The sequence below is a fragment of the Streptomyces sp. NPDC054866 genome (assembly GCF_053610745.1).
In genome coordinates, this window is sequence record NZ_JBSGZA010000001.1 from 1 (window position 1) to 115,343 (window position 115,343).

The following is a 115,343-nucleotide window of genomic DNA, read 5'->3' on the forward strand; positions in this document are numbered from 1 at the left end:
GTTGATAGGCCAGATCTGGAAGCCCGGTAACGGGTGGAGGTGACTGGTACTAATAGGCCGAGGGCTTGTCCTCAGTTGCTCGCGTCCACTGTGTTGGTTCTGAAACCACGAACAACCCCGTATGTCGGGCCACGACTGCGGTGCGGTTGACAGTTTCATAGTGTTTCGGTGGTCATAGCGTGAGGGAAACGCCCGGTTACATTCCGAACCCGGAAGCTAAGCCTCACAGCGCCGATGGTACTGCAGGGGGGACCCTGTGGGAGAGTAGGACGCCGCCGAACTATTATTAGAAGAGCTGGTCCCTGAACTTCGGTTCAGGGACCAGCTCTTTTTTGTTTTGTGTCACTTCCTGTTCACGTTCCGCAGCCAACATCCTGAGGCATGGGGACAGTTGGCATGTTGCGAGCCGCAGGTGTCGGTACCGGTGACGAGGTCATCGTGCCGGCATACGGAAACGTCGAGATCGCCGAGGCCGTGGTCCTGACAGGGGCCGTGCCCGTATTCGCGGACATAGATAGGGCGACGTACTGCCTCGATCCTGATGCGGTGACCGCCGCCGTGACCTCCCGTACGGCCGCCGTGGCCGTCGTGCACCGCTTCGGGCACCCGGCCGACGTCAGGCGGCTGCGGGACGTCGGGCAGCGGCACGGCATTCTCGTACTGGAGCAGGGTGAGACGGACGCGCCGTACGACGAGCTCGCGCAGCGGCGGGCCCACGCGGTCTACCTCAGCGGGCGGCTCGGCGGTGTGATCACCCCGGACGGCGTCGAGGGGCACAGCTATCAGCAGTACGTCGTGCGTGTGCCCGGCAACGGGCGGCCGGACCGGGACGCGTTCGCGCGTGCCGTGCGGGCCAAGGGAATTGACTGCCGGGTGCCTGTGAAGACGCCCGTTCATCGCACGCCGAAGTTCTGGCGGGACGTCTATCTGCCGGAGACCGAGCGTGCCGCGGACGACACGCTGGCGCTGCCGGTTGACGCCTCCATGTCGCGGCGCGAACTGCAGCGCGTCGTGTCCGCCTGCAACGCGCTCGGCGGGCTTCTCCAGCCGGCCTTCTAGGACTTCCGGGAGCCCGGTCGCTAGGGCGTCTTCCTTGTGTGGGACTTGAAGAACGTCCACATCAGGTCGGTCGCGTTGACGCCCGCGGTGGGGTCGGACATGCTGCCGCCCGCGCCGCCCGGCCAGGAATGGCCCATGTCGGGCAGCCGGTGCACGATCACGTCCGAGCCGTCGCGGCACTTGGCCGTTGTCCTTTTGATTTTCTTCTTGAGTTTCTCGGGCTGGCCCGCCTTGCAGGACAGGCGTTTCTGCCAGGCCGTGATGCCCTCGTCCATCCCTGTGTAGTGCTCGTCCAGGCCACCGATGAAGGTGATCACGGAGACGGGTGTTTTCGGCATGTACGAGTCCGTTGCCGAGTCGGGGCCGAGATAGCCGCCGCTGACCGGGGCGATCGCCGCGAAGGTGTCGGGGAGTTCGACCGCCAGCTTGTACGACATGTCGCCGCCGTTGGAGATGCCGGTCGCGTAGACGCGGTCCGGGTCGGCGTTCCAGGTGCCGGTCAGCCTTTTCGTCATCGTACGGATGAAGCCCACGTCGTCCTCGGTGCCGCAGCAGATCAAGGCGTTGAAGCCTTGGTTGAGGCCGTCAGGGTAGGCGACGAGGAAGTTCTCCCTGTCCGCCTTGGCGTTGAGGCCGCTGATCTGGGCCATGGCGGCGCCGTCGGCCGGATAAGGGTGCATGGCGATGATCAGTGGGAGCTTCTCGGCGCGGGTGTAGTCGGGTGGGGCGTGCACCGTGTAGACGCGCTTCTTGCCCTTCCAGGTGAGCGTGACCTTCTGATCGCCGGGGCGCGGGGTCTCCGCGGCCGGTGGCTTCTTGGTGGGCTTCTGGTCCGCGGCTTCGTTGTCGTCGTCGGATCCGCAGGCTCCGAGCGGCAGGAGCAGGGCGGCCAGCGCCAGGGGTAAGGAGTTCCGCATGGATGTACCACGTCGGGTCGGCATGGGCGCAGAGTGGCAGCGGCGGTGCGGGCGGTCCAGAGGAACGGTCGGTTCGAGGCACCTTCGATTTCGGGTATGATCTATTCCGTTGCCAAGCGGGAAACCGCGAAGCGCAACAGGCCCCTATAGCTCAGTCGGTAGAGCGTCTCCATGGTAAGGAGAAGGTCTGCGGTTCGATTCCGCATGGGGGCTCAGCGAGCAAGTCGAGAAAGTCCCCGCCCAGTTGGGCGGGGACTTTTTTGTTTCCCGGGGGCCCAGTGGCCCCCGGGGCGAGGCTTTCAGTCCTTTTGGAGGCCGGGGACGCGCATCGCGAGGATCGCCATGTCGTCCGACGGGGCGTCCGTCGCGAAGCGTTCCACCGCGCGCATGATGCGGGCCGCGACCGCGCCCGCCGTGAGCCCGGTGCATGTGGTGAGGACGTCCGCGAGGCCGTCGTCGCCGAGCATGCGGGTGCCTTCGCGGCGCTCGGTGACGCCGTCCGTCACGCAGAGCAGGACGTCGCCCGGGTCGAGCGTCATCGTCTGTTCGTAGAGCTCCAGGTCGTCCATGACGCCGAGGAGCGGCTGCGGCTCCGCGTACGGCTCGACCGTGCCGTCCTGGCGCAGGCGGAGCGGGAGCGGGTGGCCGGCGCAGACGATCTTCAGGACCGCCGAGCCGTCCTCCTGCGGCCACAACTCCCCGTAGAGGAGGGTGAGGAAGCGGCTGCGGGCGCCCTCGTCGAGGATCGCGGCGTTCAGGCGTTCGAGGACCGCGGGGCCGCCGAAGCCCTCGCGGGCCAGGAGTCGCAGGGCGTGCCGGGCGAGGCCGGTGACGGCCGCCGCCTCCGGGCCCGTGCCGCAGACGTCGCCGATGGCGAAGCCGTACACGCCGTCACGGATCGGGAAGACGTCGTAGAAGTCGCCGCCGACCTCGTTGCCCTCGCCGGCCGCGCGGTAGATGACGTCGACCTCGACGCCGGGGATCTGGGGGAGGCCGGGCGGCAGCAGGCTGCGCTGGAGGGACTGGCTGATGGCCATGCGCTCCGAGTACAGGCGGGCGTTGTCCAGGGCGAGGGCCGCTCGGCGGGAGAGGTCTTCGGCCAGTTCCAGGATCTCCTGGCGGAAGTGCTCGTCGGAGGGCTTGCCCAGCGTGAGCATGCCGATGACGCGGTTGCGGGCGACCAGGGGCAGGACGACCGTCTCGCCGCCCACCGCCGATGCCGTGGAGAGCGTCGTGCCGATGCCTGAGCCAAGGCTCATGGGTTCACCGAGGCCGAGGCTGCGCATGGAGGTGCGCAGGGCGGCCTGGTGGGCGGCCTCCGAGGGGGCGGCCCAGACGCGGGCTCCGGGGGTCGGCACGGGGTCGGGAGGGGCGATCTTGGAGAGGAGTGCCTTCAGGCCGTCGATCCGCTCCTCGTCCTCATGGAGGACGTACGAGAGATAGGGCTCGGACGACTGGTCGGCGATCGTGTAGACCGCACACCAGGTGGCGAGCGTCGGGACCGTCATCTGGGCCATGAGCGCCAGGGTCTGATCGCGGTCCAGGGTGCCCGCGAGGAGGTCCGAGGCCTCGACGAGGAAGGAGAGCGAGCCGCGGCGCAGGCGCTCCAGTTCGCCCAGGCGCGCCGACTCGACGGCGAGGGCGATGCGGTCCGCGGCGAACTGGAGGCGCAGGGCCTCTTCGTTCGAGTACCGGTCGGGGGCCTCGGCGGCGACGCCCAGGGAGCCCGTGAGGCGGCCCTCGACCTTCAGCGGGACCGTGACGACGGAGCGCATGCCCGTGCCGCTGAGGAGCGGTACGGCGCCGGGGACGACCGTGAGGTCTTCGTGGACGGCGGGCATGCGGGCGGAGCCGTAGCGTCCGGGGCCGGCCTCCACGGGGACGCGGGCGAAGCGCTGGCGGGCCGACGGCAGGCCTGTGGAGGCGCGGACCTCGAGCTCCGTCTCGTCGTCCGTGGCGAGGAGCAGGAAGGCGGCGTCGCCGTCGAGCATGTCGCGGGCGCGCTCGACCGTGCGCTGGAGCAGACCGTCGAGGTCGTCCGGCGCGGGGGAGCCGATGAAGACCTCGAAGGGGTCGGCGGTGTGCGACTCGGCGAGCGCCCCGGGCTCGGGGGCGGGGCCGCGCAGCGGGGTCTGCAGGACGGCGCGCTCGTCGTCGCGGACGAGCAGGCAGACCGTGGAGGGTTCGCCGTCGGCGTCGCGGACGCGCAGGTGCGAGGCGTAGACGGGGGTCACGCGGCCGTCGGAGCCGCGGATGCCGTAACTGCCCTCCCAGCGGGAGAGTTGGAGCGCTTCCACGATGCCCGTGCTGGTGCCCGGGGTGTGCGGCCAGGCGGCGAAGTCGGTGAGCGGTTTGCCGGTGACCTGTTCGGCGACGTACCCGAAGAGCTCTTCGGCGTCTTCGTTCCAGGCGGAGATGGCGCCGACGCGGTCGATCTGGACGACGGCGACGCGGACCCTGCCGTCGGTGAGCGGGAGCAGCTCGGCGGGGAGGGCGGGGCCCGCGGCGCGGGTGCCGACGGAGCGGTCGGGGAGGTCGAGTTGGAACCAGACCTGTTTGTTGGTGGGGGTGTAGTCGACGCCCCAGCGGGTGGCGAGCGCCGCGCACAGCTGGAGGCCGCGGCCTCCCTCGCGGTCGGGGCTGCCCATGCTCGCCGCGGACTGCTGGAGCGGGATCTCGCGCTCCGGATAGTGGTCGGAGACCTCGATGCGTACGGCGTCCTCGCTGCGCAGGCAGAGGACGTCCGCGGCGGTTCCGGCGTGCACGACGGCGTTGGTGACCAGCTCGCTGGTGAGGACGACCGCGTCGTCGACGATGTCCGTGAACCCCCAGCCCTGGAGGGTGTCGCGGACAAAGGAGCGGGCCGTCGCGACGGAACGCCCGACGGGGTCGAAAGTCGCAGCCGCGCGCGCGGTGATCACAGAACTCCTCGTACGAGCATCGACGCCCAAGTCTCCCACCATGGTGCGGCCGCCCCTCCGATGCCCGCTTGTACGTGTGCCACCGCCCAGGCCGGGCAGGACCGGGGTGGTTGGACAGCCGGATGCCAGGTTACTTACCTTCGCCGTCCATGCTGATGCCGGTCGTCAGTGTTTCCGCCCGGAGGGTGTGCGGACGGTGTGCGAAGCTGCCGAACTGTTATGGCCTGGTTCAGCCATGGTGAAACACTGGGCAAGCTTCTTGGAGAGAGCCCAGGTAACCCGAGCAGTACGGTCGACCCTTGCGGGAGGGACACAGTGGAGTCTGGCGCAGCGACGCGGGGCACTAAAACGCGTGCGAAAGACGGACAGTCCCAGAGCAAACAGCGCAAACCGCGCAACGGGGCGACTACGTCAGTGGACGCCGCGGCCCTGAACAGGTTGCTCGCGGCGCTCGCGGCCATGCGGGACGGAAACTTCCGCAAGCGGCTCACGGTCTCCGGTGACGACGTCATGTCGGAGATCGCCGCCGTCTTCAACGAGGTGGCCGACCGGAATCTGCACCTGACCGGTGAGATTTCCCGGGTCCGCCGCATGGTCGGACGTGAGGGAAAGCTCACGGAGCGGCTGGAGAGCGGCGCCTGCGAGGGCTCGTGGGCGGCGGCGATCGACGCGTCGAACGCGCTCGTCGACGACCTCGTACGCCCCGTCTCCGAGGTCGGGCGGGTGCTCTCCGCGGTCGCCGAGGGCGACCTGGAGCAGCGGATGGAGCTGCGGGCGCAGGCGGACGAGGGGAACGGCCATCCGCTGCGCGGGGAGTTCCTGAAGGTCGGCCGGACGGTCAACAACCTGGTCGACCAGCTCTCGACGTTCACCGACGAGGTCACGCGGGTGGCCAGCGAGGTGGGTACCGAGGGCAAGCTCGGTGGTCAGGCACGCGTACGTGGAATGTCCGGTTCGTGGAAAGATCTCACGGATTCGGTGAACACCATGGCGTACCGGCTCACCGCGCAGGTGCGTGACATTGCTCTCGTCACGACGGCGGTCGCCAAGGGTGACTTGTCCCGGAAGGTGACGGTTCACGTCGCCGGCGAGATGCTGGAGCTGAAGAACACCGTCAACACGATGGTCGACCAGCTGTCGTCGTTCTCCTCCGAGGTGACCCGTGTCGCGCGCGAGGTCGGCACGGAGGGTGAGCTCGGCGGCCAGGCGCAGGTGCCTGGTGTGGCGGGAGTGTGGAAGGACCTCACCGATTCGGTGAATCTTATGGCCGGCAATCTCACCGCCCAGGTGCGTGGGATCGCCCAGGTCACGACGGCCGTCGCGAACGGCGATCTGTCCCAGAAGGTGACGGTCAGCGCACGCGGCGAGGTCGCCCAACTCGCCGAGACGATCAACCAGATGACCGAGACGCTGCGTACGTTCGCGGACGAGGTCACCCGCGTCGCGAACGAGGTCGGTGCCGAGGGGCAGCTGGGCGGTCAGGCGAACGTGCCGGGCGCGGCGGGGACGTGGAAGGACCTCACCGACTCGGTGAACACGGTCTTCCGGAACCTCACCACGCAGGTGCGGGACATCGCGACGGTGACGACGGCGGTCGCCAACGGCGATCTGTCGCAGAAGGTCACGGTCGATGTCGCGGGCGAGATGCTCGAGCTGAAGAACACCGTGAACACGATGGTGGACCAGCTCTCCGCCTTCGGTGCCGAAGTGACGCGTGTGGCGCGGGAGATCGGTGTTGAGGGTGAGCTGGGCGGCCAGGCGCAGGTGCAGGGCGCGGCCGGTACGTGGAAGGACCTGACGGACTCGGTCAACACCGCTTTCCGCAACCTCACGGGTCAGGTCCGCAACATCGCGCAGGTGACGACGGCGGTCGCCAACGGCGATCTTTCGCAGAAGGTCACCGTCGACGTCTCCGGCGAGATGCTTCAACTGAAGAACACCGTGAACACCATGGTGGACCAGCTGTCGTCCTTCGCCGATCAGGTCACGCGGATGGCGCGCGACGTGGGTACGGAGGGCCGCCTCGGCGGCCAGGCGCGCGTGGACGGTGTCAGCGGCACCTGGAAGGAACTGACCGACTCCGTCAACTTCATGGCGGGGAACCTGACGTCGCAGGTACGCCAGATCGCCCAGGTCACGACGGCGGTGGCCCGGGGTGACCTGTCCCAGAAGATCGACGTGGACGCGCGCGGCGAGATCCTGGAGCTGAAGAACACCATCAACACGATGGTCGACCAGCTCTCCGCCTTCGCCGACCAGGTGACCCGCGTGGCCCGCGAGGTGGGCACGGAGGGCCGCCTCGGCGGTCAGGCGCAGGTGCCCGGCGTCGCCGGTGTGTGGCGCGATCTGACCGACTCCGTGAACGGCATGGCCGGCAACCTCACCGCCCAGGTGCGCAACATCGCGCAGGTCGCGACCGCGGTGGCGCGAGGTGACCTGTCGCAGAAGATCGACGTGGACGCGCGCGGCGAGATCCTGGAGCTGAAGAACACCCTCAACACGATGGTGGACCAGCTCTCCGCCTTCGCCGAGCAGGTGACGCGGGTGGCTCGTGAGGTGGGCACCGACGGCATCCTGGGCGGCCAGGCCGAGGTGCAGGGTGTCTCCGGCACCTGGAAGGACCTCACGCAGTCCGTGAACGGCATGGCGAACAACCTGACCCTTCAGGTCCGCAACATCGCCGAGGTCACCACGGCCGTCGCCATGGGCGACCTCTCCAAGAAGATCACCGTCGACGCGAAGGGCGAGATCCTCGAACTCGTCACGACCGTGAACACGATGGTCGACCAGCTCTCGAACTTCGCCGAGCAGGTCAACCGCGTGGCCCGTGAGGTGGGCACCGAGGGCAACCTCGGCGGCCAGGCGCGCGTGCCGGGCGTCACCGGCACCTGGAAGGACCTCAGCGACAACGTCAACCTGATGGCGAACAATCTGACCGCGCAGGTGCGCGGGATCTCCCAGGTCGCGGCGGCGGTCGCCAACGGAGACCTCACCAAGAAGGTCACCGTCGAGGCGCGCGGCGAGGTCGCGCAACTCGCCGACACCGTCAACACGATGGTGAAGACGCTGAGTTCGTTCGCGGACGAGGTGACCCGCGTGGCCCGTGAGGTGGGTACGGACGGCATCCTCGGCGGTCAGGCCCGTGTGCCCGGAGTCTCGGGTACGTGGAAGGACCTGACGGAGTCCGTGAACGGCATGGCCTCCAACCTCACCGGCCAGGTCCGCAACATCGCGATGGTCACCACCGCGATCGCCAAGGGCGACCTGACCAAGAAGATCGACATCGACGCCCGGGGCGAGATCCTCGAACTCAAGACCACCATCAACACGATGGTCGACCAGCTGTCGTCCTTCGCCGAGCAGGTCACGCGCGTGGCCCGCGAGGTGGGCACGGAAGGGCAGTTGGGCGGTCAGGCGCGGGTGCGGGACGTCGACGGCACGTGGCGTGACCTCACCGAATCCGTGAACGAGATGGCCGGGAACCTGACCCGGCAGGTACGCGCCATCGCCGAGGTCGCCACCGCGGTGACGCGCGGCGACCTGAACCTGAAGATCGACGTGGACGCGGCGGGCGAGATCCAGGTCCTCCAGGACAACATCAACTCGATGATCGCCAACCTCCGCGACACCACCCTCGCCAACAAGGAACAGGACTGGCTCAAGGGCAACCTCGCCCGCATCTCCGGTCTGATGCAGGGCCGTCGCGACCTGGCGGACGTCGCCTCGCTGATCATGAGCGAGCTGACGCCGGTGGTCTCCGCGCAGCACGGCGCCTTCTTCCTCGCGCTGCCCACGGACGAGGGCGCGGAGCCCGGCGCCGAGCAGGGGGACGCGTACGAGCTGCGCATGATGGGGAGTTACGGCTACTCCATGGGCTCCATGCCCACCTCCTTCCGGCCCGGTGAGACGCTCATCGGCACGGCTGCGCAGGAGCGGCGCACGATCCTCGTGGAGAACGCGCCCTCCGGCTATCTGCGGATCGCGTCCGGCCTCGGTGAGGCACCGCCGGCCCAGGTGATCGTCCTTCCTGTGCTCTTCGAGGGGACCGTCCTCGGCGTGATCGAGCTGGCCGCGTTCCAGCCGTTCACGCAGATCCAGAAGGACTTCCTCAGCCAGATCGCCGAGATGATCGCCACGAGCGTCAACACCATCAGCGTCAACACGAAGACCGAGGTGCTGCTCAAGCAGTCGCAGGAGCTCACCGAGCAACTGCGCGAGCGCTCGGCGGAGTTGGAGAACCGGCAGAAGGCGCTGCAGGACTCGAACGCCGAACTGGAGGAGAAGGCCGAGCTGCTGGCCCAGCAGAACCGCGACATCGAGGTCAAGAACACCGAGATCGAAGAGGCCAGGCAGGTCCTGGAGGAGCGCGCCGAACAGCTCGCCGTCTCGATGCGGTACAAGTCCGAGTTCCTCGCGAACATGTCGCACGAGCTGCGTACGCCGCTCAACTCCCTGCTGATCCTGGCCAAGTTGCTGGCCGACAACGCCGACGCGAACCTCACCCCCAAGCAGGTGGAGTTCGCCGAGACGATCCACGGGGCGGGCTCGGACCTGCTGCAGCTCATCAACGACATCCTCGACCTGTCGAAGGTCGAGGCGGGCAAGATGGACGTCTCCCCGACGCGCATCGCCCTGGTGCAACTCGTCGACTACGTAGAGGCCACTTTCCGGCCGCTGACCGCGGAGAAGGGACTCGACTTCTCCGTACGGGTGTCTCCGGAGCTGCCCGCGACGCTGCACACGGACGAGCAGCGGCTCCTCCAGGTGCTGCGCAACCTCCTGTCGAACGCGGTGAAGTTCACCGACTCCGGAGCGGTCGAGCTGGTGATCCGGCACGCGAACGCCGATGTGCCCAACGCCATCCGCGAACAGCTCCTGGAGGCGGGTTCGCTGCGGGACGCGGACGCGGATCTGATCGCCTTCTCGGTGAGCGACACCGGCATCGGTATCGCCGGCAGCAAGATGCGGGTGATCTTCGAGGCGTTCAAGCAGGCGGACGGCACGACGAGCAGGAAGTACGGCGGTACGGGCCTCGGCCTCTCCATCAGCCGGGAGATCGCGCGTCTCCTCGGCGGCGAGATCCACGCGGCGAGCGAACCGGGCCGCGGCTCGACGTTCACGCTCTATTTGCCGCTGCACCCGAGCGAACTGCCGCCGCAGGGCTACACGCAGCTGGCACCCCTGCCGGGCACGGTCTCACGGCCGGCCCTGGAGGAGGGTGCGTCCACCTCCGAGCAGCCGCCGCAGAACGAGGGGGTCACGCCGCCGCGTCTCGACGCGATGCCGGGTTCCGGCACGCTCTTCCGGCGCCGTCGTCGTGCCGCGCACGCTTCGTCGGAGCAGCCGCCCGTGCTGCCCGGGCAGGGCGTCGCGGAGCCTCAGGAGCAGGGCTCGCAGGCGCAGTGGCCGACCGCGGGGCAGGAGGCGCCCGAGGCGCGTGTCGGCTACCAGTTCGGCGGTGAGAAGGTGCTCATCGTCGACGACGACATCCGTAACGTGTTCGCGCTCACCAGCGTCCTGGAACAGCACGGGCTCTCGGTGCTGTACGCGGAGAACGGCCGTGAGGGCATCGAAGTCCTTGAACAGCACGACGACGTGACGGTCGTCCTGATGGACATCATGATGCCGGAGATGGACGGGTACGCGACGACGACGGCGATCCGCAGGATGCCGCAGTTCGCCGGGCTCCCGATCATCGCGCTCACCGCGAAGGCCATGAAGGGCGACCGGGAGAAGGCCATCGACTCCGGAGCCTCCGATTACGTTACGAAGCCGGTCGACCCGGATCATCTGCTCTCGGTGATGGAGCAGTGGATGCGCGGGGAGTGACCGAGAAGAGGCTTCATTACGCGGAGTTGCTGACAGAGTGTGGCCGAAGCCGTGTAGAACCACGGTATTCGGGGAACCTTCTGGTCTCCCACTGCGTTTCTGCTACGTGCACAGTGACATCGCGGTGACAGGGTGTGGCGACAGGCGGGGTGCGGCTACCATGACCGGCACAAGGACGGACGGCGTAAGGGAGTCGTCCCCTGGGGCGGCGCCCGGTGTACCGCCGGGGCGAGGAGGGCGGGCCATGGTGCAGAAGGCCAAGATCCTCCTGGTCGATGACCGGCCGGAGAATCTGCTGGCGCTGGAGGCCATCCTCTCTGCGCTCGATCAGACCCTGGTACGGGCATCGTCCGGGGAGGAAGCGCTCAAAGCACTACTCACGGACGACTTCGCGGTCATTCTGCTGGACGTCCAGATGCCAGGCATGGACGGTTTCGAAACCGCCGCGCACATCAAGCGGCGAGAACGGACCCGGGACATCCCGATCATCTTCCTCACCGCCATCAACCACGGCCCGCACCACACGTTCCGCGGTTACGCGGCCGGTGCGGTGGACTACATCTCCAAGCCGTTCGATCCGTGGGTGCTGCGCGCGAAGGTCTCGGTGTTCGTCGAGCTGTACATGAAGAACTGCCAACTGCGGGAGCAGGCAGCCCTGCTGCGGCTCCAGCTCGAAGGCGGCGGCAAGTCCGCGGCGGGTGACGCCAAGGAGCCCGCGGGTCTTCTCGCCGAGCTCTCCGCGCGTCTCGCGGCCGTCGAGGAACAGGCGGAGGCGCTCTCGAAGCAGCTCGATGACGACTCGGCGGATGCCGCCGCGGTCGCCACCGCGGCCCATCTCGAACGCAAACTCACCGGCCTGCGGCGGGCTCTTGACGCCCTGGAACCGGGCACTGGAAGCGGTGCGCCTTCGGTGTCCTCGCAGAGTTGACCCGACGCGATCCGACGCGGAGGCGGTGAACACCCGTCAGTTCACCGCCCCCGCAAGGGCGACACAAACGGGTGAAGCAGTAGGCACACGTGTCCGCAGTGGCCTCCACCGGTAACCTCAGACCCATGGCCTCACGTCCGTCCGCAGCCAAGAAGACGCCCGCGAAGAAGGCGGCCGCGCCCACAAAGGCTCCGGCGAAGAAGGCCGCCGCCAAGAAGCCGCCCGCCAAGAAGGCCCCGGCGAAGAAGGCGCCCGCCAAGAAAGCCGCGGCGAAGAAGCCCGCACCCAAGCCGGCGCCCAGCCCCACGGGGGGCGTGTACCGCCTCGCGCGCGCCCTCTGGCTCGGTCTCGCGCACAGCGTGGGCGCGCTGTTCCGCGGCATAGGGCGAGGCGCGAAGGGACTCGACCCGGCGCACCGCAAGGACGGCCTCGCGCTGCTGCTGCTCGGCATCGCGCTGATCGTCGCCGCGGGCACGTGGTCGAATCTGCGCGGTCCCGTGGGTGACCTCGTCGAGATGCTGGTGACCGGCGCGTTCGGCCGCCTCGACCTGCTGCTTCCGATACTGCTCGCGGTCATCGGCGTACGTCTCATCCGGCACCCCGAGAAGCCGGAGGCGAACGGCCGCATCGTGATCGGCCTTTCCGCGCTCGTCATCGGCGTGCTCGGCCAGGTGCACATCGCCTGCGGCTCGCCCGCCCGCGCGGACGGCATGGAGGCCATAAGGGACGCGGGCGGCCTCATCGGCTGGGCCACGTCCACTCCGCTGATCTTCACCATGGGCGAGGTCCTCGCCGTACCGCTGCTCGTCCTGCTGACCGTGTTCGGGCTGCTCGTGGTCACGGCGACGCCCGTCAACGCCATCCCGCAGCGGCTGCGGCTGCTCGGCACCAAGCTCGGCATCGTCCAGGCGGAGCCCGAGGCGGTGCAGGGCGACTACGCGGACGACGAGCGGTACGAGGAGCAGTGGCGCGAGGCGCTGCCCGCCCGCTCGCGCAAGCGCGCTCAGACGCCCGAGCCGTACGCCCCGGACCAGGCGGAGGAGGAGGCGCTCACCCGGCGCCGCAGGCCCCGCAGGGGGGCCGCACAGCCCTCTCTGGACCGTCCGATGGACGCGGTGGACGTGGCGGCCGCCGCTGCCGCCGCCCTGGACGGCGCGGTCCTGCACGGCATGCCGCCATCGCCGCTGGTCGCCGACCTCACGCAGGGCGTCTCCGGGGAGCGCGACGGGCAGTCCGAGGAGGCCGACACGTCCGGGGAGAGTTCCGCGCCGGTGCCGACCGCGCGTGCCACGGACAGCCCGCCGCCCGGTGTGCTCCGCAAGAAGCCGGGGGAGTCGCGTGACACGTCGGCCTCCGGCGTGAAGGACCTGACGAAGGCCGCCCCGGAACAGCCGCGGGACCTCCCGCCGCGCGCCGAGCAGCTGCAGCTCGCCGGGGACATCACGTACTCGCTGCCCGCGCTCGACCTGCTGGAGCGCGGCGGCCCCGGCAAGACCCGCAGCGCCGCCAATGACGCGGTCGTCGCCTCGCTGAGCAACGTCTTCAGCGAGTTCAAGGTCGACGCGGACGTCACCGGCTTCACGCGGGGCCCGACGGTCACGCGGTACGAGATCGAGCTCGGCCCCGCCGTGAAGGTCGAGAAGATCACGGCTCTGGCCAAGAACATCGCGTACGCGGTCGCCAGCCCCGACGTCCGCATCATCAGCCCCATCCCCGGCAAGTCCGCGGTCGGCATCGAGATCCCGAACACCGACCGCGAGATGGTCAACGTGGGTGACGTGCTGCGTCTGGCGGACGCGGCCGAGGACGACCACCCCATGCTGGTCGCGCTCGGCAAGGACGTCGAGGGCGGCTACGTCATGGCCAACATGGCCAAGATGCCGCACATCCTGGTCGCCGGAGCCACCGGCTCCGGTAAGTCCTCGTGCATCAACTGTCTGATCACGTCGATCATGATGCGGGCGACCCCCGAGGACGTACGGATGGTCCTCGTCGACCCCAAGCGCGTCGAGCTCACCGCGTACGAGGGCATCCCGCACCTGATCACGCCCATCATCACCAACCCCAAGCGGGCCGCCGAGGCGCTCCAGTGGGTCGTACGCGAGATGGATCTGCGCTACGACGACCTGGCGGCGTTCGGCTACCGCCACATCGACGACTTCAACCAGGCCGTCCGCGAGGGCAAGCTCAAGACGCCCGAGGGCAGTGAGCGGGAGCTCAGCCCGTATCCGTACCTGCTTGTGATCGTCGACGAGCTCGCCGACCTGATGATGGTCGCCCCGCGCGACGTCGAGGACTCGATCGTGCGCATCACGCAGCTCGCACGGGCCGCGGGCATCCACTTGGTGCTCGCCACGCAGCGGCCTTCCGTGGATGTCGTGACCGGTCTGATCAAGGCGAACGTGCCCTCGCGGCTCGCCTTCGCGACCTCCTCTCTCGCCGACAGCCGCGTCATCCTCGACCAGCCGGGTGCCGAGAAGCTGATCGGCAAGGGCGACGGGCTCTTCCTGCCGATGGGCGCGAACAAGCCCACCCGAATGCAGGGCGCCTTCGTCACCGAGGACGAGATCCACGCCGTCGTCCAGCACTGCAAGGACCAGATGGCGCCCGTCTTCCGGGACGACGTCACCGTCTCCACCAAGCAGAAGAAGGAGATCGACGAGGACATCGGCGACGACCTCGATCTGCTCTGCCAGGCCGCTGAGCTGGTGGTTTCCACACAGTTCGGGTCCACTTCGATGCTCCAGCGCAAGCTGCGCGTCGGCTTCGCGAAGGCCGGACGGCTCATGGACCTCATGGAGTCGCGCGGCATCGTGGGGCCGAGCGAGGGCTCCAAGGCTCGTGACGTTCTTGTGAAACCCGACGAACTGGATGGCGTGCTGGCCGTGATCCGCGGGGAGGCTCACCCATAAGGGAGCGGCAGGCAACCGTTTCCCTTCGGCATACGTCAAGTTGAGGGGAGGTAAGGACCATGCTCCACCGCCCCCACCATCAGGATGTCCGGCCATTCCGATGGCGTACAAAGTCCGTCGCCCAGTTGCCCCACCCTTCGCGAACCCCCCTAGACTGAACATCCGGCAGGTGGCTACACGCTCGAAAGGCGCCCCCGTGTCCATCGGCAACTCCCCTGAAGACGACCGCCCTTCAGACCACCCACCCACAGACGACCGGCCCGCCGACGACCGACCGGCAGCTGAGAGTCCGGCTGACGACCGGCCCTCGATCGGGCGCGCGCTGCAGCAGGCACGTATCGACACGGGCCTGACCGTCGACGAAATCAGTACGTCCACCCGGGTGCGCATCCCGATCGTGCACGCGATCGAACAGGACGACTTCTCCCGGTGTGGCGGAGATGTGTACGCCCGCGGACACATCCGGACGCTCGCACGCCACGTGGGCCTCGATCCCGCCCTGCTGCTCGCCCAGTACGACGAGGCGCACGGCGGTCGCCCGCCCGCGCCCACCCCGGCGGCACCGCTCTTCGAGGCCGAGCGGATCAGGTCCGATCCGCGCCGTCCCAACTGGACCGCCGCCATGGTCGCCGCGATCGTCGCGGTCGTCGGTTTCGTCGGCTTCACCGCGTTCAACGGCGGGGACGAAGACGACGGATCGAAGTCGCAGGTCGCCGAGGGCGCCACGCCCGCCACCAGCAAGCCCGCCACGAAGCCCGCGCCCAACAAGCCCGCCGACCCCAAGCCGGACCCCTCGGACAGCGCGATCGCCGGCGCGCCCAAGGACAAGGTCACGGTCAAGGTGAGCGCCCCGGACGGGCGCAGTTGGATCTCGGCCAAGGACCACAACGGCCGGACCCTCTTCGACGGCGTCCTCGAAGAGGGCAAGTCGAAGACCTTCCAGGACAAGCAGAAGATTGACCTGGTCCTCGGCGACGCGGGCGCGATCAAGCTGTTCGTGAACGGCAAGTCGATCGAGAACGAGTTCGAGCCCGGTCAGGTCGAGCGGCTCACGTACACCAAGGGCGATCCCGAGGTCGGCTGAGCCCTGTGACGGCGGCCCGGACCCTCGCGGCGGGGGCCCGGGCAGGGACGAAGTAGTCTTGAGACCATGCCCGAACGCCGTACCGTCGCCCTTGTCACTCTTGGCTGCGCCCGTAACGAGGTGGACTCGGAGGAGCTCGCAGGCCGCTTGGAGGCGGACGGCTGGCAGCTCGTCGAGGCCGCCGAAGACGCGGATGTCGCCGTAGTCAACACCTGTGGATTCGTCGAAGCCGCCAAGAAGGACTCCGTCGACGCCCTCCTGGAAGCCAATGACCTCAAGGGCCATGGCAAGACCCAGGCCGTCGTGGCGGTCGGCTGCATGGCCGAGCGGTACGGCAAGGAACTCGCCGACGCCCTCCCCGAAGCCGACGGTGTCCTCGGTTTCGACGACTACTCCGACATCTCCACCCGCCTGAACACCATCCTGAGCGGCGGCAGTGTCGAGGCTCACACCCCCCGTGACCGGCGCAAGCTGCTGCCGATCAGCCCCGCTGAGCGCCAGGAGGCGGGCTCCGACGTCGCGCTGCCCGGTCACGCGCCCATGGACCTCCCGGAGGGCCTCGCGCCCGCCTCGGGGCCGCGTGCACCGCTGAGGCGGCGCCTTGGCACCAACCCCGTCGCTTCGGTGAAGCTGGCCTCCGGCTGCGACCGTCGCTGCTCGTTCTGCGCCATTCCCTCCTTCCGAGGGTCCTTCATCTCGCGGCGCCCCTCGGACGTACTCGGAGAGACGCGCTGGCTGGCCGAGCAGGGCGTCAAGGAGGTCATGCTCGTCTCCGAGAACAACACCTCGTACGGCAAGGACCTCGGCGACATCCGGCTCCTGGAGACGCTGCTTCCCGAGCTGGCCGCCGTCGACGGGATCGAGCGGGTGCGCGTCAGCTACCTCCAGCCCGCCGAGATGCGCCCCGGGCTCATCGACGTACTGACCTCCACGGAGAAGGTCGCCCCCTACTTCGACCTGTCCTTCCAGCACTCCGCTCCCGGTGTGCTGCGGGCGATGCGGCGCTTCGGGGACACGGACCGCTTCCTTGAGCTCCTGGAGACCATTCGGACGAAGGCGCCGCTGGCCGGCGTGCGGTCCAACTTCATCGTGGGCTTCCCCGGCGAGACCGAGGCCGACGTGGACGAGCTCGAGCGGTTCCTCACGGGCGCGCGGCTGGACGCCATCGGCGTCTTCGGGTACTCCGACGAGGAGGGCACGGAAGCGGCGACGTACGACCAGAAGCTGGCTCAGGACGTCGTCGACGAGCGGCTCGCGCGCATCTCGCGGCTCGCCGAGGAACTGACCTCGCAGCGCGCCGACGAGCGTCTCGGTGAGACGGTCGAGGTGCTCGTGGAGTCCGTGGACGAGGAGGACGGCGCGATCGGCCGGGCGGCTCACCAGGCGCCCGAGACGGACGGCCAGATCCGCTTCACCGGCGCCACGGGTGGGGACGGTCTGCAGGTCGGTCGTATGGTCGTGGCAAAGGTGGTCGGCACGGAAGGCGTGGACCTGGTGGCTGAGTACAGCGAAATTCTGGGGGACTCGCCCCGGATCCCGGCCGAGGAGGCACGCAGATGACCGGAGTCCCGGCATCCGCGGCGGGCGGCTCCGGCGCGCAGGGCGCCAAGCCGGTGCGCGGCGGAAAGTTGGGCGCTGCGGCCGTCAATCAGGCCAGCGTGTGGAACGTCGCCAACTTGTTGACGGTGATCCGGCTGCTCCTCGTGCCCGGCTTCGTGATGCTGCTGCTCGCCGACGGCGGGTACGACCCGGCCTGGCGTGCGTGGGCCTGGGCGGCTTTCGCCGTCGCCATGATCACGGACCTGTTCGACGGGCACCTGGCACGTACGTACAACCTGGTCACGGATTTCGGGAAGATCGCCGACCCCATCGCCGACAAGGCGATCATGGGCGCGGCGCTGATCTGTCTCTCGTATCTAGGCGATCTGCCGTGGTGGGTGACGGGCGTCATTCTCGGGCGTGAGCTCGGGATCACACTGCTGCGGTTCTGGGTGATCCGCTTCGGTGTCATTCCGGCCAGTCGCGGCGGCAAGATGAAGACGCTCTGGCAGGGCACGGCGGCCGGGATGTACGTCCTGGCGCTGACCGGGCCGCTCGCCACGCTGCGGTTCTGGGTGATGGCGGTCGCCGTCGTCCTGACCGTCCTGACCGGGCTCGACTATGTGCGGCAGGCCATCCTGCTGAGGCGCCAGGGGCTCGCGGAGGCGCGTGAGGCGTCGGCGGCGTCGGCTGCTGCTGCGGCTGCGGCGGCGGCTGCCTCTGGTTCTGATTCTGGGGCCGGGGCTGGTTCCGGCGAAGGGCCTCGGGAGTCGGGCTCGTGATGTCTCTCGGCCCGGCCACGGAGGTGCTGCGGCTTCTTCAGGCGCGCGGCGAGACGCTCGCCGTCGCCGAGTCGCTCACCGGCGGCCTGGTGGCCGCCGAGGTGACGGCGGTGCCGGGCGCCTCACGGGTCTTCCGGGGGTCCGTGACGGCGTACGCGACCGAGCTGAAGCACGAGGTGCTCGGGGTGGACGGCACTCTGCTGGCCGAGCGGGGCGCCGTGGATGCCGAGGTGGCGCTCCAGATGGCGGCGGGTGTGCGCAAGGTCATGGGCGCGGACTGGGGGATCGCGACCACGGGCGTCGCGGGGCCCGAGCCGCAGGACGGCCAGGCGGTCGGGACGGTCTTCGTGGCGGTCGATGGGCCGGGTTCCCCTGACGCGGGGCCCGGGAGCGTGGTCGGCGGCGCTGATTCCGCTCTTCGCTCTGAGGGGAAAGTGGCCGCTCTGCGGTTGAACGGTGAGCGTTCGGACATCCGTATGGAGAGTGTACGGAGCGTGCTCACGCTGCTGGTCGAGCGGCTGTCCGGCGAACGTGCCGGGAACGGGCGGGCACAGGATACGGAACAGAACGGGGGGACTTGATGTTTGCAGCCCTGAGTGAACACGACATCGCTCCCCGCACGGCCGCCGCGCAAGGCGGTACGGTGGGGCGTGAAGGATGCGGCTACGCGGTCCGAGGAGGGAGCCACCGATGATTCTGCTCCGTCGCCTGCTGGGTGACGTGCTGCGTCGGCAGCGCCAGCGCCAGGGCCGTACTCTGCGCGAAGTCTCCTCGTCCGCCCGAGTCTCGCTCGGCTATCTTTCCGAGGTGGAGCGGGGGCAGAAGGAGGCATCCTCCGAGCTGCTTTCCGCGATCTGCGACGCGCTTGACGTACGGATGTCCGAGCTCATGCGCGAGGTGAGCGATGAGCTCTCTCTCGCCGAACTGGCTGCGTCGGCAGCGGCTACGGAACCGGTGCGCGCACCGGTTCGCCCGATGCTCAATTCCGTCTCGGTGAGCGGTGTGCCGCCGGAACGGGTGACGATCAAGGCGCCTGCGGAGGCGGTGGACGTCGTCGCCGCGTGATGCTGCGCTGACTGACTGTGCACGCTGTTTGAGCGCTCTGAACGCTTAGATGTGTTGAAGCCCCGGCCGGGTTACCGGCCGGGGCTTTCGTCTGTCCAGAGGTGCTCGAGGCCTGGTCGGGGGTGCCCGGAGTCTGGCTGGAGGTGCTCGCGGCCTGCTCAGAGATGCCCCGATTGGTGCACTTGTGTCATTGTTGGGGGTGATTTGTATTACGGGGGTTTCATGAGCTCTGGAGGTTGGATGTACGTCGTGAAGAGCCCTCTGTCCGATGCGGATCTGAAGACGGTCTCGGACGCCCTGCAGGGGGCGCTCGTGGATCTGGTCGACCTCTCCCTGGTCGCCAAGCAGATCCACTGGAACGTGGTGGGCCCGCGCTTCCGCTCCGTCCATCTGCAGCTCGACGAGGTCGTGGACACGGCACGGACGCACTCCGACACGGTGGCCGAGCGGGCCTCCACGCTCGGCGTCTCGCCCGACGGCCGCGCGGCGACCGTGGCGCGGAGCAGCGGCATCGGTGACGTCGCCGAGGGCTGGGTCAAGGACGCGGACGCGGTGGGCACGCTCGTCGACGCGCTCGGTTCGGTGATCACGCGGATGCGGGAGCGGGTCGAGGCGACCGGCGAGGCGGATCCGGTGAGCCAGGACATCTTCATCGGCATCACGGCCGATCTGGAGAAGCATCACTGGATGTTCCAGGCGGAGAACGGCTGAATGCGGAGCATGTGATCCCGGATTACGTGATCCCGGAGATCGTGATCGCGGCGAACGTGGTCGCGTAGAACGTGATCGTGGAGAACGGGTGATCAGGGCGGCGGCAGCCGTGCCTCGTGTGCGCTGTGGTGCGCCCTCCCGCCCGGTCGAGCCGGGCGTCTAGCGTCGATGGGGTCGCGCCGGGTGCCGAGCATGTCGGGCGTCAGGCGCCGGATCCTGTGCGGAGGTGGTGGCCGTGGCATGGAGAGTCGTGCGGTGGGCACCGGCTCTGGCGCTCGGCGCGCTCTGGTGGTGGGGCGTGCTGCGGCTGGCCCTCGTGCCTGATGCGGGAGTCCTGGAGGGGGCCGTCGCGGCCGGGGGGTGGGGGCTGAGTCTGCTGCCGGTGCATTGTGTGCCGCAGTCCCGGGCGGTGGGGGCGTCACGGTCCAGGGCGCGGGAGCGGGCGAGGACGCGGGAGCGAGAGCAGGTGCGGGCGCGGGGGGCGGATGGTGCGCTTGGGGGGCGCGGGAGGGGCGTGGTCAGGGGGGCTGCCGAGACCGCTGTCAAGGCCGCGGCCGGTGCTGTCACCAAGGCATGGCGACGCCGCCGTTCGGGCGGAGGATCTGGCCCGTCGTGAAGGCGGACGCGTCGGACGCCAGGTGCAGGACGGCGTGGGCGATGTCCTCCGGCTCGCCGACCCGGCCCAATGGGGACATGCGGACCATGAGCCCCTCGGTGTGCGCCTGGGCGTCGGTGTCGTGGCGGTCGGTCATGGGGGTGCGGATCCAGCCGGGCGCGACGGCGTTTACGCGGATTCCGTGCGGGCCCACCTCGGTGGCGAGCGTCTTCGTGAGCTGGACAACGGCGGCTTTCGCCGCGCCGTAGCAGAGGAGGCCGGGGCCGCCGGTGTCCACGGCGCCGGAGGCCATGGTGATGATGCTGCCGGGGCGGCGGGAGCCGGCGGGCTCGTCGGCGTTCGCCGCGATCATCGCGCGGGCCGCGGCCTGACAGGCGTACAGAACGCCCTTGAAGTTGATGCTGAGGACCCGGTCGAGGTCCTCGTCACGAGTCTCCAGGACCGGGCTGCTGTGCATGATCCCGGCGATGGCGGCCATGACGTCCAGGCGGCCGGTGGTCGCGGTGGCGGTCTCTACGGCCTGCTCGACCTGGGCCCTGTCGGCGACGTCCACGGAGTGGGTGTGCGCGGTGCCGCCCGCGGTCTTGATGAGCGTGGCCGTCTCGTGGAGTCCCTGGGTGTCGCGGTCGGCGCAGTGGACGGTGGCGCCCGCTTCCGCGAGGAGTACGGCCGAGGCTCGGCCGATGCCGCTGGCCGCGCCGGTGACGAATGCGGTGCGTCCGCTGAGGTCGTACGCCGTGAGGGGCATGACGGGACGGTACGGCGGGATCTGACGGGGCGTCAACTGGTGGGTGCGTTCGAGGTTTGGGGGGAGGCGGTGGCTCAGGGAGGCGGTGGCTCAGGGAGTCGGGCCGTGTTGGCAGGACGGGCACCAGTACGTGGGGCGGCTGCGGGAGCCGTCGCCCTGCTCGGCCGAGCGGATGGGGGCGCCGCAGCGCAGGCAGGGGCGGGGTGCGCGGCCGTAGACGTACAGGCGTTGGCCCGCGCGGTCGCGGCCCGTGGTGGTGCGTGCCGGGCGGTCGCGGTTGACCTCCAGGAGCTTCTTGGCGAGGGCGGGGATACGGGCGGCCGTCTCGGCGGGGAGCTCGGCTACGGGGATCCAGGGGGTGACGCCGAGGAGGAAGCAGAGCTCGCTCTTGTAGACGTTGCCGATGCCCGCGAGATTGCGCTGGTCGAGCAGGGCCTCGCCGAGGGCGCGGTCGGGGGTCGCGAGGAGGTTGGCGAGGGCCTGTTCGGGGTCCCAGTCGGGACCCAGGAGGTCAGGGCCGAGGTGGCCCACGGCCTTGTCCTCGTCGGCGGTACGGAGGAGTTCGAGCACGGGCAGGCGGTAGCCCACGGCTGTGCGCTCGGCGGTGCCCAGGATCGCCCTGATCTGGTGACCGGGGCCGCCGCTCCAGCGCTCGCCGGGGGCGTACACCTTCCAGGAGCCGTCCATGCGGAGATGGGAGTGCAGGGTGAGCCCGCCCTCGAAGCGGGTGAGGAGGTGCTTGCCGCGCGGGGTGACGTCCAGGACGGTGCGCCCGGTGAGGTCGACGGTCGCGAGCTTCGGGACACGGAGGTCGGAGCGCGTGACGGTACGCCCGGCGAGGGCGGTGTGCAGCCGCCGGGCTGCCTGGTGGACGGTGTCGCCTTCGGGCATGGGGTCCAGGGTGGCATGGAGGGGGTGGGGTGGCTTGTGTGGGCGTGTGATCGGGGTGGGGGGCGGGGCTGGTCGGTGGTCGCTTGGCCGGGCGGCGGGCGGGTGGCTCCCGTTGCCGTGTGGCTTGGGGGAGAGAGCCGGGTTGGGCTGCGTGTGCCTGGGGTTGGAGTGCCCCGGCGGCGTCACGCGCTTAGGAGTAGGCCCCGTGGGCAGGGCAGGCGCGGTCGGCCCATGGCCGAGTGGCCGGGCGGGGCCCTCGCGGGCGCGTCGCCGGGTGCCCCGCGGTGGCAGAGCGGCGTCACGCGCGTAGGCGTAGGCCCCGGGGGGTGGCGTGGAAGCCTGCTCCTTCCAGGAGAGGGGCGAAGGGGGAGGTCAGGGCGGAGCCGCCGTTGATGCGTTCGACCGTGACCGTGCCGAGTGAGCCCGCTCGGGCCGCGGCGGCGAGGGCTTCGGCGGCCGCGTGCAGCCGTGCGTCCTCGGTGGCCGGGGTGTCATCCTGCGGAGTCGAGGGCCAGGCCAGCAGGGTCTTGCCGCCGCGCTCCATGTAGAGGGTCAGTTCGCCGTCGACAAGGACGACCAGGGAGCCTGCCTTGCGGCCAGGCTTGTGCCCCGCGTCGGTGGGCGGATCGGGCCAGGGAAGCGCGGCTCCGTAAGCGTTGGCCGGGTCGGCGGCGGCCAGGACGATGGCCTGGGTTTCCGAGGGGCGCGGTGAGTAGTTCATGGCGGCCGGTGAACTGTCCGCGCGGTCACGTGCGTTCGCCGCCGCGCGCAGTCGGTCCACCGCGCCGTCCATGGCGAACTGGGCGGCGCCAAGCCCTTCGACCACGTAGCCGCGCCGCGCCTGGCCGCTGTCCTCGAAGGCGGACAGGACGCGGTACGTCGCCGAGAAGCCGCCCTCGACCCCCTCGGCCGCGACCGCCCCCCGGGTGACCACGCCGTGCCGGTCAAGGAGGGTGCGGGCCAGGGCGTGGGCGCGCAGGGTGGGGTCGGGCTCGTGGGCGGGGAGCAGCGACCAGCGGCCCGCCACGGTCGGCGGCCCCGTACGCGACGTGGGGCGGGCGGCGGCCGTCAGCGTGCCGTAGCGCCCGCGCGGGATGGTGCGCTTGGCGCGATGCGCCGTGGAGCCCGCGGTGCGGCCCGAGCCGAGGAGCGAGCGCATCGGGGCCAGCGTGTCGTTCGTGAGCCGTCCGGACCAGGCCAGGTCCCAGATCACGTCGGCCAGTTGGGGGTCGGAGGCCTCGGGGTGAGTCGTGGCACGGACCTGGTCGGCGATCTGCCGGAAGAACAGGCCGTACCCCCCGGAGAGGGTGCCAAGGACTGACTCGTGGAGTGCGGTGAGCTCCAGCGGGTGAGCTGGTGGCAGGAGCAGGGGCGCGGCATCGGCCAGATAGAGGGAGACCCAGCCGTCCTTGCCCGGCAGGGCGCCGGCCCCGGCCCACACCACCTCTCCCGCGGCGGTGAGTTCGTCGAGCATCGCCGGTGCGTAGCCGGACACGCGGGAGGGCAGGACGAGCTTCTCGAGAGCGGACGCCGGCACGGTCGCCCCCTGCAACTGCTCGATGGCGCGCACCAGTCCGTCCACGCCGCGCAGTCCGTGCCCGCTCAAGTTCTGCCACTGGGGCAGGAACTGGGCGAGCGCGGCGGGCGGCACCGGCTCAAGCTCATGCCGGAGGGCCGCGAGGGAGCGGCGCCGCAGGCGGCGCAGGACGGCCGCGTCACACCACTCCTGGCCGATGCCCGCCGGATGGAACTCTCCTTGTACGACACGACCGTTGGCGGCCAGGCGCTGCAGCGCGCCCTCGGTGACCGCGACGCCGAGGCCGAAACGGGCCGCCGCCGTCGCCGAGGTGAACGGGCCGTGCGTGCGTGCGTACCGCGCGACGAGGTCGCCCAGCGGGTCCTTGACGGGCTCCGTGAACGCCTCCGGGACGCCGACCGGCAGCGCGGTGCCCAGCGCGTCGCGCAGCCGGCCCGCGTCCTCGATCGCTGCCCAGTGGTCGGCCCCGGCGATGCGGACGCTGATCGCGCGGCGGGCGGATGCCAGCTCCTGCGCCCACTCCGGCTCGGCGCCGCGCTCGGCCAGCTCGGCTGCGGTGAGCGGCCCGAGGAGGCGCAGCAGGTCGGCGACGCCCTCGGCGTCCTTGACGCGGCGATCCTCCGTGCGCCACTGGAGCTCCTGCTCCAGTTCCGTGAGGACGTCCGCGTCGAGCAGCTCACGCAGCTCGGCCTGGCCCAGGAGCTCGGAGAGCAGCCGGGAGTCCAGGGAGAGGGCCGCCGCGCGCCGCTCGGCGAGCGGTGAGTCACCCTCGTACAGGAATTGCGCCACGTACCCGAACAGGAGGGAGCGGGCGAACGGGGACGGCTCGGGGGTGGTGACCTCGACGAGCCGGACCTTGCGGGACTCGATGTCGCCCATCAGTTCCGTGAGACCGGGGACGTCGAAGACGTCCTGGAGGCACTCCCTGACGGCTTCCAGGACGATGGGGAACGACCCGAACTCGCTGGCCACCTGGAGCAGTTGCGCGGCGCGCTGGCGCTGCTGCCACAGAGGCGTGCGCTTTCCGGGGCTGCGGCGCGGCAGCAGCAGCGCGCGGGCGGCGCACTCTCGGAAGCGCGAGGCGAACAGGGCCGAGCCGCCCACCTGGTCGGTGACGATCTGGTTGACCTCGCCCTTGTCGAAGGCGACGTCTCCCGCGCCTACGGGGGCCTGCTCGCTGTCGTACTCCAGAGGCCGGTCGGTGGGCTCCTGGTCGAGCAGGTCCAGGCTCATCAGGTCGGCGTCCGGCAGGCGCAGCACGATGCCGTCGTCGGCGTGCATGACCTGGGCGTCCATGCCGTACCGCTCGGTCAGCCTGGAGGCGAGGGCCAGGGCCCAGGGGGCGTGCACCTGCGCGCCGAACGGGGAGTGCACCACGACCCGCCAGTCGCCCAGTTCGTCGCGGAACCGCTCGACCACGATCGTGCGGTCGTCCGGGATGTGGCCGCAGGCTTCACGCTGCTCGGCGAGGTACGTCAGGACGTTGTCGGCGGCCCACTCGTCCAGGCCCGCGGCCAGCAGGCGCACGCGCGCGTCGTCGCGCGACAGGGAGCCGACCTCACGGAGGAACGCGCCCACCGCACGGCCCAGTTCGAGCGGCCGGCCCAGCTGGTCGCCCTTCCAGAAGGGGAGCCGCCCCGGGACACCGGGAGCGGGGGAGACCAGCACGCGATCGCGTGTGATGTCCTCGATGCGCCAGGAACTGGTGCCGAGCGTGAAGACATCGCCCACCCTGGACTCATAGACCATCTCTTCGTCGAGCTCTCCGACGCGGCCTCCGCCCTTCTTGGGGTCGGCGCCGGCGAGGAAGACCCCGAAGAGGCCGCGGTCGGGAATCGTGCCCCCGGAGGTGACCGCGAGACGCTGCGCCCCCGGCCGCCCGGTGACGGTGCCGGCGACTCGGTCCCAGACCACACGGGGGCGCAACTCCGCGAAGGCGTCCGAGGGATAGCGTCCCGCGAGCATGTCCAGGACGGCCGTGAACGCCGACTCCGGGAGCGAGGCGAAGGAGGCGGCCCTGCGGACCAGGGCCAGCAGGTCGTCGACCTGCCAGGTGTCCAGGGAGACCGTCGCGACGAGCTGCTGCGCAAGGACGTCCAAGGGGTTGGCCGGGATGCGCAGCGACTCGATGGAGCCGGTCCGCATCCGCTCGGTGACCACGGCGGCCTGCACCAGGTCGCCTCGGTACTTGGGGAAGACGACGCCGGTGGAGACCGCACCCACCTGGTGTCCCGCCCGGCCGACCCGCTGCAGGCCGGAGGCCACGGAGGGCGGTGACTCGACCTGGACCACCAGGTCGACCGCGCCCATGTCGATGCCCAGCTCCAGGCTGGACGTGGCGACGACGGCCGGCAGGCGGCCCGCCTTCAGGTCCTCCTCGACGAGCGCGCGCTGCTCCTTGGAGACCGAGCCGTGGTGGGCCCGGGCGAGGACCGGAGGAGCTCCCTTGGCAGCGCCCGACTCGGCCATCAGCTCCGCGGGGGAGTGGTCTTCGGGGAGGGGCTCTCCCGTCGCGCGTTCGTACGCGATTTCGTTGAGCCTGTTGCACAGGCGCTCCGCGAGACGGCGTGAGTTGGCGAACACGATCGTCGAGCGGTGTGCCTGGACGAGGTCGGTGATGCGCTCCTCGACATGCGGCCAGATCGAGGGGCGCTCCGCGCCTTGGTCGTTCTCGGCGACCGGCGAGCCTCCCAGCTCCCCGAGGTCCTCGACCGGCACGACCACGGAGAGGTCGAACTCCTTGCCGGACGGCGGCTGGACGATCTCCACCCTGCGCTGCGGGGACAGATAGCGCGCCACTTCGTCCACCGGACGGACGGTCGCCGACAGGCCGATGCGGCGGGCGGGCCGGGGCAGCAGCTCGTCGAGCCGCTCCAGGGAGAGGGCGAGATGGGCGCCGCGCTTGGTGCCCGCGACCGCGTGCACCTCGTCCAGGATCACCGTCTCGATGCCCGTCAGCGCGTCCCGCGCGGCGGAGGTGAGCATCAGGAAGAGCGACTCGGGGGTGGTGATCAGGATGTCCGGCGGGCGCGTGGCCAGGGAGCGGCGCTCGGCGGGCGGGGTGTCGCCCGAGCGGATACCGACCCGGACCTCGGGCTCGGGGAGCCCGAGGCGCACGGACTCCTGCCGGATGCCGGTCAGCGGGCTGCGCAGATTGCGCTCCACATCGACCGCGAGGGCCTTCAGCGGAGACACGTACAGCACGCGGCAGCGCTTCTTGGGGTCGGCGGGCGGCGGCGTCGAGGCCAGCTGGTCGAGGGCGGCGAGGAACGCGGCCAGCGTCTTGCCCGAGCCGGTGGGCGCGACGACCAGCACGTCCGAGCCCTCGCCGATGGCCTTCCACGCCCCGGCCTGCGCGGACGTGGGCGCGGAGAAAGCCCCCGTGAACCAGCTGCGGGTCGCGGGGGAGAACCCGTCGAGGGCGCCGGGGGCGCCGGGAGCACTGGATGCGGACCTGACCATGACCCCATCGTGCACCCCGCCACTGACAACGGCGCCGACCTGCGGAAAAGGGTTTGCGCGGCTGTCGCAGAATGGGGTCATGGCAGGTTCGGCTGAGCAGGCGCGGCACTGGCGGTACGCGGAGCTGCCCGGGGTCGACCTGCTGCGTGCCCACTACATCAGCAAGACGTTCGTGCGACACACCCACGAGCACTTCGTGATCGCCGCGATCGCCGAAGGCGTCGACGTCTTCCACCACGGCGGCGCCGATCAGCACGCGGGGCCGGGGACCCTGGCCCTGATCAACCCCGACACGCCCCACACGGGCCGGGCCGGTGCGCCCGAGGGCTGGCGGTACGCGGCCGTCTATCCGTCGCCGGAACTGGTCGCGGCCATCGCCGCGGAGACCACCACCATTCGGGGAGCCCCCGGCTTCATCCGTCCTGTGCTCGAGGACCAGTACGCCGTGACCCTCGTCCACCGGGTACTGCGAGCCGCCGAGGAGGGCAACGCGCTCGCCGCCGACACATTGCTGCGGGTGGCGGTGACCCGGCTGCTGCGGCTGAACGGCGGCCCCGTCCCGCAGCGTGCCGTGCGCACGGCCGGTGCCAGGACCGCGGCAGGCGCGCGTGCCGTCCTGGAGGAGCGGCTCGCGGACCCGCCGAGCCTGGAGCGGCTCGCCGCCGATCTCGGAGTCGGCCCCTTCGCCCTGCTGCGGGCCTTCCGGGACACGTACGGAATGCCTCCGCACGCCTGGCTCACCGACGCCCGTGTGCGCGCCGCACTGCGCCTCCTGGACACGGGAACGACACCCGCCGAAGCGGCCGTCGCCGTGGGCCTCACCGACCAGCCGCACCTGAACCGGCACTTCACGCGGATCGTCGGCGTGCCGCCCGGGGCGTACCAGCGTGAGCGCAAGAACGTACAAGACGGGGAATCGGACCTGCTCGTACCGTCCGGCGTGTGGCAGAACAGACGACACCCGCAGACATAACCCCGGGCCAGATCGAGCACGACGACCGGTCGATCGGCACACCGGAGAAACCCGACTCCGCCGTCGTCCGCGACGCCCTCGGCGTCGGGATCGCCGTCGGACTCTCCGGCTTCGCCTTCGGAGTGACCTCGGCGGGCAGCGGCCTCACCGTGCTCCAGACCTGCGCGCTCAGCCTGCTGGTCTTCACCGGGGCCTCGCAGTTCGCACTGGTCGGGGCGCTCGCGGGCGGCGGCAATCCGTTCACCGCGGCGGCGGGCGCCTTCTTCCTCGGCGTGCGCAACGCGTTCTACGGGCTGCGGCTCTCGCAGTTGCTGGCCCTCCCGCGCGCGGTGCGCCCGTTCGCCGCCCACTGGGTCATCGACGAGACCACCGCCGTCTCGCTCGCACAGCCGACACGACGCGCCGCCCGCATCGGCTTCACCGTCACCGGACTGAGCCTCTACCTGCTGTGGAACCTCACCACGCTCCTCGGGGCGCTCGGCGCCGAGGCCATCGGTGACACCGACAGGTGGGGGCTCGACGCCGCGGGACCGGCGGTCTTCCTCGCGCTGCTCGCGCCGATGCTACGGACGACTACGGAGCGGGCCGTGGCAGCGGTCGCGGTTCTCCTGGGGCTCGGCCTGCTGCCCGTGCTGCCCGCTGGAGTGCCGGTCCTGGTGGCCGCGCTCGCCGTGCCGGCGGTGCTCTACGTAGAGGGCCGCAAGGCATCCGCCAAGGGAGCCGCATGCCCTGACGGCGCCCAGAACGACGCCCACGCCCAGCACGACACCCAGGCCCAGAACGACAGCCAGAAGGAAGACCGTTGAACATCTGGATTGCGATCGGCGTGACCTTCGTCGGCTGTTACCTCGTGAAGCTCGCGGGCCTGCTGGTACCGGCGGGCGCCCTGGAACGCCCGCTCGTCAAGCGCATGGCCGCCCTGCTGCCCGTGGCGCTGCTGGCCGCGCTCACGGCCCAGCAGGCCTTCGCCGACGGGCGGGCCCTGGAACTGGACGCGAAGGCCCTGGGGCTCGCGGCGGCGGCCGTGGCGCTGCTGATGCGGGCCCCGTTCCTGGTCGTCATCGGGGCGGCCGTGGTAGTCACGGCGGGGGCGCGGGCGCTCATGGGCTGACCGCTGCCGCCATCCCCGTCGTCAGCAGCCAGCCGCAGCCAGCCCTGTTCCCGTGGGTAATGTGACGCGTCACAACCGCGGCCCGGCCCCTGGAGAGGAGACACCGTGGCCCTGTCCTCCGAGGCGAGATCCCTCGCGGCGCGCTGCGAGCCCAGGGTCAATGAGCTGGCCCGCAGGATGGCCCGTGAGTCGTTCGAGGAGCTGCCCGGCTACGCGGAGCTCCCCGACGATGTGAAGGACCTGGAGATAGCCGCGACCGCACGCCACGGAGTGCGCCTCTTCCTGCGCCACGTCTCCGATCGGCCCGGCAGCCACCGGCTCTTCCGCGAGCGGGCCGCGCAGCGCGCGGAAGAGGGCATGCCGCTGCACCTGCTGCTGCGGACGCACGCTCTGGGGGTCTACGTCCTGTGGCAGGCGCTGCGCGACGTGGCCCGCCCCGGCGAGGATGCGGCCCTGGTCGAGCTCGTGGACGTGCTGCTGCAGTCCCACCCCGCCATCGTCGGGACCGTGGCCGAGACCTACCTGGACGAGCGATCCGCCCTGGAAGCCGAGCAGCGCGCCCAGCGCAGGTCCCTGGTCCGCGGTCTGCTCGACGGCATGGTGCCGCCCGGTCACCTACTCCTCGACCAACTGGGTCTGACCGGGCCCGTGCTCGTTCTGGCGGTCGGCTTCGACGGGGCGTCGGCCGAGGGCCCCGTAGCGGTACGGCGGCGGCTGCGGCGCGTGCAGACCGCCCTGGACCACGCCTTCGAGGTGGAGGTGCTCGCCCTCCTGGAGGCCGACGGCGGACGGGTCATCGTGCCCCAGCAGTGCCGGCCGCCCGAAGACCTGCCGCGCCGCCTCAGCAAGGCCTGCGACCTTCCCGTACGCGTGGCCGCCGTGGACGCCGCCGGACCCGAGGCCGTGACCGACGCGGCGCGGACCGCGACGGAGATACTGCGCATCACGCGCGCGTGCGGCATGCCTCCGGGACTGCACCGCATGGAGGACGTGCTCCTCGAGTACCACCTCTCCCGCCGCAACGAGAGCAGCCACCTCATCTCCGCCCTGCTCGACCCGGTCGCCGACCGCCCCGAGCTCTTGGAGACGCTGCGTACCCACCTCGGCCATCAACAGGAGCGCAGGGCGACCGCCGCCGCTCTCGGCCTGCACCCCAACACCGTCGACAACCGCCTCGCGAAGATCGGCGAACGCACCGGCATCGACCTGTCGGCGCCGCGCGGCACGGCACTCGCCATCGCGGCGCTGCTCCTGAGAGAGGCCGAGGAGCCCCCGTCAGGCAATGGACCGGCCGTACGCCCGTAGGGTGCGCAGCGCCTCGATGGTGACGATCGGGCGTGCTTCGAGGGTGCTGGCCTGTGCCCACTGCCGCCATCGGATCGGCCAGCCGCCGTCCTCCTGCTGCTCCCGCTCCAGGAAGTCCAGGGAGAGCGCCATCTCCTCGTCGGTGAACCACGCGCGCGCGAGCGACTCGGGGGCCTTCGCGTAGTCGTGCGGGAAGTGATGCTCACCCGGTGCGTAGCCCGGCGCCACGGGATACGCGTCCAGCCGCTCGGGGTCGAGCGCCACGAGGTTCTGCTCCCGCGCGATCCTGCCGAGCCGGTCGGCTGCCGCCTCCGCGCGCGGGCGGTCGGGTGCCCCGTCCAGGAAGGCGACGGCCGCCTCGATCTCGTACGGATGGGACTTCTCCAGGGACTCCACCGCGGCCCAGCAGAAGTCGGTGGCCCTGAACAGCCAGGCGTGCCACACCTCGTTGCGGTGCAACAGGCCCACTACGGGGCCGGTGGCGAGGAGTTCGCTGGGGGGATCGTCCAGCACGGGCACGAACGGAGCCGAGGGGTAGCCGCGTTGGCTGGGATGGATCGCCGGAAGGGCACCGTCGGACGTCGACACCGACGTCAGGTAGCGGCACACGCGCTCCACCCGCTGCCCGCCGCAGCGTCGGATCGAGTCCAGGACGCGCAGCGCGTGTCCGGCGTGCAGGGGCTGGCTGACAGGGCCGCGCAGATCCGGTTCGAGCGCGTATCCGTACCCCCCGTCCGCGGTGTCGTACGCGGCCAGGGCGGTCTCGACCGCGTCGGCCGACGGGCCGGCTCCGGCGCCGCCCGTGCCGCTCAGGAAGTGGTACGCGAACCGCCGCTGCTCGAGGACGCGCGCGGTGAGCCAGACGAAGTGCTCGGCGCGTGCGACCGGCGAGTGCGCGGCGTGCGGGGATGCTCCGGTTTCGGCCATGCACAGACCGTAGGCCGGAAAGCGCCTTCGGTAAGCCCCCTGCGTCCGGCTGCACTCTCAAGGGAGCGATACTGAGGGCATGCGGTTGACGGTTTTCTGGGAGCGGATGGCGGACCACTTCGGACAGGGGTACGCCGACTCGTTCGCTCGCGATCACGTGATGGCCGAGCTCGGCGGGCGCACGGTGCATCAGGCACTTGACGCGGGCTGGGACGCCAAGGACGTCTGGCGCGCCGTGTGCGCGGCCATGGACGTGCCTGCCGAAAGGCGCTGACCGCCGGACGCGGCACGACGCATTCAGACGCAGCCGGACACAGTCGGACACTTCGCCGTCCTCCCGCCCCCGTCCCGAGCGCCGTCGAGCGCGAAGACGTGGGGGCGGCGGCCGAATGTCGGTGGCGTGGGCGAGACTGGCCCCGTGGCATCGACAGACGAGACCGCGCAGGTCACTCAGGACGTAGCTCCGCTCGGCACGACGCCGCCGGCCCAGCCCCCGAACGGGGCGGAGACCGGGCGGGCCGCCAGCATGCCGCGCTGGCTGCCGCGTGCCATGGTGCTCGCCCTCGCGCTCATCGCCTGTTTCCAGCTGGGCAGTTGGGCCTTCCACCAGCTGACCGGGCTGTTGATCAACGTCCTGATCGCGTTCTTCCTGGCGCTCGCGGTAGAGCCCGCGGTGAGCTGGATGGCCGCGCGCGGACTGCGCAGGGGCTTCGCCACCTTCCTGGTCTTCCTCGGTGTCCTGATCGTGGGCGCCGGCTTCATCACGCTCATGGGGTCGATGCTCGCGGGCCAGATCGTGGACATGGTCGAGGACTTCCCCGAGTACCTCGACGATGTCATCAGCTGGATCAACCAGACGTTCCACACGGAGCTCTCCCGGGTCGAGATCCAGGACAGCCTGGTCCACTCGGACTGGCTGCAGAAGTACGTGCAGAACAGCGCCAGCGGCGTCCTGGACGTGTCGGCGCAGGTCCTCGGGGGTCTCTTCCAGCTCCTGACGGTCCTGCTGTTCTCGTTCTACTTCGCGGCCGACGGCCCGCGGCTGCGGCGTGCGCTCTGCTCGGTGCTTCCGCCCGCCCGCCAGGCGGAAGTGCTCCGCGCCTGGGAGATCGCGGTCGACAAGACCGGCGGCTATATCTACTCGCGCGGTCTGATGGCGCTGATCTCCGGAGTCGCGCACTACGTCCTGCTGCAGGTCCTCAGCGTGCCGTACGCGCCCGTGCTCGCGGTGTGGGTCGGTCTTGTCTCACAGTTCATCCCCACCATCGGCACGTATCTGGCGGGCGCGCTGCCGATGCTGATCGCCTTCACGGTCGACCCCTGGTTCGCGCTGTGGGTGCTGCTCTTCGTCGTGGTCTACCAGCAGTTCGAGAACTACGTCCTGCAGCCCAAGCTCACCGCCAAGAGCGTGGACATCCACCCGGCGGTCGCCTTCGGGTCGGTCATCGCGGGCACGGCGCTCCTCGGAGCGGTCGGCGCCCTGATCTCCATCCCGGCGATCGCGACCCTGCAGGCCTTCCTGGGGGCGTACGTGAAGCGGTACGACGTCACGGACGACCCGCGTGTCCACGGACACCGGCGCAAGGGCGGAGTATCCGTCCTCACGCGCGTGAGGCGCGCTCTGCGGGGGCCGAACCGGCCGGGGGCGGCGTCGGAGGCCGAGGTCGCGGCGGAGGAGGCTTCGGGTCAGGAGCCAGGCTCGGGCGAGCGCCGGTAAGCACCCTCCAGACCTCCGCCGAAGTCTCGGTGGGAGCCGCGTGGTGCGCTTGACACCAAAATCGAACATCCATTCTTATGGGTTGCCTGGCGGCGTTTTCCCGGGGTTTTCGCGGGGGGATCCCTGGGGCTCCGGCGGTTTTCGGCGGGGCGATCGCCTCGAGTTATCCACAGGCCGGACGGGCGTCGGGGCGGATTGTCAGTGGCAGGCGCTAGCGTCATTGACGTGAAGCGATCGACACAAGCAAATCGGGTGGAACCCATGGCAGGAACCGACCGCGAGAAGGCGCTCGAAGCCGCGCTCGCACAGATTGAACGGCAATTCGGCAAGGGCGCAGTGATGCGCATGGGCGAGCGGCCGAACGACCCCATCGAGGTCATCCCCACCGGGTCGACCGCGCTCGACGTCGCGCTCGGCGTCGGCGGCATCCCGCGCGGCCGTGTGGTGGAGGTGTACGGACCGGAATCCTCCGGTAAGACGACGCTGACGCTGCACGCCGTGGCGAACGCACAGCGCGCAGGCGGCGCCGTCGCCTTCGTGGACGCCGAGCACGCACTCGACCCCGAGTACGCGAAGAAGCTGGGCGTCGACATCGACAACCTGATCCTGTCCCAGCCGGACAACGGCGAGCAGGCTCTGGAGATCGTCGACATGCTGGTCCGCTCCGGCGCGCTCGACCTGATCGTCATCGACTCCGTCGCGGCCCTGGTGCCGCGCGCGGAGATCGAGGGTGAGATGGGCGACTCGCACGTGGGTCTGCAGGCCCGCCTGATGAGCCAGGCACTCCGGAAGATCACCAGCGCGCTCAACCAGTCCAAGACCACCGCGATCTTCATCAACCAGCTCCGCGAGAAGATCGGCGTGATGTTCGGCTCGCCGGAGACCACGACCGGTGGCCGCGCGCTGAAGTTCTACGCCTCGGTGCGGCTCGACATCCGCCGGATCGAGACCCTGAAGGACGGCACGGACGCGGTCGGCAACCGCACCCGCGTCAAGGTCGTCAAGAACAAGGTCGCGCCGCCCTTCAAGCAGGCCGAGTTCGACATCCTCTACGGCCAGGGCATCAGCCGCGAGGGCGGCCTGATCGACATGGGCGTGGAGAACGGCTTCGTCCGCAAGGCAGGCGCCTGGTACACGTACGAGGGTGACCAGCTCGGCCAGGGCAAGGAGAACGCCCGTAACTTCCTGAAGGACAACCCCGACCTCGCCAACGAGATCGAGCGGAAGATCAAGGAGAAGCTGGGCGTCGGCGTGAAGCCGAAGGAGGACGACCCGAAGGCCGAGGAGCCCGGCAAGGACGCCGCGGGCGCGACCGCCGAGGACGCTGCCAAGACGGTGCCCGCCCCGGCGACCAAGGCCACCAAGCCCAAGGCCGCCGCGGCCAAGAGCTGATCCATGACGCGGCGCACGGACTGGGCGGACCAGATCACTCCCGAGCACCACACCGACCCCGCGGGCCGAGGCCTCGCGGACGGTGCGGATCAGGGCGGCGCCGACCAGGAGGGCGACGGCACCGGCTTCCGCGGGGGCGGCGGCCGGAGGGGGCGCCGACGGCGTGGCGGCTTCGGTGAAGGCCAGGGCGGCGGTTCACAGGACAGCGGTCCCCCTTCCTCGTCGAGGGCCGAGAAGGGGGAGCCGCCGCCGACGGATCCGGCCGAGAAGGCGCGGGCGATCTGTCTGCGGCTGCTCACCGGGACCCCGCGCACGCGCAAACAGCTGGCGGACGCGCTGCGCAAGCGGGACATCCCGGAGGACGTGGCGGAGGAAGTGCTGACCCGCTTCGAAGAGGTCGGCCTGATCAACGACGGTGCCTTCGCGGGCGCGTGGGTGGAGTCCCGGCACCACGGCAGGGGACTCGCCCGACGGGCGCTCGCGCAGGAGCTGCGTACGAAGGGCGTGGACGCCACGCTGATCGAGGAGGCCGTCGGACAGCTCGACTCGGAGCAGGAGGAGGCGACGGCACGCGAGCTCGTCGCTCGCAAGCTCCGTGCCACGCGGGGCCTCGACCGCGACAAACGGCTGCGCCGCCTCGCGGGCATGCTCGCCCGCAAGGGCTACTCGGAAGGCCTGGCGCTCCGGATCGTCCGGCAGGCCATCGAGGAAGAGGGCGAGGACGCGGGGGACTTGGAGTACGACGGGGACTGAGACGACCAGGGCTCTCGCGGGGGTGGGGCCCAGGTCAGGGCCGGGCAGCGCGGTGCGAACCGCGGCCCGGCCCTTTCGCGTTCTTCGGGGGCCGTCCCCCAACTCCCCTCCTCTGCCCGCGAGCTCTGTCCGCGAGGTGGGGCTAACCCCCCACTGAAGACGCCGGTCCACCGCACTGCAAAGGAACCTGTGCACAGACGACTGTGTACGCATGGCAAAGGAACCCGGCACGACCGGCGCCCCGGGGCACTCCACCGGCGGCGCCCCGGAGGACTCCACCGACGGCGTCCCCGAGGACTCCACCGACAGCGCTCCGGAGGAGCTGAGCGACCTCCGTGTTCTCAAGGCGCTCGCACAACCCCGACGTCAGCAGATGTTGCAGCACCTCACCGTGCACGGCCCGGCCACCTCCGCGACCCTCGCCAGGGCGCTCGGCCTCAATACCGGGGCCACCAGCTACCACCTGCGCGAGCTCGCCCGCTACGGCTTCGTCGAGGAGACCGCGGGCACGGGACACGGCACGGGCCGCGGCACCGGCCACGGCCGCGAACGCTGGTGGCGAGCGATCCCCGGCGACCGGCGGTTCCCGCCACGCAGCAAGCAGAACGCCGAGACGCGGCTAGTCATGGACGAGTTGAACCACCTCTCGTACGCCGCCGACCTGAAGCTCTTCGAGCAGCTGCAACGAGACGCCGGCGACACCGAAGCCATCGGCGCCGAACTCGGTGAGTGGGCCGACGCGTTTCCGTACTCCCGCGGCACCATCCGGCTGACGCTCCCCGAACTCCACGAGTTCTTCGAGGAGTACATCGCCCTGCTCAACCGCTACAAGCGCCCCGACGCCGAGACCCCGGCCGACGCCCGCACCGTACTCACCCGGCTCCTGGCCTTCCCCGCACCCACCGCCGTTCCCCCGCCCGCCCCCTCTGACTTCCCTTCCTCCTCCGAGCCCGAGGCGACCTCATGATGCTGCGCTACGCACTGCAGACAGTCCGCGACCGCAAGGGCGGATTCCTCGGCGCCTTTCTGGCACTGATGTGCGCCGCCGCGCTCATCACGGCATGCGGCACTCTCCTGGAGACCGGTCTGCGGGGCACCATCAAGACCGAGCGCTACGCCGCCGCTCCCGTGATCGTCTCCGCCGACCAGAACGTCCACCAGACCACCGTCAAGCACAAGAAGGGCAAGACCAAGGTCAAGCACAAGGCCAAGCCGATCGCCGAGCGGGCCTGGCTTTCGGACGACATCGCGCACAAGCTCACGGGCGTCCCTGGCGTCGGCGAAGTCATACCCGAACTCACGTTCCTCGCAGCGCCGTTGACCCCCGCAGCCGGTGACCTCACCGACAAGCCCGCGTACGGCCACGCCTGGGAGTCGGCCGAGCTGACTCCCTTCCGCCTCGTCGAGGGCAAGGCCCCGCGCGTACCCGGTGACCTCGTCATCGACCGCGGCCTCGCCGGGCGCGCCCACCTCAAGACCGGCGACCGCCTCACCGTCCAGTCGACCCAGGCCCCGCGCTCCTACCGCATCACCGGGGTAGCGGCCCCCTCCGAAGGCGCCCTCGCCCACCAGACGTCCCTCTTCTTCTCCACCGGAGAGGCCGAGCGGCTCGCGGCGCACCCCGGCAAGATCACCACCCTCGGCGTCGTACCGGCCGAGGGCACCGGGACGGGAGAGCTCAAGAAGGCGGTCACCAAGGCCCTCGCCGGTACGAAGGCACAGGTCAGCACCGGCGACGACCGTGGCCCCGTGGAGTTCCTCGACGCGGCGGGCGCCCGCATCAAGCTGGTCAGCATGGGCGGTGCGATGGGCGGCACCTCCCTCCTCGTCGCCGTCCTCGTGGTCGTCGGCACCTTCGCCCTTTCCGTGCAGCAGCGCCACCGCGAACTCGCCCTACTCCGCGCCATCGCCGCCACCCCGAAGCAGATCCGGGGGCTCCTCAGCCGCGAGGCCCTGGTCGTCGGAGCGGCCGCGGGCATCATCGGTTCGCTCGCCGGAATCCCGCTCGGTGGCTGGCTGCACGGCAGGTTCGTGGACATGGGCGCCGCCCCCGCCACCCTTGAGCGGACCGTGAGCGTCTTCCCGCTCTTCGCCGCCGTGGCCGCGACGCTGCTCGGAGCCTGGGCCGCAGCTCGCCTCTCGGCCCGCCGCATCGCCCGTATCCGCCCGGCCGAGGCACTGGCCGAAGCACGTGTCGAGCGCACCCGGCCGCCGTGGAGCCGCATCGTCGCGGGGCTCATCCTCCTCGCCGGAGGGGCCGTGCTCGTCGCCGTGCTCAGCGTGCTGCGCACCGAGCCCGCGTCGACCCCCGTGACGTTCCTGACCGTGGTGATCCTCTCCTCCGCCATCGCGCTCCTAGGCCCGCTCGTGGTCAGGGCGGCGGCTGCCGTGCTCCGCGTCCCGCTGCGGCTCTCCGGCCCCGGTGGCCGTCTCGCGCACGCCAACCTCCGTGGCAACGCGGCCCGGATGGCGGCAGCCGTCACCCCGCTCGCCCTCCTCACCGGCATGACCTGCACCGTCCTGTTCGTCCAGCCCACCCTCGGCGACGCTGCCCGCACACAGGCCCGCGAGGGCATCCGCGCCGACTGGGTCCTGGCGGCCCAGGGCCCTGGCGTCCCGGCCGAGGCCGCGCGGAAGCTGCGTACGACCGAGGGCGTCGAGGCCGCCACGGAGATCGTCCGCACCACCGTGCGCGTCGGACTCGACAAGTACCCGGCGCAGGGCGTCAGTACGGCCGGGCTCACCCGCACCTGGGACCCGGACGTGACCGCCGGATCCCTGAAGGGCTTCGGCAGGGCAAGCGTCGCTGTCAGCGAACTGGCCGCCGACCAGCTCGACTTGCAGCCCGGCAGCACCCTGAAGCTCACGCTAGGCGACGGCACGAAGACCACGCTCAAGGTCAGCGCCGTGTACGCGCGCGGGCTCGGGTTCGGGGATCTGACCATGGCGCACGACCTGGTCGCCCGCCACGTCGACAACCCGCTCGCCACCACGGTCCTGATCAAGAGCGACCGTACACAGGAACAACTCGCGGCAGGTGTCGCGAAGTTCCCGGGCGTGCGGGTTCTCTCCCCGGCTGCCGTCGACAACCTCCAGGCCGAGCGCCGGCAGGCGAACGCCGAGGTGAACTACCTGGCCATGGGCCTCATCCTGGCCTTCACCGCGATCGCCGTCGTCAACACCCTCGCCATGTCGGTCTCCGAGCGCATCCGTGAGTTCGCGATGCTGCGTCTCGCGGGCGCGAGCCGCCGCCAGGTCCTGGGCATGCTGCGCACCGAGGCGCTGTCCGTCCTGTTCATCGGCACGGCGCTCGGCAGCGGTATCGCGCTCGCCGTCCTGACCGCCTTCAGCGTCGGCATGACAGGCAGCGCCGCACCGTCGATCACTCCGTTGGTGTACGTCTCCGTGGTGGCCGTCGCGGCTCTTCTCGCCCTCACCGCGACCGCGCTCCCGGGCCGCGCCGCCCTCAAGCCCCGCCCCGTCACGGTGGCGACGGCCAAGGAGTGAGCGTGCTCAGCCTGAGTCGGGAAGGGCTGCGGTGACCGGGAGCCCTGCGGTGACAGGGAGTCCTGCGGCCTTCCACGCCTGGAACCCGCCGATGAGGTCGGTCGCGTGCCGCAGCCCCAACTGCCGCAAGGAGACGGCCGCGAGACTCGACGCGTAGCCCTCGTTGCAGATCACGACGACCCGCAGGTCGTGGCCTACGGCCTCCGCGGCACGGTGGCTGCCCTGCGGGTCCAGGCGCCACTCCAGTTCGTTGCGCTCGACGACCAGGGCCCCGGGGATCAGGCCGTCGCGCTCGCGCAGGGCGGCGTACCGGATGTCGACCAGAAGTCCGCCCGCGGCCGCGGTGTCACGCGCCTCCTCCGGAGTCATCCGGTCGAGGTCGAGCCGCACACGCTCCAGCAACTCGTCGATACCGACGGGACGTTCGTCCGCGGGGTGCTCCTCTACGGGGTGCTCACTCACTGCCAGTCCTCCGGGCGCTCCACGGACTCCAGGCGCAGGACGGCGCCCGTACGGCTGTAGCGGCGGATGCGCGGCAGCGGCGGGTAGTAGGCGTGCACGGAGATGGCGTGCTCGCTCGTGGACTCGTTCAGTACTTCATGCACGTGGTTCTGGCCGAAGGCCCTCCCCTTGCCGGCCGTCAACTCCCGCTCACGGTCCACCCCTTCGGACAGCTCCAGGGTCTTCCAGCCGTCGGTGGGCAGCCGGGCGGCGAGCGAGTTCTCCTTGAGGGTGCCGGCAGCGGTGAGGAAGGCGCCGACCGACTCCGCGTGGTCGTGCCAGCCGGTGCCGGTGCCCGGCGGCCAGCCGATCAGCCAGGCCTCACTGCCACCGGGCCCTTCGAGGCGCACCCAGGTGCGGCCCTCGGGGTCGAGCGGCAGTGAGGCGATGAGCTCGGGGTCGGCGGCGCTACGGCGTACGAAGTTGAGGAGTTCGGCGGCGGTGGGCGCGGACACAGCCGTGGAGGCGGGCGCGGTGGAGACAGGGGCAGACACGGGTACCGTCCTGGAAGTTCGCGGAAGCGCGCGCCACGAAGAGGGAAACGCGCAAGAGAGAAGAGGGCGAATTCAGCAGGACGGACGACACACGCAGCCCGCATAGCGGACGAGGTCCATATGGACCCTCCGCCACAGGCGCACATCGGTGTCGGTCACGTTTCGGAGTAGACCATGACGCTGCGTGCCGGTCAACTCCTTCTCACTGTGTGGTCGGCCGGCTCACGGCGGCCGTGCTCTCGGCCTTCTCCGTAGTCTTCGCGCTGTCCGTACGCCGCTTCGGAGCGGCTCCGCCGAGGGCTGCCTCGGCCGCCGTATACAGCTCGGCGGGGCGCACCCCGCCGAGTGCGGTGACCAAGTGACCGTCGGGGCGGATGAGCAGCACGGAGTGCGCGGGGGCTCCTGGGTAACTCTCCGCTACGAGGAGTTCCGCCGGGTGCGGCAGCGCCGTGACGGCGGCGGCGAGCCGGGGCATGATCCCGGCCGTCACCCAGTGCCGCCGTTCCCACACCACCGTGCCGGGCGCGACAAGGACGACGAGCAGCTGTCCCACGCCGAGCCGGTCGCGCAGTCGCACGAAGGACCCGTCGGGCGCCGTCACCGGTACGTCGGCCACGGGCGCGCCCGGCTCGGTGCCCACGGTCACCTCGGACTCGGAAAGCGGGGGCGCCAGTGGCGAGTCCGCGTACGACGCGGGCGCGCCGAGGGGACCGCGTCCCACATGACCGTCGGTGAGGAGCGCGTCATGACCGCGCGCGGACCCCGGCACGTAGGAGCGCAGGCCTTTGCCGCCCCGCAGTATCGGCAGCGACTGGTCGGCGGCGCGCAGGCGCGCGGCGACACTGGCCCGCCGCTCGGTCTGATAGCTGTCGAGCAGGGCGTCGTGCGCGCCGTGGTGCCAGGCAATGGCCAGCTTCCAGGCGAGGTTGTCCGCGTCCCGCAGCCCTTCGTCGAGCCCTTGCGTACCGAGCGCGCCGAGCAGATGCGCGGCGTCGCCCGCGAGGAAGCAACGGCCGACCCGCCACCGGCGGGCCAGACGGTGGTGGACGGTGTGCACGCCCGTGTCGAGCAGTTCGTACGGCGGCGTGGAGCCGCCGCACCAGCCCGCGAGGGTTTCGCGGATGCGCACCACGAGGGCGTCGGGCGTCACGAGCTCGCCGCGTGGCGGCAGCAGCCAGTCGAGCCGCCACACTCCGCCGGCGAGCGGACGGCCCGTCACCTCTGCGCCTCCGTGGCGCCACGGAGGCATCCGATGCAACAACGCCTCGCCGGGCCCCGGAAGTTCCGTGCGCAGAGCGGCCACGGCGTGTCGCTCGACAGCCGTACGCCCAGGGAAGCGGACGTCGAGGAGCTTGCGCACGGTCGAGCGCGGCCCGTCGCAGCCCGCCAGATAACTGCCGCGCCACCAGGTGTCCTTGGGCCCGCGCGTGTGAGCGGTCAGCCCGCCCGCGTCCTGCTCGATGGAGTCGAGTTTGCTCTCCACGGCGACCTTGACGAGAGACTCCTCGGCGATGGCAGCGCGCAGGGCGCCGGTCAGCACGTGCTGGGGCACATGCAGCGGGGCCGGCACCTCATCACTGAACGTGAGCTCCCGCATCAGCTGCTTGCGCCGCAGGGACCGCCAGCCGCTCCACCGCGCGCCCGACTCCTGGTCACCGAACGAGTGACCGGCGAGCCGCTCCATGAGGGCCGCGGTGTCATCCCGCAGGATGACAGTCCGCGCGGGCCGCTGCTCGTCCTTGCCGGGCCCTTCGTCGAGTACGACGGTGGGTACGGAGTGTCGCGCGAGAGCCAGGGCGAGCGTGAGCCCCACGGGACCCGCGCCGACGACGATCACCGGGTCCACGGCGCGTGGCCTCCCACCGCAAGGGCCCGGGAGCGCTGGACGTACGTACAGGAACTGGCAGTTGGAGCCCGGTGCACGATCACAGAACGTATGCAACCCACCGCTGCTGCCTGCGTCAAGTTGCCATGGGGCTGTTGCGGCGTGAGGGTGAGGGCGCGCTGAGCGGGAAGATGCCCGGAACGCGGTGGGGGCTGCCGTCCCACTCAGGACAGCAGCCCCCACCAGTACCGCTTGCAGTGCGGTCGATCACCGCACTGCCCAGTCGGTTCGGGATTCTTGCATCGCGTCAGCGTCCGGGCTGATCAAACCCCGCCCAATTGGTTGCCTCCGTCTCCGGTGGCCGCGGTCCCGTTGACCGCCGCCACGGGAACCACTGCCCCCGTCGACTTCTTGCCGCGCCGCAGCCTGCCTTCGAGCCAGGAAGCGAACGTCGTCAGCGCGAAGTTGATGGCGATGTAGATGAGGGCGACGATGGTGAAGCTGGCGATGGTGTTCGCACCGTACGCGGCACTCATCGGCCGGACCGATGCCAGCAGCTCCGAGAAGGTGAGCAGCGCGCCGCCGAGCGCGGTGTCCTTCACGATGACCACCAGCTGGCTGACGATCGCGGGCAGCATGGCGGTGACCGACTGCGGGAGCAGCACGGACCGCATGACCTGTCCCTTGCGCATGCCGATGGCCATGGCGGCTTCGGACTGCCCCTTGGGCAGGGACAGGATGCCCGCCCGCACGATCTCCGCGAGAACCGACGCGTTGTAGAGCACCAGGCCGGTGACGACGGCGTAGAGCGGGCGGTCTTCCGAGCTGATATCCGTGAACTCGGAGTACGCCGCGTCGGCGAAGAGCATCAGGATCAGCACCGGGATCGCGCGGAAGAACTCCACGACGCCGCCGGCCGGCAGGCGAATCGCCAGGTGGTCGGAGAGCCGGGAGATACCGAAGAACGCACCCAGCGGGAGAGCGATCAGCATGGCGAACGCCGCGGCCGTGAGGGTGTTCTCGAGCCCCGGCCAAATGTACGTCTCCCAGGCCCGGACATCAGTGAAGAAGGGCTTCCACTTCACCCAGTCGAGCTGGTTCTTCTCGTCCAGCTTGGCGTACACCCAATAGACCACGGCAGCCAGAGCGGCCAGGAAAACTATCGAGTACAGAATGTTCCGCCGCTTGGCGCGGGGCCCCGGAGCGTCGTACAGAACGGAAGTCATCGCTTCACCGCCACCTTCTTGCTCACCCAGCCGAGGATCAGACCGGTGGGAAGGGTGAGGCACATGAATCCGAATGCGAAGATGGACGCGATCAGGAGCAGTTGGGCCTCGTTCTCGATCATCTCCTTCATGAGGAGTGCGGCCTCGGCGACACCGATCGCGGCGGCGACCGTCGTGTTCTTGGTCAGCGCGATCAATACGTTGGCCAGCGGTGCCACGACCGAGCGGAACGCCTGCGGAAGAATGATCAGGGTCAATACCTGAGTGAAACTCAGGCCCAGAGCGCGTGCCGCCTCGGCCTGGCCGACGGGCACGGTGTTGATGCCGGACCGCAGCGCCTCACAGACGAATGCGGACGTGTACAGAATGAAGCCGAGTACGGCGAGCCGGAAATTGGTGGTCTCGAATTCATTCGAACCCATGTTGATGCTCAGGGTCTGGAACAGACCCAGTGACGTGAAGACGATGATCACGGTCAGGGGGGTGTTCCGCACCACGTTCACGTACGCGGTGCCGAAACCTCGCATGAGTGGCACCGGGCTGACCCGCATACCGGCCAGCATGGTTCCCCATATAAGGGAGCCGACGGCGGAGAGCGCGGCGAGTTTCACCGTCACCCAGAAGGCCGCCAACAAGTCGTAGTCTTCAAGAAAGTCGAACACGATCTCCCGCGCTTCCGCGTGTGGGGAGGGCGAGGCGCGCCGCCCGGATGGACGGCGCGCCAATCAAGCCCTGCTTCACTTGACGATGTCGCCGATCTTCGGGGCGGGCTCGTTCTTGTAGTTGGCCGGACCGAAGTTCTCCTTGACGGCCTTGTCCCACGCACCGTCCTTGACCATCTTGGTCAGCGCGTCGTTGATCTTCTTCTTGAGGTCGGCGTCGCCCTTCTTGAGGCCGATGCCGTAGTTCTCGTTGGTCATCTTGAAACCGGCGAGCTTGAACTTGCCCTGGAACTCCTTCTGCGCGGCGTAGCCCGCGAGGATGGAGTCGTCCGTCGTCAGGGCGTCAATGGCCTTGTTCTCCACGCCGGTCAGGCACTCGGAGTAGCCGCCGTATTCCTGCAGCTGAGCCTTCGGAGCCAGGTCCTTCTTGACGTTCTGCGCCGACGTCGAGCCGGTCACGGAACAGAGCTTCTTGTTGTTCAGGTCCTTCGGCGACTTGATGGACTTGTCGTCGGCGCGGACCAGGATGTCCTGGTGGGCGAGCAGGTAGGGGCCGGCGAAGTCGACCTTCTCCGCGCGCTCGTCGTTGATCGAGTAGGACGCCGCGATGAAGTCGACGTCTCCACGCGAGATCATGTTCTCGCGCTCGGCGCTCTTGGCTTCTTTCCACTCGATGTCGTCGGCCTTGTAGCCGAGCTCCTTGGCGACGTACGTCGCGACGTCGACGTCGAAGCCCTTGTACTCGCCGTCCGGCGTCTTCTGGCCGACACCCGGCTGGTCGAACTTGATGCCGATGGTGATCTTCTTGCCACCACCGGAACCCTTGTCGTCCTTGTCGTCCGAACCGCAGGCGGTGGCGGTGACGGAGAGCGCGAGTACGGCAGCGGCAGCCGCGGTGACCTTGCGAGCCTTCATGGTGAACATCCTTTTGTGTCGGCAGAAGAGAGTTGAGACGCAGGTAAGTAAGCGTCGTGCGTCAGTGGTGAAGGATCTTCGACAGGAAGTCCTTGGCCCGGTCGCTGCGCGGGTTGCTGAAGAACTGGTCCGGGACGGCCTCTTCGACGATCCGGCCGTCCGCCATGAAGACGACGCGGTTGGCCGCTGAGCGTGCGAAGCCCATCTCGTGGGTGACCACGACCATGGTCATGCCGTCGCGTGCGAGCTGCTGCATGACCTCCAGGACCTCGTTGATCATCTCCGGGTCGAGCGCCGACGTGGGCTCGTCGAAGAGCATCACCTTGGGGTCCATGGCCAACGCGCGGGCGATCGCCACGCGTTGCTGCTGGCCGCCGGAGAGCTGCGCGGGGTACTTGTCGGCCTGCGAGGCGACACCCACGCGGTCCAGGAGACCGCGTGCCTTCGTCTCTGCTTCCGCCTTGGACGTCTTGCGCACCTTGATCTGGCCCAGCATCACGTTCTCGAGCACGGTCTTGTGCGCGAAAAGGTTGAAGGACTGGAAGACCATGCCCACGTCCGCACGGAGACGGGCGAGCTCCTTGCCCTCCTGGGGCAGCGGCTTGCCGTCGATCGAGATGTCTCCCGACTCGACCGTCTCCAGGCGGTTGATGGCGCGGCACAGTGTCGACTTGCCCGACCCGGAGGGGCCGATCACGACGACGACCTCACCGCGGGCGATGGTCAGGTCGATGTCCTGGAGGACGTGCAGAGCGCCGAAGTGCTTGTTGACGTTCTTCAGCACGACCAGGTCGTCCGCCCCGGGCGGTATGGCGTCCTTGGTCACCGATACTTCGGTCACGGCTTGTTGCTCCATCCTCCTCGGTTGGGAGGACAGTAGTAACCCGGTGCGACCAGCGTCATTACATCTGAGGGGAAATTGAGCATAACGATCCGGCCGCAACCGGACACACCGTGTGAACGGGGACGCCCGTGCGCGTACCGGCTCCATAACGGAACGTGCCCGTGACCCGAACCCTCTTGACGCGGTCCTTATCCATCGGCGTGGATGCCTTGGTGCCTGTGCACGCGCGCATACCGGCCATCGGCGAGCGCGAACGGAACGACCGATGAACCGGAGGGGGCCCGTATGAGACTGCTCCTCGTCGAGGACGACGATCATGTGGCCGCCGCCCTGTCCGCGGTCCTGGCCAGGCACGGCTTCGACGTCGTGCACGCCCGCAGCGGCGAGGAAGCGCTGCAGGCCCTGCTGCCCGGCGAAACGGCACCCTTCGGAGTGGTGCTCCTGGATCTGGGACTGCCCGATCAGGACGGCTACGAGGTGTGCGGAAAGATCCGCAAACGCGGGTCGATCCCGGTGATCATGGTGACGGCGCGCGCCGACGTCCGCTCCCGGATCCACGGCCTGAACCTCGGGGCCGATGACTACGTAGTGAAGCCGTACGACACCGGGGAGCTGATCGCCCGTATCCACGCGGTCATCAGGCGGCCCCCGTCCGGCGCCGCTGCTGGCCCCGCGGACAGTGAACTGCGCCTCGGTTCCGTACGCATCGAACTGCCCACCCGGCAGGTCAGTGTGGACGGTTCGACAGTCCAACTGACCCGCAAGGAGTTCGACCTGCTCGCGCTCCTCGCCCAGCGGCCCGGCGTGGTGTTCCGCCGGGAGCAGATCATCAGCGAGGTGTGGCGCACCAGCTGGGAGGGAACGGGACGCACTCTTGAGGTGCATGTCGCTTCCCTGCGCTCCAAGTTGCACATGCCGGCCCTGATCGAGACCGTACGAGGCGTGGGCTACCGGCTCGTCGCCCCGGCCGCGTAGCGACTAGCGAGGTCAGGTGCGCTCTCGTCTCCTCCCGCTGCTCATCGTCCTCATGGCGGGTGTGCTGCTCGCGCTCGGCTTCCCGCTCGCCGTGAGCGTGGCGGCGGCGCAGCAGCAGAAGGTGGTCGTCGACCGGATCGACGACACGGCGCGATTCGCGGCACTCGCGCAGTTCGTCACGAAACGTCCCACTGGCTCGCGCCTGCGCGACAAGGACGAAAGGCGCGAAACCCTCCAGACCGAACTCGACTACTACCACGAGGTCTACGGGATCAAGGCGGGCGTCTTCTTCCGGGACCGTGAGCCCATGGCTCACGCCCCCGGAGACTGGTTCCTGCCCCCCAGGGGCGTCGAGGTGCGGGAGGCCTTCGAAGAGGCCCTCAGGTCGCGTGGAAGCCACGATCCGCGTCAGGTGTGGCCCTGGCAGCGCGGCCGGCTCGTCGTCGCGTCGCCGGTGATCAGGGACGGAGACGTCATCGCCGTCGTCGTCACCGACTCGCCCACGGGACGCATGCGTTCGAAGACACTGCAGGGATGGCTGCTCATCGGCGCCGGCGAGTCGGCGGCGATGCTCCTCGCCGTCGGCGCCGCGCTGCGCCTGACCGGCTGGGTACTGCGCCCCGTACGGGTCCTGGACGCGACCACGCACGACATCGCGACCGGACGCCTCAAGTCGCGGGTCGCGGCCGCGGGTGGGCCGCCGGAACTGAGGCGTCTTGCCCGGTCGTTCAACGAGATGGCCGACAACGTAGAGGACGTACTTGAGCAGCAGCGGGCCTTCGTCGCCGACGCCTCGCACCAACTGCGCAACCCTCTCTCCGCTCTGTTGCTCCGCATCGAGCTGCTCGCCCTCGAACTGCCCGAGGGGAACGAGGAGATCGCCTCCGTGCGCACCGAGGGCAAACGCCTCGCCCAGGTGCTCGACGACCTCCTGGGCCTCGCGCTGGCCGAGCACGCCGCGGCCGATCTGCGGCTCACCGACATCGGCGAGCTCGCCGCCGAACGCGTCGGTGCCTGGCGCCCGCTCGCCGACGAGCACGGGGTGCGGCTGACCGGCGTCTGTCCGGCGACCACCGGCTGGGCCGACCCGGTCGCCCTGTCGAGCGCCCTGGACGCGGTGATCGACAACGCCCTCAAGTTCACGCCCGAGGGCGAGGAGGTGCGGGTGGAGGTCTCCTGGAGCGGTGAAATGACGACCATAGTGATCACGGACGGCGGCCCCGGCCTCACGGAGGACGAACTCGCCCGCATCGGCGACCGCTTCTGGCGCAGCAACCGCCATCAGAACGTGAAGGGATCGGGCCTTGGTCTGTCCATCTCGCGGGCCCTGCTCACCGCGGGCGGCGGTTCCATCACGTACGCGCAGCACGAGCCGCACGGACTGCGGGTGACCGTCGGCGTCCCGCGTGACGAGCCCGGGAACACGGCCTGATGGCCAGGGCTGTGGCTGGGGCTACGGCTTGACCGACTGGTAGTAGCGGCGCGCGCCCTCGTGCAGGGCGAGCGGGTCCGTGTAGAGCGCCGTCCGCAGGTCCACCAGCTGGGCCGCGTGCACCACGCTTCCGATGTGGTCGCGGCTGTCGATCACCGTGCGGGTCAGGCCCTCGGTCAGTTTCGGGTCCGCCCGGTCCGTGGTGACCAGGAGGTTCGCCACGGCCAGGGTCGGTACGGCGTCGTTCTGCTGGATGGCGGGATAGGCGTCGGCGGGCATCACCGCTGCCCGGTAGTAGCGGGAGGCCCCGCCCTGCTCGTGCAGTGCCTCCACGAGGGTGCCGAGCGGAACAAGGCGAATGTCGAACTCCTTGGAGAGCTCGGTCACGGTGAGCGTCGGCAGTCCGCCCGACCAGAAGAAGGCGTCGATGTCGCCCTTCTTGAGAAGATCGGGGGCCTTGTCGATACCGGCGTGCACCGACGTGAGGTCCTTGTCGGGATCGAGGTCGGCGGCCTTGAGCACCCGTTCCGCTATCAGCCGCACGCCCGAGCGCGGCTGTCCCACGGCCACTTTCTTGCCCCGCAGATCCTGTGGCTTGTCGATGTCCGACGAGCGCCGGACGACGAGCTGGACGTAGTCGTCGTACAGCCGCGCACAGCCCCGCAGCCGGTCCGCGCCCGCACGCCCCTCCAGACGGTACTTCTCGACGGCGTCGGCGGCAGCGATGGTGAAATCGGCCTTCCCCGTAGCCACCCGCTCGACGTTCTGCTGCGACCCCTCGCTGTTGAGCAGCTCCACGTCCACCTTGGGCATGTCATGCGAGACCGCGGTCCGCAGGAGCTTGCCGTACCGCTCGTACACGGCGTTCTTCACGCCCGTGCTGAACGTCATCCGGCCCCCCGGGGAGTCGTCGCCCGCCGGAACGAGCCACCACATCAGGAGCCCGAAGACCACGAGGGCGGCCGCCGCACCCTGGAGTGCGCGGCGCCTGCTGATGTGGGGGAGTGCCTGGAGCATGCGCGCGATCCTGCCAGGCCACTCGCTGTAATGGCCAGGCCCGAGCTCCCGGCGGGGATACTCCCGCGACCGCCTACCCTTGTCACATGAGCAGCGGCGACCGGGGACAGGCAGTGGGCGTTAAAGGAACGTACGAGGTACGCACTTACGGGTGCCAGATGAACGTCCACGATTCGGAGCGCCTCTCCGGTCTCCTGGAGGGCGCCGGATACGAACGCGCGCCCGAGGGCTCGGACGGCGACGCCGACGTGGTCGTCTTCAACACGTGCGCCGTCAGGGAGAACGCCGACAACCGTCTGTACGGGAACCTCGGCCGCCTGGCGCCGATGAAGACCAAGCGGCCCGGCATGCAGATCGCCGTCGGCGGCTGCCTGGCCCAGAAGGACCGCGACACCATCGTCGAGAAGGCCCCCTGGGTCGACGTCGTCTTCGGCACCCACAACATCGGCAAGCTGCCGGTGCTCCTGGAGCGGGCCCGCGTCCAGGAAGAGGCCCAGGTCGAGATCGCCGAGTCCCTCGAGGCGTTCCCCTCGACGCTGCCCACGCGCCGCGAGAGCGCGTACGCGGCATGGGTGTCCATCTCCGTGGGCTGCAACAACACCTGCACGTTCTGCATCGTGCCCGCCCTGCGCGGCAAGGAGAAGGACCGCAGGACCGGCGACATCCTCGCCGAGATCGAGGCGCTCGTCGCCGAGGGCGTCTCCGAGATCACCCTGCTCGGCCAGAACGTGAACGCGTACGGCTCGGACATCGGCGACCGTGAGGCCTTCAGTAAGCTCCTTCGGGCCTGCGGGAAGATCGAGGGCCTGGAGCGTGTGCGCTTCACGTCCCCGCACCCGCGCGACTTCACGGACGACGTGATCGCCGCCATGGCCGAGACCCCGAACGTCATGCCGCAGCTGCACATGCCGCTCCAGTCGGGCTCGGACCCGATCCTGAAGGCGATGCGCCGCTCGTACCGCCAGGACCGCTTCCTCGGCATCATCGAGAAGGTCCGCGCCGCCATGCCTGAGGCCGCGATCACCACCGACATCATCGTCGGCTTCCCCGGGGAGACCGAGGAGGACTTCGAGCAGACGATGCACGTGGTCCGCGAGGCCCGCTTCGCCAACGCCTTCACCTTCCAGTACTCCAAGCGCCCCGGTACGCCCGCGGCGACCATGGAGGGGCAGATCCCCAAGGAGGTCGTGCAGGCGCGCTACATGCGTCTGTCCGCCCTCCAGGAGGAGATCGCCTGGGATGAGAACAAGAAGCAGGTCGGCAGGACCCTCGACCTGATGGTGGCCGAGGGCGAGGGCCGCAAGGACGGCGCCACCCACCGCCTCTCCGGACGCGCCCCCGACAACCGCCTGGTCCACTTCACCAAGCCGGACGCCGAGGTCCGCCCCGGTGACGTCGTGACGGTGGAGATCACGTACGCGGCGCCGCACCACCTGCTCGCCGAGGGCCCCGTCCTGAACGTGCGCCCCACGCGCGCGGGTGACGCATGGGAGAAGCGCAACACCGAGGCGGCCGCCAAGCCCGCGGGCGTGATGCTCGGACTGCCGCAGGTGGGCGTCCCGGAGCCGCTGCCGGTGGCCACCACAAGCGGGTGTGCGCTCGACTGACCGGGGCGAGCGGACAAGGGCGGGCAGTCGGACAACGGGGGATGGGCTGATGGCGCGCTGGGCGCTGATGATGGAGAACCCGCCGGGGCCGGGGGCATGGCATCTGTTCGAGCTGATGGCCACGGTGGACGGCACGCATGAGGAAGCGGTGGAGCGGTTCGCGGAGTTCGTCCGCCTGTACCGCCCGAAGCACCCGCGCTATCCCGTACGGATGCGCCGCTACCGCACGGCCGACGGCTGGATGGTGATCGGCGACGGTTCGTCCGGGGGCTCTTTCCCGTACCGCTTCTCGATCTCCGAGCTGGAGTGGGACTCGGGCCCGATCTCCTACTAGCGCGCGCTCCTGCTCGCGCCCGTTACGCTGCGGATCATGCTTGTCGCCGCAGCCGTCTGCCCCTGCCCGCCCCTGCTCGTCCCCGAGGTCGCCGCGGGTGCTGCGCCCGAACTGGACGCCGCGCGTGCCGCGTGCATGGATGCCATCGGGGTGCTCGCCGCCTCACGGCCCGACCGGCTCGTCGTGGTCGGCCCCGCCGAGCGGAACGGGCGCGGCCCGCATCCGCAGGGCGCCCGCGGGACCTTCCGCGGTTTCGGCGTGGACCTGGATGTGCGACTGGGACGTTCCGACGTCGAGGCGGGGGGTGAACTTCCGCCCTCGCTCGCCGTCGCCGCCTGGCTGCTGGACCGTACGGAATGGTCGGCGGCCCCGCTGGAGGGTCTCGGGGTGGGGGAACCTCTGGCGGTCGAGCGGTGTATTCAAGTCGGAGGGGAGATCGCGGCGCGGGCCGACCGGGTGGCCCTGCTGGTGATGGGCGACGCCAGCGCGTGCCGCACGCTGAAGGCGCCCGGGTATCTCGACGAGCGGGCGGCAGGGTTCGACGCGGAGGTCGCCCGTGCGCTGGGGGCGGCGGACGTCGAGGCGCTCAAGGCGCTGGACGAGGAGCTGGCGTACGAACTGAAGGCGGCGGGCCGGGCGCCGTGGCAGGTGCTCGCGGGAGCGGCCGAGGGAGCGGGCCTGAGCGGCGAGCTGCTCTACGAAGACGCTCCGTACGGCGTCGGGTATTTGGTGGCCGCCTGGTCGTAGCGGCTCGCGTGGCCTGAGCGGCCTCACAGAGGCGTCCACGCGCGCGGCCGACGCACGGCGACGGCCGCGGAGCTGGTGGCGCTCCGCGGCCGTCCGCCGGGGTCGTTCGACCGGTGACGCGGGGTGATTCAGGGAGCCGGAGGGGGCGTGGGTGGGGTCGTGCCACCCGCGGGCGGGGTTGTGCCACCCGATGGCGGAGTGGTGCCGCCTGTGGGCGGGGTGGTGCCGCCACCCGTGTCCTTGCCCTCGTCGGGCGTCCCGGCGAGGCGGTCCACGGCATCCTTCGCCTTGCCCGTCCCCGTCTGGATCTTGTCGCTGTACTTGCCCTTGGTCTTCTCGTCGACCACCTTCGCGGCCTTGTCGAGACCTTGGTCGATCTTGTCCCCGTGCTGCTGCGCGAGACCCGCGACCTTGTCCTTCGCCGGGGCGAGCTTGTCTTTCAGGTTCTGCAGGAAGCCCATCGGTTGCCTTCCCTCGCTGGGAGAGTCACTTGCGGGCGCCTTCGTCGGCTTCGTCGTTGTCGGGGGCCTTCTCCGCGGACTGCTGCTTCGGGATGTCCACGTTCTCCGCGGCAGCCGCTTCGGTGTCGTCCGACTTGTCCTCGGTCCCGGTCTCGGTCTCCGTCTTGGCCTCGGCGTCGGCTTCCGCCTCGGCCTTCCCTCCGGCCTTCGTCTCGGCCTCAGCCTTGGCCCCGGTCTCAGCCTTGGGCTCGTCGGTGGCGGCTTCGGCCTTGGCCTCTTCCTTGCCGGACTCGGCCTCGGGGGACGCCCCGGCCGCTTCCGCCTCGGCCGTCAGGGTGCCGGCTGCCGCCTCGGCTGTTGACGCCTCTTCCGTGTCCTTGGACTTCCTGCGGAACCGTGCAAAAACGCCCATATCTACTCCATACGGTACTCGTGTGGGCGAAATCCCGCGCCGCCCGGTGCGCCCTGTTGCGCCACCCGGGTCGCCGATCCTCGAAACCGGCGGCCGGAACCTCGCAACAGGCAACGACCCCGGAGGTGTGGCGTCACGTAGCTCGTTCGGGAAGTGGTCGCGGGATTTGCGAGACTGGGGCGGTGAGTAGAGCAGCTCCCGCACCGCGGGTCATCGCCGTCGTCGGGCCGACCGCGGCAGGAAAGTCCGATCTGGGCGTTTTTCTCGCCCAGCGTCTCGGCGGCGAAGTCGTCAACGCCGACTCCATGCAGCTCTACAGAGGGATGGACATCGGGACCGCCAAGCTGACGCTCGCAGAGCGCGACGGAGTTCCGCACCACCTCCTCGACATCTGGGACGTCACGGAGGCGGCGAGCGTCGCCGAGTACCAGAAGCTGGCGCGAGCCGAGATCGACCGCCTCCTCGCCGATGGACGCTGGCCGATCCTGGTCGGCGGCTCCGGGCTCTACGTCAGGGGAGCCGTCGACCACCTGGAGTTCCCCGGCACCGACCCGGAAGTGCGGGCCCGCCTTGAGGAGGAACTCGCGCTCCACGGCTCCGGCGCGCTCCATGCCCGCCTCGCCGCCGCCGACCCCGGAGCGGGCCAGGCCATCCTGCCCAGCAACGGCCGCCGCATCGTCCGCGCCCTCGAGGTCATCGAGATCACCGGCAAGCCCTTCACCGCCAACCTCCCCGGCCACGACTCCGTCTACGACACCGTCCAGATCGGCGTCGACGTCGGTCGCCCCGAGCTCGACGAACGCATCGCCACGCGCGTGGACCGCATGTGGGACGCCGGTCTCGTCGACGAGGTGCGCGCCCTGGAGGCCGTGGGGCTCCGTGAGGGGCGTACGGCGTCACGTGCGCTCGGGTACCAGCAGGTGCTCGCGGCGCTCGCGGGGGAGTGCACCGACGACGAGGCGCGCGCGGAGACCGTGCGCGCGACCAAGCGTTTCGCTCGCCGTCAGGACTCGTGGTTCCGCCGCGACCCCCGGGTGCACTGGCTCAGTGGCGCCATGGCCGATCGGGGGGAACTCCCAGGGCGTGCAATGGCGTTGGTCGAACGAGCGGTCACAGCCTGATCACGTGATGGCATCGGGACGCTCCGGCGGTCATCCCGGCCCCTGACGCCGTGCCATCATCGACCATCGATCGACCAGTGGAGTCCGAAGTAGGAGGGCGGATGGCGATGGAGGCCGGCCCTCGTGACACCGCGCATGACGGCGGCGAGCTGACCCCGGACGGCCCTGACGGGCCGCCGGACGGCGTGACCGACGACGGTCCCGTCGCGGACGCGATGGCCGCGGCGGAGGTCGAGGTCGAACTGCGCCCGCAGCGCCGTCTGCGCATCTGGCAGCTCGCGCCGATCGTCATCCTCGCCGCCGCCGGATCGCTGATGTTCGCCTTCCCGCTGGCCTTCGAGTTCGGGGACGGCGGCGCCGTCGTCGCCATGCTCGGACTCCTGATCAGCAGCTGCGCCGCGGGCTGGGGAATGATGGCCGCGCGCCGCGTGGGGCACACCTGGCCGGGACTGCCGGAGCGCGGTTCCGGAGGCCGCCCGGACTGGCGGATCGTCTCCGCGTACGCCTTGGTGTTCCTCGCCGTCGCCGTCCTCGCCGTGTGGCGGGTCGCGCGCCTTCGCTGACGGCGTCGTACGAGGTCAGAGTCCTGGCGGGCACCTTGACGACCGACTGTCCGTGGCACCCCGTACGATCGAGGAATGAGCACGCGGATCGCCTTCCTCAAGGGGCACGGGACCGAGAACGACTTCGTGATCATCCCTGACCCCGAGAACGCCATCGAGCTGTCCCCGGCCGCTGTCGCCGCCCTGTGCGACCGCCGTGCGGGCATCGGGGGCGACGGCCTGCTGCACGTCGTGCGTACGACGACTCACCCCGAGGTGCGCCATCTGGCCGCCGAGGCCGAGTGGTTCATGGACTACCGCAACGGCGATGGTTCGATCGCCGAGATGTGCGGCAACGGCGTGCGCGTCTTCGCCCGCTATCTGCAGCGCGCCGGACTGGTGGGCGAGGGCGATCTGGCCGTCGCGACCCGTGGCGGCGTGAAGACCGTGCACATCGCCAAGGCCGCGGCCGGCGGGGACGTCACCGTCGGCATGGGCAAGGCGTCCTTCCCCGAAGGCGACGTCGAGGTCTCCGTGGCGGACCACCACTGGCCCGCGCGCAACGTGAACATGGGCAACCCGCACGCGGTCGCCTTCGTCGACGACCTGGCCCACGCGGGCAACCTGTACGACGCGCCGCCATTCCGCCCCGCTTCGGTCTACCCGGACGGTGTGAACGTCGAGTTCGTCGTCGACCGTGGCCCGCGTCACGTCGCCATGCGGGTGCACGAGCGCGGCGCGGGCGAGACCCGCTCGTGCGGCACGGGCGCGTGCGCCGTGGCCGTCGCTGCGGCCCGCAGGGACGGGGCGGACCCCGCAACGACCGGTTCGCCGGTCACGTACACCGTCGATCTGCCTGGTGGGAGCCTGGTGATCACCGAGCGGCCCGACGGCGAGATCGAGATGACGGGCCCCGCGGTGATCGTCGCCGAAGGCGAGATCGACGCGGAATGGCTCGAAACTGTAAACCCGTGAACTGTCGCTCGAATGGGTGATCCGTTTCACGCTCGGCGAGAGGCGGTCAGCGGCGCGTGATGGGCTCGGTAGCATCAAGCACCGGCCCGGACGGAGCACGCCGTCGTCCGCCCACCGCCGGTCGGAGCAGCCGGAGGTGCCCATGAGTGCGGAGGCTACAAACCCTGCGATGTCTGGCCCAGTGACGCCCGCAGCGCAGCGCAGGCGCGGCCGTCCACGGCTTGACCTGCGCAGGCTCGGCCGGGCAGCCCTGTTGGGGCCCGGCACCCGGGACCGGTTGCCGGACGCCATCGGCCATGTGGCGGAAGCCCATCGCGTCCATTACCCGGACGCGGACCTGGAGCCGCTGCGGCGCGCGTGGGTCCTCGCGGAGTCCTCCCACCGCGGCCAGATGCGCAAGAGCGGTGAGCCGTACATCACACACCCGCTCGCCGTGACCCTGATTCTCGCCCAACTGGGCGCCGAGATCACGACCTTGACCGCGTCCCTGCTCCACGACACCGTCGAGGACACGGATGTGACGCTCGATCAGGTGCGTACGGAATTCGGCGACGACGTCTGCTATCTGGTCGACGGCGTAACGAAGCTGGAGAAGGTCGACTACGGAGCCGCCGCCGAGCCCGAGACCTTCCGCAAGATGCTCGTGGCCACCGGCAACGACGTACGCGTCATGTCGATCAAGCTGGCCGACCGCCTGCACAACATGCGCACGCTCGGCGTCATGCGCCCCGAGAAACAGGCACGGATCGCCAAGGTGACACGTGACGTGCTCATCCCGCTCGCCGAACGTCTCGGCGTGCAGGCGCTCAAGACCGAGCTGGAAGACCTCGTGTTCGCGATCCTCCACCCGGAGGAGTACGCCAAGGTCGAAGAGCTGATCGCGGCCAACGCGGCCGACGGCGGCAACCCACTGGAAGCGACCGCGGACGACGTCCGTGCGGTGCTGCGCGAGGCGGGCATCGCGGCCGAAGTCCTCATCAGGCCACGGCACTACGTCTCGGTCCACCGGGTGCACCGCAAACGCGGCGAGATGCGCGCGGCAGACTTCGGACGGCTCCTGGTCCTGGTGAACGAGGACGCGGACTGTTACGGCGTCCTCGGCGAGCTGCACACGTGCTTCACGCCGGTGGTATCGGAGTTCAAGGACTTCATCGCCGTACCCAAGTTCAACCTCTACCAGTCGCTGCACACAGCGGTGGCCCGCCCGGACGGAGAGGTCGCCGAAGTCCTCATCCGCACGCACCAGATGCACAAGGTGGCCGAGGCCGGCGTCGTCGCGTTGCGCAATCCGTACGCTCCTCCTTCGGAGGAGCAGTCCGATGCCGGTACAGAAGCGTCCTCCGACGACGCGGTCGAGGGTGAGCGCGCCGACCCGACCCGGCCCGGCTGGCTCTCCCGCCTCCTCGACTGGCAGGAAGCGGCCCCCGACCCCGACACGTTCTGGTCCACGCTCCGCGAAGACCTCGCCCAGGACCGCGAGATCGCCGTCTTCCGCCCCGACGGCGGCACGCTCGGACTGCCCGCAGGCGCGAGCTGTGTGGACGCCGCCTACGCCCAGTACGGCGAGGACGCCCACGCCTGCATCGGCGCACGCGTCAACGGACGCCTCGCGACGCTGAGCACGGTCCTGCGGGACGGCGACACGGTCCAGCTGCTCATGGGGCAGGACGTGGCGTCCGGGCCATCGCGCGAGTGGCTCGACCACGCGCGCACGCCCGGCGCTCGGATCGCCATCCGGCGCTGGCTCACGACCCACCCCACGCCCGCGTCGGCGCCCCCGGCGTCGACCCCGGAGAAGACGGCCCCCGCGCCCTTGCCGCAGGCCTCCGACTTCCCGCGCCCCGCCGCGGCGAACGCCGTGGTGGACAGGGAAGGCGCGAGCGTACGACTCGCCGGATGCTGTACGCCCGTGCCGCCCGACGAGGTGACCGCCTTCGCCGTGCGCGGCGGGGTCGTCACCGTGCACCGCGTCGAGTGTCCCGCCGTCGCGCGCATGAAGGAGGTGGGGCGTGCGGAGGTCGGAGTGCGCTGGGGGGACAGCGCGGAGTGCCGGGTCACGCTGATCGCCGAGTCGTTCGGGCGAGCGCATCTGCTGGCCGACCTCACCGAAGCCATCGCCATGGAGGGCGTCGAAGTCATGTCGGCGACCGTCGAGCCACCGAGCCAGCAGCGCGTGCGCCACACGTACACGCTGCAACTGCCGGACGCGGCCCGCCTGCCGGGGCTGATGCGCGCGATGCGTGCGGTGCCCGGGGTGTACGACGTCAGCCGTGCCCAGCACCCGGCGGCGGCGACTTCGTAGTTGACGGTTCTAGGGCGTCAGCGTCGCCTCGGCCCCCTGTCGGCGACTCGTTCGAGTGGCATGGCGCGCGCCGACACCGGTGCGGAAGGTCCGCGCTGATAGCGGTAGTTCATGCTGCTCACCCCCCGGGTCAAGGCCTCGCGGCCGAGGACTCTCCGCATCGCGACCGCGCTCCTGGCCGCGGCCACCTCCGCCACCCTTCTCGCCGCGAGCGCGCCGTCACCGGCCAGACCGCTCGGCATCGGCGACCGGCTCTTCCCGCACCTGGGCAATCCCGGGTACGACGTCATGGCGTACGACATCGCCTTCACGTACCACGGCGACAACAAGAAGCCGCTCGACGCCGTGACGGTGATCGACGCCCGTACGACCGCCCCGCTGAGGCGCGTCAACCTCGACTTCGCCCACGGCAAGGTCCGCTCCGTCGCCGTCAACGGCGCCCCCGCCCGCTACGAGACCACCGGTGAGGACCTGGTCGTCACGCCGTCACGGCCGCTGTACCGGGGCGACCAGATGCGGATCACCGTCCGGCACACCAGCGATCCCAGGCCCACGAAGAACAAGGACGGCGGCTGGGTGCCCACCGCCGACGGGCTCGCCATGGCCAACCAGGCCGACGCCGGGCACCGCGTGTTCCCGTCGAACGACCACCCCGCCGACAAGGCGCGGTTCACCTTCCGCGTCACCACCCCGAAGGGGCTCACCGCCGTCGCCAACGGCCTGCCCTTCGCGACGGCGCACACGGGGGCCACCACGACGCGGGCCTTCCGCACCCACCACCCCATGGCGACGGAACTGGCGCAGGTGTCCATCGGCCGCTCCACTGTGGTGCACCGCTCCGGGCCGCACGGCCTCCCCGTACGCGACGTCGTGCCCACCAAGGACCGCAAGGCGATGGAGCGCTGGCTGAAGAAGACGCCGGACCAGATCGGCTGGATGGAGGAGAAGGTCGGCCGCTACCCCTTCGAGACGTACGGCGTGCTGATGGCGCAGGCACAGACCGGCTTCGAACTTGAGACGCAGACCCTCTCCCTCTTCGAGAGCGACCTGTTCAAGCGGCCCGAGTTCCCCGAGTGGTACGTGGACTCGATCATGGTGCATGAGCTGGCGCACCAGTGGTTCGGCGACAGCGTGAGCCCGAGCTCCTGGTCCGATCTCTGGCTCAACGAAGGGCACGCCACCTGGTACGAGGCCCTCTTCGCCGAGGAGAAGTCGAAGAAGCCCCTCCAGAAGCGGATGCGTGAGGCCTACCGGCAGTCGGACAGCTGGCGCGCCGCGGGCGGACCGCCGGCCGCGCCGAAGGGTCCCGCGCCGGGCCAGAAGATCAGCATCTTCCGCCCGGTGGTGTATGACGGCAGCGCGCTGGTGCTCTACGCACTGCGGCAGGAGATCGGGCACGACAGCTTCGACCGCCTCGAGCGCGACTTCGTGCGCACCTACCGGGACGGGAACGCGACGACCGCGGACTTCGTGCGGCTCGCCTCGTCGACCGCGGGCCGCGATCTGAGCGGCTTCTTCGACGCCTGGCTGTACGGCGCGAAGACGCCGCCGATGCCGGGCCACCCGGACTGGCGTAAGGCGGCTCCCGCCCGGAAATAACCCACGTGACGAGACGGGCCGTTCCGTGCCACTATCTTCAGGTCGGCGCCGCCGCGGGTCCGGGAAAACCCCTCGGGGTGATCTCAGGGCCCCCGCAGGCCGGCCCGGGGAATCTCGGGGCGGCCCCGAGCGTTGAGCCCTATGAAGAATCCCATCGACGTAAGGATCCAATGACCTCCTCTTCTTCCCCTTCCCAGGACGCGCAGAGCCTCGCGCAGAACTACCCCGAAGGTCTTCGGGCCGATGCCCTGATGGAAGAGGACGTCGCCTGGAGCCACGGACTCGACGGAGAGCGGGACGGCGAACAGTTCGACCGCTCCGAGCGCGCGGCCCTGCGCCGCGTCGCCGGCCTCTCCACCGAGCTCGAGGACGTCACCGAAGTCGAGTACCGCCAGCTCCGTCTGGAGCGAGTGGTGCTGGTGGGCGTGTGGACCTCGGGCACAGTGCAGGACGCGGAGAACTCCGTCGCCGAGCTGGCCGCCCTCGCCGAGACGGCGGGCGCGCTCGTGCTGGACGGCGTCATTCAGCGCCGCGACAAGCCCGACCCGGCGACGTACATCGGATCCGGCAAGGCCCAGGAGCTGCGTGACATCGTCCTCGAGACCGGGGCCGACACCGTCGTGTGTGACGGTGAGCTGAGCCCTGGCCAGCTGATTCACCTCGAAGACGTCGTCAAGGTCAAGGTGGTCGACAGGACCGCCCTGATCCTCGACATCTTCGCCCAGCACGCCAAGTCCCGAGAGGGCAAGGCACAGGTCGCCCTTGCCCAGATGCAGTACATGCTCCCGCGCCTCCGAGGCTGGGGTCAGTCGCTCTCCCGTCAGATGGGCGGCGGTGGATCCAGCGGTGGCGGCGGCATGGCGACACGTGGTCCCGGTGAGACCAAGATCGAGACGGACCGCCGTCGGATCCGCGAGAAGATGGCGAAGATGCGCCGGGAGATCGCGGAGATGAAGACGGGCCGCGAGATCAAGCGCCAGGAGCGCAAGCGCAACAAGGTGCCTTCGGTCGCGATCGCCGGTTACACGAACGCGGGCAAGTCCTCCCTGCTCAACCGCCTCACGGGCGCGGGCGTCCTGGTGGAGAACGCCCTGTTCGCCACCCTCGACCCGACCGTGCGCCGGGCCGAGACGCCGAGCGGCCGGATCTACACCCTGGCCGACACCGTCGGGTTCGTACGGCATCTGCCGCACCACCTCGTCGAGGCGTTCCGCTCCACGATGGAGGAGGTCGGCGAGTCCGACCTGATCCTGCACGTGGTGGACGGTTCGCACCCGGTGCCGGAGGAGCAGCTGGCCGCCGTGCGCGAGGTGATCCGCGATGTGGGCGCGACCGACGTGCCCGAGATCGTGATCGTCAACAAGGCGGACGCGGCCGATCCGCTGGTCCTCCAGCGGCTGCTGCGCAACGAGAAGCACGCGATCGCGGTCTCCGCGCGCACGGGCGCGGGCATCGAAGAGCTGCTCGCGCTGATCGACGCCGAACTGCCGCGGCCCAAGGTCGAGATCGAGGCCCTCGTGCCGTACACGCAGGGCCAGCTCATCTCGCGGGCGCACGCCGAGGGCGAGGTGCTCTCCGAGGAGCACACCGCAGAGGGCACGCTGCTCAAGGCGCGGGTGCACGAGGAACTGGCGGCGGACCTCACGCCGTACGTCCCGGTCGCAGGCTGAACGCAGTACAGGACAGGCGTGGTTCACGCGGTTCAGTGATTCACGCGCTTCAGCGGATCACGCGGTCCACATGACGAAGGCCCGCCCCCTCTCGTAGGGGGTGGGCCTTCGCCGCGTCAGGTGCGAGGTGCGGGGATCGCCCGCCGTGCGGCTACTTGGAGCCGTACTTCTTGCTCATCATGTCGTAGACCTGCTCGGCGCCCTTGCCCAGCTGCGGTCCGGCCAGCCAGGTGTTCTCGGCCGGGCCGATCGAGGTGTTCGAGACCAGCTGGGTCTTGTCGCCCACCATCCGGAACCATCCGCCACCGGACGAACCGCCGGTCATGGTGCAGCCGATGCGGTACATCGTCGGCTGGGTGGAGGTCAGCGAGAGGCGGCCCGGCTTGTCGATGCACTTGTGCATGATCTGGCCGTTGTACGGGGGAGCGGCGGGGTAGCCCCAGGCGCCCATCGAGCTCACGCTCTGCGCCGCCGGAGTCGAGAAGTCGACCTCGAGCGCGTTGCCGACCGTCTCCTCGAGGGACTTGGAGCCCTGCTCCGGCTTCACGTGCATCACGGCGTAGTCGTACGGCGCACCGGCGCCGCCCGAAGCCGCGCCCTGGTCGATCCACTCGGCGGAGGTCGAGACCCAGTCGGCCCAGTACTGGCCGTAGGGGGCGACTTCCTGCGGGGCGGCGTTGCTCAGCTCGGCCTTGGACTTGCCGAGGTCGTTGTAGGCAGGCACGAAGGTGATGTTGCGGTACCAGCCACCGGCGGAACCGGCGTGCACGCAGTGGCCCGCGGTCCACACGAGGTTGGACTTGCCCGGGTTGCGCGGGTCCTTCACGACCGTGCCGGAGCAGACCATCGAACCCTCGGGGGCGTCGAAGAAGATCTTGCCGACCGGGGCGGCGTTCTCGTGGTACGGCGTCTTCTCACGCTTCGCCTGGACCGGCGACGGCTCGGGGTCCGTCGCGCCCTGGTCGGAGGGGGCGTCCTTCGCGGCGATGGTCTTCTTCGGGTCCTTGGCGTCCTTCATCCGCTCGGGCTTCCAGAGCCCTTCGATGACCGGGTTGACGAAGTCCTTGGCCTCGCGGAGCCATTCGTCCTTTTCGAAGTTCTTCCAGCCACCGTCCTTCCACTTGTCCGGGTCGATGCCGTGGTCCTTCAGCTTGTCGGCGAGGTCGCCGGGCAGCTTGGCATCGGAGCCGGTGTCGGTGTCGGAACCCTTGTCGGCGCCCTGAGAGGTGCCGGAATCAGCCTTGTCGCTGGCCTTGTCGTCGCTGGGACCGCAGGCCGTGGCGGTGAGTGCCAGAGTCGCGGCGAGCCCGGTGGCGGCGAGTGCGAGACGCCGCCCGCGACTGCGCGCGAAGGGCGCACGAGTGGAACGCATGGTGCTGTAACCCCCGAATTGAACGTGTGATTGCTGCACTTGATCGCTGCAATTGCCATGTACTTGTCATGTGTCGGCGTGGAGGCTCCGGGAGCGCCCCGCCGACGCAACACCTCACTATGCCTGTGTGTTTGGGGACGAATGACGGCGGGGTCGTGAAGATTTCAGGCGACCCCGCCGTCGTGCATCAAGCGACTTCTACTGGTCGTGCACCAAGCGCTTCTATTGGCGCTTCTACTGGTCGGCGAACTTCTTGCTCACCGCGCCGTAGATGCCCTTGGCTTCCTTGCCGAGCCGGGGTCCGGCCAGCCAGCCGGCCGTCACCGGGCCGATGGAGGTGTTGGAGACCAGGGAGGGCTCGCCGTCCGAGCCCTCGGCGACCCAGCCGCCGCCGGACGAACCGCCGGTCATGGTGCAGCCGATGCGGTACATCGTCGGGTCGGGCTTGCTGATCGAGAGCCGGCCCGGCTTGTCGGCGCACTGGAACGCCTTCTGGCCGTCGAACGGGGGAGCCGCCGGGTAGCCGGTCGCCGTCATGTCGGCGATCTGCGGCACGGCCGGGGCGTTGAAGTCCACCGGGAGCGCCGAACCGACCTGCTCCTCAAGGGACTTGCCCTCGCTGCCCTTCTCGGGCGTCACGTGGATGACCGCGAAGTCGTACGGCGCACCCTTGCCGCCCGTCGGGCCACCCTGCTCGATCCACTGGTCGGAGGTCTGCGCCCAGTCGCCCCACCAGACGCCGTGCGGAGCGACTTCTTCCTTGGGGGCGTTCTGCAGCTCGGCTGCCGACTTGCCACTGTTGTTGTACGAGGGCACGAAGGCGATGTTGCGGTACCAGCCGCCATCCGCTCCGGCGTGCACACAGTGACCCGCGGTCCACACCATGTTGGACTTGCCCGGGTGCGCCGGGTCCTTCACGACGGTGGCGGAGCAGACCATCGAGCCATCGGGGCCGTCGAAGAACAGCTTGCCCGACTCGGGAACGCTGGCGTCGTACGGCGTCTTCAGGGCCGCAGCTTCCACCGGCTCTGGCGTCGGGTCGGTCACGCCCTGGTCACCGGAGATGTCGTTGTCGTCGACACCGCGGTCGGGGTTCTTGTCGGCGTCGCGCATACGGTCCGAGTCCCACAGGCCCTCGATGATCGGGTTGACGTAGTCGCCGGCCTCGCGGAGCCAGTCGTCCTTGTCCCAGTTCTTCCAAGCCCCGCCCTTCCACTTGTCCAGGTCGATGCCGTGCTCCTTGAGCCGGTCCTGGATGTCCTGCGGAATCTCGACCTTGCCGTCGTCGTTGCCGCCGTTGCCGTCGTCCGCGGGCTGGGAGGCGGACGGATCGTCGCCCGCGTTGTCCTCGCTCGGACCACAGGCCGTCGCGGTCAGAACGAGCGCCGCGCCGATGGCGACAGCGGCCGCCACAGGGGAGGTTCTGCCGCGCGCGCTCCTCCCACGACGAGCGGTATTGAGCGGGCGTATGGGTCGCATAGAGAGATTCCCCCTGGGCTTCGAGATCGTTCACATGCCGGACACCGAGTGCCGCACGGCGCGTTGAGCACCGTACTTCCGTGGCGCTGCACACCCTGCTGCGGATGAACGGCACCTCACACTATGCCGGTGCCGTAGGGGACTGCCGACGGAACGGCAACGGTTCCGTCACGGCAAGGATCTTCCGATTACCCGTGTTCCCCCGCAGCCCCCGTCGTTGGTACGTACGGGGGACTGGCGGCCTGCGTTCATCTCCCCTGCCAACTCGTCGGCGCGCTAGCCCAGATCGAGTGGGAAGCGCCCATTCCCAGCGGGAGGACCAACAGTCGTGGCCGTGACCGAGCCGGCGCCCGCGGCGGTTTCCGCGGGGCACTCCGCAGCACACGAGGGGATCCTGCGACGCCAGTCGGCGCGCGAGTCGGCGGCGCGCACCTATGCGCGTGCCCTGCCGATCGTGCCGGTACGGGCGCGCGGCCTGACGATCGAGGGCGCCGACGGGCGGCGCTACCTCGACTGCCTCTCGGGTGCGGGGACCCTGGCCCTCGGGCACAACCATCCGGTCGTGCTCGAGGCGATCAGAAAGGTCCTCGACTCGGGGGCTCCGCTGCACGTCCTCGACCTGGCGACGCCGGTCAAGGACGCCTTCACCACCGAGCTGTTCCACACGCTGCCCCGTGAACTCGCCGACCGCGCGCGAATCCAGTTCTGCGGCCCCGCCGGCACGGACGCGGTGGAGGCCGCGCTCAAACTCGTGCGGACGGCGACCGGACGTGACGGCATGCTCGCCTTCACCGGCGCCTACCACGGGATGACGGCAGGGGCGCTCGAAGCATCCGGCGGCGCACCGGACGTACGCGTCGCGCGCCTGCCCTACCCGCAGGACTACCGCTGCCCGTTCGGCATCGGCGGTGCGGACGGGGCCGAACTCGCGGCCCGCTGGACCGAGAGTCTCCTCGACGACACCAAGTCGGGTGTGTCTCGACCGGCCGGGATGATCCTCGAACCGGTGCAGGGTGAGGGCGGCGTGATCCCCGCCCCCGACGACTGGCTGCGCCGGATGCGCGAGATCACCGCCGCACGCTCGATCCCGCTCATCGCGGACGAGGTCCAGACCGGCGTCGGGCGCACCGGCACCTTCTGGGCCGTCGAGCACAGCGGCGTGGTCCCGGACGTGATGGTGCTGTCCAAGGCCATCGGTGGCAGCCTGCCCCTGGCCGTCGTGATCTACCGCGACGACCTCGACGTCTGGCAGCCCGGCGCCCACGCGGGCACCTTCCGCGGCAACCAGCTCGCCATGGCAGCCGGCGCGGCCACCCTCGCGTACGTCCGAGAGAACGGCCTCGCGGAACGCGCGGGAGTCCTGGGCACCCGCATGCTTGCTCAGCTGCGGTCCCTCGCCGCCGAACACCCCTGTATCGGCGACGTACGCGGCAGAGGCCTGATGATCGGCGTCGAACTTGTGGACCCGGCAGCCGTGGACCCGGCCGCCGCGGACCCGGCGGTTGTCCGCTCCATGCCTGCCGGACCCCTGGCCCGGCCGCCGCGCCCGCTTCCCCCGGCGCCCGAACTCGCCGCAGCGGTGCAACGTGAATGCCTGCGCCGCGGCCTCATCGTCGAACTCGGCGGACGGCACTCCAGTGTCGTACGCCTCCTTCCTCCTCTCACCATCACGGACGAGCAGGCGGCCGCGATCCTCGACCGCCTCTCCGACGCGATCTCCGCGGCGGCGCGTCCGCACCACGGATAGCCACGCCGGATCCGGGCTGTCCTGCCGGACGGCCAAGAGACATCAGCACAGCTCCAGCCCGTCGCCCCGGAGCCCGAACGACTTCACAAGGAAGCCCTCTTGAACGCCACCCCCCCATCCGACGGCCCACCCCACCCCCACGTCCCAGGCGTGTGCGGCACACAATCCTCGCTGGTGGCGGAGCCCGGCACGGTCCCCCGGCAGAAGGGAGGCCGGCAGACCGAACAGCTGCGAGGCGCGACCGCCGACCTCCTGGACCACCCCGATCCGCACACCGCCGCGCAGATGGCCGCCATCGAGAACCTCCTGCGCTGCTGGGTACGCGAGAACGACTTCCCCGCCCCCGAGCAGGGCGCCCTGCGTATCCCGCTGGAGGCCAGCGGCACGGCCCTCCTCGTCCCCGTGTACTACTGGTCGGCCACCGGCTGGCACCGCTTCGGCCTCCCGTACCTGGAAGACGGCCCCCAGAGCGCACCCCCGGCCGACGCCGTCACCGTCGCCGCCCTGTTGGGCCGCGAGACCGGCCAACGCAGCGGAGCCGCCGCTCCGGACGAGCAGCCGGAGGAGTGGGCTGACGGGCGGGGAGGCCCCGGCGCGGACGACGAGCCCGACCGTACCGGCTCCGGCACTGGTACCGGCACTGGCACCGGCTCCGAGCCCGGATTCGCCACCGGCTCCGAATCCGGCCCCGGCAGCGATGGCGAGCGGGTCGAGGGAGGGGACCTCGTCGGCCGCGTCGCCGATTCGGTGCGGCGCACCGCCACCTTCATCGCCGATCGCCGGAACAACCCCGGAGACGAGCCCGACCTCTTCCTCGCCGCCGAACAATCCCTGCTCCTCGGCCACCCCCTGCACCCCACACCGAAGAGCCGCGAGGGACTCTCCGACACCGAATCCCGGCTCTACTCACCGGAGTTGCGCGGAGCCTTCGCCCTGCACTGGATCGCCGTCGGCCCGTCCGTACTCGCCGCGGACTCGGCCTGGACCGAGCGTGGCCGCACGCTCCCGGCCGAGCAGCTCACCGCACGCCTCGCCGGTCCGGACCTGCCACTGCCACAAGGCCACGCCGCCCTGCCCCTGCACCCGTGGCAGATGCGGGAGCTCAGGCACCGTCCCGCGACCGCCGCGCTCCTGGAAGCCGGCCTCCTCCAGGACCTCGGCCCCCACGGCGCACCGTGGTACCCGACCTCCTCCGTGCGCACCCTCTACCGCTCGGGCGCCCCGGCCATGCTGAAGCTCTCGCTCGGCCTGCGCATCACCAACTCCCGTCGTGAGAATCTCCGTAAGGAACTCCACCGCGGCGTCGAGGTCCATCGCCTGCTGCGCAGCGGCCTCGCCGAGCAGTGGCAGGCCGTTCACCCGCGCTTCGACGTGATCCGCGACCCGGCCTGGCTCGCCGTGACCAGCCCCGACGGCACGCCCGTCCCCGGGCTCGACGTCATGATCCGCCACAACCCCTTCGGCCCCGGTGACGACGCCACCTGCATCGCCGGACTCGTCTCGCCCAGGCCGTCACCGCACGCCACCGGCCACGGCCGTCCCTCGATGCGCTCCCGGCTCGGCGAGATCGTCACCCGCCTCGCCGGACGGACGGGCCGCCCCCGAGGAGCCGTCGCCACGGAGTGGTTCCTGCGCTACCTGGAGAACGTCGTACGCCCCGTGCTCTGGCTGGACAGCGAGGCAGGTGTCGCCCTGGAAGCCCACCAGCAGAACACGCTCCTGCTGCTCGACTCCGACGGCTGGCCCGTGGGCGGCCGCTACCGCGACAACCAGGGCTACTACTTCCGCGAGTCCCGACGCGCCGAACTCGACCGAAGGCTTCCCGGCATCGGCGAGAACAGCGACACCTTCGTGTCCGACGAGGTGGCGGACGAGCGCTTCGCCTACTACCTCGGCATCAACAACGTCCTTGGCCTCATCGGAGCCCTGGGCGCCCAACGACTGGCCGACGAGCAGCTGTTGCTCGCGGCGTTCCGCCGCTTCCTCGGCGACGTCGTCTCCGGCCCGGCTCCGCTGCGTACGCCGCTGCCCGCCCTGCTTCTCGACTCACCCGTGCTGCGGTGCAAGGCCAATCTGCTGACCCGTCTCCGCGGGCTCGACGAGCTCGTGGGCCCGGTCGACACCCAGTCCGTCTACGTCTCCATCACCAACCCCCTTCATTCCTGAGGAACATGACCCACCCTTTCTGAGAGGAGCGACGCCGTGCCTCCGCCTCCCCCCGATGCGAGCACCGACGCCGGAACCGAGTCCGCCACCGAACCAGCCACCGAGTCCTCCGCCGCCGACAGGGCAGACGTCCAGGACACCCTGGACCTGCGCCTCCCGGACGAACTCATCGCGCTGTTCGGCGCCAGCGGCGCGACCCAGCCGCAGGGTGCGTACGCAGGACGCATCGGAGCCGAGGCGGGCACGGCAGGCCGTGCCCCGGCACCGACGGCCACCTCGTCAGCAGACGATCTGCTCGACAATGTCGCCGACTGGGGCCCCGCGACCACGTCGGCCGGTGTCTTCCAACTCGTCCCCGTGCGTATCGAACGCGACCTCCCCCTCATCAGTCGGTGGATGAACGACCCCGCCGTGGCGGCGTTCTGGGAGCTGGCCGGCCCCGAAGCCGTCACGGAGGCGCATCTGCGCGCCCAGATCGACGGTGACGGACGCAGCGTCCCTTGCCTCGGTGTCCTGGACGGCACGCCGATGAGCTACTGGGAGGTCTACCGTGCGGACCTCGACGCCTTGGCCCGCCACTATCCGGCCCGCCCGCACGACACCGGTCTTCACCTCCTCATCGGCGGTGTCGCCGACCGTGGCCGAGGGCTCGGCACCTCTCTGCTGAGAGCCGTCGCCGACCTCGTGCTCGACCGTCGTGCCGCATGCGCACGCGTCATCGCAGAACCCGACCTGCGCAACACCCCTTCCGTGTCCGCATTTCTGAGCGCCGGTTTCCGCTTCGCCGCCGAGGTGGATCTCGCCGACAAGCGCGCGGCGCTCATGGTCCGTGACCGGGCCCTGCGCGCAGTGCTCTGACCCGCTCACTTTTAGTACACCGCTCGACCTGATCCGGTTCCCTCCCTGAGGAGTCCCCGTGCCGAATCCGTCCCTCCCCCCGACACCCCGAGAACCGACCGCTCTCCACGGTCCGTCCGCTCTCTACGATCCGCCCGAGCTGACCCCGGACAGGTGGGCGAGAGGCGGGCGCCGCCTCCTCGCCAAAATGGTCGGTGAGTTCGCCTACGAGGAGATCATCGAGCCCGTCCCCGCCGGACCGGGCGACACGGACAGCTACAGCCTCCGCCTCGACGGCGACGGCGCCGGCGATGACGATGGACATGGCGCCGACGTCAACGACGCTGGCGAGCGCAGCGAGGCCCGGCAACCGACAGCGACAGCGCCCCGCCTCCTCTTCCGCGCCCGCCGCGGCTCGTACGGCAGCTGGCACGTCGACCCGGCCAGCCTCGCCTTGACCGAGGGCGAGGGACCACCGCTCCCCTTCAGCGACCCCCTCCGCTTCCTCACCCGGGCCCGCCGCACCCTGGGAATCGACGGCGCCACCCTCGGCCACCTCATCCGCGAGCTGACCATCACGCTCTCCGCCGATGCCCGGCTCGACCAGACCGCCCTCCCCGCCGCGCGGCTTGCCGACCTCGGCTACGCCGAACTCGAAGGGCATCAGACCGGCCACCCCTGGCTCGTCCTCAACAAGGGCCGCATCGGTTTCTCCGCCAGTGACGCCGCCCGCTGGGCGCCCGAGGCCCGCCTCACGGCGGAGCTCCCTTGGATCGCGGTCCACACCGACCTCGCCGCCTACCGAGGCGTCGCCGGTCTGGACGCGGCGGAGAAGCTCTACACACGTGAACTCGCTCCCGCCACAAGGGAGTCCTTCGCAGACATACTCAGGGCACGCGGCCTCGACCCGCACGCCTATCTCTTCTTGCCGGTGCATCCGTGGCAGTGGGACGACATCGTCCTGCCCCTCTTCGCCCCCTCCGTCGCCGCGGGAGCGATCGTGCCCCTCCCCACCGACGGCGATCTGAGGCTGCCCCAGCAGTCCATTCGTACGTTCCTGAATCTGTCCCGGCCCGACCGGCACACCGTCAAGCTCCCGCTGTCGGTCCTCAACACCCTGGTGTGGCGCGGCCTCCCGACCGAGCGCACTCTGGCCGCTCCCGCCGTCACGGCATGGATGCACGCCCTGCGCGACGCCGACCCCTTCCTGCGCGACGAATGCCGGGTGATCCTGCTCGGCGAGGTCGCGTCGGTGACCGTCGAGCATCCGCTGTACGACGGCCTTCCCGAGGTCCCCTACCAATACAAAGAACTACTCGGTGCGATCTGGCGCGAACCGATCACCCGGTATCTCGCCCCCGATGAGCGCGCCCGCACCCTTGCTTCCTTGTTGCACACCGACCCGGACGGCAGGGCCTTCGTCGCCGAGCTTGTCGAGCGCTCGGGCCTTGCCCCCGAGGCCTGGCTGCGGCGCCTCTTCGGCGCCCTGCTGCCTCCCCTGCTGCAGTTCCTGTACCGGTACGGCACCGTGTTCTCCCCTCACGGGGAGAACGCCATCGTCGTCTTCGACGACAAGGACGTACCCGTCCGGCTCGCGGTGAAGGACTTCGTCGACGACATCAACGTCAGCGCCGAGGCCCTTCCCGAGCACGCGTCGATGCCGGACGACGTCCGCGACGTACTGCTCACCGAACGCCCTGACTTCCTCACGCAGTTCATCCATTCAGGGCTCTTCGTGGGCGTCTTCCGCTACCTCGCCCCGCTCTGCCACGAGCAGCTGGGCGTCCCGGAGAGCGCCTTCTGGTCCCTCGTCCGCGCCGAGATCCTCCGCCACCAGGCGCGCGCCCCGCAGCTCAAGGAGCGGTACGAGATGTTCGACCTGCTCGCCCCGCGCATCGAGCGGCTGTGCCTCAACCGGAACCGGCTCCACCTCGACGGGTACCGGGACCGCCCCGAGCGCCCGCACGCCGCCGTGCACGGGAGCGTGCCGAACCCTCTGCATCAGCCTTGATCCAACAAGCCTTGATCGAAGGATTGTCAGTGGAGCCCCGTAGGGTGGTCGTGCTATGACAAAGCCCTCCCTTCCCGAGCTCCTGCACGCCGCCGTCACCGCCGTCGGCGGCACAGAGCGCCCTGGCCAGGTGACGATGGCCGAGACCGTCGCCGAAGCGATCGACGACGGTTCCCATCTGCTGATCCAGGCCGGCACCGGCACGGGCAAGTCCCTCGGCTATCTGGTGCCCGCGCTAGCGCACGGTGAGCGCGTGGTGGTCGCTACGGCCACGCTCGCGCTGCAGCGTCAGCTCGTGGAGCGTGATCTGCCGCGGACCGTGGACGCCTTGCATCCGCTGCTGCGCCGCCGCCCCCAGTTCGCCATGCTGAAGGGCCGCTCGAACTACCTGTGCCTGCACCGCCTCCACGAAGGAGTGCCGCAGGAAGAGGAGGAGGGCCCGGGCCTCTTCGACCAGTTCGAGGCCGCCGCGCCCACCAGCAAGCTCGGCCAGGACCTGCTGCGGATGCGCGACTGGGCGGACGAGACCGAGACCGGTGACCGGGACGACCTCACCCCCGGGGTCTCCGACCGTGCCTGGTCCCAGGTGTCGGTCTCCTCGAGGGAGTGCCTGGGCGCGTCGAAGTGTGCGTACGGAGCGGAATGCTTCGCCGAGGCGGCGCGGGAGCGGGCCAAGCTCTCCGAGGTCGTCGTCACGAACCACGCGCTCCTCGCGATCGACGCCATCGAGGGCGCCCCCGTCCTTCCTCAGCACGAAGTGCTGATCGTGGACGAGGCCCATGAGCTGGTCTCCCGCGTGACCGGCGTCGCCACCGGCGAGCTCACCCCTGGCCAGGTCAACCGCGCCGTGCGCCGGGCCGCCAAGCTCGTCAACGAAAAGGCGGCAGACCAGCTCCAGACGGCGTCCGAAGGCTTCGAGCGGGTGATGGAGTTGGCGCTCCCCGGCCGCCTGGAGGAGGTCCCTGAGGACCTCGGATATGCGCTGATGGCCCTGCGTGACGCCGCCCGCACGGTCATCTCGGCCCTCGGCTCCACTCGCGACAAGTCCGTCCAGGACGAGGACGCCGTACGCAAACAGGCCCTCGCCTCCGTCGAGACGATCCACGACGTGGCGGAGCGCATCACGAACGGCTCCGAGTGGGACGTGGTCTGGTACGAACGGCACGACCGCTTCGGAGCTTCACTCCGGGTGGCGCCCATGTCTGTGTCGGGCCTGCTCCGCGAGAAGCTCTTCAGCGACCGTTCCGTGGTCCTCACGTCCGCAACGCTCAAGCTCGGCGGTGACTTCAACGGGGTGGGAGCCTCCCTGGGGCTTGCCCCCGAGGGCATCGAGTCCGAGGACGCCCCGGCCTGGAAGGGCCTCGACGTCGGCTCGCCCTTCGACTACCGCAAGCAGGGGATCCTCTACGTCGCCCAGCACCTGGCCCGGCCGGGCCGTGAAGGCACGCGCAGCGACATGATCGACGAGCTGGCCGAACTGATCGAGGCGGCAGGCGGCCGCACGCTGGGTCTGTTCTCGTCCATGCGCGCCGCTCAGAACGCCGCCGAGGAGCTCCGCGGCCGCCTCGACATGCCCATCCTGCTGCAGGGCGAGGAGACGCTGGGCGAGCTGATCAAGAACTTCGCGGCGGACACGCGGACCTGCCTGTTCGGGACTCTTTCCTTGTGGCAGGGCGTCGATGTGCCCGGCGCCAGCTGCCAGTTGGTGGTCATGGACAAGATCCCCTTCCCGCGCCCCGACGACCCCCTGATGAGCGCGCGCCAGAAGGCGGTGGACGAAGGCGGTGGCAACGGCTTCATGGCCATCGCCGCGACGCACGCGGCGCTCCTGATGGCGCAGGGCGCGGGGCGGCTCGTGAGGGCCTCCGCGGACCGTGGAGTCGTCGCCGTCCTGGACCCCCGGCTCGCGACGGCGCGCTACGGCAGCTATCTGCGGGCTTCGCTGCCCGACTTCTGGTACACGACGGACCGCAATCAGGTGCGCCGCTCCCTGGCCGCGATCGATGCGGCGGCCAAGGCGGATCCCAAGCCCAACCCCAAGCCCGATCCGAAGGCCAATCCCCAGACGGACGGCGAGGACGAGGCGGCGGTGGAGTAGAGGGCCCCGCTCCGGCGCCCTGGGCCCGGACGCCCCTAGACGCAGCAGGGCCCCGGAACCGGCGCAGTTGGTTCCGGGGCCCGGTCAGGGGCGGAGGCTCATACTCGCCGCAGCACCGCCACCACCTTGCCGAGGATCGTCGCCTCGTCACCGGGGATGGGCTGATACGCGGAGTTGTGAGGCAGCAACCACACGTGTCCGTCCTCGCGCTTGAACCGCTTCACCGTCGCTTCGCCGTCGAGCATGGCGGCGACGATGTCGCCGTTCTCCGCGACCGGCTGGCGGCGCACCGTCACCCAGTCCCCGTCGCAGATGGCGGCCTCGATCATCGAGTCACCGACGACCTTGAGGACGAACAGCTCACCGTCACCGACGAGCTGCCGGGGGAGCGGGAAGACGTCCTCCACCGACTCCTCGGCGAGGATCGGGCCACCGGCCGCGATGCGGCCGACCAGCGGGACGTACGAGGCGGCGGGCTTGCCTGCCGTGTCCGTGGGCTGGCTGCTGGGCTGGTCCGAGCCCCGCACCTCGTACGCCCGAGGGCGGTGCGGGTCGCGGCGGAGGAAGCCCTTGCGCTCCAGGGCCATCAGCTGGTGAGCGACCGACGACGTGCTGGAGAGGCCTACCGCCTGCCCGATCTCCCGCATGGACGGCGGGTACCCCCGCCGCTGCACCGAGTCCCTGATGACCTCGATGACGCGGCGCTGCCGGTCGGTGAGCCCCGAGCTGTCGGCGCGGATGCCCGGAGGTCGGCCTGGTAGGGAGCGTGTGGGCTTGGGGCCCTCCGGGTTCGTGGCGTCATTCATGGCATGCACCGGCTCGAGTCGGCTCTGGCGGTCCTGGGCAGTGATGGTGGCGCTGTCTGCGGTGGTGGTCACGTCGGTCGGCCCCTCTCGAGATTGTCTCCCTAGTTAGCCAACGGTAGTTGCTTTCGAAAGGTTGCGCCAAACACACGTTCGAGTGAAAAATCGCAGAATGCCTGCCGCGATCATGCGTCTGGGTGTATGGCTAACGTTCGAGCCGACTGGCATTTCGGTTCATTACGGTACGCTTCACCGCCAGGGTCGCGCCCCGCTCAGTGGGGCTCCCATACTGCCACTCGCAGCCCGGTCAACCCGGCACCGCCCCCTTCTTCGTGCGGCGCGCGAGGCGGGCTCGTACCCTTCCCGGCGAGCCGTGGGCACGCGACACGCGATGGGGGCGGATTTACGGCCAAACCCCAGATCTAGTGGTTGGATTGCAACCACGGCCCAGAAGTTGTGGTCCCCGGTCTTTTCAGGCCTTGGGCATCGCCTATGCTTGGGGCTGCTTCGAGGGCCTCATGGGCCTGTTGAGGCCTATGAGTCGTGTCTTGAAGGAGGGTTGGGAGTTCCATGCACTGCCCCTTCTGCAGGCACCCCGACAGTCGCGTCGTCGACAGTCGCACCACCGATGACGGCACGTCGATCCGCAGGCGCCGTCAGTGTCCCGATTGCTCCCGTCGTTTCACGACCGTGGAGACGTGTTCGCTGATGGTGGTCAAGCGCAGCGGCGTGACCGAGCCTTTCAGTCGTACGAAGGTGATCAACGGCGTACGCAAGGCGTGCCAGGGGCGGCCGGTGACCGAGGACGCCCTCGCCCAGCTCGGCCAGCGGGTCGAAGAGGCGGTGCGGGCCACCGGGAGTGCAGAACTGACCACGCACGACGTGGGTCTGGCCATACTCGGTCCGCTGCAGGAGCTGGACCTCGTGGCCTACCTGCGCTTCGCGTCCGTGTACCGGGCGTTCGATTCACTTGAGGACTTCGAGGCTGCCATCGGGGAGCTGAGGAACCAGCGGGAAACGCGGCTCGACGACGAGCCGCAGCGCGCCGGCGGCGAGAGCGGCGTGAAGAACTGCGGGCCCGGAGGGACTGTCGAAGTCCCGGTGCCCGCCACTGCCGCCGACTGACCGGCTGACCGGCCGACGGCGGCACACACAGACCCGTTGCGGGCGCCTTCGCGGGCTCCGCGGCACCAGACAACACCGTGTCACGGGAACATCGTGGCACTTCAGGGCGTTTTAGCCTGATACAGGGAGGCGGCATGACCGAGACGACGAGCGGCCCGGCACGAGGTTCCCGAGCCAAGGGATCCAAGGCCAGCAAGGGTCTGCGTATCGAGCGCATCCATACGACGCCCGGCGTGCATCCGTACGACGAGGTGGTCTGGGAGCGCCGAGACGTCGTCATGACCAACTGGCGCGACGGCTCGGTCAACTTCGAGCAGCGTGGCGTCGAGTTCCCCGACTTCTGGTCGGTGAACGCGGTCAACATCGTCACCAGTAAGTACTTCCGCGGGGCCGTTGGCACCCCGCAGCGCGAGACCGGCCTCAAGCAGCTGATCGACCGCATCGTGAAGACCTATCGGAAGGCCGGCGAGGACTACAGCTACTTCGCCTCGCCCGCCGACGCCGAGATCTTCGAGCACGAGCTGGCGTACGCCCTCCTGCACCAGATCTTCAGCTTCAACTCGCCGGTCTGGTTCAACGTCGGCACGCCCCAGCCGCAGCAGGTCTCCGCCTGCTTCATCCTGGCCGTCGACGACTCCATGGACTCGATCCTCGACTGGTACAAGGAAGAGGGGATGATCTTCAAGGGCGGCTCCGGCGCCGGCCTGAACCTCTCCCGTATCCGTTCCTCCAAGGAACTGCTGTCCTCCGGTGGCAACGCCTCGGGCCCCGTCTCCTTCATGCGCGGTGCCGACGCGTCCGCAGGAACGATCAAGTCGGGTGGTGCCACGCGCCGCGCGGCCAAGATGGTCATCCTCGACGTCGACCACCCCGACATCGAGGGCTTCATCGAGACCAAGGTGAAGGAAGAGGAGAAGATCCGCGCCCTGCGTGACGCGGGCTTCGACATGGACCTGGGCGGCGACGACATCACGTCCGTCCAGTACCAGAACGCCAACAACTCGGTCCGCGTGAACGACACGTTCATGAAGGCGGTCGAGGAAGGCGGCAAGTTCGGGCTGACCTCCCGCATGACGGGCGACGTCATCGAGGAGGTCGACGCCAAGTCGCTCTTCCGCAAGATGGCCGAGGCCGCCTGGGCCTGTGCCGACCCCGGCATCCAGTACGACGACACCATCAACGCCTGGCACACCTGCCCGGAGTCCGGCCGGATCAACGGCTCGAACCCGTGCAGCGAGTACATGCACCTGGACAACACGTCCTGCAACCTCGCCTCGCTGAACCTGATGAAGTTCCTCAAGGACGACGGCCTGGGCAACCAGTCCTTCGACGCCGAGCGCTTCTCCAAGGTCGTCGAGCTGGTCATCACCGCGATGGACATCTCGATCTGCTTCGCGGACTTCCCGACGCAGAAGATCGGCGAGAACACCCGCGCCTTCCGCCAGCTGGGCATCGGCTACGCCAACCTCGGCGCCCTGCTGATGGCCACCGGTCACGCGTACGACTCCGACGGCGGCCGCTCCCTGGCCGGCGCCATCACCTCCCTGATGACGGGTAGGTCGTACAAGCGTTCCGCCGAGCTCGCCGCGGTCGTCGGCCCCTACGACGGCTACGCCAAGAACGCCACGCCGCACAAGCGCGTCATGAAGCAGCACGCCGACGCCAACGCCACGGCGCCCCGTGTGGACGACCTGGACACGCCGATCTGGGCCGCCGCCACGGAGGCCTGGCAGGACGTGATCCGCCTCGGCGAGAAGAACGGTTTCCGTAACTCCCAGGCTTCCGTCATCGCCCCGACCGGCACCATCGGTCTCGCGATGTCCTGCGACACCACGGGCCTTGAGCCCGACCTCGCCCTGGTCAAGTTCAAGAAGCTCGTCGGCGGCGGCTCGATGCAGATCGTCAACGGCACCGTGCCGCAGGCCCTGCGTCGCCTGGGCTACCAGGAGGAGCAGATCGAGGCGATCGTCGCCCACATCGCCGACCACGGCAATGTGATCGACGCCCCCGGCCTGAAGACCGAGCACTACGAGGTCTTCGACTGCGCCATGGGCGAGCGTTCCATCTCCGCGATGGGCCACGTCCGGATGATGGCGGCCATCCAGCCGTGGATCTCCGGAGCGCTCTCCAAGACGGTCAACCTCCCGGAGACGGCCACCGTCGAGGACGTCGAAGAGGTCTACTACGAGGCCTGGAAGATGGGCGTCAAGGCGCTCGCCATCTACCGCGACAACTGCAAGGTCGGCCAGCCCCTCTCCGCCAAGAAGAAGGAGCAGGAGAAGGCCGAGGTCACCGAGAAGGCCGAGGACACGATCCGTGCCGCGGTCGAGAAGGTGGTCGAGTACCGCCCCGTCCGCAAGCGCCTTCCCAAGGGCCGCCCGGGGATCACCACCTCCTTCACCGTGGGTGGCGCCGAGGGCTACATGACCGCCAACTCCTACCCGGACGACGGTCTCGGTGAGGTCTTCCTGAAGATGTCCAAGCAGGGCTCGACCCTCGCGGGCATGATGGACGCCTTCTCGATCGCGGTCTCCGTGGGCCTGCAGTACGGCGTCCCGCTGGAGACGTACGTCTCGAAGTTCACGAACATGCGCTTCGAGCCGGCCGGCATGACGGACGACCCGGACGTACGGATGGCGCAGTCGATCGTCGACTACATCTTCCGCCGCCTGGCGCTGGACTTCCTGCCCTTCGAGACCCGCTCCGCGCTCGGCATCCACTCGGCCGAGGAGCGTCAGCGTCACCTGGAGACCGGTTCGTACGAGCCGTCCATGGACGATTCGGACGTCGACGTCGAGGGGCTGGCCCAGTCCGCCCCGCGGCAGCCCGAGGTCCTGAAGGCGGTCGCCGCGCCGAAGGTCGAGGCCGAGAAGCCCGCTCCGCAGCAGGCGCACACCAGCGCCGAGCTCGTCGAGATGCAGCTGGGCATCCAGGCCGACGCGCCGCTGTGCTTCTCCTGCGGGACGAAGATGCAGCGGGCCGGCTCCTGCTACATCTGCGAGGGCTGCGGCTCGACCAGCGGTTGCAGCTGATCGCTGACCTAGCCCGGTGAGGGGTTGGCGGAGCCGGAAGGCTCCGCCAACCCCTCACCGCGTTCTCAGAGCTCGCCGCCCATCAGCGCGGCGAAGGACGTTGGGTCGGCGTCGAACCCGCGGATGATCTCGCGGAAGGACCACGCGCCCGACTCGTCCCGGGTGAACTCGGCGACGGTGGCCGCCGTGGACCCGGCGACTCCGGAGAGGTCGCTCAGAGCGAGGTCGGTGTACCCGTGGCGGATCCGTACGGAGGTGTTCGGGATGTCGCCGAACACCTTCCGCTCCTCATGAGGCTGTATGGCCACACCGACCACCACGCGCGCGTACGTGGCCGCGAGCCGGTCGAGCTCCAGGGTCATGACCTCGTCGAAGCCGAAGCCCTGACCTGTCTGGCTGTCCCTGTTGAGGGTGATCGTCCCGTCGGGGGCGCGGCTGTCGAAATGCACCAGGTACGCGGGGCTGTCGTACGGAGCGCCCGCCGTGTAGGTCGCGGCGATGATGTCGAGATCGTGCGACGGCGAGCCCAGAGGGCTCGGATCCCACTTGAGCCCGACCTCGACCTTCTCAATTCCCTTGCTGACACTGCTCACCAGAGATCCCCCTCCTCGTAGTCCCCGCTGACGCCGGTGCTCTAGACATGTCCAACAGACACGCTACGACGCATGACTGACATCACTGAAGTTCGCCGGTCGGGAAGGTCGTTGGCTTGCGGGCACAGGCCTGTGGATCATTGGCCGCATGACATGGAACGGGGAAGAACTGGACATCGACGCCTATTTGGCCAGAGTCGGCCACGAAGGGGAGCCGAAGCCCGACTTCGACACCCTCCGTGCGCTCCACCGGGCCCATGTGGCGTCGATCCCCTTCGAGAACCTGGAGATGATGCTCGGCCGGCCCGTACCGCTGGACCTGGGGGCACTCCAGGACAAGCTGCTGCGGCAGCGCAGAGGCGGCTACTGCTACGAGCAGAACCTCCTGTTCGCCGCCGCGCTGGACCGGATCGGATTCGCCGTCACGGGACTCGGTGCCCGGGTCAGAGCGGGTGCCTCTTCGCGTCGCGCGGTGACACACATGCTCCTGAAGGTCGAGGCGGACGGCCGGCAGTGGCACTGTGACGTCGGTTTCGGTGCCGAAGGGCTGCTCGAACCGATCCCTCTGGGGGACGAGGGTGATGTACGGCAGGACGTGCGACAAGGAGAGTGGCGGTTCGGGATCGTCCAGGAGCCAAACGGTGCGCGGGTGTTGCGGACCGAGCACAAGGACGGCTGGTTCGATCTCTACGAATACACGCTGGAAGAACGCCTTCTCGTCGACTACGTAGTCATGAACCACTACACATCGACCCACTCCATGTCGTCGTTCATCCGCCGGCCGGTGATCCAGAGGGCCGCTCCGGAGGTGCGCCGAACCTTGGTCGGCGAGCACCTGACCGTGACGCGACCGGACGGCACATCGGACGAACGCGACGTATCCATCGAGGAGTTGGGGGATGTCCTCGACCGTGAGTTCGGTATTGAACTGAGCGCCGACGATCGTGCCGAGCTGATCCGGGCGCACTACGCCGGAGCGTGACCCGGGCCACGCTCGGCGCCGTACGATGGCGCGGTGCTGGTCAAGTGGATTCGCTGCACCGTGGTGGACCGACGGGGGTTCGAGCGGGGACAGCGGAAGTGGGCGGGGCTTCTGGGGGAGCCGGGGTTCCGGGGACAGGGCGGGGGGTGGAGTCGGGAGCGGCCTGGCGTGGCGCACGTCTTCGGCTTCTGGGAGAGCCGGGCCTTCTACGACTCCTTCATGGCACGCTCCCACGACCGGCTCGCCGCCGCGCAGTCAGGCACCTTCAAGGACATCCAGAGCAAGCTCTTCGACCACCGTTTCGACGTGAAGACGGGCTTCGAGCCGCGCTTCGCGGACGCCGACGTGGTGCGGGTGGCGCACTGCCGGGTCCATGAGGCGAGGGTGGAGCACTTCGCGCTCATGCAGGAGAAGGTCTGGAACCCGGCGATGGCGGGCTCTCCGGGGATGGTGCGCGGGCTCTTCGGCGAGGCGCCCGGGCACGAGTTCCTCGTCCTTTCGATGTGGCTGTCGGCCGCTGAGCACGGCAAGTACCGCAGGGAACGGGTGGAGCGCCTCTCGCTGCGGGCCCAGACGGAGGCCGATGTCGCGGCGCTGGCCGGTGACATCGTGGAACTCGAGCCGTCGTGGACGGTGTGACGTCGCGCGCGGCGACCTGCCGCGCGTGAGGGCGCGACGGGGGTCGCGGGCTGCGGCCGCATACGCCGGATGGAGCCCGGACGGCCGACCGGTTGAGCCACCGGGGAGGGCCCGATCTAGGGTTTCCATATGGCACGTCCGCAGCGCATCTTCCTTGTCCGGCACGGCGAGTCGGCCGGAAACGCCGACGACACCGTGTACGAACGCGAACCCGACCACGCGCTGGCGCTCACCGAGAAGGGGTGGCGCCAGGCGGACGAGACGGGCGAGCAGCTACGGGAGGCCATCGGCCAGGAGCGGGTGAGTGTGTACGTCTCGCCCTACCGCCGCACCCATGAGACCTTCCGGGCCCTGCGGCTCGACCCCGACCTCGTGCGGATCCGCGAGGAGCCGCGGTTGCGGGAGCAGGACTGGGGGAACTGGCAGGACAGGGACGACGTCAGACTGCAGAAGGCGTACCGCGACGCGTACGGGCACTTCTTCTACCGCTTCGCCCAGGGTGAGTCGGGGGCCGACGTGTACGACAGGGTGGGCGCGTTCCTGGAGAGCCTCTACCGGAGCTTCGAGGCTCCGGACCATCCGCCGAACGTTCTCCTCGTCACCCACGGCCTGACCATGCGGCTGTTCTGCATGCGCTGGTTCCACTGGTCGGTGGCGGAGTTCGAGTCGCTGTCGAACCCCGGGAACGGCGAGATGCGGACGCTGGTGCTCGGCGAGGACGGCAAGTACACACTGGACCGGCCGTTCGAACGCTGGCGCGAACCCGAACCGTACGGCGTCACTGGATAGAGCGGCGTCACCGGATAGAGTGGCAGAGCGATGACCGCTGACTCCTCTCCCGACCGGCGCCTGGCCCGCGCTCTGGCCAGCCTGCGTGGACTGGCGGTGGGGGACGCGCTGGGCTCTCAGTTCTTCGTGCCCGCGAACTACCCGCTGCTGAAGCGCCGGGAAGCGCCCCCAGGCCCCTGGCAGTGGACCGACGACACCGAGATGGCCTGCTCCGTGCTCACGGTCCTGGTCCGCCACGACCGGATCGACCAGGACGCGCTCGCCCTCTCCTTCGCCGAGCACCATGACTTCGACCGCGGCTACGGCCCCGCCGTGAACCGTCTGCTCAGGCAGGTCCGGGAAGGCGGGGACTGGCGGGAGCTGGCCTCCGCGCTGTTCAAGGGGCAGGGCTCCTGGGGCAACGGAGCTGCCATGCGGATCGCCCCGCTCGGCGCCTGGTACGCGGACGATCCCGAGCAGGCGACGCACCAGGCGGAGATCTCCGCGTACCCCACGCACCAGCACCGTGAGGCGGTCGTGGGAGCCATGGCGGTGGCCGCCGCGGCGGCACTGGCCGCCGACTCCGCTGGGCCGCCCGCTCCGAAGGCGCTGTTGGACGGTGTCATCGACCTCGTGCCCCGCAGCGCCGTGGGGGCGGGGCTCCGTCGCGCTCGGGACATGCTCGACTACGGAGACGCGGCCACTGTCGCCGCGGTCCTCGGCTGTGGCCGCCGCACGACGGCTCATGACACGGTGCCGTTCGCCCTGTGGTCGGCCGCCCGTGGCCTCGGCGCCTATGAGCGGGCCATCTGGTCGACCGCCCAGGTGGGCGGCGACATGGACACGACCTGCGCCATCGTGGGCGGAGTGGTCGCTTCCGGCGAGGGCGGGGAACCTTCGGGGGAGTGGCTGGAGCGGACCGAGGAGTTGCCCGGCTGGGTGCCGGTCACTACGGGCTGACTTAGGGATTCCGACCTAGGGGTTCAGACCTAGGGATTCCGGCGTGACTGTCACGGTCATGCCACAGCACGGCCGATGCGGGGGCCGGCGCCGGTCTCGCGGCTACTCTTGCCGGCAGGCCGCGAGTTGATCATGGCTTGCGTGTCCTCAACGAGATGCCGGTCGCCCGGCGGCCCCGCCACGCGTGCGTGCCGTCTGCTGCACATGTGCACATGCGGATGCTGCACGTGCGGATGCTGCATGTGCGGACCGGCCGGGAGGGGGTCCCGTGTCCGAAACAGCGTCCACGCCTGAGCCATCAGATCCTGAGCCATCAGATGTGGAACATTCACCAGCAGGTTCAGTAAAAGGTTCAGTAAGAGATTCAGCAGGAGCACCGCTGAGGGAGCCGCGAGCGGACGGCGGCTCAGGGCCTCATCCCGACTGGGCGTACCCGGGGGGCGGGTACAAGCACGAGCCGTTGCTGGCCGACCTGCGGGCCGATCCGCCCGCCCCGGTCCGGACGGGCACGCTCGGCGCGGTGCTCGCGACCGGCCTGCTGAGCATGCTGCTGCTCGGCGACGGGCTCGCGATCAACCTGCTGATCGTCGCCTTGCCGGCCGCGCTCGCCGCGTACTTCGCCGCCGAGCAGGCCGGTCGCAGGCCGCGCCCATGGACGCTGACCTGGGCGGCTGGTGGGCTCGCGCTGCTTGCGGTGCCCGCGCTGCGGGACGCGGGCTGGCCTTCGTTCCTTGCCATCGTCTCCGCCATCGCTCTGGGGTCGCTCGCGCTGCACGGCTGCCGTACCTGGCCCGGCGTGCTGCTCGGGCCGGTCGGTCTCTTCGAAGCGGTGCTCTCCGGCCTTGGCTGGGGCTGGCGCGGGGTGCGGAGCCGGGCGAGCGGGTCCCGGAGCGGTCCCGTGCTGCGGGCGGTCGCGGTGACCGCCGTGCTGCTACTGGTCTTCGGTGCGCTGTTCGCCGGGGCCGATGCCGCCTTCGCGGGGCTCCTGGGCGATCTGATGCCCGATGCCTCCGTTGCCGACGGGCCGTGGCGTCTGCTGCTCTTCGCGGTCGGCGTCGTTGGAGCGCTCGCCGCGGCGCACACCGCTGCCGCGCCCCTGCGCTGGGACCGGCTCGTCGTAGGCCCCGGCCGGGAGCGGGGCCGCGTCGAGTGGGCGCTGCCTTTGATCGTCCTGAACCTGCTGTTCGCGGCGTTCAACGCGGTGCAGCTGGCCGTGCTCTTCGGCGGGTACGACGCGGTCCTTGAGAAGACCGACCTCTCGTACTCCGCGTATGCGCGCCAGGGCTTCTGGCAGCTGCTCCTCGCCACGCTGCTCACCCTGGTCGTCATCGTCCTCGCCCTGCGCTGGGCGCCGCGGGCCGGCGCACGCGACCGAGGTCTGGTGCGGGCCGTGCTCGGCACGCTCTGCGCCCTCACACTCGTCGTCGTCGCGTCGGCGGTGCGGCGCATGGACATGTACGTCGAGGCATACGGCCTGACCAGACTGCGTATCTCCGTCGTGGCCGTGGAGCTCTGGCTCGGCGTGGTCATCGTGCTGATCATGGCGGCCGGGGTGTGGGGAGCCCGCTGGCTGCCGCGCGCCGTCGCCGCGAGTGCCGCGGCCGGTGTGCTGGCCTTCGGACTCCTCTCGCCCGACGGCCTCATCGCCGAGCGCAATGTCCAGCGCTACGAAGACACTGGGAAGTTCGACCTGGAGTACGCGCGCGGGCTGTCCGCCGATGCCGCCCCGGCCATCGACGGACTGCCGGAGCCATTGCGATCCTGCGCCCTTGAGGGCATCGCGAAGGGCCTCGGGTCCGAGCCTGGCCCTTGGCACGCCACCAGCCTCGGGGAGGCGCGGGCCAGGGAGATCATCGAGGACCGGCCGCCCACGACACCCTCGGCGGGCTGCGCACGCACCGGCGATGAGACCTCGTACCGCTGAGTCGCTAGTGGCCGGCCATGGCGGCGGAGGGGGCGGTGGCGAGCACCGGGCCGCCCCTCGCCGTCGTGGCCGACCCGGTAGGCACGCCACGGTGGACGACCCAGCACGCACGCACGTACGCCCCCGTCAGCCGCCCGCCGGGCCCGCCGCGCTCGCCGTGCCGGCCAACGCGTCCATGTCGCTCTTGCGCACCCGGACGAGCACCAGGGCGGTGACCAGGGCGAGCACGGCCATGGCGACGGCCGGTATGAAGGCCGTCGAGATGCCCTGGGACAGCACTTCGTGTCCCCAGGGCGCGGGCAGCTCGCCGGTCTTGGCGAAGACGGCCTTCTGTTCCGGCGAAGCGTTCGCCATGAAGTCCGCCATCTGTTCCTTGCCCTCGTCACGGCTCGCCGTGCCGAACACCGTGGTCAGGATGGACAGACCGAGTGAACCGCCCACCTGCTGCGTCGCGTTGAGCAGCCCTGATGCCGCGCCCGCCTCGTGTTGGGCCACTCCGGAGACGGCTGTCAGTGTCAGGGTCACGAAGTTCAGACCCATGCCGAAGCCGAACAGCAGCATCGGGCCGAGCACTCCGCCCACGTACGAACTGTCCGGGCTGATCAAGGTCTGCCAGCCGAGTCCGAGGGCGACGATGGCCGAGCCGGTCACCATGAACGGCTTGGGGCCGAGGACCGGAAGCAGCCGTTGGGAGATGCCCGCGCCCGCCACGATCGCGACCGTAACCGGCAGGAAGGCGAGGCCTGCCTCGATCGGTGTGTAGCTCAGTACGTTCTGGACGAAGAGCACGATGAAGAAGAACATCCCGAACATCGCCGCGGCCAGGCTCAGCATGATCACGTACGAGCCCGAGCGGTTGCGGTCGGCGAACATCTTCAGCGGAGTGATCGGTTCCTTCGCCCGGCTCTCGATCAGGGCGAAGGCAAGGAGCAGCACGATCGCCGCGCCGAACGACCCCAGGGTGAGGTTGTCGCGCCAGCCGTCCTCGGACGCCCGGATGAAGCCGTAGACCAGGGAGGCCATGCCGAGGGTCGACGTGAGGGCGCCCGCGATGTCGAAACGGCCCGGATGGCGCTTGGACTCGCTGATGTAGAGCGGGGTGAGGAAGGCGATCAGGATGCCGATGGGTACGTTCACGAACAGCACCCAGCGCCAGTCGAGCCACTCCGTGAGCATGCCGCCGGCCAGCAGTCCGATGGCGCCGCCGCCTGCGGAGACGGCCGCGAACACGCCGAACGCGCGGTTGCGCTCGGGGCCTTCGGGAAACGTCGTGGTGATGAGGGCCAGGGAGGTGGGCGACGCGATCGCGCCACCTACGCCTTGCAGGGCGCGCGCGGCCAGCAACTGCCAGGGTTCCTGAGCGAAGCCACCCAGGAGTGAAGCGAGGGTGAAGACCAGGATGCCGGTCATGAAGACCCGGCGGCGGCCGAGGATGTCACCGGCCCGGCCGCCGAGAAGTAGCAGGCCACCGAAGGTGAGTGTGTACGCGCTGACGACCCAAGTGAGGTCTGTGGTGGAGAATTTGAGCGCGTCCTGAATGTGCGGGAGCGCGATGTTCACAATCGTCGCGTCTAGGACCACCATGAGTTGGCAGGCCGCGATGACGGTCAAGGCGATACCGGGTCGGCCCTCTCGGCGGGCGGCGCCTGGATCTTGATCTTTGGCTAACTGAGAGGTTGTCACTATGGGTCCCCCACAAGTGCGTTAGTGAACGCCCCCGTTCACTGTTCCGTCTACGGTAGTGACTCCCCATCAGTGAACGCAACCGTTCACTGACACTGCCTCGTACTTCAAGTAGTCCAACCTCCACGTACTCCAACGGAGAGATATCGATGGTTACTTCGCGCTGGAGCGCCGCAGCCGCTCAAACGGCCTCCCTGCGCCGCCGGGGCCCCGTGCTGGAACGGGCGATCCTCGAGGCCACGCTCGAGCAGCTCAGCACCGTCGGCTGGAACGGCCTGACGATGGAAGGCGTGGCCGCGGGCGCCCAGACCGGCAAGGCCGCCGTCTATCGCCGCTGGCCCTCCAAAGAGGACCTCGTCGTGGACGCGTTGCAGGCCGGTCTTCCGAAACTCGTCTCCGCACCGGACTGCGGAGGGGTCAGGGAAGATCTCCTCCAGCTGTGCAGGCAGATGCGTGAGGCGATGTTCTCGCGGCCCGGATTCGCTCTCCGCTCGGTGCTTCACGAGTGCGACACGGTGTCGGCCGAGCGATTCCATGGAGTGATCTTCGACGGGGTCATCGGGCCGAGCGTGGAGCTGATCAAAGAGGTCGTACGCCGCGGAGTCGAGCGTGGTGAGGTGCGCGCGGAGGCCACGAACTCCTACGTATGCGATGTCATTCCGGCGATGATGATGTACCGCTCCAAGGTGTGCGGGAGCGAATGGGGGGACGAGGAGTTCGCCGAGCTGATCGACCAGGTCATGGTTCCGCTGCTTCGTCGGTAGGCATGGGCGGGCCTGGGTGTCGCGGGCGGTATGCGGCGGCGTAGGCTGATGGCGCCATGCCGTACGAACCACCCACCCACACTGTCGAGCGCTCCCTTCGCGCTACCACCGGAGCGAAGATCGTTGCCGGAGTCGACGAAGTCGGGCGCGGAGCGTGGGCGGGACCGGTCACCGTATGTGCGGCGATCACGGGACTGCGCAGGCCGCCCGAAGGGCTCACCGATTCCAAGCTGATCACTCCCAAGCGGCGCACCACGCTCGCCGTGGAGCTGGAGAGCTGGGTCACGGCCTATGCCCTGGGGCACTCCTCGCCCGAGGAGATCGACGACATGGGGATGACCGCCGCGCTGCGGCTCGCCGCCGGGCGCGCTCTGGAGGCACTCCCGGTGCGTCCGGAAGCGGTGATCCTCGATGGGAAGCACGACTATCTCGGGACTCCCTGGCAGGTTCGTACGGTGATCAAGGGCGACCAATCCTGTGTGGCCGTCGCCGCGGCGTCGGTGATCGCCAAGGTTCGGCGCGACAAAATGATGGCCGAACTGGGTATCGAACATGCAGACTTCGGTTTTGCGGCCAACGCCGGCTATCCGTCGCCGGTGCACAAGGCCGCGCTGGCGGAGCGGGGGCCCACCCCGTACCACCGGATGTCGTGGGCGTATCTTGATGCGCTGCCCCAGTGGCGGCACCTCAAGAAGGCCCGCAGCTGGGCGGATGGAAGCGTTCCGGAAATCGAGGGCCAGCTCGGCTTCGATTTCTGACACTTCCGGCAGTTCCACTCGCACTCATGTGCCACCCGCCGATGCCACGCGCACCGGCGTTTGATAGACAACAACGCATGCCTCTCAGTCCCGAGGAGCCTCAGATTCACGAGAGTGCCCAGGGTCCCCGCGTGACCCCGGCCAGTGGCCGCATCACGCCGACCCCCCGCCCCGTACCCGGCCCGCGTCCCGCGGCTGCGCCGCATCCTGGCCGACCGGGCCCCGCCCGGCCGACGCCGCCGGCGCAGCGCACGTCGCGTGAGCCGGCCGCCAAGCCCGGGCCGTCCGCCCCGGCTGCTTCCGGATCTTCCGCCGCTCCCGCTGGTCCCCCCGGGGGATCCGCCACGGACGCCGGTGCTTCGGTTCCGCAGATCCAGCTGATCCCGGCTTCCGTCGAGGGGGCGCTCGACGCCGCCGAGGAAGCCGTTGACCTGCTGCTCGACTCGGGCCGCGCTCCGGGTGAGGTGCTGGTGATCACCACCGGCGACCCGCACCCGTGGGCCACGCACGAGCTGTCGTTCGGCGAGACCTCCTACTGGGCTCAGCACGACGCGGGCGACGACGTCTTCTACGCCGACGCCGCCGCCCTGGACCGTGCCGTGTCCCGCCCCGTGGTCGTCGTCGCCATCAACGGCGGCAGCGAGGAGACCGCGGTCGGCGCACTGCCGACGGCGCTCACCCGGGCCGGAGCTCTGCTGATCGTCTGCGGTGACCCGCAGCGGATCAACGCGATGCTGGGCGCGGGCGTCTGACGTTCGCTGTCCGGCATCCGCGCTCCGGGCTCCGGCTGCGACTGCCTGATGTTCGAGGGCGGGTGGACGGAGCCGGGCGTGGAGCGGCCGGTGTCTGTGGCATGGCCGGGTGAGCTTCGAGCCGTGTGCGTCGTGTATCGCGCGACGCGGGCGGCGGACGCGCTCCGGTCCATGCCTGTGGCCCGCCTCGTGGCGGGTGGTGCGGCGGGCGCCTCAGCGTGCCGCGGCTCGGCGCAGTACGTCGGACGCGGCGCCGCCGGTGCGCGGTGGTGGCGGATCGGTGTCGGCGAAGGCCTCGGGGTTCGAGCCGGTGCTGGGCCGACGGCCGCCACGACCCTCGCCGAGCACCTGCCAGCCGTCACGCGTGAGCGTGATGTAGGCGCCGCACCGCAGCCCGTGCAGCGTGCACGCGTCCCGCAGCCCCCACATCCACGCCCCGTCCTCCTGTGTCCAACGCGCGTCTCCGTCACGGCAGTAGAGCAGGACGGCGGTGCGCACCGGAGAGCGGCGCCGCAGGTCGTGCGGGATGACCCGGCGCAGCTGTGCGAGCAGTGCGTTACGGAAGACCCAGCCGTCCGCCGTGCTCGGCCGCCGGGTGAACGAAGCGCTCGCCCGGAGCCGTTCCTCAGGATCGAGGACGGCGACGACGGCTGTCGCGGGCGTCGGGCGGTGGCGGGCGTGCAGGCCGCTGACGACCTCACGCGGATTGCGCAGCAGGGGAATTCCCGCGGCTGACCACTCCGCGGGTTCGAGCATCCGGGTCAGTCGGTTGGCGGAATCGGCGGACATCTCAGCCGACGTCGAAGACTCCGACATCGATGCCGCAGCGGACGGAGCGAATCCGAAGGTCACGGTCCTCCCTTCGGCTACGCGCCCAGAGGGCGGGGTCGGACTGGGGGAGCGCACCGCGGCACAGTGCTACCGGGCCACGGGGAGCCGCGCGGGGAGCGATACCAATTCTTCCCGTCGGACTGCCTTGCGGCAACGAGCAATTGGGACCGCCGGCCGGTATCTGGTGATGCGCCTGCTATATCCCTGCCCACCGCGCCCCGCATCGACGCTTGCGTCAGCCTTGCACGGCCAGGACCAGCGGCAACACCCCCTTGGCTCCGGCTCGGCGGAGCATGCGCGCGGCCACCGCCAGGGTCCAGCCGCTGTCCGTCAGATCGTCGACGAGCAGCACGGGACCACCCGCTTCCTGGAGCGCAGTGGCGAGTTCGGAAGGCACGGTCAGCGTCCCGTCGAGGGCGCGCAGGCGCTGGGCGCTGTTGGTCCTCGGCACATGCGCCGTATCGGCTCCGGCGGCGTACTCGATGGAGCCGAGGAGCGGCAGGCGGCCGATCTCGGCGATCCGCGCGCCCAGCGACTGGATCAGCTGGGGCCTGGTGTGCGAGGACATGGTCACGACGCCGGCCGGTCGTGGCGGGGCGTCGGTGCTGCCCGAGGCCCAGCCGCCGGGGCCCTTCGCCCAGTCGGCCAGGACGCCGACCACGGCCTTCGCGACGTCGTCGGGCACCGGCCCATCAGGGGCCTGCGGGGCGAGCATCGGCCGGAGCCGGTTGCCCCACCCGATGTCCGAGAGCCTTCCCAAAGCCCGGCCCTGGGAGGCCTGTTCCCCGGCGGGGATACGTCCCTTGAGGTCGACGCCGACCGCGGCGAGCCCGGTCGGCCACATCTTCCGGGGTTCCACATCCACGCCCGCGCGGACCAGTTCGCCCCGTGCGGTGTCGAGCGCCCCGGAGGACACGGCGTCGGTGAAGCGCGCTCCCGCGCAGTTGTCGCAGCGGCCGCAGGGCGCGGCCGCCTCGTCGTCCAGCTGCCGCCGCAGGAACTCCATCCGGCAGCCGGGAGTCGTGGCGTAGTCACGCATCGCCTGCTGCTCCGTCTGTCGCTGCTTGGCGACCCAGGCATAGCGCTCGGCGTCGTACGCCCAGGGCATTCCCGTGGAGGTCCAGCCGCCCTTGACGCGCCGGACCGCGCCGTCCACGTCGAGGACCTTGAGCATCGTCTCGAGGCGTGACCGGCGCAGCTCGACCAACGGCTCCAGGGCCGGCAGCGACAGCGGCCTGCCTGCTTGGGCCAGCACGTCCAGCGTGCGCCGGACCTGCTCCTCGGGCGGGAAGGCGAGCGAGGCGAAGTAGTTCCAGATCGCCTCGTCCTCCTTGCCCGGCAGGAGCAGCACCTCCGCGTGGTCCACACCGCGGCCCGCGCGGCCGACCTGCTGGTAGTACGCGATCGGGGAGGAGGGGGAGCCGAGATGCACCACGAAACCGAGGTCGGGCTTGTCGAAGCCCATCCCCAGGGCGGAGGTGGCGACCAGGGCCTTCACGCGGTTGGCGAGCAGATCCTCCTCGGCCTGCTGACGGTCCGCGTTCTCCGTCTTCCCGGTGTAGGAGGTGACGGTGTGCCCGCACTGCCGCAAGAAGGCGGTGATCTCCTCGGCTGCTGCGACGGTGAGCGTATAGATGATCCCTGAGCCAGGCAGCTCGTCCAGATGGTCGGCGAGCCACGCCAGCCGGTGTGCGGCGTTGGGAAGTTGGAGCACACTCAGGCTCAGGCTCTCCCGGTCCAGGGGCCCGCGCAGTACGAGCGCGTCCGAAGTGCCGCCGGTGCCCAGCTGCTCGGCCACGTCGGCCGTCACGCGCGCGTTGGCCGTCGCTGTGGTGGCCAGGACGGGGACGCCCGGCGGCAGGTCGGCGAGCATCGTGCGCAGCCGTCGGTAGTCGGGGCGGAAGTCATGGCCCCAGTCCGAGATGCAGTGCGCCTCGTCGACCACGAGCAGGCCGGTCGCCGCGGCGAGCTTGGGCAGGACCTGATCGCGGAAGTCCGGGTTGTTCAACCGCTCCGGACTGACGAGGAGGACGTCCACGTCGCCCGAGGCCACCTCGGCCTGGATGGTCTCCCACTCCTCCGTGTTGGAGGAATTGATCGTGCGGGCGCGGATCCCGGCTCGCGCAGCCGACTCCACCTGGTTGCGCATGAGCGCGAGCAGCGGGGAGACGATCACGGTGGGGCCGCTGCCCCGCTCCCGCAGCAGTGCGGTCGCGACGAAGTACACGGCGGACTTTCCCCAGCCCGTGCGCTGCACGACCAGCGCCCGGCGCTTTTCGGCGACGAGCGCTTCGATCGCGCGCCACTGGTCCTCACGCAGCCGTGGCCCGTCCGACGGTGGCACCTTGCCGCTTGCGGGCGCGGGACCGCCGACGAGGCGGGCGAGTACGGCATCGGCCGCCGTGCGCAGATCTTCGTTGCTCATGCCCCCATGCAACCCGATGGGTCTGACATTAGGCGAACGAGTCCGCCGAGCTGTGGATAACTCTTGGCGTGCCCCTGACCCTAGTTATCCACAGGGCAAACCGGAATCTGGTGATCCGCGGGAGAGTCGGCGCATGGCGAACCACAGCGAACAAAACGACCCGATCGACTCGACCAACTCCATCGACTCAACTGACTCCACCGATCCCACCCACGCCACCAACCCCGTCAACCCGATCAATCCCATCGATCCCATCGCTCCCATTGGTTCCATCGACGAGACGCTGGTCACCTTGCGCACCCCGGCCGAACTCGCGGACGCCCTGCCGTACTTGCTCGGGTTCAAGCCAGAGGAGAGCATCGTCCTCATCGCCCTGCACGGCGAGCGGGGGCGGTTCGGCGGCCGGGTGCGTCTCGGTATTCCCGGGCGCGAGGAGGACTGGCCGCCCATCGCGGAGCAGCTCGCCCAGTGCCTGGTGGGCGGCTGCGAGCGGCGCGGCGCCAGGCCCGACGGCATCGTGGCCTTCCTGTGCGCGGAACCGGTCGGCGCCGAATCCGGCCGGCAGGTCATGGAGCGCCTGCGACCGCTGGCGCAGGTGCTCCGCACCGCCTGCGGAAGCCTCGATGTCCCCGTGTTCGAGGTCGTGTGCATCTCGGCGGGCAGCTTCTGGACCTACTGCTGTCCGAACAAGCAGTGCTGCCCACCGGAGGGCGTGCCACTGCTGAGGCCCGGCACTTCGGTTCTGGCCGCGGCCACGGCCTACGCCGGCGTCCAAGTGGGCGTCACGCCCAGGGAGATGAGGGCGCGCCTCACCCCGTGGGAATCCGCCGCCGCGGTGGGCCAGGAGGCCGCACTCGACGCGGCGGGCATGGCGATCGTGCACCGGATCCTGGAGGAGGACGGGCACGCCGAGGTCTCCGCTGACACGCTTGACCTGGCCCGAAGGATCATGGCGCGCATGGTTGCCGCGCCGTCGGTCAGCGACAGGCTGGAGGCCGACCTCCAGGATGACGAACTCCTTGCGCACGACGAAGCCGCGGCACTGATCCTCGGTCTCCAGGACCGTACGACGCGCGATCGGGCTGCGGAGTGGATGGAAGGCGACGCCGCGGCACCGGCGCTTCGTCTCTGGAGGGCCCTGGCCCGTCGCTGCGTCGGCGCCTACGGGGAGCACGCCGCTGCGCCCCTGTCGCTGGCGGGCTGGGTCGCATGGTCCCTCGGCGACACCACCGAGGGACAGGAAGCCCTGGACATGGCGCTGTGTGCCGATCCGAGTTACACCTTCGCGCAGCTCCTGCACCATGCCTGCACCGGAGATCTGGACCCCGAGCCGATCCGTCGCTGCCTGCGCAGGGAGCGAACCGACCGTGGCACGAAGGGAGTTCAGACCGAACTTCCCCTGTCCGTGGAGCCTTCGGGCCCCGCAGGTGCGCCGGTGGGTGTTGCTCCACGACGCCGCCGCCCCGCACGCTCGAAGAGCGGCACTGATGCCCGGGCCACCGACAGGCCGACCACAGGGCCACAGAACCGCCGTCGCACCCTCCGGCGCGCGGCGAGGAACGACACGTGAACCCGGGGGCTCCGCGCCCGGGGGCAGGGACCCGAAGGGTGCAGTCCGGGGTGTCGTACGGGGAAGGCAGGGGCCGGGCGAGTGGCTTCCCCTCCCGTAGGCGTGACTTGGGGCAGGGCGGGTCCGTTCACCTGAGTGGCGGTACCTGTGCCTGGGTCGATCCGCCGTACGACCTCCGACTTCCCGTAGCGCGGACAGCGCAGAAGAGGCCACCTCATGCCCCTGCCCGCCCCGTCTCCTGTCTCCGGCAGAGAGGGTCCCCAGAAGCCTGCGCCGGGTTCACCGACTCCTCCCGGCGGACCCACGCAGGCTCCCTCGCCGCGTCGCCCCACGCAGTTGCCGCCCGCGCACGCGACGCTGATCTGTGTCGCCATGCCCGCCCTCGCGATCTCCACGGACCAGGGGCAGTTGACCGGCCGCGGACTCGAAGGGTTCTACCGCGCGGGGCGCAGGCTGCTGGCCCGCTGTCAGCTGCGAGTGGCGGGGCGCGAGCCGATCTCAGTGCAGGCACGGATGCTCGCGGCCGACCAGGCCCGATTCGTGGCGACGCTGCGCCCCTCCGCGGACGGCGGCCCCGACCCGGATGTGGTCGTCGAGCGGATCCGGTACGCGGACGGTACGGAGCGGATCATCCTGCGCAGTGCCGTCTGCCGGCACCTGCGGCTGCCCGTGGAGGTGTCGCTCGGCACGGATCTGGCGGAACTCGGAGCGGTCGCCTCCGGCAACACCGGTCCCGAACTGCCCGCAAGTGTCCACGACTCCGGAATGCGCTGGTCGTCGCCCGCGGGCACCTGTGTGGTCACCGCGCACCCGGCCCCCGCGGACGCGCTGGCCTCCGCGGGGCTGTTGCGCTGGGAGGTGGAGCTGCCGCCGGGCGGCACCTGGAGCCTGGAGCTGCGGGTGCGGCCGGAAGGCGCGGGCCCGGTGAGGGCGGTCGGGCACGGGGTGTCACGCTCCCTCGCCACGGCGCGGGCCGCGGGCGACGACCCCAGGGCCCGAACCCTGCTGGACCGATCCGTGGAGGATCTCCAGGCGTTGCTGCTGCGGGACCCCGAGCACCCGACCGACGTCCACCTGGCCGCGGGGGCGCCATGGCGCTGCGGTCTCGCTCCGGCCGAGGCGCTCGCGGCCGCCCGGATGGCCTTGCCGCTCGGCACGCGGATCGCCGCGGGGACGCTGCGTACGCTGGCCCGCCGTCAACTCACGGGCAAGGGGCCGAGGGTGGGCATGATCCCGGGGCCCTTGCGGAACGCGGGACCGCACCTGCCGCCCGGGTGCACAGGGGTCGAGGCGACGCTGCTCTTCCCGGTGCTGCTCGCGGAGGCATGGCGTTGGGGGCTGTCGGCGCAGGAGACGGAGGAGTTGCTGCCGGCGGCCGAGCGTTGCCTGCGGTGGCTGCTTGCCGCGGCGGGCGACGCAGGGCGCCTGCCGGACCCGTATCCGAATGGGCCCGCGCGCTGCGAGACCCAGGCCCATGCGCACCGGGCCGCGCTGCTCGGCGCCGACCTGCTCGACGCGCACGGCCGTCCGGGCGGTGCCGACCTGCGGCAGTGGGCGGAGCGGCTGCGGGGCAGGTTCCGGGAGGACTTCTGGGTGGACGACCGGACGGGTGGTCGGCCCGCCGCGGCCTGCCTGGCCGACGCCCGCCCCGTGCCCGTCCTCACCGGCGGAGCCGCGCACCTCCTCGACACGGGTCTGCTCGGGTCGGGCGTGCCGGCGCCAGGACTGCTGGACAAGGTGCGGACCGAGCAGCTCGCCCGGCTTCTGGGCGGGCCCGCCATGGACTCGGGGTGGGGGCTGCGGAGCCTTGGCGCCAAGGAAGCCGCGTACAACCCTTTCGGACATCGTGGCGGGGCGGTCCGTGTCCATGAGACGGCGGTGGCCTTCGCGGGTCTGGCCGCCGCAGGCTACGAGAAGGAGGCGAGCGCACTGCTGCGGGGGGTGATGGCGGCGGCGGAGACGTTCGGCCATCGGCTGCCTGAGATGTACGCGGGGGAGCAGCGCACGGAGGGCGGCGCTCCGTTGCCGCACCCTGCCGCCTGTCGCCCGGCGGCCACAGCAGCGGCTGCCGGGGTGCAGCTCCTCACGGCGCTCGCCGGGATCCGGCCCGACGCCCCGTCGGGCACGGTGACGCTGCGCCCCGTCCGCAGCGCGCCTCTGGGGGAGCTGGGGCTGACGGCGCTGCGGGTCGCGGGAGCCCCGTTCTCCGTGCGCGTCAGCAGGCTCGGCCTCGCCATGGTCGAGGAGGCGGCCGACGGACTGCAGCTGGGGGTGTGACCACTGTGGCTCACCTGCGGTGGGTGTGGCCTAAATCTGATGCGGGGCCCGGTGAATCCCGGCGGGATCAGATGCTGGAGGAGCTGTTTATCGTCAGGAAGACGACTATGATCGCGGCATGTCGCCCTACGACCCGTCGGCCTTCCCGCCCTTCGCTGTCACCGTCGATCTGGTCGTGCTGACCGTGCGTCGCCACGCGCTCTGCGCACTTGCCGTACGCCGGGGTGAGCCGCCGTTCCAGGGGCGTTGGGCACTCCCCGGCGGATTCGTGCGTGACGACGAGGACTTGTCGGCCGCCGCCGCGCGGGAGCTGGTCGAGGAGACGGGGCTGTGCGCCCACGAGCCGGACTCGCCGGCCCAGGCGAACGGCGCGCACCTGGAGCAGCTCGCCACGTACGGCGATCCCAAGCGCGATCCGCGGATGCGGGTCGTCAGCGTCGCCCATCTCGCACTCGCCCCCGACCTCCCCGCGCCGCGGGCCGGCGGCGACGCGAACAGTGCGCGCTGGGCGCCGGTAGAGGCACTGCTCAACCAGGGTGGATACGGCCGCGAGGGCGAGCAGGCGGCGCCGCTTGCCTTCGACCACGCGCAGATCCTGACGGACGGCGTGGAGCGCGCCCGTTCGAAGATCGAGTACTCCTCGCTGGCGACGGCCTTCTGCCCGCCCGAGTTCACCGTCGGTGAGCTGCGACGGGTGTACGAGGCCGTGTGGGGCGTCGTGCTCGACCCGCGCAACTTCCACCGCAAGGTGACCGGCACGCCGGGCTTCCTCGTCCCCACCGGCGGTACCACCACCCGCCAGGGCGGCCGCCCCGCCCAGCTCTTCCGCGCGGGCGGCGCGACGCTGCTCAACCCGCCGATGCTGCGCCCCGAGGTCTGAGGCTCGCGCGAGGTCGCTTCGCTGGTCATCTGTCGGTCTGGGCGCGTGATGAACACCCGCGGCCCACGACCTGACCGAAATGCCAGAAATATCGCGTTATCTTGCTGAAGTACCCACGGGGTTCGTCCGTCCCCGACCCGGCGGACGAACCCTGGCCGCCGAGCGGTCGCACATCCCGCGAGAGAAGCGATGATCCAGGCCATCGGACTGACAAGCAATCCCCGCCAGGAGCTGCCGCCCGCCGTCGACGACGTGTCCTTCGAGGCGCGAACAGGCCGTGTCACGGCACTGCTCGGCGCGCAGGGCGCCGGCAAGACGACGGCGCTGAGGCTCATGCTCGAAATCCAACAGGGCCGAGGAGTCACCTACTTCAGAGGGCGTCCGCTGCACCGCATCGCCCACCCGTCACGCGAGGTGGGCGTCCTTCTGGGCGAGGTCCCTGGGCACCCCGGCCGCACGGTCCGCGGTCAGCTGCGCATGCTGTGCGCGGCCGCCGGTGTGCCCGTCCAGCGCGCCGACGACGTACTCGAAGTCGTCGGTCTCGTCAGCCTTCGGGACCAGCGGCTAGGCACGCTCTCGCGTGGCATGGACCGCCGTCTCGGCCTGGCCTGCGCGCTGCTCGCCGATCCGCACACCCTCGTCCTCGACGGGCCCGCCGACGGGCTCTCGGCACGGGAGGGCGGCTGGCTGCACGGAATTCTGCGCACGCATGCCGACCAGGGCGGGACCGTCCTGTTCTCCACGGCCGACCCCAAGGAAGCCGCGCGGACCGCCGACCGCGTCGTCACGCTGGAAGCGGGCCGGTTGGTGGCCGACCAGGAAGCGGGGGGCTTCGCCCGCACCCGGCTGCGCCCCCGGGTCGCGGTGCGCAGTCCGCACGCGGCACGGCTCGGCGTGCTGCTGGCCAAGGAAGCCCGTGCCGGGCAACGCTCCATCGAGGTGGTGCGCGAGGACGGCAACCGGCTCTCGGTGTACGGCAGCAATTGTGCCGACGTCGGAGAGACGGCTTTCCGTCACGGAATCCTCGTCCATCAACTCGCCGACGAGATCGGGGACGCGGGGCCCGCGGCTGAGGCTGCTGTGCCCGTTCCCGAGCCCGCGTCTGCTTCCGGAATCCAGGCCTCCGAGGCAGCGGCTGCGGGCGATGCGGGAGGGACCCCGGCAGGAGGCGCCCCGGCGGCAGAGACGTCGGCCGCGTCAGCCGCCATGCTGGCCGGAGCCGGAGCCGGAGCCGGAGCCGGAGCCGGAGCCGGAGCCGGAGCCGGAGCCGTGGCGTCGGCCGAGGCTGAGGCTGAGGCCGTGGCTGAGGCCGTGGCGTCAGCAGGGAACCTCATCCCGCTCGCCACTGCGGACCCGCTCGCCGCGGACCAGATCGCTACCACGGGCCGTTCTGCCGCCACGGACCCGCTCGTCACCACCACCCAAGGCGCCCCCCTGCCGCCATCCCCCCTACCGCCCCCCATCTCCGTCCGCCCCGCCCGCAGCCCCCTCCGCCCCTTGCGCTACGAGCTGCGCCGTGCTGCCGGTGTCGGTACCGGCTACCTCACCACGGGCGTCGTACTCGCCGTCTCCGCCGTCCTCTGCGTCTTCCTCGCCAGGAGTGGTCACACGCCGCAGCCCCACCTGCTGGCCGCCTGGCCCCAGGAACTCCCCTTGCCGCCCGCGGCGCTTGGCGCCGGACTGCTCGGCGCTCTCGCCTTCGGAGAGGAATTCCGCCACCCCGCCCTGGCCGCCGACCGGGGCACCGTCCCCCGCCGCTTGGGGCTGCTCAGCGCGAAGTTGATCGTCGCGGCCGCCACCGCGCTCCTGCTGAGCCTGCTCGTCCTGGTCTCCGATGCCGCGCTCCTGCACCTGGTATACGGAGAAGAGGTCGCGAAAGTTCCCGCCGACTGGCTTCCGCTGAGCGCGAGTTGGGTGGCGCTGGTGGCGGGCTGCGCCTGGGCGGGGGTGCTCGCCGGAGGAGTCTTCCGGTCCACGACCGCCGGCCTCGCCGCGGTTCTCGCGGTCCCGATCGTCGTCGTACCCCTCGTACAGAAGGCCTTGGAGGGACCGTCTGTGCGATCGGCGGCGGGGCTCCCCGGGAGGCTGCGCGACCTCGCGCTGGTGCAGTGGCCGTTCGGTGTGGAGCGTTATCTGGCCGGCGGAGTCCGGATGGTCGCCCAACCTGTTGGCAGTGCGCTGATGTTGTCGCTGACCGCTCTGCTCTGCGCGTATCTGCTCACGGGCATGCGCGGCAGGGCTCGATAGCGGCCGTCCTTCGCTTCCGTTCCCGTGCTGCGCACAACTCCCCGGAGAACGCCCATTTCTTTCCGATAAGGCGTCAATTGCGGTGGGGTAAGCGATCACCCTTTCGTGTGCTTTTCACCAAAGACCTCAAGGGACTTGGGAGCCACGCCGACAAAGGTTCCGTGAGTACCCTTGCGCACACCATGATGACCGCCGCCCGCTCCGCAGACTCCGGCCTCGCCGGCCCGGGCGAACTCGACCGCTACCCCTACGCCGAGGCCCCGGGTGCCGACCGCGTCGTCGCTCCCTCGTGGGACAGCGCCGACCAGGACCTCGGCCGCGTGGGACGACGTACCGCCGGCAGCCGCGGCCGTGGGCTGCACGGCCAACTCGTCCAGCAGCTCGGCCAGATGATCGTCTCCGGCGACCTGGGAGCCGATCGCCCGCTGGTCCCCGAGGAGATCGGCCAGCGTTTCGAGGTCTCCCGCACCGTCGTCCGGGAATCGCTGCGTGTACTTGAAGCCAAGGGCCTGGTCAGCGCCAGGCCCAATGTCGGCACGCGCGTGCGGCCCGTCAGTGACTGGAACCTGCTCGATCCGGACATCATCGAGTGGCGCGCGTTCGGGCCGCAGCGCGACGACCAGCGCCGAGAACTCAGCGAGCTGCGCTGGACGATCGAGCCCCTCGCCGCCCGGCTCGCCGCGGGCCACGGCCGCGAGGAGGTGCAGCAGCGGCTCGCCGACATGGTCGAGATCATGGGACACGCCCTGAGCCAGGGCGACGGGATCACGTTCTCCCGCGCCGACGCGGAGTTCCACTCGCTGCTCATCCAGCTCGCGAGCAACCGCATGCTGGAGCACCTGTCGGGCATCGTCTCGGCCGCGCTCCAGGTCTCGGGCGGCCCGGTTACCGGCTGCGACCGCCCCACCGAGGCCTCCCTGGTGCACCACTCGCGCATCGTCGACGCCCTCGGGGCGGGCGACGGGCCCGGCGCCGAGGCCGCCATGCGCCAGCTGCTCACCGTCCACCCGGAGGTGGAGCGCGTCGTGCCTGCCCCCCGCGAGCACTGACGGCCGGGTCTGCGTCCGTACGGCCGGCTCATGCGCCTCGCGGCCCGACCTCATCACTCCGTTGGCGCGGTGGCGTCGCCGGGCCTCTGTGGGTTCCTCGGGGATCCGGCAGAGGCCCGGCGACGCGGTCGTTACTGTCCGGAGGGCCGTCAGGGCTCGGGTCTGGACGCCTCTGACCGTATCTGGCCGCTTTTGAGCGCTTACGGGGTGTGACTCGGGCCACGTAGATTGGGCGTAACGCTCCTCGGGGCAGCGCGATGACCTAAGAGGTGATAGCCGAGGAGGGAATACAGCAGTCGTTCGCGGCGCTGTGTAGCTCCCCGGCCCCGCCTGCGCCGTCGGCCCATCCCCAGTCGTCGGTCGTCGGTCCTGGTCCACAATGGACGGGGCCGGAAGCCGTTTTCCAACGTTCCGAGAGGTTGTTCGTGTCGGCCAGCACATCCCGTACGCTCCCGCCGGAGATCGCCGAATCCGTCTCTGTCATGGCGCTCATCGAGCGGGGAAAGGCTGATGGGCAGATCGCCGGCGATGACGTGCGTCGTGCCTTCGAAGCTGACCAGATTCCGGCCACTCAGTGGAAGAACGTTCTGCGCAGCCTCAACCAGATCCTCGAGGAAGAGGGTGTGACGCTGATGGTCAGTGCCGCGGAGCCGAAACGCCCCCGCAAGAGCGTCGCAGCAAAGAGCCCGGCCAAGCGCACCGCGACCAAGACTGTCGCGGCCAAGGCGGCCACGGCGAAGCAGGCCACCGCGACCGCCGCCCCCGAGGCGTCGGCCGTGGAAGTCGCAGCTGAGGACGCGCCCGCGAAGAAGGTCGCTGCCAAGAAGACGACGGCAAAGAAGGCCGTCGCCAAGAAGACCGTCGCCAAGAAGGCGACGGCAAAGAAGAGTGCGTCCAAGCAGGACGACGAGATCCTGGACGACGAGGCCACCGAGGAGACGCCCGCCAAGGGCAAGCCCGGTGAGGACGCCCCCGAGGAAGAGGGCGCCAAGGGCTTCGTGCTGTCCGACGAGGACGAGGACGACGCTCCGGCCCAGCAGGTCGCCGCGGCCGGTGCCACCGCCGACCCCGTCAAGGACTACCTGAAGCAGATCGGCAAGGTCCCGCTGCTCAACGCCGAGCAGGAGGTCGAGCTCGCCAAGCGCATCGAGGCCGGCCTGTTCGCCGAGGACAAGCTGGCGAACGCCGACAAGCTCGCCCCGAAGCTCAAGCGCGAGCTGGAGATCATCGCCGAGGACGGCCGCCGCGCCAAGAACCACCTCCTGGAGGCCAACCTCCGTCTGGTGGTCTCCCTGGCCAAGCGTTACACCGGCCGCGGCATGCTCTTCCTGGACCTCATCCAGGAGGGCAACCTCGGTCTGATCCGCGCGGTCGAGAAGTTCGACTACACCAAGGGCTACAAGTTCTCCACGTACGCCACCTGGTGGATCCGTCAGGCGATCACCCGCGCCATGGCCGACCAGGCCCGCACCATCCGTATCCCGGTGCACATGGTCGAGGTCATCAACAAGCTCGCGCGCGTGCAGCGTCAGATGCTCCAGGACCTGGGCCGTGAGCCCACCCCGGAGGAGCTGGCCAAGGAACTCGACATGACCCCGGAGAAGGTCATCGAGGTCCAGAAGTACGGCCGTGAGCCGATCTCCCTCCACACCCCCCTGGGTGAGGACGGCGACAGCGAGTTCGGTGACCTCATCGAGGACTCCGAAGCGGTCGTTCCGGCCGACGCGGTCAGCTTCACGCTCCTTCAGGAGCAGTTGCACTCCGTGCTCGACACCCTGTCCGAGCGTGAGGCGGGCGTGGTCTCCATGCGCTTCGGTCTCACGGACGGCCAGCCGAAGACGCTCGACGAGATCGGCAAGGTCTACGGGGTGACGCGTGAGCGCATCCGTCAGATCGAGTCGAAGACGATGTCGAAGCTGCGTCACCCGTCGCGTTCGCAGGTCCTGCGCGACTACCTCGACTAGTCACCAGCGCTCCTGAAGGAAGACCCGAGGCCTCACGCGAGGCCTCGGGTCTTCTGTTTGTGCGACGCGTCTTGTCCGATGCGCCTCCGGTGCGGACGCCCTGACGCGGGCGCCCTGACACGGACGCGCGTGGCGCGGGTGCGGGGTGTGCCGCACTGGATCACTGTGGGTGTTTCACGGCAACCCAGAGTGAGGAGATCGCATGCCTCGTCCTTTCGCCCGAACATTCACCGCGGCGTTGGCCCTTGTCGCCCCGGTGGTGGCGCTGCCGCTGGCCTCTCCGGCCCCCGCGGCCGCCGACAGCATCGTCATCGGGGGCAATCCGGTCCGGGTGGCCGACAGCCCGTGGGTGGTCGCGCTGTCCAGCCGTGACCGGTTCGGGGGTACGCGGTCGGGGCAGTTCTGCGGAGGCGTGGTGGTCGGGCGCTCGACTGTCCTCACCGCGGCGCACTGTCTGGGAGAGGAGGTCCTCGGAGTACGGCTGAGCGAGATGAGTGACCTGAAGGTGATCGCAGGCCGGGATGATCTGGGCGCGCCGGGAGGCCGCGAGATTCCGGTGCGCGAGACGACGGTCAATCCGGAGTACGACAGTTACTCGAACTCCGGCGATGTCGCGGTGCTGTCGCTGGCGAGCCCGCTGCCGCAGGGCTACGTGATTCCCATGGCGGGTAGGGGCGATCCGGCGTACGAACCCGGCACGCGCGCGGCGGTCTACGGGTGGGGTGACACGACGGGGTCGGGTGATTACGCGCGGACGTTGCACTCCGCGCGGGTGCGCGTGCTGCCCGACTCGACGTGCAGCGAGGCCTATCCGGGCAGTTCTGACGGAACGTACACGGCCGCATCCATGCTGTGTGCGGGGGAACTTGAAGGCGGGCGTGACGCCTGCCAGGGGGACAGCGGCGGTCCGCTGGTCGCGCGCGGGCGGCTGATCGGCCTGGTGTCGTGGGGGAGCGGCTGCGGGAAGGCCGGGAGTCCCGGGGTCTACACGCGCATCTCGGGCGTCGCGCGGGATATGCCTCTGCGCGGCTGAAAGTACGGGAGTTGTCCGCGCGGGGAGTCTGGAGTGCCGCGAGGGACCGCCGAGGAGGTGCCTGGGCGCCCGTGTAACGCGAGCGGGCGGCCGTCCCTGGGGTTGGCAGGGGCGGCCGCCCGGTCACCGGCCTGGCGTGCGCCGGATGGCTCGTCGTGGGTGCGAGGCGTCAGCGATCCTCGTCGGTGGTCTCCGGGACGGCCGTCAGCCGCTCCGTCTCGTCCTGTATCTCAGCGGCGATCTTCTTGAGTTCCGGCTCGAACTTGCGGCCATGGTGGGCGCAGAAGAGCAGTTCACCGCCGCTCAACAGGACGACGCGCAGGTATGCCTGGGCGCCGCAGCGGTCGCAGCGATCAGCGGCCGTCAGGGGGCTCGCGGGGGTCAGAACAGTAGTCACGTCGCCTCTTCTCTAGCTCGACGAGCTGTCGTACCAGGGTCAACATCCAACCAGGCCGAAAACGTTCCCGCTCGTGGCTTTTCCTCGAAGTTTTTTCCGAGGCGGCTGTCTGCTGCCGGTTGGCGGCGAATGTGCCGTATTACGTGTCTTACGTGTCGTACGGTTTCGCGCTGTCTGTCAGGTCGGTCGTCCGCCGGCTGGGTTGCCGGTTGTTCATGAGGACGTGCCCGGAGCCTAAATGGTTCATGCCTGGAAGGGAACGTGACGTGCGCTTCACTCAATCGAGGGATCGAACAAGCGTGCGGCCCTGGACTAGTGTGAGGTGAGACGAGGGTGGCGTTACAACGGCTCTACCAGGCCTCGGTACCCTCTGAGCGGCAACCGAAGCCGGGGCCTTACCCCAAGGGACCCCATTTGAAATTCAGCGAGGAGCGAACCGCGTGACCGCCGAGACGTCCGTGCCGTCCACAGCATTGCTGACCGGAGCAGACCGGGACGGTTCCAACTACACCGCGCGGCATCTGCTCGTCCTGGAGGGGCTCGAGGCCGTTCGCAAGCGTCCGGGCATGTACATCGGGTCGACGGACAGCCGCGGCCTGCTGCACTGCCTCTGGGAGATCATCGACAACTCCGTCGACGAGGCTCTGGGCGGCTACTGCGACCACATCGAAGTGATCCTCCACGACGACGCCTCCGTAGAGGTCCGCGACAACGGCCGAGGCATCCCGGTGGATGTCGAGCCCAAGACCGGCCTCTCCGGAGTCGAGGTCGTCATGACGAAGCTCCACGCAGGCGGAAAGTTCGGCGGTGGCGCCTACGCTGCCTCCGGCGGTCTGCACGGTGTGGGTGCCTCCGTGGTGAACGCCCTGTCCGCGCGCCTCGACGTGGAGGTGGACCTCCACGGGCACACCCACGCGATCAGCTTCCGTCGTGGCGTCCCCGGAGCCTTCGCCAAGCCGGGCCCCGACGCCGACTTCGACTCGTCGGCCAAGCTGCGCAAGGTCAAGAAGATCCCCAAGACGCGCACCGGCACGCGCGTGCGTTACTGGGCCGACCGCCAGATCTTCCTCAAGGACGCCAAGCTCAACCTCGAGACGCTGCACCAGCGCGCCCGGCAGACCGCGTTCCTCGTGCCGGGCCTGACCATCGTCGTCCGCGACGAGTACGGCCTCGGAGAGGGCGGTACGAAGGGCGAGGAATCCTTCCGCTTCGACGGCGGCATCAGCGAGTTCTGTGAGTACCTGGCCCAGGACAAGGCCGTCTGTGATGTCCTGCGCTTCACCGGGCAGGGCACCTTCAAGGAGACCGTCCCGGTCCTCGACGACCACGGCCAGATGACCCCCACCGAGGTCAACCGTGAGCTCGCCGTGGACGTCGCCCTTCGCTGGGGCACGGGTTACGACACGACGCTGCGGTCCTTCGTCAACATCATCGCCACCCCCAAGGGCGGCACCCATATGACGGGCTTCGAGCGTTCGCTCACCAAGACGATGAACGAGGTGCTGCGCACCCAGAAGGTGCTGCGTGTCGCCGAGGACGACATCGTCAAGGACGACGCCCTGGAGGGCCTTACCGCGGTCGTCACGGTCCGTCTCGCCGAGCCCCAGTTCGAGGGCCAGACCAAGGAGGTGCTCGGCACCTCGGCGGCCAACCGCATCGTCGCCAACGTCATCGCCAAGGAGCTCAAGGCGTTCCTGACGTCCACCAAGCGCGATGCCAAGGCGCAGGCGCGCGCCGTGATGGAGAAGGCCGTCGCCGCGGCCCGCACACGCATCGCGGCCCGGCAGCACAAGGACGCCCAACGCCGGAAGACGGCCCTGGAATCCTCCTCGCTGCCCGCGAAGCTCGCCGACTGCCGCAGTGACGACGTGGAGCGCAGCGAGCTCTTCATCGTCGAGGGCGACTCGGCGCTCGGCACCGCCAAGCTGGCGCGGAACTCCGAGTTCCAGGCCCTCCTGCCGATCCGCGGCAAGATTCTCAACGTTCAGAAGGCGTCCGTGACGGACATGCTGAAGAACGCCGAGTGCGGCGCGATCATCCAGGTCATAGGGGCAGGGTCCGGCCGGACCTTCGACATCGACGCGGCGCGCTACGGGAAGATCATTCTTCTCGTCGACGCCGATGTCGACGGCGCGCACATCCGGATCCTGCTGCTCACCCTCTTCCAGCGCTACATGCGCCCGATGGTGGAGGCGGGCCGGGTCTTCGCGGCCGTGCCGCCCCTGCACCGGATCGAGCTGGTGCAGCCGAAGAAGGGCCAGGACAAGTACGTCTACACGTACTCGGACAACGAGCTGCGCGAGACGCTCCTGGAGTACCAGCGCAAGGGGATCCGCTTCAAGGACTCCATCCAGCGCTACAAGGGCCTCGGCGAGATGGACGCGGATCAGCTCGCGGAGACCACCATGGACCCCCGCTACCGCACCCTGCGGCGGGTCAACATCGGCGACCTGGACGCCGCCGAGCAGGTCTTCGATCTGCTGATGGGCAACGACGTGGCGCCCCGCAAGGAGTTCATCACGAGCTCGGCGGCGACGCTGGACCGTTCGCGCATCGACGCGTAGAGCACTCCACCCATGGGGGTCACCCGTGGGGTCCACCCGTGGGGCACCGGGCTCGGGTCTTCGATGAGGCTCTTCACCTGATGGGGTGAAGAGCAGGGAGAGAAGAGTCAGGGATCTTCCCGTTCTGTCCATCCTTGGGCACGCGGCCGAACAAGGCTGCGGACAAGGAGAGTTCGGTGGAGAAGCACGACGGGCGCGATGCGGGGCAGGCGCGGACCGGTGATCCGAGGGATCCCTGGTACGACGCGCTTGCGTCCGGCTGGGGCGAGTTGGACGGCACGGGTGCGCCTGCGCCCGTGGTGCCGCCCCGAGCCGCGCCGGAGCGGATCGCGAGCGCGGCCGACATCTACCTGGAGGTCCAGCGCAGCGCTGCCTTCCAGGAGGTGCGCGGCCGGTATCGGCGGTTCGTCGTCCCCGGGGTGGCCGTCTTCTTCACCTGGTACATCGCGTACGTCGTGACGGCGACGACGGCCCCCGGGCTGATGGCGCGGCCCGTCGCCGGATCCGTGAACGTCGCGATGGTCGCCGGTCTCGGGCAGTTCCTCACGACCTTCCTGCTGACCTGGGCCTACGCCCGGCACGCCCGGCTGAGGAGGGATCACGCGGCGCTCGATCTGCGCTGGGCCGTGTTCGAGCAGAAGCGGGAGCAGGACCAGAAACGGGAGCAAGCCCAGAAGCGGGAGCAGGAGCCGGCCCGGGGGAGCGAGCGATGACCGGGGACCACCAGACGCTCGCGCTGCTGCTGTTCGGCGTGTTCGTGGCCGTCACGCTCGCCATCACGACGTGGGTGAGCCGGAACCGGCACGGCTCGGCGGAGGAGTTCTACGCGGGCGGGCGGCTCTTCTCGCCCATGGAGAATGGATTCGCCATCGCGGGCGACTACATGTCGGCCGCTTCCTTCCTCGGCATCTCCGGACTGATCGCGCTCTTCGGGTACGACGGGCTGCTCTACTCGGTGGGTTTCCTCGTCGCCTGGCTTGTCGTGCTGTTCCTGGTGGCCGAACTGGTGCGCAACTGCGGCCGGTTCACGCTCGCCGACGTCGTCGCCTCCCGGATGAGGGAGCGGCCCGTGCGCATTGCTGCGGGAACTTCCTCGGTGACCGTGTCCGTTCTCTATCTGGTGGCGCAGATGGTGGGGGCGGGCTCACTGGTGGCGCTGCTGCTCGGCGGGACGAGCGGGGCGGCGCAGGCCTGGACGGTGGTCGGCGTCGGTGCGCTCATGGTCATCTATGTGTCGTTGGGAGGGATGCGGGCCACCACCTGGATCCAGATCGTCAAGGCGGTCCTGCTGATGTGCGGCGCGATCGCGCTGACCGTGCTCGTACTGGTGCGTTTCCACGGCGACTTCGACCAGTTGCTGCGGACCGCGGCCGACCGCAGCGGACACGGCAGCCAGTTCCTCGCGCCCGGGTTGAAGTACGGCGGTGACTGGACCGCGCGCCTGGACTTCATCAGCCTCGGGCTCGCGCTCGTCCTCGGCACGGCCGGGCTTCCGCACATCCTCTCGCGCTTCTACACGGTGCCCACCGCGCGAGCCGCCCGTCGCTCCGTCGTCTGGTCCATCGGCCTAATCGGCAGCTTCTACCTGATGACGATCGTGCTCGGCTTCGGCGCCGCCGCGATCGTGGGCTCCGATGCCGTGCGGGGATCGAATGCCGCGGGGAACACGGCAGTTCCGCTTCTCGCGCTCGACCTGGGGGGCGGCGCGGACTCCACAGGAGGAACGGTTCTTTTCGCGATCGTCGCCGCGATCGCCTTCGCCACGATCCTCGCCGTCGTCGCCGGGATCACGCTCGCCTCATCGGCGTCCGTGGCCCACGACCTGTACGCGTCGCTGCGGCGCAAGCACGCGAAGCCACGCAGCGAGGTGGCGGTGGCGCGCCTCGCGGCTGCCGGGATCGGTGTGGTCGCGATCGGCCTCGGGCTGCTCGCCCGGGATCTCAACGTCGCGTTCCTGGTGGGCCTCGCCTTCGCGGTCGCCGCGTCCGCGAATCTGCCCGTGCTGCTCTATTCGCTGTTCTGGCGGAACTTCACCACGCGGGGAGCGATCTGGTCGGTCTACGGCGGCCTGGTGCCCTCCCTGGTGCTCGTTGTGCTCTCACCCGTGGTCTCCGGAGGGCCGAACTCCCTCTTCCCCGGGGTGGACTTCCAGTACTTCCCGCTGGAGAACCCGGGGCTCGTCTCCATCCCGCTGGGCTTCCTCGCCGGATGGCTGGGCACCGTCACCTCGCCGGAGCCGGCGGACGAGGCCAAGCACGCGGAGACCGAGGTGCGCTCGCTCACCGGGGCGGGGGCGGCGTAACCGCCCTTCAGGCACGCCACGCACGGTCAGGAGGCGCTGGACGCCCATTCGTAGCGGTGCTCCGGGCGGCCCGTGTCACCGTACTTGAGGCTGAGCCTGACCCGGCCCGAGCGCTCCAGGAGCTTCAGATAGCGCTGGGCCGTCTGACGGCTCAGCCGGGTTCGGTCGGCCAACTCCTGGGCGGACAGCGGCCCTTCCGCGCCCATCAAGGCCCTGCGGACCAGCTCGGCCGTGGTGGGTGAGTGCCCTTTGGGCAGCTCCGGTGCCGGTGTCGCCGAGAGCGCTCCGAAGATGCGGTCGACCTCGGCCTGTTCGGCCTCGCCCCCGCCGTCCAGCGTGCGGCGCAAGGTCGCGTACGCGTCGAGCTTGGCGCGAAGTCCCGCGTAGGAGAACGGCTTGACCAGGTACTGCAGGGCGCCGTGGCGCATCGCGGCCTGCACGGTGGCGACGTCGCGCGCGGCGGTCACCATGATCACGTCGGTCTGGTGGCCGCGCTCCCGCAGCGTACGGACCACCGCGAGACCCGTCTCGTCCGGCAGGTAGTGGTCGAGGAGCACCAGGTCGACGGGGAGCTCCTCGACGAGCCGCAGCGCCTCGGCCGCGCTGTGGGCCTTGGCGGCCACCCGGAAGCCGGGGATCTTCTCCACGTAGGCGGCGTTGACGTCCGCGACCCGGACGTCGTCGTCCACGACGAGCACCTCGATCATCGTGTCTCCTCCGTGGGGGCCAGATCGGACGTGGGGGCCAAGTCGGACGTCGGGGCCAGTTCGGGCTGGGCGAGGGCTTCGGGCAGGACGACGGTGAACTCGGCGCCCCCTTCGGGGGAGGCGTCGGCCTGGGCGCTGCCTCCCTGCCGCTCGGCGAGCCTGCGCACCAGGGCGAGCCCGATGCCGCGCTTGCCGTGCGCCGGAGGCTCCTTGGTGGACCAGCCCTCGGTGAAGATCGTCTCGCGTTGCTCGGGCGGTACGCCAGGGCCCGTGTCGCTCACCCGCAGGACGACGGCGCGTCCCTCGGTGCGCACATCGACCTCCACGCGCGCGTGCAGGGAGCCCGCCGCAGCGTCGAGCGCGTTGTCGACGAGATTGCCGACGATGGTGACCAGACCGCCCGGGTCGATGAGGCGGTCGGGCAGTGCGGTGTCGCGCGGGACGGCGAGGACGACTCCGCGCTCCGCGGCGACCGTGGCCTTGCCCACCAGGAGTGCGGCGAGCAGCGGATCGCCGATCTTCTCCGTGATCTGCTCGGCGGTGACCCGGTGCGCGCCCGCCACCTCGCCGACGAACTCCGCCGCCTCCTCGTACATCTCAAGCTCCAGGAGGCCGAGCAGTGTGTGCATGCGGTTGGCGTGTTCGTGGTCCTGGGCGCGCAGGGCGTCGATGAGGCCGCGGGTGGAGTCCAGTTCGCGGCCAAGCTGCTCGAGTTCGGTGCGGTCGCGCAGGGTGGCGACGGCGCCTCCGTCGTCCGTGGGCATGCGGTTGGCGACCAGGACGCGCTGGCCGCGGACGGTCAGGAGGTCGGTGCCGGTGACCCGTCCGGCGAGCACGTCGGTCGTACGTCCCGGGCCGAGCGCGGTGTCGAGCGGCTGCCCGATGGCTTCCGCTCCGAGGCCGAGGAGACGCTGGGCCTCGTCGTTGAGGAGCCGGACGCGTCCCGCGCGGTCCAGGGCCACCACGCCTTCGCGGATGCTGTGCAGCATGGCCTCGCGTTCCGCAAGGAGCGCCGAGATATCGGAGAAGGCCAGGTCACGGGTCTGCCGCTGCACCCTGCGCGAGATGAGATAGGCGGCTAGGGCGCCGACGGCGAGGGCCCCGCCCGCGTAGGCGAAGAGCCCGGGGATCGCGTGGATGAGGCGGGCGCGGACGCTGTCGTACTCGATGCCTACGGAGACGGCGCCCACGATGTCCCCGTCGATGTCCCGCAGCGGCACCTTGCCGCGGGCCGAGCGGCCCAGGGTGCCGTCGTCGATCTCCATGACCTCGTCCCCGGCGAGCGCCTCACTGGGGTCGGTCGAGACGACCTGGCCGACCTCGTCGTGGTCGGTGTGGGACCAGCGCACACCGTCCTTGTTCATGATCACGACGTACTCGGCGCCACTGGCGCGCCGGATCCGTTCCGCTTCCGCCTGCACGGGCCCGTCGACGGTCGGCTTCGAGGAGCTCAGGTCGTCGGCGATCTGCGGCTGGGCGGCCGTCGTCTGCGCGATGGCGAGCGCACGGCGCATGGCCTGATCGTCCAGCTGATCGCTGAGTGGCGCGAGGAAGAGCCCCGTGGCGAGCACGGCGACCCCCGCGGCGATCGCCAGCTGCATCAGCAGCACCTGCGAGAAGACGCGCCGCGGCAGGCCGAGGCGGAGTCGTCGCGCGGGGGAGGTCGGGCTCATGTGTACGAACGGTACGGCGAGCGGAGGGCTACTCCGAAGTCACTGTGGCGGGGATCTCCCGCGCGGCTCCGTACGCGATCGGCCGCACGGCCACGACATCCATGCGCGCCGGGGCCGCCAGGGCCGCGCCGCAGCTCTCCGGCCGCGGCGGGAGCGAGGCCCCCTGGACGACCGTCACGCGCCACTGCCGTCCGTCGGTGTGGGCCACCGTCACGTCCCAGCGGGGGGCTGTGCCGTCCGCTGGGACGGGGGCCGTGCCGGACGTGTGGACGACTCTCAGGGCGCCGGCGGCGTCCTCGCCCGTCGCGGTGCGCACCGCGAGCTCGGCGGCCTGTCCCGGGCGGTCCCAGGCGGAACTGCCCCGGCAGCCTTCGGTGACGACGCGGCCCGTACGCACCCCTTCGAGGATCGCCTTGACGGCGGCCTGACCGGAGCGGCCGTACGCGTAGCCGTAAGGCAGGACCAGCAGCGTGGGGGAGAAGCGGTGACCACCCAGATGAGTGACTTCCCAGACGCCCTGTTCACCTGACGTGGCGAGCTCGGCGGCGAGCGGCCTGCCCAGGACCGCGCAGCAGCGGTCACGCTTGCCGTTCGTGCAGACCAGGGCGAGCGGGTCGCCCGTGTGCGGGGTGCCGAATCCGCCGTGGTCACCCGCGCCGAGAGCCGCGAAGTCGAGGTCGAGCAACTCCTCCGGCCTGTCCGTGACATGGCCGCGCAGCCAGGTGTTGCCGGGCGCGGTGTGGGCCACGTACACCCGTCGGCGTGCCGAGGGATGGCTGTCGGCGTGACGGCCGGGGCGGCGGATGAGCGCGATGCGCACGCCGGTTCCCTCGGCGGCGGCCTCCAGGGCGCGGCCGACCTCTGGATCCAGGTGGCTCGAAGTGAGCGCTCTGGCGCCCCACGGACCCGGCTGTTCAAGCAGCAGCCAGGTCCTGGCGGTGGCCGCGGTCCCCGCGAGCGGCTCGTCCAGATCCCGCGAAGCGGTGGTGCAGGTACTCACAGAGGCGAGCCTAACCTGCGCCGGGTTCGGGGTGATTCATCCGCCCTCGGGTGCGGGCATCGGCTGGGGCGGACGCAGCCCTACGTACTGCCCGCTGGGGCGCATGCGCAGCGGGCGTTCCTCGTACTCCTCCAGGGCGTGCGCGATCCAGCCTGCCGTGCGCGCCACGGCGAAGATCGTCTCGCCCGCCTCCGCGGGCATTCCGGACGAGGCGGTCAGGACGGCGAGGGCCAGGTCGACATTGGCGTGCAGGTCCGTGTGGCGGGCCGTGGTGGCCACCACGTCGCGGGCCGCCGCCAGGGCGGGGCCGGCCTTGGGAATGACCTCCAGGAGGGCGAACAGGGCCTCCGCGCGCGGGTCGTCGCCGGGGTAGAGCCGGTGGCCGAGGCCGGGGACGCGGCGGCCCGCGCGGAGCTCGTCGGCCACCACGGGGGCCGCGCTGCCCCGGTCGAGCACGTCCAGGAGCATGCGGTGCGCGAGGCCGCTCGCCGCGCCGTGCAGGGGGCCCTCAAGGACGCCGAGGCCGGCCGACACCGCCGCGTACGGGTGGGCGCGGGCGGAGGCGGCGACGCGGACGGCGAGCGTCGACGCGGCGAGGTCGTGGTCGACGAGCAGGGCGAGCGCGGTGTCCAGGGCGTGCAGGGAGGCTTCGTGGGGCTGTTGGCCGCTGAGCCGTGCCCAGAGCCGGCGGGCCAGGGGGCCCTCGTCCCGGTGGGCGCGGCTGACCGGGGGCAGCGCCGCGACGAGGGTGGGGATGAGGGTGCGCGCGGTGCCGATGACGGCTTCTTCGGAGAGGTCGAAGCGGAGGGGGTCGGCTGCCGCGGCCGAGATGGCGGCCACGCGCAGGCGGTCGGTGGGGCCGCTGTGCTCGGGCAGGGCGTCGACGGCGCGGCGTGCGGCGTCCGCGGTCTCCTCGGGCGCGGTGAAGCGGATTCCGGGGCGCATGACGCCGGTCCACAGCCACTCGGCGACCTCTTCGTAGGAGTGCGCCAGGGACAGTTCCCTCGCGTCGACGCCGCGGTAGTAGTAGCGGTCCTTGTCGATGAGTGTGATGCGGGTGCGGACGGAGAGTTCGCTGCTCGCGGAGGTGGCCGCGGGTTCGCGGCGGTTCTTGCGGGCGAGCGACTCGACCTCCTTGGCGTCGAAGGTGCTGCCCCGGGAGCCGGGGCCGCGGCGGCTGGAGAGCTGACCGCGGCTCACGTACGCGTACACGGTCTCGGGCTTCACGCCGAGCAGTTCCGCGGCTTCCCGGGTGCTCAGGCGTCGGCCTTCTCGCGGGGCAGCCTCTTGATCCGTCATGGGCAACACCGTATCCATTCGGCCTTACATTGATTCAATCAATATTGACAGGAATTCAGTCAAGCATGGACAGTCGAATCAAGTCCAGGGAGGAAGTCGAGGAAGAACATGTCGATCAATGGCTCCACCACCACCCCCACCGCTCCCGTAGAGGTACCTCGCGGGCTCGCGGGCGTCGTCGTGACCGAGACCCGGCTCGGAGACGTCAGGGGATACGAGGGCTTCTACCACTACCGCCAGTACTCGGCCGTCGAGCTCGCGCAGACCCGTGGCTTCGAGGACGTCTGGCACCTGATGTTCCACGGCGCACTGCCGGATGCCGGACAGCGAGAGGCCTTCGCCGCGCGGACCGCGGCCCTGCGCCGGCTGCCCGACGAGGTGCGTGCCGCGCTGCCCGCCATAGCCCGCGCCAGCGCCCTTTCGGGGCCGCTCTCCGGACTGCGTACGGCGCTTTCGCTCTTCGGCGCGGCGAAGGGCTTCCGCCCGGTGTACGACATCGACGGCGACCGGCGCCGTGCCGACGCGCTCGCCGCCTCCGCTGTCGTGCCGACCCTGCTGACGGCGCTGTACCGGCTGGGCCAGGGCCTCGATCCCGTAGAGCCCCGCGATGACCTCTCGTACGCGGCCAACTACCTCTACATGCTGACGGGTTCGGAGCCGGACCCTGATCGTGCGAGGGCGATCGAGCAGTACTTGATCTCCACCATTGATCACGGATTCAACGCGTCAACGTTCACGGCCAGGGTGATCACCTCGACGGGTGCGGATGTCGCAGCGTGTCTCGTGGGTGCGGTGGGGGCCCTCTCGGGTCCGCTGCACGGCGGGGCGCCGAGCCGCGCGCTCGACACGCTCGACGCCATCGGCACGCCCGACCGCATCGACGGCTGGATCCGCGAGCGGGTGCTCGCGGGGGACCGGATCATGGGCTTCGGCCACCCCGTCTACCGCACGGAGGACCCGCGCTCGCGCATGCTGCGGGGCATCGCGCAGCAATTCGGCGGGCAAATGGTGGAGTTCGCGGTCGAGGTCGAGCGCCAGGTCGAGGCGATCCTCGCCGAACTGAAGCCGGGACGCGAGCTGCACACCAACGTCGAGTTCTACGCGGGCGTCGTCATGGAACTGTGCGGCCTGCCGCGCGAGATGTTCACGCCTACGTTCGCGGCGGCGAGGGTGGTGGGCTGGGGAGCCAACATCCTGGAGCAGGCGGAGGACTCGAAGATCATCCGGCCTGCGGCGCGGTATGTGGGGCCCGTTCCGCCGGTTCCGGTCCCCTCGGTCTGATCCCTGCTCACGTCGGCGACGGGGGCGTACGCCTTTGCCGATCGGCGAAGGCCTGCTCGAAGACATGAAACACACGCCCCTCGGCGCTCTCCGGAGGCAACTCGCCTTTGTGTGCCCGTGTGGCGTTCCAGTAGTGACGGAACGCGGGGCTGGCGAGCATGTTCCTGGCGTGGACGATGAGGTCGCTCTCGGAGTAACTGCCCCAACTGTGCGCCAGCACGAAGTGGTTGAAGAGGAGGTTGGCGAAGAGGTTCTGGCGGAGCGTGGTGTCGGATTCTCCCTGGAAGTCGTTCCAGACCTCGGCGAGAGACGGGTCGTCCATGGCCATCTGGGTCAGCTGCACATGGAGAGACCGCATGTCTGCTTCCGCGCTCCGGTGCAGCTCGTCCCGTGACGCGGCCAGCTCCTCGCGTTGAAGGGTGAGCTCTCGACGCTGCAACTGCAGTTCATGCTGCTGGAACAACAGCGTGATGACGAGCAGAAGCAGGGCCAGCCCCGAGAAGACGGCACTCACGCCACCGAAGTAGTTCCCGAGGGCGCTGCGTTCCTCCGCGGTCTGTCTGCTGCTGTTGGTCGCCTCGACGCCTCGTATGAGCCACCCGCTGACGGCAATGGACGCGGCGCCCACAAGAGCGATGCCCGCTGCGCCGGCCGCCGCCCATCCGGTGATCGAAAGCGCTGATCGCCATACGTGCTGACGCGCCATCCGTCCCTCCCCAGGGTCCGCGGGATTCTTCCCCGGGCCGCATTTGGGAAACGGGCTCGACCCCTGGCGGGGGTCGAGCCCGTGACACGGTCGCCGCTGCCGGACGCTACTGGTTGGGAATGTCGCGCTTGGCGCGAATGAGCGTCAGGCGGGTAATGACCACGATGCACCGATGTCGCGTACACCTGCAGTCAGGAAGCAGCTGCTGCCTGACTGCCTCGGCCATTTCGGTCCCGATGACGGCGAAGTTGCCGTCGCTGAGTTCAAAGATGTCGGGACACGTGGCGCCCGTGAGGCTTCCCCGCTGGCGCGGAGGGTCACCTATGCGGCGTGTTATCGACACTGTGCGTCCGAGATGAACAGCCATTCGGAAGCTCCTTGGGGGAGGGGAATGACGACGAGTGTGACCTAAAGCCAGTGATCGCTCACGGCTTGTGACGATGGCTCGGTGTGGAATGCCCGGTCGGGCATGACAGCGAGTTTCGGGCGACTCAGGTCTCGGGGATGTCGACCTTGGCCCGGATGAGGGTGTCCCGACTGATAACGACAATGCGCTCATAGTCGGCACGTGCAGCATCGGTCGGCAGTTCGCCGTCGAGCGCATCGGTCCTGTCCGTCCCGATGACGGCGAAGTTGCCGTCGCTGAGTTCAAAGATGTCGGGGCAGGTCTGGCCGGTTGCGCTGTCCCGCTCGCGGGGAGGCGCGCCGATGCGGCGCACGATCTTCAAGAGGATCCCGGTCCTTGGGCGATGGAGGATTAAGGGCGAGGACAGGTTAGCCCCTTGATGCTGCCTGAGCGGGTGCGTGTCATCCAACTGGACCTATTGGGTGGGTGGTTCGCCCACCACCCACCATTCGTCCGTGCCTGCTTCCCGCAATTCGCGGGCCAGGTGGTCCATCATCCGGCCCAGTTCCGCCTCCTCCGACGAGGCGGGCAGGCTGGCGCGATGGTGGCGGGTCGCTTCCCAGTACTCGCAGAAGATCGGGTTCTGGCACATCACCCGAAGGTGTCCACGCAGTTCTTTGCGGCTCATGGCGCCGATGCGATGGGCGTGCAGCGCATTGATGTAGAGCGCGTTGGCGAACAGATACTGGCGCTGCCGCTCTGGAGGTACGTCCTCCGCGTACGTATCCAGGACAGCGGACAGGGTGGAATCACCCATGGCCTTGCACAGGAGGTCGAAGTGGAGTCGGTGGTGCTCCGTGAGCGCCGCGTGCTTACGTTCCCTGGCGCCGAATGCAAATGTCCCCGTCGCGAAGGCGAGCCCAGCCACTGCGGCCGAGCTCAGCCTTCGTATCCAACAGTTCTGTGTGGCCATGTCAACCCCCGAATCAGGCGACCGTCCGCCGGTCGTCGTGTGCGGGTCGACAGGGAGCGGACCGGCGAGCGATGGGCGGTGCGCTTGCCGTCTCCCAGGGTGCCGAGCGGCTCTGATCGGCGGGGAGGCGGAGAGGAGGCGCACGGAAGGCATCGGTGGTCGCATGTCCCGGCGCCGTGCCCAATGTGTGCCCCGCCTGCGCCGCTAACAATCGTTCACTTCGCGGGCCTTCTACGCGCACATATCCTGGGGCGGTCTTCATTCGTCGTAAGGGATTCGGAGAGGTCGCACGTGAGCAAGCCGCAGATCCCCGTCGTCGTCCTCGCCGGGTTTCTCGGATCAGGCAAGACGACCCTGCTCAATCATCTGCTGCACCGCAGCGGCGGGAGCCGGATCGGGGCGATCGTCAATGACTTCGGATCCATCGAGATCGATGCCATGGCCGTTGCCGGGCAGCTCGGTGACTCCACCGTCTCGCTCGGCAACGGGTGTCTTTGCTGCGCCGTGGACGCCAGTGAGCTCGACGAGTATCTGGAGCGGCTTGCCCGGCCGTCCGCCCGGATCGACGTCATCGTCATCGAGGCCAGTGGGCTCGCCGAGCCGCAGGAGCTCGTGAAGATGGTGCTCGCCAGCGAGAATCCGCACATCGTGTACGGGGGGCTCGTCGAGGTAGTCGATGCCGCCGAGTTCGACTCCACGCGCGAGCGGCATCCCGAAGTCGACCGGCATCTGGGAATCGCCGATCTTGTCGTCGTCAACAAGGTCGACCGCGTCCCTGAGGGCGAGCGGGAGCGGATCCTCGGCGTGGTGCGGGGGTTCACCGATCGCGCGGCTGTCGTTCCCGCCTCCTACGGGCGCGTCGACGTCGAGTTGCTCCTCGACCGGAAGCCCGTGGGGGAGCGGGTCGGACAGCTGTCCTTCGACGACCTGCATCCCCATGAGTCTGAAGACGAGCACGACGGCCATCTGCACTCCGCCT

Annotated in this window: 90 protein-coding genes, 1 tRNA gene, 1 rRNA gene and 1 pseudogene (1 of these 93 running past the window's edge); 60 read left to right on the top strand and 33 right to left on the bottom strand. The window is 70.0% G+C overall.

The window, feature by feature from the left end:
• Positions 1 to 164: 164 nt before the first annotated feature.
• Positions 165 to 281, top strand: a 5S ribosomal RNA gene (rrf, locus tag ACWGI2_RS00005).
• A 115-nt stretch (positions 282 to 396) separates the two neighbouring features.
• Positions 397 to 1,059, top strand: a complete 663-nt coding sequence (locus ACWGI2_RS00010; RefSeq protein ID WP_453692645.1) for a DegT/DnrJ/EryC1/StrS family aminotransferase — start codon at positions 397 to 399, stop codon at positions 1,057 to 1,059.
• A 20-nt stretch (positions 1,060 to 1,079) separates the two neighbouring features.
• Here the strand turns inward: ACWGI2_RS00010 and ACWGI2_RS00015 are convergent, their stop codons facing one another.
• The gene (locus ACWGI2_RS00015; RefSeq protein ID WP_453692647.1) at positions 1,080 to 1,976 is read right to left on the bottom strand and encodes an alpha/beta hydrolase family esterase; all 897 of its coding nucleotides are present in this window, start codon (positions 1,974 to 1,976) and stop codon (positions 1,080 to 1,082) included.
• A 140-nt stretch (positions 1,977 to 2,116) separates the two neighbouring features.
• Between ACWGI2_RS00015 and ACWGI2_RS00020 the strand changes: the two genes are divergently transcribed.
• A tRNA-Thr gene (locus tag ACWGI2_RS00020) sits at positions 2,117 to 2,189 on the top strand.
• 86 nt (positions 2,190 to 2,275) lie between these two features.
• On the opposite strand, the gene ACWGI2_RS00025 is transcribed toward ACWGI2_RS00020, so the two are convergent.
• Entirely contained in the window at positions 2,276 to 4,939 is a 2,664-nt protein-coding gene (locus ACWGI2_RS00025; protein ID WP_453401701.1) for a SpoIIE family protein phosphatase, read from the bottom strand.
• 273 nt (positions 4,940 to 5,212) lie between these two features.
• Here ACWGI2_RS00025 and ACWGI2_RS00030 point away from each other — a divergent pair, with 273 nt between their 5' ends.
• The 9 genes from ACWGI2_RS00030 to ACWGI2_RS00070 all read left to right on the top strand — a co-directional run bounded on the left by ACWGI2_RS00030 (position 5,213) and on the right by ACWGI2_RS00070 (position 19,747).
• Positions 5,213 to 10,726: a HAMP domain-containing protein gene (locus ACWGI2_RS00030; RefSeq protein WP_453692649.1), complete on the top strand. Its 5,514-nt coding sequence runs from the start codon at positions 5,213 to 5,215 to the stop codon at positions 10,724 to 10,726.
• A gap of 244 nt (positions 10,727 to 10,970) precedes the next feature.
• Positions 10,971 to 11,654 (top strand): response regulator, encoded by a 684-nt coding sequence (locus ACWGI2_RS00035; RefSeq protein ID WP_160507566.1) that lies wholly within the window; start codon positions 10,971 to 10,973, stop codon positions 11,652 to 11,654.
• Positions 11,655 to 11,779: 125 nt separating this feature from the next.
• Entirely contained in the window at positions 11,780 to 14,566 is a 2,787-nt protein-coding gene (locus ACWGI2_RS00040; protein ID WP_453692651.1) for a DNA translocase FtsK, read from the top strand.
• Between the two features lie 196 nt (positions 14,567 to 14,762).
• Positions 14,763 to 15,650 (top strand): helix-turn-helix domain-containing protein, encoded by an 888-nt coding sequence (locus ACWGI2_RS00045; RefSeq protein ID WP_453401706.1) that lies wholly within the window; start codon positions 14,763 to 14,765, stop codon positions 15,648 to 15,650.
• A gap of 66 nt (positions 15,651 to 15,716) precedes the next feature.
• Positions 15,717 to 17,210: a 30S ribosomal protein S12 methylthiotransferase RimO gene (gene rimO / locus ACWGI2_RS00050; RefSeq protein WP_453401698.1), complete on the top strand. Its 1,494-nt coding sequence runs from the start codon at positions 15,717 to 15,719 to the stop codon at positions 17,208 to 17,210.
• Positions 17,207 to 17,971: a CDP-diacylglycerol--glycerol-3-phosphate 3-phosphatidyltransferase gene (pgsA, locus tag ACWGI2_RS00055; RefSeq protein WP_453692653.1), complete on the top strand. Its 765-nt coding sequence runs from the start codon at positions 17,207 to 17,209 to the stop codon at positions 17,969 to 17,971. Before rimO ends, pgsA begins: the two co-directional genes overlap by 4 nt.
• Positions 17,971 to 18,552, top strand: a complete 582-nt coding sequence (locus tag ACWGI2_RS00060; protein WP_453692655.1) for a CinA family protein — start codon at positions 17,971 to 17,973, stop codon at positions 18,550 to 18,552. Before pgsA ends, ACWGI2_RS00060 begins: the two co-directional genes overlap by 1 nt.
• A 109-nt stretch (positions 18,553 to 18,661) precedes the next feature.
• On the top strand, positions 18,662 to 19,036 hold the full coding sequence (locus ACWGI2_RS00065) for a helix-turn-helix domain-containing protein (RefSeq protein ID WP_160507571.1): 375 nt from the start codon (positions 18,662 to 18,664) through the stop codon (positions 19,034 to 19,036).
• A 240-nt stretch (positions 19,037 to 19,276) separates the two neighbouring features.
• The gene (locus ACWGI2_RS00070) at positions 19,277 to 19,747 is read left to right on the top strand and encodes a Dps family protein (RefSeq protein WP_453401705.1); all 471 of its coding nucleotides are present in this window, start codon (positions 19,277 to 19,279) and stop codon (positions 19,745 to 19,747) included.
• Between the two features lie 563 nt (positions 19,748 to 20,310).
• Here the strand turns inward: ACWGI2_RS00070 and ACWGI2_RS00075 are convergent.
• From ACWGI2_RS00075 to ACWGI2_RS00085, 3 genes are all read right to left on the bottom strand, one after another.
• On the bottom strand, positions 20,311 to 21,111 hold the full coding sequence (locus tag ACWGI2_RS00075; protein ID WP_453401694.1) for an SDR family NAD(P)-dependent oxidoreductase: 801 nt from the start codon (positions 21,109 to 21,111) through the stop codon (positions 20,311 to 20,313).
• A gap of 90 nt (positions 21,112 to 21,201) precedes the next feature.
• Positions 21,202 to 22,002: an Fpg/Nei family DNA glycosylase gene (locus ACWGI2_RS00080; protein ID WP_453401693.1), complete on the bottom strand. Its 801-nt coding sequence runs from the start codon at positions 22,000 to 22,002 to the stop codon at positions 21,202 to 21,204.
• 298 nt (positions 22,003 to 22,300) lie between these two features.
• Complete coding sequence (locus tag ACWGI2_RS00085; protein WP_453692657.1) at positions 22,301 to 27,001, bottom strand: ATP-dependent helicase; 4,701 nt, start codon at positions 26,999 to 27,001, stop codon at positions 22,301 to 22,303.
• Between the two features lie 79 nt (positions 27,002 to 27,080).
• Here ACWGI2_RS00085 and ACWGI2_RS00090 point away from each other — a divergent pair.
• The 4 genes and pseudogenes from ACWGI2_RS00090 to ACWGI2_RS00105 form a co-directional block, all read left to right on the top strand.
• Positions 27,081 to 27,935: pseudogene (locus ACWGI2_RS00090) on the top strand (AraC family transcriptional regulator); the annotation flags it as partial.
• A 35-nt stretch (positions 27,936 to 27,970) separates the two neighbouring features.
• Positions 27,971 to 28,780: an AzlC family ABC transporter permease gene (locus ACWGI2_RS00095; RefSeq protein WP_453694608.1), complete on the top strand. Its 810-nt coding sequence runs from the start codon at positions 27,971 to 27,973 to the stop codon at positions 28,778 to 28,780.
• Positions 28,777 to 29,085 (top strand): AzlD domain-containing protein, encoded by a 309-nt coding sequence (locus tag ACWGI2_RS00100; protein WP_160507576.1) that lies wholly within the window; start codon positions 28,777 to 28,779, stop codon positions 29,083 to 29,085. The genes ACWGI2_RS00095 and ACWGI2_RS00100 overlap by 4 nt, the downstream gene beginning before the upstream one ends.
• A gap of 105 nt (positions 29,086 to 29,190) precedes the next feature.
• Complete coding sequence (locus ACWGI2_RS00105) at positions 29,191 to 30,390, top strand: PucR family transcriptional regulator (RefSeq protein ID WP_453692659.1); 1,200 nt, start codon at positions 29,191 to 29,193, stop codon at positions 30,388 to 30,390.
• Here the strand turns inward: ACWGI2_RS00105 and ACWGI2_RS00110 are convergent.
• Positions 30,361 to 31,317, bottom strand: coding sequence for a hypothetical protein (locus tag ACWGI2_RS00110; RefSeq protein ID WP_453692661.1), 957 nt, complete (start codon positions 31,315 to 31,317; stop codon positions 30,361 to 30,363). The genes ACWGI2_RS00105 and ACWGI2_RS00110 overlap by 30 nt on opposite strands.
• 79 nt (positions 31,318 to 31,396) lie before the next feature.
• Between ACWGI2_RS00110 and ACWGI2_RS00115 the strand changes: the two genes are divergently transcribed.
• The 6 genes from ACWGI2_RS00115 to ACWGI2_RS00140 all read left to right on the top strand — a co-directional run bounded on the left by ACWGI2_RS00115 (position 31,397) and on the right by ACWGI2_RS00140 (position 38,686).
• A complete protein-coding gene (locus tag ACWGI2_RS00115) occupies positions 31,397 to 31,591 on the top strand; it encodes a DUF3046 domain-containing protein (protein ID WP_160507579.1) in 195 nt (64 codons plus the stop codon).
• A gap of 144 nt (positions 31,592 to 31,735) precedes the next feature.
• The gene (locus ACWGI2_RS00120; protein ID WP_453692663.1) at positions 31,736 to 33,034 is read left to right on the top strand and encodes an AI-2E family transporter; all 1,299 of its coding nucleotides are present in this window, start codon (positions 31,736 to 31,738) and stop codon (positions 33,032 to 33,034) included.
• Between the two features lie 261 nt (positions 33,035 to 33,295).
• Positions 33,296 to 34,426: a recombinase RecA gene (recA, locus tag ACWGI2_RS00125; RefSeq protein WP_453401686.1), complete on the top strand. Its 1,131-nt coding sequence runs from the start codon at positions 33,296 to 33,298 to the stop codon at positions 34,424 to 34,426.
• A gap of 3 nt (positions 34,427 to 34,429) precedes the next feature.
• Complete coding sequence (gene recX / locus ACWGI2_RS00130) at positions 34,430 to 35,179, top strand: recombination regulator RecX (RefSeq protein WP_453692665.1); 750 nt, start codon at positions 34,430 to 34,432, stop codon at positions 35,177 to 35,179.
• A gap of 211 nt (positions 35,180 to 35,390) precedes the next feature.
• Positions 35,391 to 36,146, top strand: coding sequence for an ArsR/SmtB family transcription factor (locus ACWGI2_RS00135; protein WP_453401684.1), 756 nt, complete (start codon positions 35,391 to 35,393; stop codon positions 36,144 to 36,146).
• The gene (locus tag ACWGI2_RS00140; RefSeq protein ID WP_453692667.1) at positions 36,143 to 38,686 is read left to right on the top strand and encodes an FtsX-like permease family protein; all 2,544 of its coding nucleotides are present in this window, start codon (positions 36,143 to 36,145) and stop codon (positions 38,684 to 38,686) included. Before ACWGI2_RS00135 ends, ACWGI2_RS00140 begins: the two co-directional genes overlap by 4 nt.
• Before the next feature lie 6 nt (positions 38,687 to 38,692).
• Here ACWGI2_RS00140 and ACWGI2_RS00145 read toward each other — a convergent pair whose 3' ends face one another.
• The 8 genes from ACWGI2_RS00145 to ACWGI2_RS00180 all read right to left on the bottom strand — a co-directional run bounded on the left by ACWGI2_RS00145 (position 38,693) and on the right by ACWGI2_RS00180 (position 45,150).
• Positions 38,693 to 39,148, bottom strand: a complete 456-nt coding sequence (locus ACWGI2_RS00145; RefSeq protein ID WP_453692669.1) for a rhodanese-like domain-containing protein — start codon at positions 39,146 to 39,148, stop codon at positions 38,693 to 38,695.
• Complete coding sequence (locus ACWGI2_RS00150; protein ID WP_453692671.1) at positions 39,145 to 39,681, bottom strand: cysteine dioxygenase; 537 nt, start codon at positions 39,679 to 39,681, stop codon at positions 39,145 to 39,147. Before ACWGI2_RS00150 ends, ACWGI2_RS00145 begins: the two co-directional genes overlap by 4 nt.
• A gap of 72 nt (positions 39,682 to 39,753) precedes the next feature.
• Positions 39,754 to 39,840 carry a putative leader peptide gene (locus ACWGI2_RS00155; protein ID WP_311605579.1) on the bottom strand — a complete coding sequence of 29 codons (87 nt, stop codon included), beginning with the start codon at positions 39,838 to 39,840 and terminating at the stop codon, positions 39,754 to 39,756.
• Positions 39,841 to 39,883: 43 nt separating this feature from the next.
• Complete coding sequence (locus tag ACWGI2_RS00160) at positions 39,884 to 41,527, bottom strand: FAD-dependent monooxygenase (RefSeq protein WP_453401680.1); 1,644 nt, start codon at positions 41,525 to 41,527, stop codon at positions 39,884 to 39,886.
• Between the two features lie 302 nt (positions 41,528 to 41,829).
• The gene (locus ACWGI2_RS00165; RefSeq protein ID WP_453401679.1) at positions 41,830 to 42,732 is read right to left on the bottom strand and encodes an amino acid ABC transporter permease; all 903 of its coding nucleotides are present in this window, start codon (positions 42,730 to 42,732) and stop codon (positions 41,830 to 41,832) included.
• A complete protein-coding gene (locus ACWGI2_RS00170; RefSeq protein WP_160507588.1) occupies positions 42,729 to 43,394 on the bottom strand; it encodes an ABC transporter permease subunit in 666 nt (221 codons plus the stop codon). Before ACWGI2_RS00170 ends, ACWGI2_RS00165 begins: the two co-directional genes overlap by 4 nt.
• 75 nt (positions 43,395 to 43,469) lie before the next feature.
• The gene (locus tag ACWGI2_RS00175; RefSeq protein WP_453401678.1) at positions 43,470 to 44,309 is read right to left on the bottom strand and encodes a glutamate ABC transporter substrate-binding protein; all 840 of its coding nucleotides are present in this window, start codon (positions 44,307 to 44,309) and stop codon (positions 43,470 to 43,472) included.
• A gap of 61 nt (positions 44,310 to 44,370) precedes the next feature.
• On the bottom strand, positions 44,371 to 45,150 hold the full coding sequence (locus ACWGI2_RS00180; RefSeq protein WP_453692673.1) for an amino acid ABC transporter ATP-binding protein: 780 nt from the start codon (positions 45,148 to 45,150) through the stop codon (positions 44,371 to 44,373).
• A 288-nt stretch (positions 45,151 to 45,438) separates the two neighbouring features.
• Between ACWGI2_RS00180 and ACWGI2_RS00185 the strand changes: the two genes are divergently transcribed.
• Both ACWGI2_RS00185 and ACWGI2_RS00190 read left to right on the top strand, forming a co-directional pair.
• A complete protein-coding gene (locus ACWGI2_RS00185) occupies positions 45,439 to 46,128 on the top strand; it encodes a response regulator transcription factor (RefSeq protein WP_160507591.1) in 690 nt (229 codons plus the stop codon).
• A 16-nt stretch (positions 46,129 to 46,144) separates the two neighbouring features.
• Entirely contained in the window at positions 46,145 to 47,560 is a 1,416-nt protein-coding gene (locus tag ACWGI2_RS00190) for an ATP-binding protein (protein WP_453401677.1), read from the top strand.
• A gap of 21 nt (positions 47,561 to 47,581) precedes the next feature.
• Here ACWGI2_RS00190 and ACWGI2_RS00195 read toward each other — a convergent pair whose 3' ends face one another.
• The gene (locus ACWGI2_RS00195; RefSeq protein ID WP_453401676.1) at positions 47,582 to 48,577 is read right to left on the bottom strand and encodes a TAXI family TRAP transporter solute-binding subunit; all 996 of its coding nucleotides are present in this window, start codon (positions 48,575 to 48,577) and stop codon (positions 47,582 to 47,584) included.
• 86 nt (positions 48,578 to 48,663) lie between these two features.
• Between ACWGI2_RS00195 and miaB the strand changes: the two genes are divergently transcribed.
• Genes miaB through ACWGI2_RS00210 form a run of 3 tightly spaced genes read left to right on the top strand, consistent with a single transcriptional unit; the run spans position 48,664 to position 51,265 of the window.
• Positions 48,664 to 50,184 (top strand): tRNA (N6-isopentenyl adenosine(37)-C2)-methylthiotransferase MiaB, encoded by a 1,521-nt coding sequence (miaB, locus tag ACWGI2_RS00200; protein ID WP_453692675.1) that lies wholly within the window; start codon positions 48,664 to 48,666, stop codon positions 50,182 to 50,184.
• Positions 50,185 to 50,233: 49 nt separating this feature from the next.
• Positions 50,234 to 50,518, top strand: a complete 285-nt coding sequence (locus ACWGI2_RS00205) for a hypothetical protein (RefSeq protein WP_160507594.1) — start codon at positions 50,234 to 50,236, stop codon at positions 50,516 to 50,518.
• 36 nt (positions 50,519 to 50,554) lie between these two features.
• A complete protein-coding gene (locus tag ACWGI2_RS00210) occupies positions 50,555 to 51,265 on the top strand; it encodes a class III extradiol dioxygenase subunit B-like domain-containing protein (protein WP_453692677.1) in 711 nt (236 codons plus the stop codon).
• A 128-nt stretch (positions 51,266 to 51,393) separates the two neighbouring features.
• On the opposite strand, the gene ACWGI2_RS00215 is transcribed toward ACWGI2_RS00210, so the two are convergent.
• Positions 51,394 to 51,726, bottom strand: a complete 333-nt coding sequence (locus ACWGI2_RS00215; protein WP_453401673.1) for an antitoxin — start codon at positions 51,724 to 51,726, stop codon at positions 51,394 to 51,396.
• Between the two features lie 25 nt (positions 51,727 to 51,751).
• Positions 51,752 to 52,138, bottom strand: a complete 387-nt coding sequence (locus ACWGI2_RS00220; RefSeq protein ID WP_453692679.1) for a hypothetical protein — start codon at positions 52,136 to 52,138, stop codon at positions 51,752 to 51,754.
• 182 nt (positions 52,139 to 52,320) lie between these two features.
• On the opposite strand from ACWGI2_RS00220, the gene miaA reads away from it, so the two are divergent.
• The 6 genes from miaA to hflX all read left to right on the top strand — a co-directional run bounded on the left by miaA (position 52,321) and on the right by hflX (position 60,347).
• Entirely contained in the window at positions 52,321 to 53,259 is a 939-nt protein-coding gene (gene miaA, locus ACWGI2_RS00225; protein ID WP_453692681.1) for a tRNA (adenosine(37)-N6)-dimethylallyltransferase MiaA, read from the top strand.
• Positions 53,260 to 53,360: 101 nt separating this feature from the next.
• Positions 53,361 to 53,822, top strand: a complete 462-nt coding sequence (locus ACWGI2_RS00230) for a hypothetical protein (RefSeq protein WP_453401670.1) — start codon at positions 53,361 to 53,363, stop codon at positions 53,820 to 53,822.
• A 75-nt stretch (positions 53,823 to 53,897) separates the two neighbouring features.
• Positions 53,898 to 54,776 (top strand): diaminopimelate epimerase, encoded by an 879-nt coding sequence (dapF, locus tag ACWGI2_RS00235; RefSeq protein ID WP_453692683.1) that lies wholly within the window; start codon positions 53,898 to 53,900, stop codon positions 54,774 to 54,776.
• Between the two features lie 142 nt (positions 54,777 to 54,918).
• A complete protein-coding gene (locus ACWGI2_RS00240; RefSeq protein ID WP_453401668.1) occupies positions 54,919 to 57,078 on the top strand; it encodes a RelA/SpoT family protein in 2,160 nt (719 codons plus the stop codon).
• 111 nt (positions 57,079 to 57,189) lie between these two features.
• Positions 57,190 to 58,677, top strand: a complete 1,488-nt coding sequence (locus tag ACWGI2_RS00245; RefSeq protein WP_453692685.1) for a M1 family metallopeptidase — start codon at positions 57,190 to 57,192, stop codon at positions 58,675 to 58,677.
• 170 nt (positions 58,678 to 58,847) lie between these two features.
• Positions 58,848 to 60,347, top strand: coding sequence for a GTPase HflX (hflX, locus tag ACWGI2_RS00250; protein ID WP_453401666.1), 1,500 nt, complete (start codon positions 58,848 to 58,850; stop codon positions 60,345 to 60,347).
• Positions 60,348 to 60,498: 151 nt separating this feature from the next.
• Here hflX and ACWGI2_RS00255 read toward each other — a convergent pair whose 3' ends face one another.
• Both ACWGI2_RS00255 and ACWGI2_RS00260 read right to left on the bottom strand, forming a co-directional pair.
• On the bottom strand, positions 60,499 to 61,719 hold the full coding sequence (locus ACWGI2_RS00255) for a trypsin-like serine peptidase (RefSeq protein WP_453692687.1): 1,221 nt from the start codon (positions 61,717 to 61,719) through the stop codon (positions 60,499 to 60,501).
• A 234-nt stretch (positions 61,720 to 61,953) separates the two neighbouring features.
• The gene (locus ACWGI2_RS00260) at positions 61,954 to 63,198 is read right to left on the bottom strand and encodes a trypsin-like serine peptidase (protein WP_453692689.1); all 1,245 of its coding nucleotides are present in this window, start codon (positions 63,196 to 63,198) and stop codon (positions 61,954 to 61,956) included.
• Between the two features lie 328 nt (positions 63,199 to 63,526).
• On the opposite strand from ACWGI2_RS00260, the gene ACWGI2_RS00265 reads away from it, so the two are divergent.
• From ACWGI2_RS00265 to ACWGI2_RS00285, 5 genes are all read left to right on the top strand, one after another.
• Positions 63,527 to 64,945 carry a diaminobutyrate--2-oxoglutarate transaminase family protein gene (locus ACWGI2_RS00265; RefSeq protein ID WP_453692691.1) on the top strand — a complete coding sequence of 473 codons (1,419 nt, stop codon included), beginning with the start codon at positions 63,527 to 63,529 and terminating at the stop codon, positions 64,943 to 64,945.
• 99 nt (positions 64,946 to 65,044) lie between these two features.
• Positions 65,045 to 67,111 carry an IucA/IucC family protein gene (locus ACWGI2_RS00270; RefSeq protein WP_453692693.1) on the top strand — a complete coding sequence of 689 codons (2,067 nt, stop codon included), beginning with the start codon at positions 65,045 to 65,047 and terminating at the stop codon, positions 67,109 to 67,111.
• A gap of 36 nt (positions 67,112 to 67,147) precedes the next feature.
• Positions 67,148 to 67,969, top strand: coding sequence for a GNAT family N-acetyltransferase (locus ACWGI2_RS00275; protein WP_453692695.1), 822 nt, complete (start codon positions 67,148 to 67,150; stop codon positions 67,967 to 67,969).
• 58 nt (positions 67,970 to 68,027) lie between these two features.
• On the top strand, positions 68,028 to 69,959 hold the full coding sequence (locus tag ACWGI2_RS00280) for an IucA/IucC family protein (RefSeq protein WP_453692697.1): 1,932 nt from the start codon (positions 68,028 to 68,030) through the stop codon (positions 69,957 to 69,959).
• Between the two features lie 55 nt (positions 69,960 to 70,014).
• The gene (locus tag ACWGI2_RS00285) at positions 70,015 to 72,057 is read left to right on the top strand and encodes an ATP-dependent DNA helicase (protein ID WP_453692699.1); all 2,043 of its coding nucleotides are present in this window, start codon (positions 70,015 to 70,017) and stop codon (positions 72,055 to 72,057) included.
• A gap of 98 nt (positions 72,058 to 72,155) precedes the next feature.
• Here the strand turns inward: ACWGI2_RS00285 and lexA are convergent, their stop codons facing one another.
• Entirely contained in the window at positions 72,156 to 72,935 is a 780-nt protein-coding gene (gene lexA, locus ACWGI2_RS00290; RefSeq protein ID WP_367045483.1) for a transcriptional repressor LexA, read from the bottom strand.
• 495 nt (positions 72,936 to 73,430) lie between these two features.
• Here lexA and nrdR point away from each other — a divergent pair, with 495 nt between their 5' ends.
• Positions 73,431 to 73,985, top strand: a complete 555-nt coding sequence (gene nrdR / locus ACWGI2_RS00295; RefSeq protein ID WP_453401659.1) for a transcriptional regulator NrdR — start codon at positions 73,431 to 73,433, stop codon at positions 73,983 to 73,985.
• Positions 73,986 to 74,119: 134 nt separating this feature from the next.
• Positions 74,120 to 77,017, top strand: coding sequence for a vitamin B12-dependent ribonucleotide reductase (locus tag ACWGI2_RS00300; protein WP_453401658.1), 2,898 nt, complete (start codon positions 74,120 to 74,122; stop codon positions 77,015 to 77,017).
• A gap of 65 nt (positions 77,018 to 77,082) precedes the next feature.
• Here the strand turns inward: ACWGI2_RS00300 and ACWGI2_RS00305 are convergent, their stop codons facing one another.
• Positions 77,083 to 77,610, bottom strand: a complete 528-nt coding sequence (locus tag ACWGI2_RS00305; RefSeq protein WP_453393857.1) for a TerD family protein — start codon at positions 77,608 to 77,610, stop codon at positions 77,083 to 77,085.
• A gap of 148 nt (positions 77,611 to 77,758) precedes the next feature.
• On the opposite strand from ACWGI2_RS00305, the gene ACWGI2_RS00310 reads away from it, so the two are divergent.
• From ACWGI2_RS00310 to ACWGI2_RS00330, 5 genes are all read left to right on the top strand, one after another.
• Positions 77,759 to 78,592 carry an arylamine N-acetyltransferase family protein gene (locus ACWGI2_RS00310; RefSeq protein ID WP_453692701.1) on the top strand — a complete coding sequence of 278 codons (834 nt, stop codon included), beginning with the start codon at positions 77,759 to 77,761 and terminating at the stop codon, positions 78,590 to 78,592.
• A gap of 33 nt (positions 78,593 to 78,625) precedes the next feature.
• The gene (locus tag ACWGI2_RS00315) at positions 78,626 to 79,231 is read left to right on the top strand and encodes a YdbC family protein (protein WP_453393859.1); all 606 of its coding nucleotides are present in this window, start codon (positions 78,626 to 78,628) and stop codon (positions 79,229 to 79,231) included.
• A 129-nt stretch (positions 79,232 to 79,360) separates the two neighbouring features.
• A complete protein-coding gene (locus ACWGI2_RS00320; protein WP_453692703.1) occupies positions 79,361 to 80,020 on the top strand; it encodes a histidine phosphatase family protein in 660 nt (219 codons plus the stop codon).
• Positions 80,021 to 80,050: 30 nt separating this feature from the next.
• The gene (locus ACWGI2_RS00325; protein ID WP_453393861.1) at positions 80,051 to 80,959 is read left to right on the top strand and encodes an ADP-ribosylglycohydrolase family protein; all 909 of its coding nucleotides are present in this window, start codon (positions 80,051 to 80,053) and stop codon (positions 80,957 to 80,959) included.
• Between the two features lie 460 nt (positions 80,960 to 81,419).
• Positions 81,420 to 82,883: a DUF4153 domain-containing protein gene (locus tag ACWGI2_RS00330; protein ID WP_453692705.1), complete on the top strand. Its 1,464-nt coding sequence runs from the start codon at positions 81,420 to 81,422 to the stop codon at positions 82,881 to 82,883.
• A gap of 126 nt (positions 82,884 to 83,009) precedes the next feature.
• Here the strand turns inward: ACWGI2_RS00330 and ACWGI2_RS00335 are convergent, their stop codons facing one another.
• Complete coding sequence (locus ACWGI2_RS00335; RefSeq protein WP_453393864.1) at positions 83,010 to 84,566, bottom strand: MFS transporter; 1,557 nt, start codon at positions 84,564 to 84,566, stop codon at positions 83,010 to 83,012.
• 149 nt (positions 84,567 to 84,715) lie between these two features.
• Between ACWGI2_RS00335 and ACWGI2_RS00340 the strand changes: the two genes are divergently transcribed.
• From ACWGI2_RS00340 to ACWGI2_RS00350, 3 genes are all read left to right on the top strand, one after another.
• Positions 84,716 to 85,330 carry a TetR/AcrR family transcriptional regulator gene (locus tag ACWGI2_RS00340; RefSeq protein ID WP_453692707.1) on the top strand — a complete coding sequence of 205 codons (615 nt, stop codon included), beginning with the start codon at positions 84,716 to 84,718 and terminating at the stop codon, positions 85,328 to 85,330.
• Between the two features lie 56 nt (positions 85,331 to 85,386).
• On the top strand, positions 85,387 to 86,088 hold the full coding sequence (locus ACWGI2_RS00345) for a ribonuclease HII (RefSeq protein WP_453692709.1): 702 nt from the start codon (positions 85,387 to 85,389) through the stop codon (positions 86,086 to 86,088).
• A gap of 77 nt (positions 86,089 to 86,165) precedes the next feature.
• On the top strand, positions 86,166 to 86,840 hold the full coding sequence (locus ACWGI2_RS00350) for a hypothetical protein (RefSeq protein ID WP_453692711.1): 675 nt from the start codon (positions 86,166 to 86,168) through the stop codon (positions 86,838 to 86,840).
• Positions 86,841 to 87,053: 213 nt separating this feature from the next.
• Here the strand turns inward: ACWGI2_RS00350 and ACWGI2_RS00355 are convergent, their stop codons facing one another.
• Together ACWGI2_RS00355 and ACWGI2_RS00360 are read right to left on the bottom strand one after the other, a co-directional pair.
• Positions 87,054 to 87,692, bottom strand: coding sequence for a hypothetical protein (locus tag ACWGI2_RS00355; RefSeq protein WP_453692713.1), 639 nt, complete (start codon positions 87,690 to 87,692; stop codon positions 87,054 to 87,056).
• A gap of 214 nt (positions 87,693 to 87,906) precedes the next feature.
• The gene (locus tag ACWGI2_RS00360; RefSeq protein WP_453692715.1) at positions 87,907 to 90,096 is read right to left on the bottom strand and encodes a RecQ family ATP-dependent DNA helicase; all 2,190 of its coding nucleotides are present in this window, start codon (positions 90,094 to 90,096) and stop codon (positions 87,907 to 87,909) included.
• Between the two features lie 133 nt (positions 90,097 to 90,229).
• Between ACWGI2_RS00360 and ACWGI2_RS00365 the strand changes: the two genes are divergently transcribed.
• From ACWGI2_RS00365 to ACWGI2_RS00395, 7 genes are all read left to right on the top strand, one after another.
• A complete protein-coding gene (locus tag ACWGI2_RS00365; protein ID WP_453692717.1) occupies positions 90,230 to 91,666 on the top strand; it encodes a DUF4192 domain-containing protein in 1,437 nt (478 codons plus the stop codon).
• 372 nt (positions 91,667 to 92,038) lie between these two features.
• Positions 92,039 to 93,943, top strand: coding sequence for a glycogen debranching N-terminal domain-containing protein (locus ACWGI2_RS00370; RefSeq protein ID WP_453692719.1), 1,905 nt, complete (start codon positions 92,039 to 92,041; stop codon positions 93,941 to 93,943).
• A 118-nt stretch (positions 93,944 to 94,061) separates the two neighbouring features.
• The gene (locus ACWGI2_RS00375; RefSeq protein ID WP_453692721.1) at positions 94,062 to 94,823 is read left to right on the top strand and encodes an NUDIX hydrolase; all 762 of its coding nucleotides are present in this window, start codon (positions 94,062 to 94,064) and stop codon (positions 94,821 to 94,823) included.
• Positions 94,824 to 95,012: 189 nt separating this feature from the next.
• Positions 95,013 to 97,070, top strand: coding sequence for an ABC transporter ATP-binding protein (locus tag ACWGI2_RS00380; protein ID WP_453692723.1), 2,058 nt, complete (start codon positions 95,013 to 95,015; stop codon positions 97,068 to 97,070).
• 161 nt (positions 97,071 to 97,231) lie between these two features.
• Positions 97,232 to 98,119, top strand: a complete 888-nt coding sequence (locus ACWGI2_RS00385; RefSeq protein ID WP_344526612.1) for a FadR/GntR family transcriptional regulator — start codon at positions 97,232 to 97,234, stop codon at positions 98,117 to 98,119.
• Positions 98,120 to 98,538: 419 nt separating this feature from the next.
• Complete coding sequence (locus tag ACWGI2_RS00390) at positions 98,539 to 100,083, top strand: RNA polymerase sigma factor (protein WP_160507627.1); 1,545 nt, start codon at positions 98,539 to 98,541, stop codon at positions 100,081 to 100,083.
• 202 nt (positions 100,084 to 100,285) lie between these two features.
• Positions 100,286 to 101,116, top strand: coding sequence for a serine protease (locus tag ACWGI2_RS00395; RefSeq protein ID WP_453692725.1), 831 nt, complete (start codon positions 100,286 to 100,288; stop codon positions 101,114 to 101,116).
• A gap of 169 nt (positions 101,117 to 101,285) precedes the next feature.
• On the opposite strand, the gene ACWGI2_RS00400 is transcribed toward ACWGI2_RS00395, so the two are convergent.
• A complete protein-coding gene (locus ACWGI2_RS00400; RefSeq protein ID WP_351173659.1) occupies positions 101,286 to 101,513 on the bottom strand; it encodes a DUF7455 domain-containing protein in 228 nt (75 codons plus the stop codon).
• A 440-nt stretch (positions 101,514 to 101,953) separates the two neighbouring features.
• Between ACWGI2_RS00400 and ACWGI2_RS00405 the strand changes: the two genes are divergently transcribed.
• The 3 genes from ACWGI2_RS00405 to ACWGI2_RS00415 all read left to right on the top strand — a co-directional run bounded on the left by ACWGI2_RS00405 (position 101,954) and on the right by ACWGI2_RS00415 (position 106,379).
• Complete coding sequence (locus ACWGI2_RS00405; RefSeq protein WP_453393874.1) at positions 101,954 to 104,077, top strand: DNA gyrase/topoisomerase IV subunit B; 2,124 nt, start codon at positions 101,954 to 101,956, stop codon at positions 104,075 to 104,077.
• Between the two features lie 176 nt (positions 104,078 to 104,253).
• The gene (locus ACWGI2_RS00410; protein WP_453692727.1) at positions 104,254 to 104,790 is read left to right on the top strand and encodes a DUF485 domain-containing protein; all 537 of its coding nucleotides are present in this window, start codon (positions 104,254 to 104,256) and stop codon (positions 104,788 to 104,790) included.
• On the top strand, positions 104,787 to 106,379 hold the full coding sequence (locus tag ACWGI2_RS00415; RefSeq protein ID WP_453692729.1) for a solute symporter family protein: 1,593 nt from the start codon (positions 104,787 to 104,789) through the stop codon (positions 106,377 to 106,379). The genes ACWGI2_RS00410 and ACWGI2_RS00415 overlap by 4 nt, the downstream gene beginning before the upstream one ends.
• A 26-nt stretch (positions 106,380 to 106,405) precedes the next feature.
• Here ACWGI2_RS00415 and ACWGI2_RS00420 read toward each other — a convergent pair whose 3' ends face one another.
• From ACWGI2_RS00420 to ACWGI2_RS00435, 4 genes are read right to left on the bottom strand one after another with little or no spacing between them, the layout of a single operon-like run.
• A complete protein-coding gene (locus tag ACWGI2_RS00420) occupies positions 106,406 to 107,086 on the bottom strand; it encodes a response regulator (RefSeq protein ID WP_453393877.1) in 681 nt (226 codons plus the stop codon).
• A complete protein-coding gene (locus ACWGI2_RS00425; protein WP_453692731.1) occupies positions 107,083 to 108,759 on the bottom strand; it encodes a sensor histidine kinase in 1,677 nt (558 codons plus the stop codon). Before ACWGI2_RS00425 ends, ACWGI2_RS00420 begins: the two co-directional genes overlap by 4 nt.
• Before the next feature lie 28 nt (positions 108,760 to 108,787).
• Positions 108,788 to 109,759, bottom strand: coding sequence for a sucrase ferredoxin (locus ACWGI2_RS00430; RefSeq protein ID WP_453692733.1), 972 nt, complete (start codon positions 109,757 to 109,759; stop codon positions 108,788 to 108,790).
• Positions 109,760 to 109,795: 36 nt separating this feature from the next.
• Positions 109,796 to 111,058, bottom strand: a complete 1,263-nt coding sequence (locus tag ACWGI2_RS00435; RefSeq protein ID WP_453692735.1) for a citrate synthase family protein — start codon at positions 111,056 to 111,058, stop codon at positions 109,796 to 109,798.
• Between the two features lie 108 nt (positions 111,059 to 111,166).
• Between ACWGI2_RS00435 and ACWGI2_RS00440 the strand changes: the two genes are divergently transcribed.
• The gene (locus tag ACWGI2_RS00440) at positions 111,167 to 112,339 is read left to right on the top strand and encodes a citrate synthase/methylcitrate synthase (protein WP_453692737.1); all 1,173 of its coding nucleotides are present in this window, start codon (positions 111,167 to 111,169) and stop codon (positions 112,337 to 112,339) included.
• Positions 112,340 to 112,346: 7 nt separating this feature from the next.
• Here the strand turns inward: ACWGI2_RS00440 and ACWGI2_RS00445 are convergent, their stop codons facing one another.
• The 4 genes from ACWGI2_RS00445 to ACWGI2_RS00460 all read right to left on the bottom strand — a co-directional run bounded on the left by ACWGI2_RS00445 (position 112,347) and on the right by ACWGI2_RS00460 (position 114,319).
• The gene (locus tag ACWGI2_RS00445; protein WP_453692739.1) at positions 112,347 to 113,045 is read right to left on the bottom strand and encodes a DUF6082 family protein; all 699 of its coding nucleotides are present in this window, start codon (positions 113,043 to 113,045) and stop codon (positions 112,347 to 112,349) included.
• Between the two features lie 106 nt (positions 113,046 to 113,151).
• Complete coding sequence (locus tag ACWGI2_RS00450) at positions 113,152 to 113,388, bottom strand: hypothetical protein (RefSeq protein WP_453394875.1); 237 nt, start codon at positions 113,386 to 113,388, stop codon at positions 113,152 to 113,154.
• A 148-nt stretch (positions 113,389 to 113,536) separates the two neighbouring features.
• Entirely contained in the window at positions 113,537 to 113,773 is a 237-nt protein-coding gene (locus ACWGI2_RS00455) for a hypothetical protein (RefSeq protein WP_160507638.1), read from the bottom strand.
• A 93-nt stretch (positions 113,774 to 113,866) separates the two neighbouring features.
• Complete coding sequence (locus ACWGI2_RS00460; protein ID WP_453692741.1) at positions 113,867 to 114,319, bottom strand: DUF6082 family protein; 453 nt, start codon at positions 114,317 to 114,319, stop codon at positions 113,867 to 113,869.
• Between the two features lie 336 nt (positions 114,320 to 114,655).
• Between ACWGI2_RS00460 and ACWGI2_RS00465 the strand changes: the two genes are divergently transcribed.
• Positions 114,656 to 115,343, top strand: partial view of a CobW family GTP-binding protein gene (locus tag ACWGI2_RS00465; RefSeq protein ID WP_453692743.1) — the 5' portion only. The gene runs 359 nt beyond the window's last position; the window shows 688 of its 1,047 coding nt (coding positions 1-688); it begins with the start codon at positions 114,656 to 114,658; its stop codon lies off the right edge, out of view.

Bases quoted from the DNA above. Each gene is read 5' to 3' on its own strand.
- ACWGI2_RS00345 (WP_453692709.1), top strand. From the start codon at position 85,387: ATGCCGTACGAACCACCCACCCACACTGTCGAGCGCTCCCTTCGCGCT.
- ACWGI2_RS00210 (WP_453692677.1), top strand. From the start codon at position 50,555: ATGCTTGTCGCCGCAGCCGTCTGCCCCTGCCCGCCCCTGCTCGTCCCC.
- ACWGI2_RS00230 (WP_453401670.1), top strand. From the start codon at position 53,361: ATGGCGATGGAGGCCGGCCCTCGTGACACCGCGCATGACGGCGGCGAG.
- ACWGI2_RS00110 (WP_453692661.1), bottom strand. From the start codon at position 31,317: ATGGCCGAAACCGGAGCATCCCCGCACGCCGCGCACTCGCCGGTCGCA.
- ACWGI2_RS00370 (WP_453692719.1), top strand. From the start codon at position 92,039: ATGCCCGCCCTCGCGATCTCCACGGACCAGGGGCAGTTGACCGGCCGC.
- nrdR (WP_453401659.1), top strand. From the start codon at position 73,431: ATGCACTGCCCCTTCTGCAGGCACCCCGACAGTCGCGTCGTCGACAGT.
- ACWGI2_RS00320 (WP_453692703.1), top strand. From the start codon at position 79,361: ATGGCACGTCCGCAGCGCATCTTCCTTGTCCGGCACGGCGAGTCGGCC.
- ACWGI2_RS00060 (WP_453692655.1), top strand. From the start codon at position 17,971: ATGTCTCTCGGCCCGGCCACGGAGGTGCTGCGGCTTCTTCAGGCGCGC.
- ACWGI2_RS00440 (WP_453692737.1), top strand. From the start codon at position 111,167: ATGTCGATCAATGGCTCCACCACCACCCCCACCGCTCCCGTAGAGGTA.
- recA (WP_453401686.1), top strand. From the start codon at position 33,296: ATGGCAGGAACCGACCGCGAGAAGGCGCTCGAAGCCGCGCTCGCACAG.
- ACWGI2_RS00435 (WP_453692735.1), bottom strand. From the start codon at position 111,058: ATGACGGATCAAGAGGCTGCCCCGCGAGAAGGCCGACGCCTGAGCACC.
- ACWGI2_RS00040 (WP_453692651.1), top strand. From the start codon at position 11,780: ATGGCCTCACGTCCGTCCGCAGCCAAGAAGACGCCCGCGAAGAAGGCG.
- ACWGI2_RS00255 (WP_453692687.1), bottom strand. From the start codon at position 61,719: ATGCGTTCCACTCGTGCGCCCTTCGCGCGCAGTCGCGGGCGGCGTCTC.
- ACWGI2_RS00175 (WP_453401678.1), bottom strand. From the start codon at position 44,309: ATGAAGGCTCGCAAGGTCACCGCGGCTGCCGCTGCCGTACTCGCGCTC.
- ACWGI2_RS00205 (WP_160507594.1), top strand. From the start codon at position 50,234: ATGGCGCGCTGGGCGCTGATGATGGAGAACCCGCCGGGGCCGGGGGCA.
- ACWGI2_RS00415 (WP_453692729.1), top strand. From the start codon at position 104,787: ATGACCGGGGACCACCAGACGCTCGCGCTGCTGCTGTTCGGCGTGTTC.
- ACWGI2_RS00420 (WP_453393877.1), bottom strand. From the start codon at position 107,086: ATGATCGAGGTGCTCGTCGTGGACGACGACGTCCGGGTCGCGGACGTC.
- ACWGI2_RS00325 (WP_453393861.1), top strand. From the start codon at position 80,051: ATGACCGCTGACTCCTCTCCCGACCGGCGCCTGGCCCGCGCTCTGGCC.
- ACWGI2_RS00380 (WP_453692723.1), top strand. From the start codon at position 95,013: ATGATCCAGGCCATCGGACTGACAAGCAATCCCCGCCAGGAGCTGCCG.
- ACWGI2_RS00140 (WP_453692667.1), top strand. From the start codon at position 36,143: ATGATGCTGCGCTACGCACTGCAGACAGTCCGCGACCGCAAGGGCGGA.
- ACWGI2_RS00445 (WP_453692739.1), bottom strand. From the start codon at position 113,045: ATGGCGCGTCAGCACGTATGGCGATCAGCGCTTTCGATCACCGGATGG.
- ACWGI2_RS00025 (WP_453401701.1), bottom strand. From the start codon at position 4,939: ATGGTGGGAGACTTGGGCGTCGATGCTCGTACGAGGAGTTCTGTGATC.
- dapF (WP_453692683.1), top strand. From the start codon at position 53,898: ATGAGCACGCGGATCGCCTTCCTCAAGGGGCACGGGACCGAGAACGAC.
- ACWGI2_RS00425 (WP_453692731.1), bottom strand. From the start codon at position 108,759: ATGAGCCCGACCTCCCCCGCGCGACGACTCCGCCTCGGCCTGCCGCGG.
- ACWGI2_RS00360 (WP_453692715.1), bottom strand. From the start codon at position 90,096: ATGAGCAACGAAGATCTGCGCACGGCGGCCGATGCCGTACTCGCCCGC.
- ACWGI2_RS00285 (WP_453692699.1), top strand. From the start codon at position 70,015: ATGACAAAGCCCTCCCTTCCCGAGCTCCTGCACGCCGCCGTCACCGCC.
- ACWGI2_RS00065 (WP_160507571.1), top strand. From the start codon at position 18,662: ATGATTCTGCTCCGTCGCCTGCTGGGTGACGTGCTGCGTCGGCAGCGC.
- ACWGI2_RS00375 (WP_453692721.1), top strand. From the start codon at position 94,062: ATGTCGCCCTACGACCCGTCGGCCTTCCCGCCCTTCGCTGTCACCGTC.
- ACWGI2_RS00245 (WP_453692685.1), top strand. From the start codon at position 57,190: ATGCTGCTCACCCCCCGGGTCAAGGCCTCGCGGCCGAGGACTCTCCGC.
- ACWGI2_RS00115 (WP_160507579.1), top strand. From the start codon at position 31,397: ATGCGGTTGACGGTTTTCTGGGAGCGGATGGCGGACCACTTCGGACAG.
- ACWGI2_RS00395 (WP_453692725.1), top strand. From the start codon at position 100,286: ATGCCTCGTCCTTTCGCCCGAACATTCACCGCGGCGTTGGCCCTTGTC.
- ACWGI2_RS00215 (WP_453401673.1), bottom strand. From the start codon at position 51,726: ATGGGCTTCCTGCAGAACCTGAAAGACAAGCTCGCCCCGGCGAAGGAC.
- ACWGI2_RS00070 (WP_453401705.1), top strand. From the start codon at position 19,277: ATGTACGTCGTGAAGAGCCCTCTGTCCGATGCGGATCTGAAGACGGTC.
- ACWGI2_RS00015 (WP_453692647.1), bottom strand. From the start codon at position 1,976: ATGCGGAACTCCTTACCCCTGGCGCTGGCCGCCCTGCTCCTGCCGCTC.
- ACWGI2_RS00240 (WP_453401668.1), top strand. From the start codon at position 54,919: ATGAGTGCGGAGGCTACAAACCCTGCGATGTCTGGCCCAGTGACGCCC.
- ACWGI2_RS00195 (WP_453401676.1), bottom strand. From the start codon at position 48,577: ATGCTCCAGGCACTCCCCCACATCAGCAGGCGCCGCGCACTCCAGGGT.
- ACWGI2_RS00010 (WP_453692645.1), top strand. From the start codon at position 397: ATGTTGCGAGCCGCAGGTGTCGGTACCGGTGACGAGGTCATCGTGCCG.
- ACWGI2_RS00085 (WP_453692657.1), bottom strand. From the start codon at position 27,001: ATGGTCAGGTCCGCATCCAGTGCTCCCGGCGCCCCCGGCGCCCTCGAC.
- recX (WP_453692665.1), top strand. From the start codon at position 34,430: ATGACGCGGCGCACGGACTGGGCGGACCAGATCACTCCCGAGCACCAC.
- ACWGI2_RS00035 (WP_160507566.1), top strand. From the start codon at position 10,971: ATGGTGCAGAAGGCCAAGATCCTCCTGGTCGATGACCGGCCGGAGAAT.
- ACWGI2_RS00135 (WP_453401684.1), top strand. From the start codon at position 35,391: ATGGCAAAGGAACCCGGCACGACCGGCGCCCCGGGGCACTCCACCGGC.
- ACWGI2_RS00310 (WP_453692701.1), top strand. From the start codon at position 77,759: ATGACATGGAACGGGGAAGAACTGGACATCGACGCCTATTTGGCCAGA.
- hflX (WP_453401666.1), top strand. From the start codon at position 58,848: ATGACCTCCTCTTCTTCCCCTTCCCAGGACGCGCAGAGCCTCGCGCAG.
- rimO (WP_453401698.1), top strand. From the start codon at position 15,717: ATGCCCGAACGCCGTACCGTCGCCCTTGTCACTCTTGGCTGCGCCCGT.
- pgsA (WP_453692653.1), top strand. From the start codon at position 17,207: ATGACCGGAGTCCCGGCATCCGCGGCGGGCGGCTCCGGCGCGCAGGGC.
- ACWGI2_RS00080 (WP_453401693.1), bottom strand. From the start codon at position 22,002: ATGCCCGAAGGCGACACCGTCCACCAGGCAGCCCGGCGGCTGCACACC.
- ACWGI2_RS00185 (WP_160507591.1), top strand. From the start codon at position 45,439: ATGAGACTGCTCCTCGTCGAGGACGACGATCATGTGGCCGCCGCCCTG.
- ACWGI2_RS00260 (WP_453692689.1), bottom strand. From the start codon at position 63,198: ATGCGACCCATACGCCCGCTCAATACCGCTCGTCGTGGGAGGAGCGCG.
- ACWGI2_RS00300 (WP_453401658.1), top strand. From the start codon at position 74,120: ATGACCGAGACGACGAGCGGCCCGGCACGAGGTTCCCGAGCCAAGGGA.
- ACWGI2_RS00165 (WP_453401679.1), bottom strand. From the start codon at position 42,732: ATGACTTCCGTTCTGTACGACGCTCCGGGGCCCCGCGCCAAGCGGCGG.
- ACWGI2_RS00340 (WP_453692707.1), top strand. From the start codon at position 84,716: ATGGTTACTTCGCGCTGGAGCGCCGCAGCCGCTCAAACGGCCTCCCTG.
- miaB (WP_453692675.1), top strand. From the start codon at position 48,664: ATGAGCAGCGGCGACCGGGGACAGGCAGTGGGCGTTAAAGGAACGTAC.
- ACWGI2_RS00220 (WP_453692679.1), bottom strand. From the start codon at position 52,138: ATGGGCGTTTTTGCACGGTTCCGCAGGAAGTCCAAGGACACGGAAGAG.
- ACWGI2_RS00365 (WP_453692717.1), top strand. From the start codon at position 90,230: ATGGCGAACCACAGCGAACAAAACGACCCGATCGACTCGACCAACTCC.
- ACWGI2_RS00350 (WP_453692711.1), top strand. From the start codon at position 86,166: ATGCCTCTCAGTCCCGAGGAGCCTCAGATTCACGAGAGTGCCCAGGGT.
- ACWGI2_RS00075 (WP_453401694.1), bottom strand. From the start codon at position 21,111: ATGCCCCTCACGGCGTACGACCTCAGCGGACGCACCGCATTCGTCACC.